At 60.7% G+C, this 113974-nt stretch carries 101 protein-coding genes and 4 pseudogenes (1 of these 105 only partly in view); 70 read left to right on the plus strand and 35 right to left on the minus strand.

Translation table 11 applies throughout. The features are described from left to right. Positions 1-7 precede the first annotated feature (7 nt). A complete protein-coding gene (locus ABIA48_RS11610; protein ID WP_429488739.1) occupies positions 8-1501 on the minus strand; it encodes a CoA-acylating methylmalonate-semialdehyde dehydrogenase in 1494 nt (497 codons plus the stop codon). Positions 1502-1575: 74 nt separating this feature from the next. After that, entirely contained in the window at positions 1576-2925 is a 1350-nt protein-coding gene (locus ABIA48_RS11615; protein ID WP_007991357.1) for an aspartate aminotransferase family protein, read from the minus strand. 139 nt (positions 2926-3064) lie between these two features. Here ABIA48_RS11615 and ABIA48_RS11620 point away from each other — a divergent pair, with 139 nt between their 5' ends. The 3 genes from ABIA48_RS11620 to ABIA48_RS11630 all read left to right on the plus strand — a co-directional run bounded on the left by ABIA48_RS11620 (position 3065) and on the right by ABIA48_RS11630 (position 5431). Continuing rightward, positions 3065-3985, plus strand: a complete 921-nt coding sequence (locus ABIA48_RS11620; RefSeq protein WP_429488741.1) for a LysR family transcriptional regulator — start codon at positions 3065-3067, stop codon at positions 3983-3985. A gap of 194 nt (positions 3986-4179) precedes the next feature. Further along, complete coding sequence (locus tag ABIA48_RS11625) at positions 4180-4830, plus strand: TetR/AcrR family transcriptional regulator (RefSeq protein WP_429488743.1); 651 nt, start codon at positions 4180-4182, stop codon at positions 4828-4830. A 19-nt stretch (positions 4831-4849) separates the two neighbouring features. After that, positions 4850-5431 carry an IMPACT family protein gene (locus ABIA48_RS11630; protein WP_429488747.1) on the plus strand — a complete coding sequence of 194 codons (582 nt, stop codon included), beginning with the start codon at positions 4850-4852 and terminating at the stop codon, positions 5429-5431. 471 nt (positions 5432-5902) lie between these two features. Here the strand turns inward: ABIA48_RS11630 and ABIA48_RS11635 are convergent, their stop codons facing one another. Beyond that, positions 5903-6334, minus strand: a complete 432-nt coding sequence (locus ABIA48_RS11635; RefSeq protein ID WP_429488749.1) for a hypothetical protein — start codon at positions 6332-6334, stop codon at positions 5903-5905. A gap of 79 nt (positions 6335-6413) precedes the next feature. Here ABIA48_RS11635 and ABIA48_RS11640 point away from each other — a divergent pair, with 79 nt between their 5' ends. The 5 genes and pseudogenes from ABIA48_RS11640 (at position 6414) to ABIA48_RS11660 (ending at position 10606) form a co-directional block, all read left to right on the plus strand. Beyond that, positions 6414-6572, plus strand: coding sequence for a hypothetical protein (locus ABIA48_RS11640; RefSeq protein WP_429492975.1), 159 nt, complete (start codon positions 6414-6416; stop codon positions 6570-6572). A gap of 19 nt (positions 6573-6591) precedes the next feature. Further along, positions 6592-7281, plus strand: coding sequence for an SDR family oxidoreductase (locus ABIA48_RS11645; RefSeq protein WP_429488751.1), 690 nt, complete (start codon positions 6592-6594; stop codon positions 7279-7281). Positions 7282-7535: 254 nt separating this feature from the next. Next, positions 7536-8896 (plus strand): annotated as a pseudogene (locus ABIA48_RS11650) (8-oxoguanine deaminase). Between the two features lie 509 nt (positions 8897-9405). Beyond that, a pseudogene (locus ABIA48_RS11655) lies at positions 9406-9564 on the plus strand (BMP family ABC transporter substrate-binding protein); the annotation flags it as partial. An 88-nt stretch (positions 9565-9652) separates the two neighbouring features. Next, complete coding sequence (locus ABIA48_RS11660; protein WP_007991339.1) at positions 9653-10606, plus strand: adenosine deaminase; 954 nt, start codon at positions 9653-9655, stop codon at positions 10604-10606. Positions 10607-10662: 56 nt separating this feature from the next. On the opposite strand, the gene ABIA48_RS11665 is transcribed toward ABIA48_RS11660, so the two are convergent. Together ABIA48_RS11665 and ABIA48_RS11670 are read right to left on the minus strand one after the other, a co-directional pair. Further along, positions 10663-11397: an ArsR/SmtB family transcription factor gene (locus ABIA48_RS11665; RefSeq protein ID WP_429488753.1), complete on the minus strand. Its 735-nt coding sequence runs from the start codon at positions 11395-11397 to the stop codon at positions 10663-10665. Positions 11398-11716: 319 nt separating this feature from the next. After that, complete coding sequence (locus ABIA48_RS11670; protein ID WP_204933446.1) at positions 11717-12646, minus strand: LysR family transcriptional regulator; 930 nt, start codon at positions 12644-12646, stop codon at positions 11717-11719. A gap of 125 nt (positions 12647-12771) precedes the next feature. Between ABIA48_RS11670 and ABIA48_RS11675 the strand changes: the two genes are divergently transcribed. Both ABIA48_RS11675 and ABIA48_RS11680 read left to right on the plus strand, forming a co-directional pair. Further along, positions 12772-13785, plus strand: coding sequence for a zinc-binding alcohol dehydrogenase family protein (locus tag ABIA48_RS11675; protein ID WP_310064204.1), 1014 nt, complete (start codon positions 12772-12774; stop codon positions 13783-13785). A gap of 251 nt (positions 13786-14036) precedes the next feature. Further along, entirely contained in the window at positions 14037-14210 is a 174-nt protein-coding gene (locus ABIA48_RS11680; RefSeq protein ID WP_007991330.1) for a hypothetical protein, read from the plus strand. Positions 14211-14218: 8 nt separating this feature from the next. Here the strand turns inward: ABIA48_RS11680 and ABIA48_RS11685 are convergent, their stop codons facing one another. Together ABIA48_RS11685 and ABIA48_RS11690 are read right to left on the minus strand one after the other, a co-directional pair. Continuing rightward, complete coding sequence (locus ABIA48_RS11685) at positions 14219-15415, minus strand: multidrug effflux MFS transporter (RefSeq protein ID WP_429488756.1); 1197 nt, start codon at positions 15413-15415, stop codon at positions 14219-14221. A gap of 90 nt (positions 15416-15505) precedes the next feature. Then, positions 15506-15703, minus strand: coding sequence for a heavy-metal-associated domain-containing protein (locus ABIA48_RS11690; protein WP_429488758.1), 198 nt, complete (start codon positions 15701-15703; stop codon positions 15506-15508). Between the two features lie 147 nt (positions 15704-15850). On the opposite strand from ABIA48_RS11690, the gene ABIA48_RS11695 reads away from it, so the two are divergent. The 3 genes from ABIA48_RS11695 to cueR all read left to right on the plus strand — a co-directional run bounded on the left by ABIA48_RS11695 (position 15851) and on the right by cueR (position 19233). Further along, on the plus strand, positions 15851-16237 hold the full coding sequence (locus ABIA48_RS11695) for a hypothetical protein (protein WP_429488760.1): 387 nt from the start codon (positions 15851-15853) through the stop codon (positions 16235-16237). A 192-nt stretch (positions 16238-16429) separates the two neighbouring features. Then, positions 16430-18823: a heavy metal translocating P-type ATPase gene (locus tag ABIA48_RS11700; protein WP_429488762.1), complete on the plus strand. Its 2394-nt coding sequence runs from the start codon at positions 16430-16432 to the stop codon at positions 18821-18823. Beyond that, entirely contained in the window at positions 18820-19233 is a 414-nt protein-coding gene (gene cueR / locus ABIA48_RS11705) for a Cu(I)-responsive transcriptional regulator (RefSeq protein WP_007991319.1), read from the plus strand. Before ABIA48_RS11700 ends, cueR begins: the two co-directional genes overlap by 4 nt. A gap of 172 nt (positions 19234-19405) precedes the next feature. Here cueR and ABIA48_RS11710 read toward each other — a convergent pair whose 3' ends face one another. Continuing rightward, positions 19406-20299, minus strand: a complete 894-nt coding sequence (locus ABIA48_RS11710) for a PA4780 family RIO1-like protein kinase (protein WP_007991318.1) — start codon at positions 20297-20299, stop codon at positions 19406-19408. A gap of 447 nt (positions 20300-20746) precedes the next feature. Here ABIA48_RS11710 and ABIA48_RS11715 point away from each other — a divergent pair. Both ABIA48_RS11715 and ABIA48_RS11720 read left to right on the plus strand, forming a co-directional pair. Continuing rightward, positions 20747-21835 (plus strand): annotated as a pseudogene (locus ABIA48_RS11715) (cache domain-containing protein); the annotation flags it as partial. 129 nt (positions 21836-21964) lie between these two features. Then, on the plus strand, positions 21965-22693 hold the full coding sequence (locus ABIA48_RS11720; protein WP_429492850.1) for a methyl-accepting chemotaxis protein: 729 nt from the start codon (positions 21965-21967) through the stop codon (positions 22691-22693). A 256-nt stretch (positions 22694-22949) separates the two neighbouring features. Here ABIA48_RS11720 and ABIA48_RS11725 read toward each other — a convergent pair whose 3' ends face one another. Then, positions 22950-24227: an acetyl-CoA C-acetyltransferase gene (locus ABIA48_RS11725; RefSeq protein WP_429488764.1), complete on the minus strand. Its 1278-nt coding sequence runs from the start codon at positions 24225-24227 to the stop codon at positions 22950-22952. Positions 24228-24490: 263 nt separating this feature from the next. Between ABIA48_RS11725 and ABIA48_RS11730 the strand changes: the two genes are divergently transcribed. From ABIA48_RS11730 to ABIA48_RS11745, 4 genes are all read left to right on the plus strand, one after another. Continuing rightward, the gene (locus ABIA48_RS11730; RefSeq protein ID WP_429488766.1) at positions 24491-25843 is read left to right on the plus strand and encodes a 3-oxoacyl-ACP reductase; all 1353 of its coding nucleotides are present in this window, start codon (positions 24491-24493) and stop codon (positions 25841-25843) included. A 2-nt stretch (positions 25844-25845) separates the two neighbouring features. Further along, positions 25846-26700 carry a MaoC family dehydratase gene (locus tag ABIA48_RS11735; RefSeq protein ID WP_429488768.1) on the plus strand — a complete coding sequence of 285 codons (855 nt, stop codon included), beginning with the start codon at positions 25846-25848 and terminating at the stop codon, positions 26698-26700. Between the two features lie 241 nt (positions 26701-26941). After that, positions 26942-27064 (plus strand): hypothetical protein, encoded by a 123-nt coding sequence (locus ABIA48_RS11740; protein WP_429492977.1) that lies wholly within the window; start codon positions 26942-26944, stop codon positions 27062-27064. Next, complete coding sequence (locus ABIA48_RS11745) at positions 27061-29793, plus strand: ATP-binding protein (RefSeq protein ID WP_429488770.1); 2733 nt, start codon at positions 27061-27063, stop codon at positions 29791-29793. Before ABIA48_RS11740 ends, ABIA48_RS11745 begins: the two co-directional genes overlap by 4 nt. A gap of 135 nt (positions 29794-29928) precedes the next feature. Here the strand turns inward: ABIA48_RS11745 and ABIA48_RS11750 are convergent, their stop codons facing one another. From ABIA48_RS11750 to ABIA48_RS11765, 4 genes are read right to left on the minus strand one after another with little or no spacing between them, the layout of a single operon-like run. After that, positions 29929-30492, minus strand: coding sequence for a DUF4136 domain-containing protein (locus ABIA48_RS11750; protein ID WP_310064182.1), 564 nt, complete (start codon positions 30490-30492; stop codon positions 29929-29931). 55 nt (positions 30493-30547) lie between these two features. Then, entirely contained in the window at positions 30548-31156 is a 609-nt protein-coding gene (locus ABIA48_RS11755) for a DUF4136 domain-containing protein (RefSeq protein WP_204933433.1), read from the minus strand. A 12-nt stretch (positions 31157-31168) separates the two neighbouring features. After that, positions 31169-31918, minus strand: coding sequence for a methyltransferase domain-containing protein (locus tag ABIA48_RS11760; RefSeq protein WP_204933432.1), 750 nt, complete (start codon positions 31916-31918; stop codon positions 31169-31171). After that, on the minus strand, positions 31918-32220 hold the full coding sequence (locus ABIA48_RS11765; protein WP_007971343.1) for a MazG-like family protein: 303 nt from the start codon (positions 32218-32220) through the stop codon (positions 31918-31920). Before ABIA48_RS11765 ends, ABIA48_RS11760 begins: the two co-directional genes overlap by 1 nt. 262 nt (positions 32221-32482) lie before the next feature. On the opposite strand from ABIA48_RS11765, the gene ABIA48_RS11770 reads away from it, so the two are divergent. Beyond that, positions 32483-32776 (plus strand): hypothetical protein, encoded by a 294-nt coding sequence (locus ABIA48_RS11770; protein ID WP_007991300.1) that lies wholly within the window; start codon positions 32483-32485, stop codon positions 32774-32776. Between the two features lie 160 nt (positions 32777-32936). After that, positions 32937-34286, plus strand: coding sequence for an MATE family efflux transporter (locus tag ABIA48_RS11775; protein WP_429488773.1), 1350 nt, complete (start codon positions 32937-32939; stop codon positions 34284-34286). A gap of 45 nt (positions 34287-34331) precedes the next feature. Here the strand turns inward: ABIA48_RS11775 and ABIA48_RS11780 are convergent, their stop codons facing one another. The 6 genes and pseudogenes from ABIA48_RS11780 to ABIA48_RS11805 all read right to left on the minus strand — a co-directional run bounded on the left by ABIA48_RS11780 (position 34332) and on the right by ABIA48_RS11805 (position 41018). Further along, complete coding sequence (locus ABIA48_RS11780) at positions 34332-35132, minus strand: DUF4123 domain-containing protein (protein WP_429488775.1); 801 nt, start codon at positions 35130-35132, stop codon at positions 34332-34334. Next, complete coding sequence (locus tag ABIA48_RS11785; protein ID WP_429488777.1) at positions 35129-36448, minus strand: type VI secretion system Vgr family protein; 1320 nt, start codon at positions 36446-36448, stop codon at positions 35129-35131. The genes ABIA48_RS11780 and ABIA48_RS11785 overlap by 4 nt, the downstream gene beginning before the upstream one ends. Positions 36449-36680: 232 nt before the next feature. Further along, a pseudogene (gene speA / locus ABIA48_RS11790) lies at positions 36681-38595 on the minus strand (arginine decarboxylase). Positions 38596-38814: 219 nt separating this feature from the next. Then, a complete protein-coding gene (locus ABIA48_RS11795; protein ID WP_007991289.1) occupies positions 38815-39186 on the minus strand; it encodes a translation initiation factor Sui1 in 372 nt (123 codons plus the stop codon). Positions 39187-39389: 203 nt separating this feature from the next. Beyond that, the gene (locus ABIA48_RS11800; RefSeq protein ID WP_429488780.1) at positions 39390-39947 is read right to left on the minus strand and encodes an NUDIX hydrolase; all 558 of its coding nucleotides are present in this window, start codon (positions 39945-39947) and stop codon (positions 39390-39392) included. Positions 39948-39950: 3 nt separating this feature from the next. Continuing rightward, positions 39951-41018, minus strand: a complete 1068-nt coding sequence (locus ABIA48_RS11805) for a DUF2333 family protein (protein WP_108230350.1) — start codon at positions 41016-41018, stop codon at positions 39951-39953. A gap of 480 nt (positions 41019-41498) precedes the next feature. On the opposite strand from ABIA48_RS11805, the gene gcbA reads away from it, so the two are divergent. From gcbA to ABIA48_RS11875, 14 genes are all read left to right on the plus strand, one after another. Then, on the plus strand, positions 41499-43169 hold the full coding sequence (gene gcbA / locus ABIA48_RS11810) for a diguanylate cyclase GcbA (RefSeq protein WP_429488782.1): 1671 nt from the start codon (positions 41499-41501) through the stop codon (positions 43167-43169). A gap of 954 nt (positions 43170-44123) precedes the next feature. After that, the gene (locus tag ABIA48_RS11815) at positions 44124-45167 is read left to right on the plus strand and encodes a methyl-accepting chemotaxis protein (RefSeq protein WP_429492852.1); all 1044 of its coding nucleotides are present in this window, start codon (positions 44124-44126) and stop codon (positions 45165-45167) included. Positions 45168-45336: 169 nt separating this feature from the next. Then, the gene (locus ABIA48_RS11820; RefSeq protein WP_429488784.1) at positions 45337-47082 is read left to right on the plus strand and encodes a protein-disulfide reductase DsbD; all 1746 of its coding nucleotides are present in this window, start codon (positions 45337-45339) and stop codon (positions 47080-47082) included. A gap of 132 nt (positions 47083-47214) precedes the next feature. Then, positions 47215-47670 (plus strand): type II 3-dehydroquinate dehydratase, encoded by a 456-nt coding sequence (gene aroQ, locus ABIA48_RS11825; RefSeq protein WP_007971361.1) that lies wholly within the window; start codon positions 47215-47217, stop codon positions 47668-47670. A 24-nt stretch (positions 47671-47694) separates the two neighbouring features. Next, positions 47695-48159, plus strand: a complete 465-nt coding sequence (gene accB / locus ABIA48_RS11830; protein WP_277534225.1) for an acetyl-CoA carboxylase biotin carboxyl carrier protein — start codon at positions 47695-47697, stop codon at positions 48157-48159. A 17-nt stretch (positions 48160-48176) separates the two neighbouring features. After that, entirely contained in the window at positions 48177-49535 is a 1359-nt protein-coding gene (gene accC, locus ABIA48_RS11835) for an acetyl-CoA carboxylase biotin carboxylase subunit (protein ID WP_007991275.1), read from the plus strand. A 273-nt stretch (positions 49536-49808) separates the two neighbouring features. Then, positions 49809-50687: a 50S ribosomal protein L11 methyltransferase gene (gene prmA / locus ABIA48_RS11840; RefSeq protein WP_429488786.1), complete on the plus strand. Its 879-nt coding sequence runs from the start codon at positions 49809-49811 to the stop codon at positions 50685-50687. A gap of 30 nt (positions 50688-50717) precedes the next feature. Then, positions 50718-51971 (plus strand): DUF3426 domain-containing protein, encoded by a 1254-nt coding sequence (locus tag ABIA48_RS11845; protein WP_429488788.1) that lies wholly within the window; start codon positions 50718-50720, stop codon positions 51969-51971. Positions 51972-52155: 184 nt separating this feature from the next. Continuing rightward, positions 52156-53166 (plus strand): tRNA dihydrouridine synthase DusB, encoded by a 1011-nt coding sequence (dusB, locus tag ABIA48_RS11850; RefSeq protein WP_310064154.1) that lies wholly within the window; start codon positions 52156-52158, stop codon positions 53164-53166. Continuing rightward, positions 53163-53483: a DNA-binding transcriptional regulator Fis gene (gene fis / locus ABIA48_RS11855; RefSeq protein ID WP_007907419.1), complete on the plus strand. Its 321-nt coding sequence runs from the start codon at positions 53163-53165 to the stop codon at positions 53481-53483. The genes dusB and fis overlap by 4 nt, the downstream gene beginning before the upstream one ends. An 81-nt stretch (positions 53484-53564) precedes the next feature. Then, positions 53565-55172, plus strand: coding sequence for a bifunctional phosphoribosylaminoimidazolecarboxamide formyltransferase/IMP cyclohydrolase (gene purH, locus ABIA48_RS11860; RefSeq protein ID WP_429488790.1), 1608 nt, complete (start codon positions 53565-53567; stop codon positions 55170-55172). 155 nt (positions 55173-55327) lie between these two features. Beyond that, entirely contained in the window at positions 55328-56623 is a 1296-nt protein-coding gene (gene purD, locus ABIA48_RS11865; RefSeq protein ID WP_429488792.1) for a phosphoribosylamine--glycine ligase, read from the plus strand. Positions 56624-56722: 99 nt separating this feature from the next. Then, a complete protein-coding gene (locus tag ABIA48_RS11870) occupies positions 56723-59500 on the plus strand; it encodes a response regulator (RefSeq protein ID WP_429488794.1) in 2778 nt (925 codons plus the stop codon). Between the two features lie 66 nt (positions 59501-59566). Next, positions 59567-60163 carry a MarC family protein gene (locus tag ABIA48_RS11875; protein WP_007991257.1) on the plus strand — a complete coding sequence of 199 codons (597 nt, stop codon included), beginning with the start codon at positions 59567-59569 and terminating at the stop codon, positions 60161-60163. Positions 60164-60220: 57 nt separating this feature from the next. Here the strand turns inward: ABIA48_RS11875 and ABIA48_RS11880 are convergent, their stop codons facing one another. The 6 genes from ABIA48_RS11880 to cobG form a co-directional block, all read right to left on the minus strand. Continuing rightward, positions 60221-60871, minus strand: coding sequence for a hypothetical protein (locus ABIA48_RS11880; protein WP_429488796.1), 651 nt, complete (start codon positions 60869-60871; stop codon positions 60221-60223). 69 nt (positions 60872-60940) lie between these two features. Further along, positions 60941-61750, minus strand: coding sequence for a hypothetical protein (locus ABIA48_RS11885; RefSeq protein ID WP_429488798.1), 810 nt, complete (start codon positions 61748-61750; stop codon positions 60941-60943). A gap of 188 nt (positions 61751-61938) precedes the next feature. Continuing rightward, entirely contained in the window at positions 61939-63642 is a 1704-nt protein-coding gene (gene cobJ, locus ABIA48_RS11890; RefSeq protein WP_429488800.1) for a precorrin-3B C(17)-methyltransferase, read from the minus strand. Continuing rightward, a complete protein-coding gene (locus tag ABIA48_RS11895; RefSeq protein WP_429492854.1) occupies positions 63642-64373 on the minus strand; it encodes a precorrin-2 C(20)-methyltransferase in 732 nt (243 codons plus the stop codon). Before ABIA48_RS11895 ends, cobJ begins: the two co-directional genes overlap by 1 nt. Then, a complete protein-coding gene (locus ABIA48_RS11900) occupies positions 64373-64999 on the minus strand; it encodes a precorrin-8X methylmutase (protein WP_108230366.1) in 627 nt (208 codons plus the stop codon). The genes ABIA48_RS11895 and ABIA48_RS11900 overlap by 1 nt, the downstream gene beginning before the upstream one ends. Beyond that, positions 64992-66314: a precorrin-3B synthase gene (gene cobG / locus ABIA48_RS11905; RefSeq protein ID WP_429488802.1), complete on the minus strand. Its 1323-nt coding sequence runs from the start codon at positions 66312-66314 to the stop codon at positions 64992-64994. The genes ABIA48_RS11900 and cobG overlap by 8 nt, the downstream gene beginning before the upstream one ends. 215 nt (positions 66315-66529) lie before the next feature. On the opposite strand from cobG, the gene cbiE reads away from it, so the two are divergent. The 22 genes from cbiE to ureC all read left to right on the plus strand — a co-directional run bounded on the left by cbiE (position 66530) and on the right by ureC (position 88672). After that, the gene (gene cbiE / locus ABIA48_RS11910; RefSeq protein ID WP_429488803.1) at positions 66530-67741 is read left to right on the plus strand and encodes a precorrin-6y C5,15-methyltransferase (decarboxylating) subunit CbiE; all 1212 of its coding nucleotides are present in this window, start codon (positions 66530-66532) and stop codon (positions 67739-67741) included. Beyond that, complete coding sequence (locus ABIA48_RS11915; protein WP_429488805.1) at positions 67734-68831, plus strand: cobalt-precorrin-5B (C(1))-methyltransferase; 1098 nt, start codon at positions 67734-67736, stop codon at positions 68829-68831. Before cbiE ends, ABIA48_RS11915 begins: the two co-directional genes overlap by 8 nt. Next, positions 68828-69556, plus strand: coding sequence for a cobalt-precorrin-6A reductase (locus ABIA48_RS11920; RefSeq protein WP_429488807.1), 729 nt, complete (start codon positions 68828-68830; stop codon positions 69554-69556). The genes ABIA48_RS11915 and ABIA48_RS11920 overlap by 4 nt, the downstream gene beginning before the upstream one ends. Positions 69557-69929: 373 nt before the next feature. After that, positions 69930-70328 carry a DUF2946 domain-containing protein gene (locus ABIA48_RS11925; protein WP_429488809.1) on the plus strand — a complete coding sequence of 133 codons (399 nt, stop codon included), beginning with the start codon at positions 69930-69932 and terminating at the stop codon, positions 70326-70328. Between the two features lie 46 nt (positions 70329-70374). Next, positions 70375-70854 carry a copper chaperone PCu(A)C gene (locus ABIA48_RS11930; protein WP_429488811.1) on the plus strand — a complete coding sequence of 160 codons (480 nt, stop codon included), beginning with the start codon at positions 70375-70377 and terminating at the stop codon, positions 70852-70854. Between the two features lie 21 nt (positions 70855-70875). Beyond that, positions 70876-71319: a DUF2946 domain-containing protein gene (locus ABIA48_RS11935; RefSeq protein WP_429488813.1), complete on the plus strand. Its 444-nt coding sequence runs from the start codon at positions 70876-70878 to the stop codon at positions 71317-71319. 191 nt (positions 71320-71510) lie between these two features. Beyond that, entirely contained in the window at positions 71511-73628 is a 2118-nt protein-coding gene (locus ABIA48_RS11940; RefSeq protein WP_429488815.1) for a TonB-dependent copper receptor, read from the plus strand. 106 nt (positions 73629-73734) lie between these two features. Continuing rightward, the gene (locus tag ABIA48_RS11945) at positions 73735-75114 is read left to right on the plus strand and encodes a PepSY-associated TM helix domain-containing protein (RefSeq protein ID WP_429488817.1); all 1380 of its coding nucleotides are present in this window, start codon (positions 73735-73737) and stop codon (positions 75112-75114) included. Positions 75115-75294: 180 nt separating this feature from the next. Further along, positions 75295-76083 (plus strand): ABC transporter ATP-binding protein, encoded by a 789-nt coding sequence (locus ABIA48_RS11950; RefSeq protein ID WP_429488819.1) that lies wholly within the window; start codon positions 75295-75297, stop codon positions 76081-76083. Further along, the gene (locus ABIA48_RS11955; RefSeq protein WP_429488821.1) at positions 76080-77039 is read left to right on the plus strand and encodes an ABC transporter substrate-binding protein; all 960 of its coding nucleotides are present in this window, start codon (positions 76080-76082) and stop codon (positions 77037-77039) included. Before ABIA48_RS11950 ends, ABIA48_RS11955 begins: the two co-directional genes overlap by 4 nt. Next, positions 77036-78046, plus strand: a complete 1011-nt coding sequence (locus ABIA48_RS11960) for a FecCD family ABC transporter permease (protein ID WP_429488823.1) — start codon at positions 77036-77038, stop codon at positions 78044-78046. The genes ABIA48_RS11955 and ABIA48_RS11960 overlap by 4 nt, the downstream gene beginning before the upstream one ends. Positions 78047-78387: 341 nt before the next feature. After that, complete coding sequence (gene urtA / locus ABIA48_RS11965; protein ID WP_429488824.1) at positions 78388-79653, plus strand: urea ABC transporter substrate-binding protein; 1266 nt, start codon at positions 78388-78390, stop codon at positions 79651-79653. Positions 79654-79806: 153 nt separating this feature from the next. Further along, positions 79807-81309, plus strand: a complete 1503-nt coding sequence (gene urtB, locus ABIA48_RS11970) for an urea ABC transporter permease subunit UrtB (RefSeq protein ID WP_429488826.1) — start codon at positions 79807-79809, stop codon at positions 81307-81309. Next, positions 81309-82388, plus strand: coding sequence for an urea ABC transporter permease subunit UrtC (urtC, locus tag ABIA48_RS11975; RefSeq protein WP_429488828.1), 1080 nt, complete (start codon positions 81309-81311; stop codon positions 82386-82388). Before urtB ends, urtC begins: the two co-directional genes overlap by 1 nt. Beyond that, positions 82385-83254 (plus strand): urea ABC transporter ATP-binding protein UrtD, encoded by an 870-nt coding sequence (gene urtD, locus ABIA48_RS11980; RefSeq protein ID WP_429488830.1) that lies wholly within the window; start codon positions 82385-82387, stop codon positions 83252-83254. The genes urtC and urtD overlap by 4 nt, the downstream gene beginning before the upstream one ends. Before the next feature lie 133 nt (positions 83255-83387). Beyond that, positions 83388-84086, plus strand: coding sequence for an urea ABC transporter ATP-binding subunit UrtE (urtE, locus tag ABIA48_RS11985; RefSeq protein ID WP_429488832.1), 699 nt, complete (start codon positions 83388-83390; stop codon positions 84084-84086). Between the two features lie 42 nt (positions 84087-84128). Next, positions 84129-84965, plus strand: coding sequence for an urease accessory protein UreD (locus ABIA48_RS11990; RefSeq protein ID WP_429488834.1), 837 nt, complete (start codon positions 84129-84131; stop codon positions 84963-84965). Positions 84966-85120: 155 nt separating this feature from the next. Continuing rightward, a complete protein-coding gene (gene ureA, locus ABIA48_RS11995) occupies positions 85121-85423 on the plus strand; it encodes an urease subunit gamma (protein ID WP_007907366.1) in 303 nt (100 codons plus the stop codon). 9 nt (positions 85424-85432) lie between these two features. Further along, the gene (locus ABIA48_RS12000; RefSeq protein WP_007990852.1) at positions 85433-85966 is read left to right on the plus strand and encodes a GNAT family N-acetyltransferase; all 534 of its coding nucleotides are present in this window, start codon (positions 85433-85435) and stop codon (positions 85964-85966) included. Between the two features lie 6 nt (positions 85967-85972). Then, entirely contained in the window at positions 85973-86506 is a 534-nt protein-coding gene (locus ABIA48_RS12005; protein WP_007990854.1) for a GNAT family N-acetyltransferase, read from the plus strand. Continuing rightward, the gene (locus ABIA48_RS12010; RefSeq protein WP_007990856.1) at positions 86506-86811 is read left to right on the plus strand and encodes an urease subunit beta; all 306 of its coding nucleotides are present in this window, start codon (positions 86506-86508) and stop codon (positions 86809-86811) included. Before ABIA48_RS12005 ends, ABIA48_RS12010 begins: the two co-directional genes overlap by 1 nt. Positions 86812-86971: 160 nt before the next feature. Then, positions 86972-88672 carry an urease subunit alpha gene (gene ureC, locus ABIA48_RS12015; protein WP_429488837.1) on the plus strand — a complete coding sequence of 567 codons (1701 nt, stop codon included), beginning with the start codon at positions 86972-86974 and terminating at the stop codon, positions 88670-88672. Positions 88673-88733: 61 nt separating this feature from the next. Here the strand turns inward: ureC and ABIA48_RS12020 are convergent, their stop codons facing one another. Beyond that, entirely contained in the window at positions 88734-94004 is a 5271-nt protein-coding gene (locus ABIA48_RS12020) for a dermonecrotic toxin domain-containing protein (RefSeq protein WP_429488839.1), read from the minus strand. 248 nt (positions 94005-94252) lie between these two features. Here ABIA48_RS12020 and ABIA48_RS12025 point away from each other — a divergent pair, with 248 nt between their 5' ends. Beyond that, positions 94253-95380 (plus strand): sensor histidine kinase, encoded by a 1128-nt coding sequence (locus ABIA48_RS12025; protein WP_429488841.1) that lies wholly within the window; start codon positions 94253-94255, stop codon positions 95378-95380. A gap of 135 nt (positions 95381-95515) precedes the next feature. Here ABIA48_RS12025 and ABIA48_RS12030 read toward each other — a convergent pair whose 3' ends face one another. Together ABIA48_RS12030 and ABIA48_RS12035 are read right to left on the minus strand one after the other, a co-directional pair. Beyond that, on the minus strand, positions 95516-95821 hold the full coding sequence (locus tag ABIA48_RS12030) for a chaperone modulator CbpM (RefSeq protein ID WP_007990862.1): 306 nt from the start codon (positions 95819-95821) through the stop codon (positions 95516-95518). A 27-nt stretch (positions 95822-95848) separates the two neighbouring features. Next, complete coding sequence (locus ABIA48_RS12035) at positions 95849-96796, minus strand: DnaJ C-terminal domain-containing protein (RefSeq protein WP_204933385.1); 948 nt, start codon at positions 96794-96796, stop codon at positions 95849-95851. 296 nt (positions 96797-97092) lie between these two features. Here ABIA48_RS12035 and ABIA48_RS12040 point away from each other — a divergent pair, with 296 nt between their 5' ends. Beyond that, positions 97093-98367, plus strand: coding sequence for an Hsp70 family protein (locus ABIA48_RS12040; RefSeq protein WP_429488844.1), 1275 nt, complete (start codon positions 97093-97095; stop codon positions 98365-98367). A 124-nt stretch (positions 98368-98491) separates the two neighbouring features. On the opposite strand, the gene ABIA48_RS12045 is transcribed toward ABIA48_RS12040, so the two are convergent. The 3 genes from ABIA48_RS12045 to ABIA48_RS12055 all read right to left on the minus strand — a co-directional run bounded on the left by ABIA48_RS12045 (position 98492) and on the right by ABIA48_RS12055 (position 100929). Further along, positions 98492-99505 (minus strand): AI-2E family transporter, encoded by a 1014-nt coding sequence (locus ABIA48_RS12045; RefSeq protein WP_007990865.1) that lies wholly within the window; start codon positions 99503-99505, stop codon positions 98492-98494. A gap of 256 nt (positions 99506-99761) precedes the next feature. Then, positions 99762-100070 carry a PsiF family protein gene (locus ABIA48_RS12050; RefSeq protein ID WP_429488846.1) on the minus strand — a complete coding sequence of 103 codons (309 nt, stop codon included), beginning with the start codon at positions 100068-100070 and terminating at the stop codon, positions 99762-99764. Between the two features lie 64 nt (positions 100071-100134). Then, complete coding sequence (locus ABIA48_RS12055; RefSeq protein WP_310064082.1) at positions 100135-100929, minus strand: AraC family transcriptional regulator; 795 nt, start codon at positions 100927-100929, stop codon at positions 100135-100137. Positions 100930-101026: 97 nt separating this feature from the next. Between ABIA48_RS12055 and ABIA48_RS12060 the strand changes: the two genes are divergently transcribed. Next, positions 101027-101914: a DMT family transporter gene (locus ABIA48_RS12060; protein ID WP_310064080.1), complete on the plus strand. Its 888-nt coding sequence runs from the start codon at positions 101027-101029 to the stop codon at positions 101912-101914. A gap of 90 nt (positions 101915-102004) precedes the next feature. Here ABIA48_RS12060 and ABIA48_RS12065 read toward each other — a convergent pair whose 3' ends face one another. The 3 genes from ABIA48_RS12065 to ABIA48_RS12075 all read right to left on the minus strand — a co-directional run bounded on the left by ABIA48_RS12065 (position 102005) and on the right by ABIA48_RS12075 (position 103936). Further along, entirely contained in the window at positions 102005-102895 is an 891-nt protein-coding gene (locus ABIA48_RS12065) for an alpha/beta fold hydrolase (protein ID WP_429488849.1), read from the minus strand. Positions 102896-102991: 96 nt separating this feature from the next. Next, on the minus strand, positions 102992-103297 hold the full coding sequence (locus tag ABIA48_RS12070) for a DMT family transporter (protein WP_204933379.1): 306 nt from the start codon (positions 103295-103297) through the stop codon (positions 102992-102994). Beyond that, positions 103298-103936: an FMN-dependent NADH-azoreductase gene (locus ABIA48_RS12075; RefSeq protein WP_429488851.1), complete on the minus strand. Its 639-nt coding sequence runs from the start codon at positions 103934-103936 to the stop codon at positions 103298-103300. 110 nt (positions 103937-104046) lie between these two features. Here ABIA48_RS12075 and ABIA48_RS12080 point away from each other — a divergent pair, with 110 nt between their 5' ends. The 3 genes from ABIA48_RS12080 (at position 104047) to ABIA48_RS12090 (ending at position 106840) form a co-directional block, all read left to right on the plus strand. Continuing rightward, positions 104047-104991 (plus strand): LysR substrate-binding domain-containing protein, encoded by a 945-nt coding sequence (locus ABIA48_RS12080; protein ID WP_429488853.1) that lies wholly within the window; start codon positions 104047-104049, stop codon positions 104989-104991. A gap of 312 nt (positions 104992-105303) precedes the next feature. Then, complete coding sequence (locus ABIA48_RS12085; protein WP_429488855.1) at positions 105304-106083, plus strand: hypothetical protein; 780 nt, start codon at positions 105304-105306, stop codon at positions 106081-106083. Positions 106084-106153: 70 nt separating this feature from the next. Continuing rightward, on the plus strand, positions 106154-106840 hold the full coding sequence (locus ABIA48_RS12090) for a hypothetical protein (protein WP_429488857.1): 687 nt from the start codon (positions 106154-106156) through the stop codon (positions 106838-106840). Between the two features lie 77 nt (positions 106841-106917). On the opposite strand, the gene ABIA48_RS12095 is transcribed toward ABIA48_RS12090, so the two are convergent. Continuing rightward, positions 106918-108987, minus strand: a complete 2070-nt coding sequence (locus ABIA48_RS12095; RefSeq protein WP_429488859.1) for an AsmA family protein — start codon at positions 108985-108987, stop codon at positions 106918-106920. Positions 108988-109373: 386 nt separating this feature from the next. On the opposite strand from ABIA48_RS12095, the gene ABIA48_RS12100 reads away from it, so the two are divergent. The 7 genes from ABIA48_RS12100 to ABIA48_RS12130 all read left to right on the plus strand — a co-directional run. Then, entirely contained in the window at positions 109374-109886 is a 513-nt protein-coding gene (locus ABIA48_RS12100) for a hypothetical protein (RefSeq protein WP_204933375.1), read from the plus strand. Between the two features lie 173 nt (positions 109887-110059). Next, the gene (locus ABIA48_RS12105; protein WP_007991209.1) at positions 110060-110692 is read left to right on the plus strand and encodes a TetR family transcriptional regulator; all 633 of its coding nucleotides are present in this window, start codon (positions 110060-110062) and stop codon (positions 110690-110692) included. A gap of 267 nt (positions 110693-110959) precedes the next feature. Further along, positions 110960-111460, plus strand: a complete 501-nt coding sequence (gene ureE, locus ABIA48_RS12110; protein WP_007991207.1) for an urease accessory protein UreE — start codon at positions 110960-110962, stop codon at positions 111458-111460. Beyond that, positions 111457-112131 carry an urease accessory protein UreF gene (locus tag ABIA48_RS12115; RefSeq protein WP_429488862.1) on the plus strand — a complete coding sequence of 225 codons (675 nt, stop codon included), beginning with the start codon at positions 111457-111459 and terminating at the stop codon, positions 112129-112131. The genes ureE and ABIA48_RS12115 overlap by 4 nt, the downstream gene beginning before the upstream one ends. A gap of 23 nt (positions 112132-112154) precedes the next feature. Beyond that, positions 112155-112769 (plus strand): urease accessory protein UreG, encoded by a 615-nt coding sequence (ureG, locus tag ABIA48_RS12120; protein ID WP_007979691.1) that lies wholly within the window; start codon positions 112155-112157, stop codon positions 112767-112769. 27 nt (positions 112770-112796) lie between these two features. Continuing rightward, positions 112797-113369, plus strand: coding sequence for a HupE/UreJ family protein (locus ABIA48_RS12125; RefSeq protein WP_429488864.1), 573 nt, complete (start codon positions 112797-112799; stop codon positions 113367-113369). Between the two features lie 173 nt (positions 113370-113542). Next, a protein-coding gene (locus tag ABIA48_RS12130) for an AGE family epimerase/isomerase (RefSeq protein ID WP_429488866.1) crosses the window boundary here: on the plus strand, positions 113543-113974 show its start. The gene runs 702 nt beyond the window's last position; 432 of the gene's 1134 nt are visible here — the first part of the coding sequence; its start codon is at positions 113543-113545; its stop codon lies beyond the right edge, outside the window.

Below are 113974 nucleotides of genomic sequence, written 5' to 3' on the forward strand. Positions count from 1 at the left end.
CTTCTACTTACAAGCTAGGGAAGGCGAACTGCGAAGCTTCATGGCTCGCTCGCTGCGGCCAGCGCTGGGTGATGGCTTTGCGGCGGGTGTAGAAACGCACACCATCCGGGCCATAAGCATGCAAGTCGCCGAACAACGAACGCTTCCAGCCACCGAAGCTGTGATAAGCCACCGGCACCGGCAACGGTACGTTGACGCCGACCATGCCGACTTCGATCTCGTCGCAGAACAACCGCGCCGCTTCGCCGTCACGGGTGAAGATGCACGTGCCGTTGCCATACTCGTGATCGTTGATCAGTTGCATGGCTTCTTCCAGGCTGTTGACCCGAACAACGCACAACACCGGCCCGAAGATCTCTTCTTTATAGATACGCATTTCTGGCGTGACGTTGTCGAACAGGCAACCACCCAGGAAGAAGCCTTCCTCGTGACCCGCCACAGTCAGGCCACGACCATCCACTACCAGTTTCGCGCCGGCGGCTACGCCGTCTTCTACATAACCGCTGACCTTGTCGCGAGCCTGGCCAGTCACCAGTGGTCCCATGTCCAGACCGCAGTTGGTACCAGCACCGATTTTCAGTGCCTTGATTTGCGGAACCAGTTTGGCCACCAGTGCATCGGCCACCTGATCACCCACGCACACGACCACCGAGATCGCCATGCAACGCTCACCGCAGGAACCGTATGCAGCGCCCATCAGTGCGCTGACGGCATTGTCCAGGTCTGCATCCGGCATCAGCACGGCGTGGTTCTTCGCACCGCCCAGGGCCTGAACGCGTTTGCCGCGTTTGGTGCCTTCGGAATAGATGTATTCAGCAATCGGCGTCGAACCGACGAAGCTCAGCGCTTTGACTTCCGGCGCTTCGATCAGTGCATCCACTGCAGTCTTGTCACCGTGCACCACGCTCAGCACACCTTTCGGCAGACCGGCTTCAAGCAGTAGTTGCGCGATCAACAGTGTCGAGCTCGGATCACGCTCGGATGGTTTGAGGATGAAGCAGTTGCCGCAGACGATCGCCAGCGGGTACATCCACAGTGGCACCATGGCCGGGAAGTTGAACGGTGTGATACCGGCCACTACGCCCAGCGGCTGGAAGTCAGACCAGGCATCAATGTTCGGGCCGACGTTACGGCTGTATTCACCCTTGAGGATTTCCGGAGCCGCACAAGCGAATTCGACGTTCTCGATGCCGCGCTTCAGTTCACCGGCAGCATCTTCCAGAGTCTTGCCGTGCTCTTCGCTGATCAGTTGGGCGATGCGCGCTTCGTTCTGCTCCAGCAGTTGCTTGAAGCGGAACATCACTTGGGCACGCTTGGCCGGCGGCGTGTTGCGCCAGGCCGGGAATGCAGCCTTGGCCGCATCGATGGCGCTCTGGATGGTTTCGCGGGTCGCCAGCGGCAACTTGTGAATGGCCTGGCCAGTAGACGGGTTGAACACATCGACCGCGCGACCGTTCTCGGTCACCAGTTCGCCATTGATCAAATGCGGAATAACGCTCATGGAAGCTCCTGAAAAGTTGTCCACAGGCGCCCGCTTCGGGGCGCCCGTTGTTTATATGTATATAGAAAGAGAAATCAGTCGATCTTGCTCAGCACTTCGCCGACCGCATCGAACAGGCGATCCAGGTCCTGCGGCTTGCTGTTGAACGTTGGGCCGAACTGCAGGGTGTCGCCGCCGAAGCGGACGTAGAACCCGGCTTTCCACAGCGCCATGCCGGCTTCGAAAGGACGCACGATGGCGTCGCCGTCACGCGCAGCAATCTGGATCGCGCCGGCCAGGCCGTAGTTGCGGATGTCGATGATGTTCTTGGTGCCCTTCAGGCCATGTAGCGCATTTTCGAAATGCGGGGCGACTTCAGCCACGCTCTGCACCAGGTTTTCCTTTTGCAGCAGGTCGAGCGCTGCCAGGCCCGCGGCGCAAGCCACCGGGTGTGCGGAATAGGTGTAGCCATGCGGGAATTCAACCGCGTATTCAGGTGTCGGCTGATTCATGAACGTCTGGTAGATCTCGGAGCTGGCAATCACCGCGCCCATCGGGATCGCGCCGTTGGTGACTTGCTTGGCGATGCACATCAGGTCCGGGGTCACGCCGAAGGTGGTGGCGCCGAACATGGTGCCGGTGCGGCCGAAACCGGTGATCACTTCGTCGAACACCAGCAGGATGTTGTGCTGATCGCAGATTTCACGCAGACGCTTGAGGTAACCCTGTGGCGGAACCAGCACGCCAGCGGAACCAGCCAATGGCTCGACAAATACTGCCGCGATGTTCGACGCGTCATGCAGTTCGATCAGCTTCAGCAGTTCGTCAGCCAGGGCGATGCCCCCCTGCTCCGGCATGCCACGGGAGTAAGCATTGCTTGCCAGCAAGGTGTGCGGCAGGTGGTCGACGTCCATCATCGCCTGACCGAACAGTTTGCGGTTGCCGTTCACGCCACCAAGGCTGGTGCCAGCGATGTTCACACCGTGGTAGCCACGGGCACGGCCGATCATTTTGGTCTTGGTCGACTGGCCCTTCAGGCGCCAGTAAGCACGAACCATCTTCACGGCAGTGTCAGCACACTCGGAACCCGAGTCGGTGAAGAACACATGGTTCAGGTTGCCCGGCGTCAGGTCGGTGATTTTCTCAGCCAGTTGGAACGACAGCGGATGGCCGTACTGGAAGCCTGGCGAGTAATCGAGGGTGCCCAGTTGCTTGGCGACCGCTTCCTGGATTTCCTTGCGGGTGTGCCCGGCGCCACAGGTCCACAAACCCGACAGCGAGTCATAGACTTTGCGGCCCTTGTCGTCTATCAGCCAGCTGCCTTCGGCGCCAACGATCAGGCGTGGGTCGCGCTGGAAGTTACGGTTGGCGGTGTAAGGCATCCAGTGGGCATCGAGCTTGAGCTGGCTGGCCAGGGAAGTCGGGGCGTTTTCAGGCACGTTCATGGGCGAAACCTCGCAAGGCAATAAGCGGCGTAGGGATTAAAGACCGTTGTTGCAGCTAAATTGCCACGGGGATAAAGTCGGTGAAATGCAACTTTTCTAATGTTCAGTCAGCCCATTACTAAACTTTTGAGTAACACGCATGAGCACTCGCCGTCCCGATCCGCTGGCCCAGGTCAGCGACTTTGATATTCGCCTGCTGAAGATCTTTCGCAGCGTGGTGGAATGCGGCGGCTTTTCCGCGGCGGAAACCGTTCTGGGCATCGGTCGCTCGGCGATCAGCCAGCAAATGAGTGATCTGGAACAACGCCTCGGATTGCGTCTGTGCCAACGCGGGCGTGCCGGGTTTTCGCTGACCGAAGAAGGCCGCGAGGTTTATCAATCGGCGTTACAACTGTTAAGTGCACTGGAAAGCTTCCGCACCGAGGTCAACGGCCTGCACCAGCACTTGCGTGGGGAATTGATCATTGGTTTGACGGACAACCTGGTCACCCTGCCCCACATGCGCATCACCCATGCCCTCGCGCAATTGAAAGAGCGCGGCCCGGACGTTCAGATCCAGATCCGCATGATCGCGCCCAATGAAGTCGAACAAGGCGTACTCGACGGTCGTCTGCATGTCGGCGTGGTGCCGCAGGCCAGCGCACTGTCGGGGCTGGAGTATCAACCGCTGTATAGCGAACGTTCGCTGTTGTACTGCGCAGTCGGCCATCCACTGTTTTATGTCGACGACAAGCAACTGGACAACGAACGCCTGAACAGCCAGGACGCCATCGCGCCCACTTTCCGTTTGCCGGCGGATATCCAGGCCCACTATCAAGCGCTCAAATGCACCGCCAGTGCGTCGGACCGCGAAGGCATGGCTTTCCTGATCCTGACCGGACGCTATATCGGTTATCTGCCGGATCACTACGCGAGCCTTTGGGTGCAGCAAGGCCGGTTGCGAGCGTTGAAACCCAAAACGCGCTTCTATGACCTGAGCCTGGCGTCGGTCACACGCAAGGGGCGTCGACCTCATCTGGTGCTGGAGAGTTTTCTCGAGAGTCTCGCGGCGACGCGTTGAAAACTGTGGGAGCGGGCTTGCTCGCGAAGGCGGTGGGTCAGTTATGCAGATATCGACTGACACGGCCTCTTCGCGAGCAAGCCCGCTCCCACAATTGATTGTGGTGTAGGGTTTTATTGCGTGAGGACTTGTCTGAAGCCGGTGGGTACGTTATCAACGCACAGGCCGTCCCATCCACCAGTTCGGAAGTGCTTATGACCTTTGAAGTCCCAGCCCACGGCGGAAAACCCGTCAGCCGCATTCGTCAGAAAAACGAAGAGACCATCATCAAAGCCGCCGAAGACGAGTTCGCCCGTCACGGATATAAAGGCACGAGCATGAACACCATCGCCCAGAACGCCGGGCTGCCCAAAGCAAACCTGCATTATTACTTCACCAACAAACTCGGTTTGTATGTGGCGGTGCTGAGCAACATCATCGAGTTGTGGGACAGCACCTTCAACACCCTCACGGCCGAGGATGATCCGAGCGAGGCCTTGACCCGCTACATTCGCGCCAAAATGGAGTTCTCCCGCCGCCAGCCGCAAGCCTCGCGGATTTTTGCGATGGAAGTCATCAGCGGCGGTGAATGCCTGACCGAGTATTTCAACCAGGATTATCGCGCCTGGTTCCAGGGCCGTGCGGGCGTGTTCCAGGCCTGGATCGACGCGGGCAAAATGGACCCGGTCGATCCGGTGCATCTGATCTTCCTCTTGTGGGGCAGCACCCAGCATTACGCCGATTTCGCCACGCAGATCTGCCGCGTCACCGGGCGTACCAGGTTGACCAGGCAAGACATGGAAGAGGCTGGCAACAACCTGATCCGCATCATTCTCAAGGGCTGCGGCCTGACACCTGCCATTTAAGTAGCCATTTCAGGTACGTATGCCTTTTACCCTCAGCGGTTTATGCGAATACCGCGAAGAGATTCGCAAGAGCCGCTTCATTACCTTCGCCGCGCCAATCTCCAGCCCGGCCGAAGCCCGGGCGTTCATTGAACAGCACAGTGACTTGAATGCCTCGCACAACTGCTGGGCGTGGAAGCTTGGCGACCAGTATCGCAGCACCGATGATGGCGAGCCCGGCGGTACGGCTGGCCGGCCGATTCTGGCGGCGATAGAGGCACAGGATTGCGATCAGGTCGCGGTGCTGGTAATTCGCTGGTATGGCGGCATCCAACTGGGCACCGGGGGGCTCGCCCGGGCCTATGGCGGTGGTGCGAATAAATGCCTGCAAGCGGCACCAAAGATTGAGCTGATCAGTCGGGTGCCGCTGCGTTGCGCTTGCGGGTTTGCCGAGTTGGCCCTGGTCAAGCTTCGTGTGGAGCAGGCGGGGGGATTGGTTGTGGATGAATCCTTCACCGCCAATGGTGTCGAGCTGCAGTTGGCTGTAGGCGATGCGCAAATCGATACCTTGCAGTCACAGCTGGCCGATTTGAGTCGTGGACGTATTCTCTTGCAGCGCTAAAAACAGGAGCAAAAGATCGCAGCCTTCGGCAGCTCCTACATGGGATCGTGCTGCGATCTTTTGGGGCACGCCGCTTTTCCACTTATTCCATATTTGCCCACATCTACTGTGCACCCGGCTGTGGATAACCTGAGCACATTCGGCTGCAACCCTTCTGTCATACGGCTTTGCGGACTTTGCTCATTTTTCGTCCAATCTGCCATCAAGAACATCAAATTCAAACAAATACAAACAGTTACGACGGTTTATCGCCATTAGAAGAAAGCTGCTCAATGCTTATGCCCACGCTTTGAGCTTGCGCACAAATACTGTGGAGCAATCTGTGGATAACCCGTTCATGGCCCTCTCGACACCCGATCAGGCATGGCTTGCAGCCAACTGTTCGTTTTTTAACCAAATCGCAACGGGCAAATTCGGAGCCTGCTCCAAGACCTTGCCCTTAAGTGGTGCCGTGGCGCAGAAACGCACCTGCTAAACCGCGGAACCAGCAGGTAAGTCTGCTCGCGATGGCTGCCGAACAGGCAGTACCTGAGCGACGCCCCACGCCAATTCAAAAATCAGAAAAACCACCAGCAGCGAACTCGCGCCATGGGCAAGGGCATAAGCCTGCCATGCCGAAAACAGAAATCTCGCGACCGAGTCATATCGCCCATAAATTTGCTGTGGATCACGAATCCGCAGCACCGCCCATACGCAGACAATCGACCCCAGCAGATTCGCCATCAACATGTGCACCGGTTCGAACGACGGCAGCTCTCCGGGCAAACTCAACGCCTGGCTCACACCCGTCAAAACCCCATGCAACGCCGCAAAACTCCACGGCGTGACAAACGCGACCGTCACGATCAGGTCGTACCAGGCACTGCCTTGCACCAACCGGCGATATTGCGTTGTAGTCCACATCGATATTGCTCCATCAATTCAGGGAGCAACAAGGCTAAAGCCTGGAGTATGCTCCAGGGTCAAGCCCCTTCGAGACGTCATGATGCGCATTGGTGAATTAGCCCAGGCGAGCGCCATCACGCAATTGCTGCAAGACAATCTCAAACTGATCGAAGCCCGCATGGCCGAACTCGGCGCACTGCGCGATGAGTTGCAACAACGGCTCGGGCAACAGTGTCCATTGAATCCACGACTTTGAATCTTCAAGGAAGCCAATCATGTCCAAGGCAAAAACCGCACTCATCATCGGTGCCTCCCGGGGGCTTGGCCTCGGGCTGGTGAAAAACCTGTTGGCCGATGGCTGGCAAGTCACCGCCACCGTGCGCGATCCGCAAAGAGCCGAAGCCTTGCAGGCCCTGGGCAAGGTGCGGATCGAAAAGCTCGACATGGACGATCAGCAAGCGGTGATCGCGCTGAGCCAACAACTGAAGGGCGAGGTGTTTGACCTGTTGTTTGTCAATGCCGGGGTCAAAGGGCCGGAGGTCCAGACGCCAAACGGTGGCGCGACGATGGCCGAAGTCGGTCAGCTGTTTTTCACCAACGCCGTGGCGCCGATCAACCTGGCCCAGCGTTTTGTCGAGCAAATACGCCCGGACAGCGGTGTGCTGGCGTTCATGAGCTCGGTACTGGGCAGCGTGACCATGCCCGATGCGCCGGAACTGGCACTGTACAAGGCCAGCAAGGCGGCACTGAATTCCATGACCAACAGCTTCGTCACCCAGTTGGGCGAAACCAGTATCACTGTGCTGTCGCTACACCCGGGCTGGGTGAAAACCGACATGGGTGGCGAAGGCGCGGACATCGACGTGGAAACCAGTACCCGTGGCCTGGTTGATCAGGTGAATGCGTATGTTGGCAAGGGTGGGCATCACTTCATCAATTACCGGGGCGAAACCATTCCCTGGTAACACCTCAGATCAAAATGTGGGAGCGGGCTTGCTCGCGAAAGCGTAGTGTCAGCCAACATCAACGTTGTAGTTACACCGCCTTCGCGAGCAAGCCCGCTCCCACAGGGTTACTCATTGCCTGGCCGGGAGAGACTTGCCCGCAATGCAGTTTTGATCGACACTGCACACCTCGCCTCCCCGGCGAACCTGGATCAGCAGACAGGGCAACACTGAGCTGGCAACCCTGAACCCTACTTTCAGAGGAGCCGGCCAACATGCCTGCGACCCGTACCTGGTTAAAAAATCCCCTCGCCATTTTCACAGCCAACGGTCTCGATGCCCGTGGCGGTCTGGTGCTGCAAGATGGCTTGATCGTCGAAGTACTCGGCACCGGCCAACAACCGTCCGCACCGTGCAATCAAGTGTTCGATGCCCGCGAGCATGTGATCCTGCCAGGGCTGATCAACACCCATCACCACTTCTATCAAACCCTGACCCGTGCCTGGGCGCCGGTGGTCAATCAGCCGCTGTTTCCCTGGCTGAAAACCCTGTACCCGGTCTGGGCACGCCTGACTCCGGAAAAACTCGCCCTCGCCACCAAAGTCGCGCTGGCCGAATTGCTGCTGTCCGGTTGCACCACCGCGGCCGACCATCACTACCTGTTCCCGGAAGGTCTGGAAAACGCGATCGACGTGCAAGTCGAAAGCGTCCGCGAACTGGGCATGCGCGCCATGCTGACCCGCGGTTCCATGAGCCTCGGTGAAAAGGACGGTGGCCTGCCGCCGCAACAGACCGTGCAGGAAGGCGAAGTGATCCTCGCCGATAGCCAGCGGCTGATCACTGAGTACCACGAACGTGGTGACGGCGCGCAAATCCAGATCGCTCTGGCACCGTGCTCGCCGTTCTCGGTGACGCCGGAAATCATGTCGGCCAGTGCCGAGCTGGCGAACAAACTCGACGTGCGCCTGCACACCCACCTGGCAGAAACCCTCGACGAAGAGGATTTCTGCCTGCAGCGCTTCGGCCTGCGCACCGTGGACTATCTGGACAGTGTCGGCTGGCTCGGCCCGCGTACCTGGTTGGCCCACGGCATCCATTTCAACCCGGATGAAATCGCCCGCCTCGGCGCCGCCGGGACCGGCATTTGCCATTGCCCGAGTTCGAACATGCGCCTGGCCTCCGGCATCTGCCCGAGCATCGAGCTGACCGATGCCGGTGCCTTGCTTGGTTTGGGCGTGGACGGTTCGGCGTCCAACGATGCCTCGAACATGATGCTCGAAGCGCGCCAGGCGCTGTGTACATCCAGCGTCTGCGCTACGGCGCCGAGAAAATCACCCCGGAGCGCGTGCTCGGCTGGGCGACCAAAGGCTCGGCCAGCCTGTTGGGTCGTACCGATATCGGCGAGTTGGCAGTAGGCAAGCAGGCTGACCTGGCCCTGTTCAAGCTCGATGAACTGCGCTTCTCCGGCAGCCATGATCCGGTCTCGGCCCTGCTGCTGTGCGGCGCCGATCGCGCGGACCGGGTGATGGTCGGCGGCAAGTGGCGGGTGATTGACGGGCAGGTCGAGGGGCTGGACCTGAAGAGTTTGATTGCGGATCACAGCCAGGCGGCGCGGCAGTTGATTGCTGGAACCTGATACAACACCGATTAAAACTGTGGGAGCGGGCTTGCTCGCGAAGGCGGTGTATCAGTCGAAATTTATGTGACTGGCACACCGCTTTCGCGAGCAAGCCCGCTCCCACATTGGTTTTGTGGAGGGCTCAAAGCCCAAGCAGCGACAACATGATGAACGTCGCAAACAACACGAAGTGAGTCATGCCTTCGATGGCGTCGGTTTCAGGGATCACCGACCTTTTCCGCCAGCAACTCAGTCTGATCTTGCCTTAGCGCACCAGTGGGTGGCAGCCGTGCCAGGACATGCACTTTTATCGGACTTCACGAACCTATCGCGAGCAGGCTCGCGATGGCAACACCGCGGTTTCAAGTTTTGTTGTCCTGTTGGTCAGCCGTTTGCATAGCCCTGTGCAGGCGCAAGAGTCCAGCCAACCTCACAACAAAATGGAGTCAAAACTCATGCATAACCGTCCGTTGACGAAGCTGCTTTGCGCCGTTGCGTCGGCCATCGGCCTGAGCGCCTGCCTGACTGCCAGTGCCTACGCCCCGCTGATCGATCAGGGCGTGGACGTGGTGTTCCAGCACACCGACAGCCCGGCGCGGATCCAGGCCACCGAACGTCGCGGGGTCTATGCCGTGGGCTACGCTTCGGACATGGCGTACTTCGGGCCGAAAGCGGTGCTGAAGAGCGAGTGATGAACCGGCCGGTCAGGTTTTACCAATTGTTGCGGCAACACTCTGTAGAATGGCGACCATTGCACCTGATGAGAAAACAATCATGTACGACTGGCTGAACGCCCTGCCCAAGGCAGAATTGCACCTGCACCTGGAAGGCTCGCTGGAACCCGAACTGTTGTTCACTCTGGCCGAGCGCAACAAGATTGCCCTGCCATGGAACGACGTCGAAACCTTGCGCAAGGCGTATGCCTTCAACAACCTGCAGGAGTTCCTCGACCTGTATTACCGGGGTGCCGATGTACTGCGCACGTCCCAGGACTTTTATGACCTGACCTGGGCCTACCTGCTGCGCTGCAAAGAGCAGAACGTGATTCACACCGAGCCGTTCTTCGACCCGCAGACCCACACCGACCGTGGCATCCCGTTCGAAGTGGTGCTCAACGGCATCGCCGCCGCACTGAAGGATGGTGAGCAGCAACTGGGCATCACCAGTGGTTTGATCCTGAGCTTCCTGCGTCACCTGAGTGAAGACGAAGCCCAGAAAACCCTCGACCAGGCGCTGCCGTTCCGCGATGCGTTCGTCGCCGTGGGCCTGGACAGCTCCGAGATGGGACACCCGCCGAGCAAGTTCCAGCGTGTGTTCGACCGTGCCCGTCACGAAGGCTTCCTGACCGTCGCCCACGCCGGTGAAGAAGGCCCGCCCGAGTACATCTGGGAAGCCATCGACCTGCTGAAGATCCAGCGCATCGACCATGGTGTGCGCGCCATCGAAGACGAGCGCCTGATGCAGCGAATCATCGACGAGCAGATCCCGCTGACCGTGTGCCCATTGTCGAACACCAAGCTTTGCGTGTTCGATCACATGTCGCAGCACAACATTCTCGACATGCTGGAACGCGGCGTAAAAGTGACCGTGAACTCCGATGACCCGGCGTACTTCGGCGGCTATGTCACCGAGAACTTCCATGCGCTGCACACCCACCTGGGCATGACCCAGGATCAGGCCCGGCGCCTGGCGCAGAACAGCCTCGATGCGCGGTTGGTGAAGCCGTAAGGCTCAGTGCTGAAGCGCCCGGCGGGAGCGCGTTTTTTCGCTCCCGCAACGGTGTGCTACAGCGCCATTTCCAGCTCGCTTTCCTTGGCAAAGCGGTGGATCTCGCGTTGCCCGGAGGCGGTCACCTGCAAGGCTCTGGAATCGTTGGGCAGGCTCAGCCAACCCGACTGCATGAACAGTTGCAACAATGCCGCGCCCAGAGAGCCGCCCATGTGCGGGCGTCTTTCACTCCAGTCAGGGCACGCGCAGGCAACCCTGCCGTTGTGATGGGCCAGCGCCTGGATGAACACGCCCCGTGCCGCCAACTCCGTCGCGCCCTTGAGCGTGACCGTGACCCGCTGATCAAACTGCTCTATCCAGCCAGCCTCCAGTAATTGCTGATACAGATCGGCGGACAGGGTGCCCCCCAGGTGATCGTCGCACAGTCGGGCACTCAGCAATGACGAACGCAGCGCCCGGGGTTTGGCCAGAGGCGCATTGCGCTTGAAGACGTCCGGAATGTCCAGGGGTGCGCTGGCGAGAGTCGCGCTGGCCAGCGCTTCGATTGCCGCCCCGACTTCGGGAGCGGCCAGGCGGAAAAAGCGTTTGCGGCCGCGGTTTTCAACCCTCAGCAGGCCTCCGGCGGACAAACGTCCCAGGTGTGCACTGGCCGAAGACGGCGACAGGCCGGCCAGCAATGCCAGCTCTTCGGTTGCTCGCGCCGAACCGTCCATCAAGGCCCACATCATTGCGCTGCGCTTTGGGTCAGCCAGCAATGTGGCGATCTGGCTGATGCAAGGTGCATGTTCCATGTATTCACTCCCTGTTGAATCGTTTCGTCTACTGCCCAGAGACATCGTGACCAGTAATGTGTCGTCGGCCAATCCGTGGAAACTGCCATAAACCCGGCAGCGCCTTGTTCACACATTGGCGCTGCCTGGCCGATGCTGCGCAGGTCAGAAAGTTGACCGCGCACAGCCGGGCCGACTCGAACGTGTACCCGCCGTTGCGGGATCGACGCTACGTACATGATGGCGGGCGCTAGTATATGCGGGTTGATCGCCGGTTCCTGCCCTCTGCCCGGCATAGGTGGTGATCGTTCCTGAGGGAAATTTCTCTTTTTTCGTGCGACTAATGATCGATATCCGATAAGCCCGGAAATTGACTGCTCAATCGGGTGCATCGGCTGGCAAGCATTTCGCGCAATAGCTTCACCGGCTTACTCAATTGTGCGCGATGGGCGCACAACAGATTCAGCGGTGCACGCTCACAGAGCAGCTCCGGCATCAGCACTTTCAGGCGTCCGGCCAGTACATCGGCGGCGACATCGAGCCAGGATTTGTAAGCGATCCCGGCACCCGCCAAGGCCCACAGGCGCACGACATCGGCATCGTCACTGAAGCGATCGCCACTGACGGTGAGGCTGACTTCGCGTTTGCCGTCGTGAAAACTCCAGTGATCGTGGACCCGGCTGCCGAGCATGTACAACAGGCAATTGTGCTGCGCCAGTTGCTCCAGATGCCGGGGCTCGCCATGCCGGGCCAGATAGCCGGGAGCGGCGCACAACACTCGACGGTTCTGCGGGGCGATGGGCAGTGCCACCAGGCTGGAGTCCTCCGGTTCACCGTAGCGCAAGGCAATGTCTACCGGTTGGCGAAACAGGTCGGCGATGCGGTCCCCCAGCAGCAGGCGTACGGTAAGTTTCGGATGCTCGCGTTGAAACTCGTCCAGCCAGGGCAGCAGCAGATTGCGGCCAAAGTCCGACGGCGCCGACAGTTGCAGAATCCCGCTGACCTGGTCCTGGCCGCTCGCCAGCAAACGCCGGCCCTCGTCCAGATTGCTCAGTGCCGCGCGGGCGTATTCGAGAAAGCCCTCGCCTTCGGCGGTCAGGCGCAGGCTGCGGGTCGAACGGGCCAACAAACGGGCGCCGAGCTGTTGTTCGATGCGCTTGAGCGCCGCACTGGCCACCGCCGCCGACATGTCCATGCCCCGCGCGGCGGCCGACAGACTGCCCAGGTCCGCCGCCCGGACAAACAATTGCAAGTCATCGAAACGCAGCATCAAGAACACCGATTATCAAAAAAATATTGAAAGAGACTGCTCTTTTAGCCGGTTTTATCTTCAGGAGAAATAGCCAATCATCCGCCTCATCGAATCTCTTCTTTATTAGTGTTCAGGAGCCGCCCATGAAAGCCATTGCCTATTACGCCTCGTTACCGATCAGTGATGACAAAGCCCTGCAAGACATCGAGTTGCCAGAGCCGGTTGCCGGCCCTCGCGACTTGCTGGTGGAAGTCAAAGCCATCTCGGTCAACCCGGTGGACACCAAGGTGCGCCAAAACGCCCAGCCCGAAGGCGGTGCGGCCAAGGTGCTGGGCTGGGACGTAGCTGGCGTGGTCAAGGCCGTGGGCAGTGACGTGACGCTGTTCACGGTCGGCGACAAGGTGTTTTACGCCGGCTCCATCGCCCGTGCGGGCGGCAACAGCGAATTGCATGTGGTGGACGAACGCATTGTCGGCCACATGCCGAACACCCTTGGTTTCGCCGAGGCCGCCGCCCTGCCGCTCACCGCGATCACGGCGTGGGAACTGTTGTTCGAACGCCTGCAAGTGCGCGAAGGCAAAACCGACGAAGGCCAGAGCCTGTTGATCGTCGGCGCGGCAGGCGGCGTGGGCTCGATTCTCACGCAGCTGGCTCACCAGTTGACTGCCCTGAAAGTCATCGGTACCGCTTCGCGTGCGCAGACCCAAAGCTGGGTGAAGGAGCTGGGTGCCGATCTGGTGATCGACCATAGCCAGCCACTGAGCGAAGCACTCAAGCGTGCCGGTGTGGACCAGGTGACCCACGTCGCCAGCCTGACCCAGACCGACCAGCACCTGGACCAACTGGTCGAGGCATTGGCACCTCAGGGCAAGCTCGCGCTGATCGATGACCCCAAGGCGCTGGACGTGACCAAGCTCAAACGCAAGAGCCTGTCACTGCACTGGGAGTTCATGTACACCCGCTCGCTGTTTGAAACCGCAGACATGATCGAACAGCACAACCTGCTCAATCGCGTCGCCTGGCTGATCGATGCCGGGACCCTGAAAACCACGGTGGGCGAACACTTCGGCACGATCAATGCTACCAATTTGCGCCGTGCCCATGCCCTGCTGGAAAGCGGCAAAGCCAAGGGCAAGATTGTGCTGGAAGGGTTCTGAAGCGCTGAAAAAAACCATCGGTGATTTCATCGCCTTCTGCTGTTGTCCATCTGCGACCGGGAAGCCCCGGTCGCAGACAGCCCCTGTGGGCACCCTCGAAAAGCCGTATTTTTTTCAGTTACAAACCGTCAGTCCGACAGTTGATCCTTGTCACAATGGTGCTCGTATTCAGGACTACAATCGAATCTCCTGCGAGGCAGTCTTTTGCGTAACGTCTTTTACGAGACATCTTTTACGAGAGGAATTCAGTTGTGAAGATCCTGATAAAAGAACTGGCAAAATCCCAGTGGCAAGTTCGCTTAGACCAACATGCTGTGACGTTCCGCAGCGAAGCAGAAGCTCGCGCTTTCACGCGTACCCTTGAAGCCCGCATCCAGGCCCCTCACCAGATTCCCATCCTCAACCCGCAGCGTGCCGCCGGCTGACTCCGGCCTTAAACCTGCGCTTGTGCCAGCGCCCGGGCATTTTGCAAACGCCGGGTAAGCAGCGCCGCGCTCACCACCAGAATTCCACACAGGCTGATGACCATGGCCATCGGCACAGCGCTGCCGTCGTGCAATACGCCCACCAGCACGGCAGCACCCGCGGCCACGCTGAATTGCAGGAAGCCAAGCATTGCCGAAGCGCTGCCCGCCCGCGCGCCCTGACCGCTCATTGCACAGGCTGAGGCGTTGGGCAGGATGCAGCCGAGGCTGGCAATGCAGATGAACAACGGGAGCAGCACCGGCCACAGTTGTGCGGTGTGCAGGGAGCAGACCGCGAGCAACGTCAGGCCTGCCGCCAGGTAAACCCACACGGCGCGCGCCAGCAAAAACGCCGGGCCACGTTTGGCCAGCAATCGTGCATTGACCTGCGCCACCAGAATGAAACCCGCCGCGTTGGTGCCGAACAGCCAGCCGAAATGCTCGGCCGGGACACCATAGAGCTTGATGAACACAAACGGTGAACCGGCGATGTAGGCAAACATCCCGGCAATGGCGATGCCTCCGGTCAGGGCATGGCCGAGGAACACCCGGTCGGTCAACAGCCGCCCGTACTGCCGCAATGCACCCGTGAGCGGTTGGCGCGGCACATGGGCCGGCAGGCTTTCCGGCAAGCCGAGCGCAACGGCCAAACCTGCCAATGCACTGAAACCGGTCAGGGCGAGAAAGATCGATTGCCAGCCCGTGGTGTTGACCAACAGCCCGCCGAGCATTGGTGCAAGGATCGGCGCCAGCCCCATCACCAGCATCAACTGCGAAAAGACTTTCGCCGAACCCACCGCATCACATTTGTCGCTGACCACCGCCCGGGAAATCACCATCCCTGCGCAGCCGCCCAAGGCCTGGATGAAACGCGCACCGATCAGCCATTCCAGGTTCGGTGCATAGGCACACGCCAGGGAGGCGGCGGTAAACAAACCGACGCCGGTGAGCAAGGGAATGCGTCGTCCGAAACGATCCGCCACCGGGCCATAAGCCAGTTGGCCAATCGACAAGCCGAGGAAATATGCCGCCAACGTCAGCTGAACGTGATTTTCGTCCGTCCCGAAGGCCAGTGCCATGGCCGGGAAGGCCGGCAGATAGAAATCGATCGCCAGCGGACCGAAAGCGCTCAAGGCGCCGAGAATCAAAATGGTACGCAAGTTCATCAGGCATCCAGTGGGGCAGAAGTCGGCAGGCCGACAGTCTAGCCGCGCATGGACGCCTTGAACATTAAGATAGCTCGCTAACTATTAAAATCAGGCCAATTTGACGCCGTAACCCTCTTCGCTGATCGCTTCGATCACTTGCTCGGCGCTCAGCGCACTTTCGACTCCGACCTCCCTGGCTGCCAGATCGACCCGCACACTGGCCGTCGGGTCTTTGGCCTGGACCGCCTGAGTGATGGCCTTGACGCAATGGCCACAAGACATGCCTTCAACGTTGAACACTTGCATGGGATGACTCCTTTTCCGAGGTTGAACCCAGTTTCGAGCTTGCCACCATGGCAAGGTCAAGTTCTGAAGATTGCTGCCGGGCTGGCAATCGACGCAGGGCTCGGCCAAGCTGCGTCCATCAATGACTCGAACTCAGGAGACTCAGCCATGCGCTGGTCAGTTTTCAGCCTGTTTGGCTTTCTCAGCCTTTTCGCCGCCGTGCCTTCGGCCAATGCTGCCGGTGCTCAGGATTATGGCGTGCTGATCATTTCCCGCGAGCGCCTGGAAGTTGCGACCAGTTGCGAAATCGGTGTGTACCTCCAGGATCAACTGGCGGCACGGCTGTTTCAGGAGCAGAGCACCTCGTTCAACCTGCCGCCGGGCAAAGTGTCGCTGCGCCTCAAATTGCTGCCGGGCCAGGTGCCGGGTTGCAATCCGGGCATGCTCGCGCCGGGTTCGCAGGATATCCAGCTCAAGGCCGGAGATGTGCTCAAGTACCGGATCGCGATGACGCAGGAAGGGATGTATCTGAAGCTTGCAGAGCTCGGCTACTGACACCTGTCCCCCTGTGGGAGCGGGCTTGCTCGCGAAGGCGGAGTGTCATGCAACATTGATGTCGACTGACACGGCGCTTTCGCGAGCAAGCCCGCTCCCACAAGGGATCAGTGGCACGTTTCAGATTGGTGCTTGACCTTGCCAGCATGGCAAGGTTGATCCTGTGGTCATCTACTACAGGGAGTGCGACCGATGTCCGAATCCACCACGTTCGACCTGCCGATTGCCGGCATGACCTGCGCCAGTTGCGCCGGGCGTGTCGAGCGCGCCTTGAGCAAAGTCATTGGCGCCAGTGCCGTCAGCGTCAACCTCGCCACTGAACAGGCGCGGGTGCAAGCGCCCAGTGACAGTTTGCCGGCCCTGATGGATGCCGTGGCCAAGGCCGGCTACAGCGTGCCGCAACAGAATCTGGAATTGAGCATCGACGGCATGACCTGCGCATCCTGCGTCGGGCGCGTCGAGCGTGCGCTGGGCAAGGTGGCGGGAGTGAAAAGCGTCAGCGTCAACCTGGCCAACGAACGCGCCCACCTTGAACTGCTCGGCCAGATCGATCCGCAAACCTTGATCGCAGCGGTGGCCAAGGCTGGCTACACCGCCACCGTCTGGGAAACCGAACACCCCCCCACCGACAATCAGCAACAGCGCCTGCATCGCGAACGCCGGGCATTGATCATCGCCATTGCCCTCGCCTTGCCGCTGGTGTTGCCAATGTTGCTACAGCCATTCGGCGTGCACTGGATGCTCCCGGCCTGGGTGCAGTTCGCCTTGGCCACGCCGGTGCAATTCATCTTCGGCGCACGGTTTTACGTCGCCGCGTGGAAAGCCGTGCGCGCCGGGGCCGGCAACATGGATTTGCTGGTGGCCCTGGGCACCAGCGCCGGTTATGGCTTGAGCGTGTACGAATGGGCCACCGCCGCCGGGCGCATGCCGCATCTGTATTTCGAAGCCTCGGCGGTGGTGATTGCCTTGGTGCTGCTGGGCAAATACCTGGAAAGCCGCGCCAAGCGCCAGACCGCCAGCGCCATTCGCGCCCTCGAAGCCTTGCGTCCGGAACGGGCGATTCAGGTGATCGATGGCCGCGAACAAGAAGTCGCCATCAGTGCGCTGCGCCTCAATGATCTGGTGATGGTCAAACCCGGCGAACGCTTCCCGGTGGACGGCGAAGTGCTTGAAGGCCAGAGCCACGCCGACGAAGCCCTGATCAGCGGCGAGAGCCTGCCGGTGCCCAAGCAGCCCGGCGACAAAGTCACCGGCGGTGCGATCAACGGTGAAGGCCGGTTGCTGGTGCGTACCCAGGCCCTGGGTGCGGAAACCGTGCTGGCGCGGATCATCCGTCTGGTAGAAGACGCCCAGGCCGCAAAAGCGCCGATCCAGAAACTGGTGGATAAAGTCAGCCAGGTATTCGTGCCTGTCGTGCTGTTGATTGCCTTGGCAACCCTGATCGGCTGGTGGCTGTATGGTGCGCCGATGGAAACCGCACTGATCAACGCCGTGGCGGTGCTGGTGATCGCCTGCCCGTGCGCCCTGGGCCTGGCCACACCGACGGCGATCATGGCCGGCACCGGCGTCGCGGCACGCTACGGGATTCTGATCAAGGACGCCGAAGCACTGGAACGTGCCCATGAAGTCAGCGCAGTGGTGTTCGACAAAACCGGCACCCTGACCTCCGGCACCCCGCGCATCGCTCATCTAAGCGCAATCGACGGTGATGAAGCCAGCCTGCTGCAATTGGCCGGCGCCCTGCAACGCGGCAGTGAGCATCCGCTGGCCAAGGCTGTTCTGGATGCCTGTGCCGAACGCCATTTGACGGTGGCCAATGTCAGCGACAGCCAGTCCCTGACCGGGCGCGGCATCGCCGGCAGTCTCGAGGGCCGTCGCTTGGCCCTGGGCAATCGGCGCCTGCTGGAAGACAACGGCCTGAGCGCCGGGCTGTTGGCCGGCTCGGCGATCGCGTGGGAAAGCGAAGGCCGGACCTTGTCCTGGTTGATCGAACAAAAGCCCGAGCCACGCGTACTGGGCCTGTTCGCCTTCGGTGACACCCTCAAGCCCGGCGCGCTGCAAGCGGTGCAACAACTCAGCGCGCGGAGTATCAGCAGCCACCTACTGACCGGTGATAATCGTGGCAGCGCCAACGTGGTGGCCCAGGCGCTGGGCATCCACGATGTGCATGCCGAAGTGCTGCCGGCGGACAAAGCCGCCACGGTCGCCGCGTTGAAAAAAACCGCTGTGGTGGCGATGGTCGGCGACGGCATCAACGACGCCCCGGCACTGGCCGCCGCCGATATCGGCATCGCCATGGGTGGCGGCACCGACGTCGCCATGCACGCGGCCGGCATTACCCTGATGCGCGGCGATCCGCGACTGGTGCCCGCAGCACTGGAGATCAGCCGCAAGACCTACGCAAAAATCCGCCAGAATCTGTTCTGGGCCTTCGTCTATAACCTGATCGGCATTCCGCTCGCGGTGTTTGGCGTGCTCAACCCGGTGCTGGCCGGTGCGGCCATGGCGTTGTCGAGCGTCAGCGTGGTGAGCAATGCGCTACTGTTGAAAACCTGGAAACCCAAGGACCTGGAGGACAACCGATGAACATCGGCCAAGCGGCCCGCCACAGTGGCCTGAGCGCAAAGATGATCCGTTACTACGAGTCCATTGGCCTGCTCAAGGCGGCCCATCGCACCGACAGCGGTTACCGGGTGTACGGCGATGATGACCTGCACACGCTGGCGTTCATCAAGCGCTCGCGGGACCTGGGGTTTTCCCTGGAGGAAGTCGGCAAGTTGCTGACGCTCTGGCAAGACCGCCAACGCGCCAGCGCCGATGTGAAGGCTTTGGCCCGCCAGCATATCGATGAGTTGAACCAGAAGATCCGTGAACTGGGGCAATTGCGCGATACATTGCAGGATCTGGTTGAGCACTGTCAGGGCGATCATCGGCCGGATTGTCCGATTCTGAAAAACCTTGAATCGGGCTGCTGTGCCACCCCGGCCCGTGCCTGATCGCAAGCTATTCCCTGTGGGAGCGGGCTTGCTCGCGAAAGCGGTGTATCTGATACATCAATGCTGGATGTGCCGACGTCATCGCGAGCAAGCTCGCTCCCACAGGTATTGTGTCTGTCACATTGAATCTGTAACCCACAAAAAAACCGGCCGAAGCCGGTTTTTTATCCGATCACTGCATCCACGGTGGAGGCGGTTCTTCGGTCTTGCCCGGTGGAGCATCGTCCGCCGCGCGTGCCGCTTGCTTGCGTTCTTCATCCAGGCGTGCGGCCTCGATTTCGCGCATGATGCCGCCCACGTCGGCCAGATCTTCCGATTCGGCGAACTCGCCGGTCAGGACGCTGGCCGGGTGCAAGGTGCCAGCCTCGTACAAGGCCCACATTTCCTTGGCGTACTTGGTCTTCTTCAACTCCGGTGCAAACCGCCCGAAGTAGGACGCCATGTTGCCCACGTCGCGCTCCAGCATGCTGAACGCGTGGTTGTTGCCCGCCGCGTCCACCGCTTGCGGCAGGTCGATGATCACCGGGCCGGTCGGCGTCAACAGCACGTTGAATTCGGACAAGTCGCCGTGCACCAGTCCGGTACACAGCATCAGCACGATCTGGGAAATCAGATACGCGTGATACTCGCGAGCCTGATCCGGCTCCAGCACCACATCATTCAGACGCGGCGCGGCATCACCGTACTCGTCGGCCACCAGCTCCATGAGCAGCACGCCTTCAAGGAAGTCATACGGCTTGGGCACCCGCACACCGGCATTGGCCAGGCGAAACAGCGCCGCCACTTCGGCGTTCTGCCAGGCGTCTTCGGTTTCCTTGCGCCCGAATTTGGAACCCTTGGCCATGGCCCGGGCCTGACGGCTGTTGCGCACCTTGCGGCCTTCCTGGTACTCGGCCGCCTGACGGAAACTGCGTTTGTTCGCCTCCTTGTAGACCTTCGCGCAACGTAACTGGTTACCGCAGCGCACCACATAAACAGCTGCTTCTTTACCACTCATGAGTGGGCGCAGCACCTCGTCGACCAGACCGTCCTCGATCAGGGGTTCAATGCGTTTTGGAGTCTTCATCAGCTTTTATTGTGGGTCCTTTATTACCAAACACGCGAAAGTCATTCGTTATACGGCAATCCACTCACCGGGGGGAGGGGTTGCCGACTTATGAGCATTGCAGAAAGCACACAATGTGCCGGTTTCATCGAATAAAACCGACCACCGCCACGGATCGTTCCAGATCATAGCCGAGCCTGCGTCACTTGTTGTGCAAGGGTATTGAGGGCAATTGCGACAGAAACCGACACTACTGTTCATACCTTCCGTAGGATTTTTCCAAACAGGCCTCAATTTCCTCCGACAACAGCCGAAGTCCTTAGTGACAGAGTGATTTGTCCGACAATCGCTGCCACAACAAAAGCGATGCCGCACTCAAGGACCCGGGTTGACCAAGAACGTTTACGGCTGCCAAAAAACCGCGAGTCATCTGCACTGCGTGGGCCTACAAGAAAATCTGGAGCGCGGATGAACATCAAACAGAAGTTGACCTGGGCGTTTGCAATCATCGCCTGCCTGCCTGTGGTACTGGTCGCCACCCTCGTTGTGCTGAACCTGCGCAGTGATGCCAGGGACGAATTCGTCGACGGCAGTGCCCGCGAGATTCGTCAGGTCAGCAATGCCATGCAATTGTTCTTTGACGGTATCAGCCAGAACGTCGATTACCTGGCCAGGCAGCCGTTGATCCGAAACTCCGACGACAGCCTCAAGACCTACATGGCCGCCAACGCCGAGAGCATCCCTCAGGGCGAGGCGGACAAAAAAGTCTTCACCCTGCTCCAGGACCTGGGCAACAGCCACCCGGCCTACGCCTATGCCATCCTCGGCACGGCGGCGGGCGGTTACGTGTCGTGGCCGGATGATCCGAAACTGAGCAACTACGATCCGCGCCAGCGCCCATGGTACAAGGCCGCCCAGGCCAAGCCGGGCAAGCCGTTCCGCACCGAGGCTTACTACTGGGCCCAGGACGACGCGACCTACGTCAGCACCGTGCGCACCATCGACAACAAGTTGGGCACCAACGGCGGCGTGGTCAGCATCGACGTGACGCTCAAGCAGCTCACCGAAATCGTCAAACAGATCAAGCTCGGCGAAACCGGCTACCTGATGCTGCTGGAAAACACCGGCACGGTCCTGGTGGATCCGAAACAACCGGAACACAACTTCAAACCGCTGAACAGCCTGGGCGAGGGCTACGCGCAACTGGCCAAGGCCGGCAAGGGCCTGGTGGAAGTGGAGCTCAACGGCGAGCGCTACATGGCCAACGTCTGGCCGTCGGAGCAACTGGGCTGGACCTTCATCGGCCTGATCAAACAGAACGACGTGATGAGTTCCGCGACCCAGTTGACCTGGTTGATCGCCATCATCGCCGCCGTTCTGGCCGTTGTCTTCGCCATCGTCGGCGCCAGCTTTGCCAGCCTCATCGTGCGTCCGATCCGCAGCGTGGCCAGCGGCCTGGAAGGCATCGCCCAGGGCGAAGGCGACCTGACCCAGAACCTGCAAATCCGTGGCAACGACGAAACCGCGCAACTGGCCAACTGGTTCAACCAGTTCCTGACCGCGATTCGCAACCTGATCCAGAACATCGGCGGTGCAGCGGGCAAGATCCTCGCCACGTCCAAGAGTTCGACCCAGGTTTCCAGCGACATGGCCGAAGCCGCCGGGCGCCAGCGTGAGGCGGTGGACATGGTATCCACGGCGTTCCACGAAATGGTCGCCACTGCCAACGAAGTCGCACGCTCTTGCAGTCAGGCTGCGGAGTCGGCCGACAGTGGCCAGCGCCAGGCGCGCGAAGGTCAGCAGCAGATCGATGCGGCGGTGAACAGCGTGGATCGCCTGAGCCAGGAAATCGAACAGTCGGCCCAGTCGATGCAACAGCTCGAACGCGACAGCAACGACATTCAGTCGATCCTCGGGACTATCCGTTCGATTGCCGAGCAGACCAACCTGCTGGCATTGAACGCCGCTATCGAAGCGGCCCGGGCCGGTGAACAAGGTCGCGGTTTTGCCGTGGTGGCCGATGAAGTACGAGCCCTGGCCAAACGCACGGCCGACTCCACGGCGGAAATCGACGGTCTGCTGGGCAACCTGGCCAAACGCACAAGCCAGGTGACCCAACAGATGCACGCCAGCCTGGAGGTGTCCCAGCAATCGGTGACGCGCATCGGTGAAGCACGCAACAGCTTCGGGCAGATTCGTGAGTCGGTGGACGTGATCCGCGATATGAACACCCAGATCGCCACGGCGGCGGAACAACAGCATCAAGTGGCCGAAGACATCAATCGGCACATTAGCCAGATCCATGGCGATGCGCAGTTGGTGGCGGAACTGGCCAACTCGGCGCGCCTGGACTCCCAGAACCTGGCCGGGTTGTCGAATGAGCTGGACGGGTTGGTGCGCAGGTTCCGCACCTGATTTGCAAACTCACCACTAAACCCTGTGGGAGCGAGCTTGCTCGCGATGAGGCCATCAGCTTCAACATCAATGTTGACTGCTATACCGCCATCGCGAGCAAGCTCGCTCCCACAGGACTTGTGCCAGGCACAGCTTATTTGCCGCCCCTGAAAACCTGTGGGAGCGGGCTTGCTCGCGAAGAGGGCATCAGCTTCAACATCAATGTTGACTGCTATACCGCTTTCGCGAGCAAGCTCGCTCCCACCGTTGTTTTTACTCAGCGTTCGATGATGGCGGTCACGCCCTGCCCGCCCGCCGCGCAAATCGAAATCAGTCCCCGCCCCTTGCCCGCTGCATCCAGCAGCTTCGCCAGGTTGGCGACGATGCGCCCGCCCGTGGCGGCAAACGGGTGCCCCGCCGCCAGTGAACTGCCCTTGACGTTAAGTCGGCTGCGGTCAATCGAGCCCAACGCCGTGTCGAGGCCGAGACGGGTTTTGCAATATTCCGGATCTTCCCAGGCCTTCAATGTGCACAGCACTTGAGCGGCGAAGGCTTCATGGATTTCGTAGTAGTCGAAGTCCTGCAAGGTCAGGCCATTGCGCGCCAGCAAACGCGGCACGGCGTAGACCGGTGCCATCAACAACCCTTGCGCACCATTGACGAAATCCACCGCCGCTGCCTCGCCGTCGCGCCAGTAGGCAAGAATCGGTAACCCGCGAGCCTTGGCCCATTCTTCGCTGCCCAGCAGCACCAGTGACGCACCATCGGTCAGTGGCGTGGAGTTGCCTGCGGTCAGGGTGCCCCTGGCGCTTTTCTCGTAGGCCGGCTTGAGCGCGGCGAGCTTTTCCAGGGTCGAATCCGGGCGCAGGTTGTTGTCGCGGGTGAGCCCCAGGAACGGTGTCATCAGGTCGTTGTGCCAGCCTTCGGCGTAGGACGCGGCCAGCTTCTGATGGCTCTCAAGCGCCAATTGATCCTGTGCTTCGCGAGGGATGTTCCAGGTCTGGGCCATCAACTCGCAATGCTGCCCCATGGACAGCCCGGTACGCGGCTCGCCGTTGCGCGGGAACTCGGGGATCAGATGTTTGGGGCGCAATTGCAGGAAGGTTTTCAGTTTGTCGCCGGTGGTCCTGGCGCGGTTGGCTTGCAGGAGGATCTTGCGCAGGCCCTCGCTGACACTGATCGGTGCATCCGAGGTGGTGTCCACACCACCGGCAATGCCGCAATCGATCTGGCCCAGGGCGATCTTGTTCGCCACCAGCAACGCCGCTTCCAGCCCGGTGCCACACGCCTGCTGGATGTCGTAGGCCGGGGTGGCGGGCGACAGTCGCGAACCGAGTACACACTCACGTGTGAGGTTCATGTCCCGTGACAACTTGAGCACGGCACCGGCGACCACTTCGCCGATGCGCTGGCCATGCAGGTTGTAGCGTTCGATCAGGCCTTCGAGGGCGGCAGTGAGCATCACCTGGTTACTGGCCGTGGCGTAGGGGCCGTTGGAGCGGGCGAACGGAATCCGGTTACCGCCAATGATCGCGACGCGGCGCAGTTGGGTCATAAGAGCTCCTGATGAATTATCTGAACTGAACACGGCCCCTTGTGGGAGCGGGCTTGCTCGCGAAGGCGTCGTGTCAGTCGACATCAATGTTGCATGACACTCCGCTTTCGCGAGCAAGCCCGCTCCCACAGGGACAGCGTTGCACCATAAATCCTGCGACAAACTACTCTGCTGTAACCAAGCGTAGGCCTTATCTCGTGGATCGAACGACTGATCGCCATTCATGGTCCACACTTTGAATCCCGGCTTTCGGAGCGCGTTCCATGTCTGACCGCTATATCGACTTCGCCAATTCGTCCATCGGCCTTCGCCTGGTCGGCGCCCTGGGGTTGCCGGCACCGACCCGACTGGAGCGCTGGCAGGCAGGCCGGCTGCGGCCCGTGGAAGGTGCATTGCTGATCGGCGGCGGGCCGTTGGCGGAGCAAGTCAGCGCCCTCGCCAATCGCCTGACCGACGCGATCTACAGCTACGGCACCGAGCCTTCGATAGCGACCGCCTGGATTCCCGGCCACGGACCGAAACTCAAGGCTGTGGTGTACGACGCCAGTGATCTGCTGCACACCGATCAGCTCAAGCAACTGCGCGAGTTTTTCCAGCCGCTGATGAAAAACCTCGATCACTGTGCGCATCTGGTGATTCTCGGGCGCGACCCGCAAACCCTGCGTGACCCGTTCGCCGCCAGTGCGCAGCGTGCCCTGGAAGGTTTCAGCCGTTCCCTGGCCAAGGAATTGCGCAACGGCGGCACCCTGCAATTGATCTACGTCGGCGAAGGTGCCGAGGCACAACTGGAAGGCCCGCTGCGGTTTTTCCTCTCACCCAAAAGCGCCTTCGTGTCCGGGCAGGTCATCCGCTTGAATCCATGCTCGACACCTGTCACCGACTGGACACGCCCACTCGCCGGACGCAAGGCTCTGGTGACCGGCGCGGCACGGGGCATTGGTGCCGCCATCGCCGAGACCCTGGCCCGTGACGGTGCCGACGTTATCCTGCTCGATGTGCCAGCGGCCAAAACCGATCTCGAAGCCCTCGCCGCACGCCTCGGCGGGCGCAGCATCACCCTCGACATCTGCGCCGAAGACGCCGCCACGCAGTTGATCGAACAGTTGCCCGAAGGCCTCGACATCGTGGTGCACAACGCCGGCATCACCCGGGATAAAACCCTGGCCAACATGACCCCCGACTTCTGGGACGCCGTACTGGCAGTCAACCTCAACGCACCGCAAGTGCTGACCAAAGCCCTGCTCGACAGCGGCACCCTGCACGACAATGGCCGGGTGATTCTGCTCGCATCCATCAGCGGCATCGCCGGCAATCGCGGGCAAACCAACTACGCGGCGAGCAAAGCCGGGCTCATCGGCCTGGCGCAAGCGTGGGCGCCGCTGCTCAATGAGCGCGGCATCAGCATCAACGCTGTGGCACCGGGTTTCATCGAAACGCAAATGACCGCGCACATTCCCTTCGCCCTGCGCGAAGCCGGACGACGAATGAGCTCGCTTGGCCAGGGCGGCCTGCCGCAAGACGTCGCCGAGGCCGTGGCCTGGCTCGCACAACCGGGCACCGGCGCGTTCACCGGACAAGCGTTGCGCGTTTGCGGGCAAAGCGTTCTGGGAGCTTAAGGATGATCACCGACTGGCACACACTTAACCACGAACCCAGCCTGCCGGGGTTGTACGCGCGAGCGGCGACTCGGCGAAAAATCACTGGCACCCGCTTGCCCGATTCGGGTTTGCGATGCTGGGTCGATGTCGATCCCACGCGCCTGGCGGCCTATCGCAAGGTCTGCGGTTTCGCCGACAACGGCCTGCTGCCGCCGACCTATCCGCATATCCTCGGCTTTGCCTTGCAGATGCAGTTGCTCACGGCCAGGGACTTCCCGTTCCCCTTGCTGGGCCTGATCCACCTGAGCAATTGCATTCGTGTGCGGCGCCCCATGGGCGGGGTGAGTCGGGTGTGCGTCAGCGTGCAAGTGCAGAACCTGCAACCCCACGCCAAAGGCGCGACGTTCGATTTGCAGACCACCCTCGACGACCAGTTGGGGCCGTTATGGGAGGCGCAGAGCCAGATGCTCTGTCGCGGCGTAAAACTCGAGGGAGAACCGCTCGAAGAGCAACTGGCAAGCAGTCTGGCCTTGACCGCAGTCGAGCATTGGAAAACGCCCTCGGACATCGGCCGGCAATACGCCAAAGTATCCGGCGACTACAACCCGATCCACCTGAGCGCGGCCAGCGCCCGGCTCTTCGGCTTCCCGACCGCCATCGCCCATGGTTTATGGAACAAGGCGCGTACGCTGGCGGCGCTGGCCGGGCACCTGCCGACGGCGAATATCGAGATCGCGGTGCAGTTCAAGAAACCGGTACGGTTGCCCGGCGAGGTGACGCTGCTGGCCAGTGCACCGGGACCTGGCGGGGATTTGCAGTTGGTGGGCGCCGGGGATCTTGAGCATATGGTCGGGCATTGGCGGCCGGTTGCCTGATAAGGCTGAATGCCATGTTGCGCGATGGCACCGAGTGGCGGTGACGAGTGGCACGGTGAAGACAGTTAAGGGCCTCCCCTCAACCATAGGATCTCCCACAAATCGGCGTACACAGATGCCCTTCACCACTCATCAGGCCGAGCGTTAGTGGGTCTAAGCTCTGCATTCGGTAAAAAACGTCCGTTTTGTCTGAATGATTCTATGCTGACATTACTCAGTGATGGTCAGGGTAGACGCACTCATGAAAGCCAGCCTCCCCCACAAACAAAAAGGCGCCGCCATCCCGTTCCTGAACCTGCCGGGTATTGGCCAGGTGCCGAATTTGCCTGCGCCCCTTACAGCCAGTGCGAGCCTGCAATTTTGAGTGCCGGGGACAAACTGTTCGGGCGCCTGCTCCATCGCCATCCGCCGGAGCCGCCAGAGGCGCTGCGGGTGCACAGCGTCGGATTGCAGATGCAGCTCAATGCCGAGGGGCGCGTCGTTCAACTGAGCGGTCCACTGCGGCACTTGCTGGTCCAGCCCCCTCCAGGCGCGCAGGCACCGCATCTGCTCGACTTCCTGTTGCCCCACAGCAACCTCGTCATCGAAGGTGCGCCGGCGGACTGGCAGGGACAAACACTGGACCTGGACTTTTACAGCCTCAACGGTCCCCCGTTGCACCTGCGCGGCTGGGTGCAGCCCTTGGCCGATGCCTGGTTGTTGCAGATGCTGGACATCGGCGACCTGCTGCTTGAGCGCAGGCAATCGCGCAACCGCGAACAATGCCAGGTGCTGGCGATGCAAATCGCCGGACAGTTGCGCCTGTGCAGCCTGACGCGCCTGCCCGAGATGCTGGCCGAACAACTGCAAAGCCTGGCGCAGCGCTTTCAGATTCCGTGCATTGCCCTGGCCTTGCTCGATGAGCAGGAACAGGGTTGGCAAATTCACCAGCACTACACGGCCTCCGATGCACCGCAACTTTGGCAAAACGGTCAACGCCTGGGCACGGGGCTGGACAGTTTGAGCGGCTCGGCGCCGCAGCACCTGAACCTGCGCGAACACCCGCGCCTGCAAGGCACGTTCGGCAATACCGATGGCTTCGCCGTGCCCTATCAAGACGCTCAAGGGGTGGTCGCCTGGTTGCTGTGCGGTTACTTCACGGCGCCACAACGCGCCCCCGATGTCACGGAACGCGACTGGCTGCAAATCACCGCCGCGCTCGCCTGTCCTTTGCTCGAACGCCTGCGCGAGCATCGGCATCATCTGCAACTGGAGCGCCTGGAATCGCTGCAATCCTTGTTGGGCAGCGGTTGGTGGGAAGTCTTCGGCGATCTCGGCGACATTCAACTGGCGCCCTCGCTGGCCAGTACCCTGAACCTTGAAGCAACACGATTGCCCCTGCAAAACTGGCTCGCCCAAATACATCCCGCCGACCGCGAAGAACTGCGCATTCGCCTGCAAGACTTGCAGGACGCGAGTACGCCCCTGCTGCTGTGCGTGCGTTTGCATCGCGCCGATGACACCCTCGCGCCGGTCTGGTATCGCCTGCAAGGTCAAGCCCTGGGCGTGGGGAAAAGCCGTCGTGTGGTGGGTTTCATGCTCGACATCAGTGACATCAAGAACCAGGAGCAAAGCGCTGCCGCCGCCCATGCGCGCCTGAACAATCTGATCGCCAGTTCACCGGCGGTGATTTACGTACAGCGTTATGTCGAAGGTGCGTTGCAACCGGTGTTCTTCAGCGACAGCCTGATGCCGTTGCTCGGCTGGACCCTCGACGACTGCGCCCCCGGGACGCTGGTGGCGCGGGTGCATCCCGACGACCGCCTGCAGTATTTCGAGCGCACCCGCCAGTTGCTGCGTAAAGGCTCGGTGCGTGCCCGCTATCGGCTACGCGACAGTCACGGCGACTATCACTGGCTGCTCGATGAAGCCCGATTATTGCGCGACGATCTCGGCCTGCCGGTGGAAGCCGTGGGCCTGTGGCTGGACGTCACCGATGCGACCCTGGCCACCGAACAGATCAGGCAAAGCGAAGAACGCTATCGGATTCTGGTGGAGGACTCGCCGGCGATGATCTGCCGCTACCTCCCGGACTTGACCCTGACCTTCGGCAACCGTCCGTTGGCCACCTATCTGGAACTGGCACCCGAGCAACTGCCGGGGGTGAATCTGGGCAGCTGGATGTCCGGGGAACAGCGCGATGCATTCATCCGGCGGCTGAACCAATTGAGCCCCGAGTTTCCGGTCAGCACTGCCGAGGTCAACCTGCAACTGCCCGGCCGCGAACACGCCTGGTGGGTCTGGTCCGATCGCGGGGTATTTGACGAACAGGGCCGGTTGCTCGAAGTTCAGGCCGTTGGGCGCGACAACACCGAAGTGCGGCGCTCGCAGCAGCAACTCACGCAAAGCGCGAAAATGGCCACCCTCGGTGAAATGGCCACCGGCCTGGCCCATGAGATCAACCAGCCGTTGAATGTGATGCGCATGGCCGTCGTCAATGTGCTCAAGCGCCTGAACAACGGCGACGCGCAGGTCGATTACCTGATCGACAAGCTCAATCGCATCGACACGCAATTGCAGCGCGCCGCACGGGTGGTGGACCACCTGCGGGTATTCGGCCGTCGCTCGGAAATCGAGCAGCAACCGTTCAATCCGACCCTGGCCATCGAAGGCACGCTGTCGCTGTTGTCCGAGGACATGCGTGGCAAAGGCGTCGACCTGCGCATCAGCGAGTGCGATTTTGAAGTGCAGGTGCGCGGCCATGTCGATCAGCTTGAACAAGTGCTGATCAACCTGATGGTCAATGCCCGGGATGCACTGCTCGGCAAGCGCGAGGCCAACCCCGGGTTCAAGCCGTGGATTTCCCTGTACGCCGAACGGGACACCCACTCGGTACGCCTGTGGGTCGAGGACAACGGTGGCGGTATCGACCCGCGTTTGCTGGAGCGGATTTTCGAGCCGTTCTTCACCACCAAAGCGGTCGGCGTCGGCACCGGTCTGGGGCTGTCGGTGAGCTATGGCATCGTTGAAAACATGGGCGGCAAACTGAGCGTCAGGAACTGGGCCGAGGGCGCGCGCTTCTGCATCGAACTGCCGATCGTGACGCCGGACTAGATCACCAGGGATGGGCGTCCCGGGTGACAACTGAGATTGGCACCTGCCTCAACTTGTTCAGATCGATCCTCAGGCTCGCCAGCGCACCATAAAAAAACCCCTGTGGGAGCACAGGGGTTGTAGGGCTGGCTGATTCTAGGAGGCGTGCGGTGGATAGTTGGCCAATATCCGCGTGACTGTTTCCCAGATGGCATCGCGACGATCCGACGGGTTCGGCGTGCGGCTGAGTATCTGTTCGTCACTGCCGCGCCACACCAGTTTGCCGTCCTTGCCATCGAGCAGGTCGATCTGGATGGTCGCCACTTTGTAGCTGACATTGCGCGTTTCGTTGTACATCGGTGCGCCGTAGTAGCCATGCCACGGGTTTCCCCACCCACCGCCGTAATTGGTGGTCACCTGTTGTTGCCGCTCTTCGACAATCAGGTAGGCCTGTACATTCAAGTCACCCTTGGCACCTGCGGCGGCCGGGCGCAGACCACGTTGATCCAGTTGATCGGCAACTGCCTGGCGGACGCGCTGTTCGGTCAGGTCGCTCTTGATCCGTGGATCATCGGGACGGTATTGCAGGGCGGGTTCTTTCCAGGTCCAGCTGCGATAGGCAGCAAAGTCGCGGCTGGCGTCGAAGTCATGATTGACCTGGTTGGCGGCGCAGGCACTGAGCAGCGCGGCCACTGCCAGTAAAACAAAACGGCGGAACATGATGATTCTCCGGTTGAAGACATGATCCTGTGGAACGCTTCTTATCTACAAGAAGCTAACTAGGAGGATACGCCGACATTGCCTTTTCCACAGCTTCCCGTATGGCATCGGCCCGCTCGCTTTCGCTGCCCCGGTTGCCGGTTTCAGCACTGGAGCTCCACACCGGCTGACCGCTTTTGGCGTCAAACATATCCACCTGCACGACCACGACCTGTTCCTGATAGGTACGGATGATCGGCACGGTGGCGTATCCGCCATATCCAGGGCCGTAACCGTTGTAGCCGCCATAACCGCCGCCGTAATAGTCGTCCCGAACCTGACGCAATCGGGTTTCCATCCGCAGGTCGGCGCTGACAAACAGGTCGGCCGGGCGATTGTCGTGCAATGGGCGCAAGCCGCGTTGATCCAGCGCATTGCTGACGGCTTCGGCGACTTGCGCCGAATCAGCCCAGGCAGTGCCCGCTGGCAGATGCCCATTGAGCCAGGCCCAACTGCGGTAGCGTCCATAGTCTCGCGGGGCTGCCGGGTAAGCGCTGCGGTCAAAGGTGGTGGCGGCCTGGGGTGGCGCCGGTGGCAAAGGGTTGGACGTGGCGACATAAGGGTTGCTGCCTTGACAGGCGGCCAGCCCCAGGCAGAACACCAGTACACCTGAATGATTTTTCATTTCGTGCTCCGATCAAACAGGCCGACAGATCCAGTGCAAGTAACGCCCAAGCCCGGCAAAGCTTGGATGACGGCGGTGGGCCAGTTCCATTTCCAGCAGGTCCACCAGCTCGGCGCGGGCCTGGAATTCCACCGGCATGTAATCGTGAAAAACCCGCACTCCACTCTGAGTTTCGACCTTCCACAGACCTTCAAGTTGCGCCGCCAGCTCGCGCGGATCAAGGGGCTGTTGCGGGGTCAGGCTCTGCTTTTCGCCGGCCATGTCGTTCTTGCGCATCTTGCGGAAATGGCCCTTGAGCAAGTTGCGATAAATCAGCGCGTCGCGGTTGTAGAACGCCAGGGACAGCCAGCCGTCCGCCTTGGTCAACTGATGCAGCACCGGCAGGATGGCGTGGGGTTCGGCCAGCCACTCCAGCACGGCATGGCACAGCACCAGGTCATAGGGTTCGGTGAGCTGCCCGAGCAGTTCCTGCCACGGTGCCTGAATGAACGTGGCGCTCTGCCCGGCTTCGGCAAAGCGTTGACGAGCGCCTTCGAGCATCGGTTCGGCAGGCTCGGCGAGGGTCACCTGATGGCCCCGCTGGGCCAGCCACAGCGACATGTGGCCAAGGCCGGCGCCGATGTCCAGAACGCGCAGCGGCCGGTCGGGCAAGATTTCGGCCAGATCGGCCTGCAACACCGCCAGACGGATGGCACCTTTGGCACCACCGTAGATTTTTTCGGCGAAACGGGTCGCCAGTTGATCGAAATGGCGGTCGCTCATCAGCTGAACCTCCGTTCGCTGTCCGCCAGTTTGCTGCGCACCACCGCTTCCATGTCCAGACCCAGCTCGCTGCACAACAGCAACAGATAAAGGACAATGTCACCGACTTCCTGCCCGGCGTGGGCGAGTTTGTCCGCCGGCAACTGGCGTGACTGGTCTTCGGTCAGCCACTGGAAAATTTCCACCAGCTCGGACATTTCCACGCTCGCGGCCATGGCCAGGTTTTTCGGGCTGTGAAATTGCCGCCAGTCATTGCGGTCACGGATGGCGTGCAGGCGTTCGGTCAGTTCAACAAGGTTCATCGGGCTCTCCTGAAGGCGTATAGCTTCGGGGGGATGACGAGTGAAGGCAAGTGACAAAGATTGAGCGGTCGGCATTGTTTTTTTGTGGAAGCGGGCTTGCTCGCGAAAGCTGACTGACAGTCAACATTGATGTTGAATGTTATGACGCCTTCGCGAGCAAGCCCGCTCCCACAGGTATTGTGCAACGCTCTATGCTTGTGGGAACTCGGCTGCATGATCGACAGCCCAAGACTCAATTCTCATTAATCAGGATGTCCATTCCATGCAGGTAGAAGGTTTTTCCGAATGGCTCGGCCAGGTACTCGGCTCGATCATCCGCTTCATCGTTGATGGCCTCAGTGGGCTGTTCAATCTGTTGAGCAACGCCAGCAGCAACTTTGTCGAAGGCTTGTCCAGCGCGCTGGGCATGGACACCTCGATCGTCAGCATCGTGACCTTGATCCTCGGGCTGATACTGCTGTGGTCGGCGATCCGCGCATTTCTCAATGCGTCGTTCATCATGGGGATCATCTGGTTGATGCTGGGGCTTTGGTTACTCAGCTGGATTATTCACTGACCCTACCGGACACCTGTGGGAGCGGGCTTGCTCGCGAAGAGGGAGTGTCAGTCGAATTTTTATTAACTGGACGACCGCTTTCGCGAGCAAGCCTGCTCCCACAATGGATCGCGGCTTGCTCTCGATGTGCCGCTACAATGCTCGCTCCCAAGGAGCCTGCATGTCCAACCTGACCGCCGACTGGCGCGACCGCCCTACCCATCGCCGGGTCTGGGCGCTGGCCGCGCCGATGATTCTTTCGAACATTTCCGTACCGCTGGTGGCGCTGGTCGACAGTACCGTCATCGGTCACCTGCCCCACGCTCATCAACTCGGCGCCGTCGCGGTCGGGGCCAGTCTGTATACCTTCCTCGCCTGGGCCATGGGTTTTCTGCGCATGGGCTCTACCGGGTTCGCCGCCCAGGCGGCCGGGCGCGGGGATGGCGCGGCTTTGCGGCAGATCCTGTTGCAAGGCCTCTTGCTGGCCATCGGCCTGGCCATTGTGCTGGGTGCGGTGGGCGTGCCATTGAGCGGGGTGGCGTTGCATTTCATGCAACCGTCGGCGGCGCTCGATCAACTGACCCGCGAGTTCTTCCACACCCGCCTGTTTGGCCTGCCGGCGGCGCTCGCCAGCTATGCGCTGGTCGGCTGGTTCCTTGGCACCCAGAATGCCCGGGCGCCGCTGGCGATTCTGCTGAGCACCAACCTGGTCAACATTGCCCTGAACCTGTGGTTCGTCCTCGGCCTGGAATGGGGCGTGGTCGGTGCGGCCCGGGCCTCGGTGATTGCCGAATGGACGGGGGCGCTGATCGGTTTGCTGATGACCCGCAAAGCCCTGCGCGCCTATCCCGGTCACATCATCTGGGCAGCGTTGGCGCTGTGGCAAAGTTGGCGGCCGTTGCTGGCGGTCAACCGCGACATTTTCATCCGCAGCCTGGCGCTGCAATCGGTGTTTTTCCTGATCACCGTGCAAGGCGCGCGACTGGGCGACGCCACGGTCGCTGCCAATGCCCTGCTGCTCAATGGATTGTTGCTGACCGCCCACGCCCTCGACGGCCTGGCCCACGCCGTCGAAGCCCTGTGCGGGCATGCTCTTGGCGCCCGCGACCGCGATGCCCTGCGCCGTTCGCTGGTGGTGGCGTGCGGCTGGTCGTTGCTGGCAAGCCTGGGCTTTGCCGCGCTATTTCTGTTTGCCGGGCACTTGTTCATCGAGATGCAAACCGATATTCAGAGCGTGCGCGACACCGCGTTCATCTACCTGCCCTACCTCGCTGTACTGCCGCTGATTGCCGTCTGGAGTTACCTGCTCGATGGCCTGTTCATCGGCGCCACACGCGCCCGGGAAATGCGCAACGGCATGCTGCTGACAGTGGCGCTGGTGCTGCCTTTCGGCTGGGCATTGCAAGGCTGGGGCAACCATGGCCTGTGGATAACCTTTCTGGTGTTCATGCTGCTGCGCAGTCTGACCCTCGGTGTGATTGCCTGGCGCCTGCGTCGCAACGATGGCTGGTTCGCCAGCGGCACTCACTGAGGGGGCGGGACAGCCGTCGAATAGACCGCACCATCAATTTCGACCTTATGGCCAGGGCGGGTCGTTCTGCCAGAGGTGACGCAGGCTATCGAGGCGCTCCTGTTGGGTCAGCCCCGGCAGCGGCTGCACGGGCACGGAATCGGGATACTGCAGGCGTAGCCATATCCAGCCATCAAGCACCGGGCGCTCGCTGAAACCCAGCGTCAGCCCTTCCTGCACATGGGTCCACAGGCGAGGGAAATCGGCACCGGTGGATTGGCTCCAGCGCCAGGCATGCTGTTCGAGCAGGCAGGTTTGCAGTTTTTCAAGTTGCCCGGCGTTGAGGCTTTCCTCAATCGCCAACGGGCTGACCGCCAACCCCGGGTTGGACAAACGTTGCCAGCCTGCACAACCCGTCGCGCGGTCGGCCCAGGTACCGCCGAACCAGCGCAAATGACTGACAGGACCTAGCCAGCGACTCAGTTCAGCGGCATCGCAGGCATCGAAAAAGTAGCTGGCCGTGATCGGGTTGTAGTAACTCAAAAGGGCCCGGTGCAGGCCAAGCGTGACCGTGAGCATGCGCCGCAAATGCGCCAGCAACGACGATGCGCTGGCCTCGCTGTCCATCAGCAATCCGGGCCAGCGTTGTCCGTCGACGCGGCATAAATCGGCCAGTGCCCGACATGAGCGCAGATCGACCAGGACCGGTCCCTGCTCACGCAGCGCATGCCACTCCGTACCTTCGAACAACCCCGACCACCGGGCCTGCGCAAACATCTGCCTCAGGGCGACACCCGCCTGCGGCGTGCCCGGCACATCCAGCAGTAACCACTGCGCAGGTGCCTCGGGCATGCTTGTGGCCATCATGCCCCGGCGCTCTGGCCAAGCCGTGTCGCCAGACGACAGGTGCACAACGCCTGTGCGCAATGGTTGAAGCTGCCACCGCCGGGCAGCAGGCACAGCACCATCAATGGCTCTCCCGAGCGCAACCATTGCTCCAGGCCCTCTGCATGGGTGTGGGTGGGCTGGGGGGTGTCAGCGCCTGTCACCTCGACCGTTGCCGGTACATGCAGCAAGCCGGTTATCTGCGGTTGATCGGGATCGCCCTCGACAAAACTCACGACAAGCTCAGTCCCTTCCCGCAATGACGAGAACGTTGAGGCCTGCAACTGCCCGGCCAGGGGTAACCAGCAATGACTGGGCGTCGCCCCTTCGCCCTGATACAGCCAGTCGAATTGCACCGCTACCGGCCTTGCCGGGTCAGGGTTTGGTTCATCGACCTCGACTACCCACGCCCGTTGCAGGCTATGCATTTTTGGCTTGACCATCGCACGGGGTGGCTCGAGTGGTGTCGGCCAGTGCACGGCCCGGACCTGATTATGGTAAGGCGTCGTCGCCTCCTGGCTGCCCCAATGCTCGACATGGGTCAGCAGCCAGAGGCGATTACTTTCGGCAACCGGATGACCGGACAGCGACATCAGTTGACCGCTGCGCAAGGTCGCCAGGTCCGTCCGGCATTCCGCTCGCTGCGTCACAGTCTCGCTGCAGCGCTGACGTTCGAACCGCCGCACCGCCGGCCGATCGCCCTCGCGGCGGAATATCGCAGGTTCGCCGGATCGAAAATGCTGCTGATCATCGCTGAACACCACGCAGTGCCCGCGAGCCCGGTGCTCGAAGTGATAGTGAAGGCGTTCCTGGGCGCACAGTCGCTGGAGAAACTGCAGGTCCGACTCCCGATATTGCGTGCAGAAATCCCTGGGCGGGTAATCGCCGCCGAGCTCCAGGCGTCGATCTTTGCCGGTAATGCCGTGCTCCTTGAGCACCTGGTCGAGGATTTGCGGCACCGAACGGGCGCTGAAGATCCGCTGGCTGGAGCGCTGGGCCAGGCACGCTATTTTTGGCCCCAGGCGCACCTGGCAGAGTCGGGCTCCCGGAGCATGATCACGCTGGACGAGTTCATGCAGTTGTCCATGCACGTGGCTTCCGGCAGGCCCGAAATGCAGGGAGGCCGGGCGGTACAGCAAACGGGCAAGGTCAAGCATCGGGTCATCGATCAGCAACTCCATGTCGAACACAAACGGCTCGCTGATGGCCTCTCTACCGGTAAAGGCCAGGACCTCCAGGGCGTCGGGCAGACCTGCTACATCCAGACGAAATGACGGTTCGCTGACTGGATTGAACATCGGCGTTTCTCTACAGGAGGGGCGGCCGGGGATTCTCGCTGAGAGACATGGCCGAGTAGAGTGCCGAAGTACAACTTAGGAAATGACCTACGCGAAAAGAAGACCAAATGGCATAGATCGCCAAGGACGTGGGCAGTTTCGCTAGAAAAAACAGAATCGCCGCACCAGGTCATCTGAAATTTCCGCGGTAAACGGAAAAATTTCAGACAACCTGATGAGCGTGGTGCTGATCTCAGGAAGACAGGTACGAAGAACGGGTCAGGCCAAGGCGCAGGGCATCGAGGAACTGGGTGCGCTCGGTTGCGCTGATGCGGGCACTGGCGCACTTGTCGCGGTAGTGAGTCATCAGTTCTTCCGGCGACAAGTGCACGTAGCGCAGCATGTCTTCAATGGTGTCGTGGGTTTCGATACCGGCGTGGTACACGCTGCCGTCGGCGTTCTGGTAGATGTTCACCGAGTCGGTGTCACCGAACAGGTTGTGCATGTCGCCAAGAATTTCCTGGTAGGCACCGACCAGGAACACACCCAGCAAGTAATCCTCACCGTCATTCAGGGCGTGCACCGGCAGGCTGGTCTCGATGCTCTGCTCGTCGACGTACTGATTGATCTTGCCGTCCGAGTCACAGGTCAGGTCTTGCAGTACCGCGCGACGCAGTGGCTCTTCGTCGAGGCGGTGCAGCGGAATGATCGGCAGGACCTGGTCGATGGCCCAGGTGTCCGGCAGGCTCTGGAACACCGAGAAGTTGCAGATGTACTTGTCGGCCAGTTTGTCATTGAGTTCGTCCAGCACCTGGCGGTGGGAACGCTGACGCGCCTTCAGCGAGTTGTGCAGGCGACGGCACACGGCGAAATAGCATTGCTCGGCCAGGGCTTTCTCGGCCAGGGTCAGCTTTCCGTCGGCGTACTGGGCGGCGACATCGCTCATGTAGTGCGTGGCGCGCCAGTAGGTTTCGGTGACCATCTCGATGTCGGTCGGTCCCAGCAAGTCCACCAGCCACTGCACGGTTTCCGGCAGCGTTTCCTTGTTCTCGATCTGCGGCACGTCGTCGTTGTGCTTCTCGACGTCGGTCACCTGCACGACCAGCATGGCGTGGTGCGCGGTCAGCGAGCGGCCGCTTTCAGAGAAGATATTCGGGTGCGGCAGGCTTTGCGCATCGCAGAATTCCTTGAGCATCCCGACCACGACACCGGCGTAGTCGTCCATGTCGTAGTTGATCGAACTGGCGTTACGCGAGTGCGTACCGTCGTAGTCCACGCCCAGGCCACCACCGACGTCGATGTGGTCCACCGGCAGGCCGAGGTTACGCAATTCGCCGTAGTAACGGATCGCTTCCTTGAAGCCGTGCTGGTAGTCAGCGAGGTTGGCGATCTGCGAACCCATGTGGAAGTGCAGCAGGCGAATGCCTTGGTCCAGGCTGGCCGCGCGGAAACGCTCGACCACCGACAGCAGTTGCGCCGCCGACAGGCCGAACTTGGATTTCTCGCCGCCGGTGTCTGCCCACTTGCTGGATGCCAGGGACGACAGGCGCACACGCAGGCCGACCTGAGGCTTGACCTTGAGCGAGGCCGCTTCTTCGATCACCAGGCCGACTTCGGATTCTTTCTCGATCACGATGAACACGTTGTGGCCGAGCTTCTGGCCCATCAACGCCAGGCGAATGAACTCACGATCCTTGTAGCCATTGCAAACGATGGTGCCGCCCTTCGGCGCCAGCGCCAGCACGGCCAGCAGTTCAGGCTTGGAACCGGCTTCCAGACCGATGGAAACGTTTTGGGTGGCGATGATGTTTTCGATCACCGCTTCCTGCTGGTTCACCTTGATCGGGTACAGCGCGGTGTACTTGCTCTGGTATTCCAGACGCTCGATGTTCGAATCGAACGCGCCGGTCAGCTGACGCACGCGGTCTTGCAGAATGTCGGGAAAACGGACCAGCAACGGCAAGGACAAGCCGCTTTTGCGCAGCTGGTCGACTTGCTCGAACAGGTCGATAGGCGAGCTGCTCGGACCGTTCGGACGAACTTCGACGCGACCGGCGTCATTGATCGCGAAATACCCGGCCCCCCAATGGCGAATCCCGTAAACACTGCGACTATCCGCAACTGTCCATTGGGCTGCCATCGTCTTTGCGTGTGCGTCGTACGGACATCGAAGTCCCCTATAAAGAAGTCATAGTGCGTCGCCTGGGTTCAGGCCGGCGCAGTCTAAAGAATGAAAATGACGGTTCGTCAGCGAGGCAATAGACCCCGCCGACCGCAGTGAGTTTAGAAACCGGTCATGAACAGGCTCTGTGAAAACCATGTGGACGCCACCAGGCCTGAATGCCATCAGGACCGGATCAAGCCGAGGGTGGTTTTCACAGAGGCTGCTAGCCGCCGGACTTCTTCGCTTTGAAACCGAGCTTGATCAGTTCTGCCAAGAGTAGCTCGACATGATCGCCCTGGATTTCGATGACACCGTCTTTCAACGCCCCTCCCGTCCCACAGCGTTTCTTCAACGTCGTGGCCAGTTCCTTGAGCGCGTCTTCAGCCAATGGCACGCCGGTGATGGTGGTCACCGTCTTGCCGCCACGGCCCTTGCTTTCGCGACGCACGCGCGCGATGCCGTCGCCGGCCGGGATAACGGTCTGTTTGCAGATGCAGGCGTCCACCGGTTTACTGCATTCCGGACAATGACGACCTGCGTCGGTGGAAAATACCAGGCCGCCCAGGGCGGCGAAGGATGCGGCTTTTTTGGCCACCGGCAATCCTCTTCGGAGGACAAAGACTGGTCGCAGCACTTGGGAAGGCTATCGACCGCGAAGCCCCACTCAGGCAGGGGCAGCGCTACTGAAACGGTACAACCCAATTACGACCTTGTGTAGGAGCAATACCGGTTCAGTTTAAAAAGGTCGCGCAGTGTAACGGCAAAAACGCCGATTGCTAAGAGCCAATCGGCGCCAATTTATAGCTGTTTTGCGACGTTGCTTTGTTGAGCCTTCAGATAGCGCTTCAATGCCGCCAACGAGTCCGGGCAGTAAGGCTTTTGCTCGATCTCCAGCATGACCTGATCAATGGGGATAAAGCGCGCTTCGAGCACCTCTTCCGGCTGCAGGATCAACGGGCCGTCCCACACCGCCGAGAACGCCGAACACCACAGCCGATTGCCGGTGTCTTCGAAGAAAAAGTGATCGTGGGCGGTCAACTCCACACCGCTCACGCCCAGCTCTTCTTCCAGCTCCCGGGCCGCCGACTCGGCGTAGGTTTCGCTGGCGAGTACCATGCCCCCCGCCGCCACGTCCCAGTAACCGGGATAGATCGCCTTGCTCAGCGTGCGGCGATGCACGCACAGCTCGCCAGCGGAATTGAACAACATAATGTAGGTGCCGCGCCCGATCAGCCCGCGCTCGCGCAAGTCGGAACGGACCAGGGCGCCGAGCAGGTTGTCCTGCTCGTCGACCCAGGCGATCTGTTCGGCATCGGAGGCCGCACGGTGTACGGCTTCCCTGGTGTTTTCGACCATGACTCAGCCCTGATTGAGCAATTGACGCAAATCGATCACCGCCGCGTTGGCCCGGGAAATGTAGTTGGCCATGACCAGCGAGTGGTTGGCCAGCACACCGAAACCGCTGCCGTTGAGGATCATCGGGCTCCACACCGGCTCCTGCGACGCTTCCAGTTCACGAATGATCTGACGCACGCTGACCGTGGCGTTCTTCTTGGCCAGCACATCGGCGAAGTCGACTTCGATGGCGCGCAGCAAATGCGACAAGGCCCAGGCCTGACCGCGGGCTTCGTAGAACACGTTGTCGATCTGCAACCATGGAGTCTCGACGATTTCCTCGTCGACCTGCGGCGCCACACCCGGCGCCACCACCTCGGTTTTCAACGCGGTATTGAGCTTGACCCGGCCAACACTGGCCGACAGCCGTTGCGACAGCGAACCGAGACGCGTGCCGACATCACCCAGCCAGTTGTTCAGGTTGTCGGCGCGGGCATAGAACAGTGCGCTCTTCTGGTTCGGATCGGACAGGCGCGCCTGATAGCGGCTCAGGGAATTGATGCCTTCCTGGTATTCGGATTCACTGGACGGCAGCACCCAGCTCTTGTTGTCGAAGTTGAAACGCGGCTCGGCCTTGGCCAGGTCGGCGTCTTCGGCAGACTGCGACTGCGAACGGGCGAAGTCTTTACGCAACGCACGGCTCAGGTCGCGGACCTGCACCAACACGCCATATTCCCAGCTCGGCATGTTGTCCATCCACAGGCCTGGCGGGAATCGGTCGTTGGAAATATAGCCGCCCGGTTTGGTCAGCAAGGTGCCGGCGACGGTCTTGAGGGTTTCCACCGTGGTGTAGCCGACGACCATCTGCTTGCCTTCTTTCTCGGCGGCCAGTTGGGCGGTTTGCTGGACCGGGAACAGCGCCGGCTCCTGGCTCCAGTACCAGCCCAGGACACTCGCCACCAACAGGTAGATGCCCAGTAAAGTGGCCAGCGCCCGGCTGAACAACAGACCGCCCAGGTAACTGCGGGTCTCCGACTTCGGTTCAGCGGCACGTTCAGGCGCACTGCCTGTGCGGTTCTTCCAGTCCAGCATGGCGATATCCTTTCAAGCTCTTGAGTTCACGGTTCGACCACAACCATACAACAACGTGCCTTGGCCCGGCACCCGCCATTGCACCGATGGGGAAAATTACCGGGCTGCGGATGAAAAGAGCTCCTGCGCACCTGACAACACTGCAGCCGTCGAAATCCCCCTTATGGTTTGGATTACTCCCTAAGGGAATCCCTGAGCCCCTGAGGAGAAAAAAACGGGCCGATCAACCCAGACAAAAAATCACGAACGGCCAAATGTCAGTCACTCGCCAATTGCCACCCCACGCCCGTCAAGTGCCCTGATGCAAGCACTTCGCCCCTGCACAGCACGACTTTAAAGGCCAGAACCAGACCGATCAGTCACAAACTGAATGAAGTCACATTGCAGATTATTGACGTACAGCACTCATGTAATGGAAAAGTGGTGCTAGCATAGAGCCACCAGTCGACCTCAGTGTGCACCCTAACTAGTAGTCAGGATATGACCGAGCCAGAAGACCCCAGCCGCGAGCGCCTCAAGCACCACTTTGCCCAGCGGGTAATTCATCAGGCTCGTCAGATTCTTGAGATATGGCAACGCCTGCAACGCAGTGAGTGGTCAACCACCGACCTTTCGGAACTGAGCGAGGCCAATCTGCGCCTGCTGCGTTTCGCCGAGCGTTTCGAGCAACCCGAACACACGCAACTGGCCCACCACATCGGTCAGTCCCTGGAGGCTGTCGACGCCAATCGCGGACGCCTGAGCAGCGGCCTGATCACCGACCTCAATCGCTTGATGCAACGCCTGTCGCGCACTGGCCTGCGCCATGGCGATCAGCTCGATCAAACCTTCCTGCCACCGCTGCGCAAACCCATCTACGTAGTGCTGCAGGATCACGACCGGGCCGAGCGCCTGGCCAAACAACTGGAATTCTTCGGGCTCAGCGCCCAGTCCCTGGACAGCGTAGACGCGTTTCGCTCATCGATGATCGAGCGCTTGCCCGCGGCGATTGTCATGGACGTGGATTTCAGCGGCCCCGGTGTCGGCCTGAAACTGGCCGCCGAAGCCCAGGAAGGCCTGGATCAGCGCTTGCCACTGCTGTTCTTCAGCCTGCACGAAACCGACACCCCGACCCGCCTCGCCGCCGTGCGCGCCGGTGGCCAGGAGTTCCTCACCGGCACCCTCGAAGCGTCGAGCCTGCTGGAGAAGATCGAAGTCCTGACCTGCGTCGCCCAGTACGAACCTTATAAAGTACTGATCATCGACGACTCCCGTGCCCAGGCCCTGCACACCGAGCGCCTGCTCAACAGCGCCGGGATCGTCACCCGGACATTGATCGAACCGATCCAGGCCATGGCCGAACTGGCGGACTTCCAGCCGGACCTGATCATCCTCGACATGTACATGCCGGCCTGCACCGGTACGGAATTGGCCAAGGTGATCCGCCACAACGACCGCTATGTCAGCGTGCCGATCATTTACCTGTCGGCCGAAGACGACCTGGACAAGCAGCTCGACGCCATGAGCGAGGGCGGCGATGACTTCCTGACCAAACCCATCAAGCCCCGGCACCTGATCACCACCGTGCGCAACCGCGCAGCAAGGGCCCGCAATCTCAAGGCACGGATGGTCCGCGACAGCCTCACCGGCCTGTACAACCACACGCATATCCTGCAATTGCTCGAAGACTGCTCGTTCCGCGCCCGCCGCGAAAGCAAGCCGCTGAGCTTTGCCATGCTCGACATCGACCATTTCAAACGGGTCAATGACAGTCACGGCCACCCCATGGGCGACCGGGTGATCAAAAGCCTGGCACTGTTTCTCAAGCAACGCCTGCGCAAAACCGACTTCATCGGCCGCTACGGTGGCGAAGAATTCGCCATCGTCATGCCGGACACCGATATCGAAGCGGCCTACAACGTACTCGATGAAATCCGCCAGCGTTTTGCCGAGATTCACTACCCCGCGCAACCCCAGGATCTGTGGTGCACCTTCAGTGCCGGGGTGGTGGAGTTATGCGAAAGCTCCGACAGCCTGATGATGGCCAGTCAGGCCGATGAGGCGCTGTACCGTGCCAAGGGCGGCGGACGCAATCGCGTACAGGCCGCTCGCACACCAAGGCAAAGTGCCACTTTTTTATCGGAATCGACCGATACGGTCATAACCCTGTAACAGAAACGCAATAACTTCAGGCACTTACCATTTCTGCCGTTGGTAGTCCGAATGCGCCTGAAGCTGCTGACCAATCTCAATACCCTCCTTCTGGTGGCCGTGTGCGTGGCCCTCGGCGCGACGTTGTGGTGGTCGCAGAAAGCCCTTGAGCGTCCGTATCTATTAATGGAGCGCTACCTGGGAATGTCGCAGCAATTTCAGAATGAAGTCGCCCGCAGCATCGAGGATTACCTTGGCAGTGGCGATGCACTGCGCCTGAGCAGTGCCGCCCAGGGCATCGACAACCTGCAAAAAGAGCTCGGCGAATTGCCACCGGCCTTGGCCGAGACGTTGCGTCCCAGCCTGTCGACCCTTGAAGAATTCAGCAAAACCGACCTGCTGGCCGCCGGCAAACTGGCAGGCGACCCACAAGCCTTGCTGCTGCAGGCCGAGCGCGAACTGAGTGCCAGCCTCGATCAGCTCAGCCAGTACGCCAGCGGTAATACGACCTACCTAACGCCGCTGCTCATCGCGTCGCAGCACTTGGGCAAATTGTCGCTGGCGCGGGACAAACTGGTCAGCAGCGGCCGCAGTGAACTGGCCGCCGATGTCGAGCGCGAAGTCGCCAACATCCGCACCCAGGCCGAGAAACTCGATGCCCTGCCCTTGCTGGGCGTGACCACCAGCAGCGAATCGAACACCGATGACTTCGCCTCGATGATGGGCCTTGAGAACAAGGAAAAAACCGTCGCCGAAGATGCCGGCGTCGGCCTCAAGCGCGAGTTCAACAGCCTGCTCACCCGCTACCCGGCCGAACTTTCGCGCACTCGCGATCAAATCCGCAGACGCGCCGATCTCAGCACCGCAACTCACTTGAAAATCGCCGACGTGCAACAGGCCATTGCCGGACTGGAACCGGTGGTGCGCGCCCAGCACGGGCAGATCCAGGGTGAAGTACGGCTGATGCAAGGCGTGATGATCGGCTTGATTCTGTTGATCGCCCTGCTGATCGACACCCTGCAGCGCAAACTGGCCCGGACCCTGACCAACCTCGCTCCGGCCCTGTCGACCTGGGCCGAAGGCGACTTCAGCCGTGACATTCAACTGGGCAACACCAACCGCGAATTGCATGACATTGAGGCGTCGCTCAACCGCTTGCGCGCTTATCTGGTGGATCTGGTGGGGACCATTCGTCTCAATGCCGAGCAAGTGGCCGGCAGCAGCCGCACCTTGGCCGACCTGAGCAACGATTTACATGACGGTGCGGAACATCAGGCCGGCGACACGGCACTGATCCGCGACTCCCTCAGCGAACTGGAAGCGACCATTCAGCAGGTCGCCGGCGATGCCAGCCAGGCCGCCGACGCCAGCCGTCACGCCGGCCTGGCCGTGGAGCACGGACAGAAAGTCATCGGCCTGAGCCTCACCGGCCTGCATGCGCTGGTAGATGAAGTGCAAGGCAATGCGCAAATGATCGAACACCTGGCTGAAGAATCGGCCACCATCGGCGGTGTGTTGACGGTGATCCGCTCGATTGCCGACCAGACCAACCTGCTGGCCTTGAACGCGGCCATTGAAGCGGCTCGCGCCGGGGAAATGGGTCGAGGCTTTGCGGTGGTGGCGGAAGAAGTGCGCTCACTGGCGCAACGTACCGCCGGGGCCACCGCAGAAATCCAGACGCTGATCGCCGGGCTGCAAACTGCTGCGCGGCAATCGGTGGAAGGCATGCGCGCCCAGGTCGAACACGCCGAAGCCACGGCCAATCAGGCTCAGGCCGCCGATGGCGCGCTGGATAAAATCGTCGGGGCAATCCAGACCATTTCCGACACAGCGGTGCGCATCGCCGATCTCACTGCCCAGCAAAGCGGCGCTGTCAGCGAGATCCGTGACCACAGTGAGCGAATTCACCAGTTGGGCGGGGATAACCTGCTGCGCATTGGCGAAGGACGTGAGCAAGGGGAGAACCTGCTGGTGCTGGGCGGGCGATTGCACACCGCCGTTCAAGCCTTCCGCGTCTGACAGACCGTTTCGCGAGCAAGCCCGCTCCCACATTTGATCTGTGCAAGACGCAAATCCCCTGTGGGAGCGAGCTTGCTCGCGATGGCGCCAGAACAATCACCCCAGCACTCCCCTGCCTATACTGCGACTGTCCGCTATCATCCCCCCAATTCCGATACGCGAGATCGTCATGCGCCGCCTGCTCTGCCTACTGTTTTTAGTGTTCGCCCTGCCGGCCAGCGCCACCGGCCTGTTGGAAAATCGTCCCAATTCGACTCTGGGCTCGATCAACAACAGCGCCGACTTCCTGCCGGTGCGCGAAGCCTTCCAGCTGAGTCTGGTAGAAAGCACGCCGCAATCGATCAAGCTGCGCTTCGTCGCCACCGAAGGTTATTACCTCTACCGCCACCGTTTTCAGTTTCGCACCGATCCAGCCGATGTTGCCCTCGGTGCGGCAAAACTGCCCGACGGCCAGAAAAAGCACGATGAATACTTCGGTGACGTCGAGGTCTACCACGGCATTCTCGACGTCGAGCTGCCGCGCACCGATCAACGCGCCTTCACCCTGGCCGTGACCTATCAGGGTTGCGCCGACAAAGGCCTGTGCTATCCGCCGGAAACCGAGCGCCTGAGCATCGATGGCAGCGGCGCCCCGGCGACGACTTATCCATGGAGCTGGCGCGAACTGGCGTTGTTTTTCCTCGCGGGCCTGGGCCTGACGTTCACGCCCTGCGTGCTGCCTATGTTGCCGATCCTGTCCGGCGTGGTGCTGCGTGGCCAGGTCGGCGGCTGGCGCGGTTTCAATCTGTCGCTGGCCTATGTGCTGCCGATGGCTGCCTGCTTTGCCCTGCTGGGTGCGCTGATGGGTTTGTTCGGTGCCCAGCTCAATCTACAGGCGCGGCTGCAATCGGCCTGGGTGCTGGTGCCGTTCGCGATGTTTTTCGCCGTGTTTGCATTGGCGATGTTCGGCGTATTCGAACTCAAGTTACCGCATGCCATCAGCAGTCGCCTGGACTACATCGCCGGACGCACCAAAGGCGGGTCACTGTGGGGCGCCGCGGTGTTGGGCGTGGTCTCCAGCTTGCTGGTTTCACCCTGTGTTTCGGCGCCATTGGCCGGTGCGCTGCTGTACATCAGTGCCAGTGGCGATGCGCTGGGCGGCGGCCTGAAACTGTTCATGCTCGGTCTCGGCATGGGTGCTCCGCTGTTGCTGGTGGCCACCGGTGGCGCCGCCTGGCTGCCGAAAAGCGGTCCGTGGCTGGTCTACGTGAAAAACGCGATCGGGGTGTTGTTGCTCGGGCTCGCCATCGGCCTGCTCAGCCGCGTCCTGCCGGGTCAGGTCACCTTGCTGCTGATCGGTTTGCTGGCCGGCGGCGTGGGCTTGTTCATGGGGGCGCTGGAGTTCGTCTATAAACCGCCGCGCAAGCGTCTGGGCCAATTGCTCGGCATGTTCTTGCTGTTTTATGCGCTGGCCTGCTGGTATGGAGCCTTCAGCGGCCAGACCGACCCGCTCAACCCGATTGGCCAGCCCCGTATTGCCGACAACAGCGGACCTGCGCAAAGCACCAGCGCCTGGCAAACCGTGAGCACCCCGGCCGATCTGGATCGTGCACTCGCCGACGCACGATCATCCGGCACACCGCTGTTGCTCGACTGGTACGCCGACTGGTGCATCAGCTGCAAAGTCATCGAGCATGAGGTGCTAAACGACCCTATCGTCGTCGAACGCCTCAAGGGTTACCGGCTGATCCGTTTCGACATCACCACCAGCAACGCCGAGCAACGCGCCCTGCTCGACCGTTACCAGTTGTTCGGTCCACCGGCCCTGATGTTTTTCGGCAAGGACGGCGTCGAACGTGCCGATGTGCGGGTGATCGGCGAGATCAACGCCAAAGACTTCGCCGAACGCGTTACCAGGGCGAATGACCACATTTAATCAAGCAGTCATATATTTCGCGCAAACATCGGTCATCGTGCTGGCTATTGCAGAGAACTGGACAGTCACAAAGGCTTTGCGGCATAGTCGCCGGGTTCTGACAATTGCACACGGATAACAAAGGAACAGCCGATGGCGACCCTACTGGTTCTGCACGGACCCAACCTGAACTTGCTCGGCACCCGCGAACCGGGCACCTATGGCGCTACGACACTGGCGCAGATCAACCAGGACCTGGAACGCCGTGCCCGAGAAGCCGGCCACCATTTGCTGCACCTGCAAAGCAACGCCGAGTACGAATTGATCGACCGCATCCACGCTGCCCGCAGTGAAGGCGTGGACTTCATTCTGATCAACCCAGCAGCTTTTACACATACAAGTGTCGCATTACGTGACGCGCTGCTGGCGGTGAGCATCCCATTCATCGAAGTGCATTTGTCTAACGTGCACAAACGCGAACCTTTCCGCCATCACTCTTACTTCTCCGACGTAGCGGTGGGAGTGATCTGCGGCCTTGGCGCCAGCGGTTACCGACTGGCCCTGGAGGCTGCCCTGGAACAGCTTGAACAACAAGTTAACCGCCCCTGACCGACCCTTGGGAGTTGATGATTCATGGATATCCGTAAAGTTAAGAAACTGATCGAATTGCTGGAAGAGTCCGGCATCGACGAGCTCGAGATCAAGGAAGGCGAAGAGTCCGTACGCATCAGCCGTCATAGCAAGACCCCGGCTCAGCAGTACTACGCGCCGGCTCCAATGCATGCTCCGGCCCCCGCGCCTGTCGCTGCCGCCGCTCCGGCTGCCGCTGCCGCACCTGCTGCTGCCGCCGCGCCAGCACTGAACGGCGCCGTTGCCCGTTCGCCGATGGTCGGTACGTTCTATCGCAAGTCTTCGCCAACCTCGCCATCCTTCGTAGAAGTCGGCCAGACCGTGAAGAAAGGCGACACCCTGTGCATCGTTGAAGCCATGAAGATGATGAACCACATCGAAGCTGAAACCAGCGGTGTGATCGAATCCATCCTCGTCGAAGACGGCCAGCCGGTTGAGTACGACCAACCGCTGTTCACCATCGTTTGAACCGCGGAGAGCCTTTGATGACTGCGAAGTTGGAAAAAGTTCTGATCGCCAACCGCGGTGAGATCGCCCTGCGGATCCTGCGCGCCTGCAAAGAGATGGGCATCAAGACCGTCGCCGTTTACTCCAAGGCTGACAAGGAACTGATGCACCTGGGCCTGGCAGACGAATCCGTCTGCATCGGTCCGGCATCGGCCGCTCACTCCTACCTGCACATTCCGGCAATCATCGCCGCGGCCGAAGTGACTGGCGCCACCGCCATTCACCCGGGCTACGGTTTCCTTGCGGAAAACGCCGACTTCGCCGAACAGGTCGAGAAATCCGGCTTCGCGTTCATTGGCCCGAAAGCCGAAACCATTCGCCTGATGGGCGACAAGGTATCGGCCAAGCACGCCATGATCGCTGCTGGCGTACCGACCGTTCCGGGCTCTGACGGCCCGTTGCCGGAAGACGAAGAAACCGCTCTGCGCATCGGTCGCGAAGTCGGTTACCCGGTGATCATCAAAGCCGCTGGCGGCGGCGGTGGTCGCGGCATGCGCGTTGTGCATAACGAAGAAGACCTGATTTCCTCGGCAAAACTGACCCGCTCCGAAGCAGGCGCGGCGTTCGGCAACCCGATGGTCTATCTGGAAAAATTCCTGACCAACCCACGTCACGTGGAAGTTCAGGTACTTTCCGATGGCCAGGGCCACGCTATCCATCTGGGCGACCGCGATTGCTCGCTGCAACGTCGTCACCAGAAGGTTCTCGAAGAAGCGCCGGCACCGGGCATCGATGAGAACGCACGTGAGGAAGTACTCGCACGCTGCGTCAAGGCTTGCATCGATATCGGCTACCGTGGCGCAGGTACTTTCGAGTTCCTGTACGAAAACGGTCGCTTCTACTTCATCGAGATGAACACTCGTGTCCAGGTAGAGCACCCGGTTTCGGAAATGGTCACCGGCATCGACATCGTCAAGGAGATGCTCAGCATCGCCGCCGGCAACAAGCTGTCGTTCACCCAGGATGACGTGGTCATCCGCGGTCACGCGCTGGAATGCCGGATCAACGCCGAAGATCCGAAAACCTTCATGCCGAGCCCGGGCACGGTCAAGCACTTCCACGCTCCAGGCGGCAACGGCGTTCGCGTCGACTCGCACCTGTACAGTGGCTATGCCGTTCCGCCGAACTACGATTCGTTGATCGGCAAGCTGATCACCTACGGCGCGACCCGCGACGAAGCCATGGCACGCATGCGCAATGCGCTGGACGAGATCGTGGTCGACGGGATCAAGACCAACATCCCGCTGCACCGCGACCTGACCCGCGATGAAGGCTTCTGCAAAGGGGGCGTGAACATTCACTACCTCGAGCACAAGCTGGCTGGCGAGAAGCACTAAGCTTTAGCTGGTACAAAACAAAGCCGCCTTCGGGCGGCTTTGTTGTATCTGGACATTTCATCGGATAGGTGGCCTTGCACAATCCCTGTGGGAGCGGGCTTGCCCGCGAAGACGTCGGCACATCCAACATCGAGGCGACAGACAGTACGCATTCGCGAGCAAGCCCGCTCCCACAGACACAGCGGACTCCCACAAAAGCCCCGCGCTCGCGTAAACTTGCGCGCTTCTCGCAGCCCGCTAGGCTGCAATCAACATTTTTCAAAGGTGCCCGCCATGCCTTGGCTGCAAGTACGTCTCGCCATCAGCCCAGAACAAGCCGAAACCTATGAAGACGCTTTCCTTGAAGTGGGCGCCGTGTCGGTAACCTTCATGGACGCCGAAGATCAGCCGATCTTCGAGCCGGAACTCAACACCACGCCGCTGTGGTCCCACACTCACCTGCTGGCCCTGTTCGAAGGTGGCACCGAGCCCGGCCCGGTACTGGCCCACCTGGAGCTGCTGACCGGCAGCCCGCTGCCTGAACACCACAGCGAAGTGATCGAAGACCAGGACTGGGAACGCAGCTGGATGGACAATTTCCAGCCAATGCGTTTCGGCCAGCGCCTGTGGATCGTGCCGAGCTGGCACGCCGCGCCGGAACCGGATGCCGTGAATTTGCTGCTGGACCCGGGCCTGGCGTTCGGCACCGGTACCCACCCGACCACCGCGCTGTGCCTGGAATGGCTCGACGGCCAGGATCTGAAAGGCTGCAACGTGCTGGACTTCGGCTGCGGCTCGGGAATTCTGGCGATTGCCGCGCTGTTGCTGGGCGCCAAGGAGGCCGTGGGCACCGACATCGACGTGCAGGCACTGGAAGCCTCTCGCGACAACGCCGGGCGCAACAATATCGCCGAACACCTGTTCCCGCTGTACCTGCCAGAAGATTTGCCGCAAGTGCAGGCCGACGTGCTGGTGGCCAACATTCTCGCAGGCCCGCTGGTCGCCCTGGCGCCGCAGTTGTCCGGCCTGGTCAAGTCCGGCGGTCGCCTGGCGCTGTCGGGCATCCTCGCTGAACAGGGCGACGAAGTCGCTGCCGCCTACGCCAAGGACTTCGATCTGGACCCGATCGCCAATCGCGATGGCTGGGTGCGCATCACTGGCCGTCGGCGCTAGAATGAGCGCCTGCATAATCCGGATCGCCGCATGACCGATAGCTTCGTCACCCAGTGCCCGCATTGCCAAACCAGTTTCCGCGTCAGCCATGCCCAGTTAAGCGTGGCTCGCGGGGTGGTACGTTGCGGCTCCTGCCTGCAGGTGTTCAATGCCGCCAAGCAGTTGCTTGAACAGGCCGGCAAGGAACCACCGGTAGCGACGCCGCTCCCGCCTGTGGAGCCTGCGGAGCCCGTCGAACCATCGCCGCCGCGCGCCATCAGCCAAAAGCATTGGAGCGCGACCGAGCTGGACCTGGACAGTCTCGACCTCGACGAAGAACTCGCCCGCCTCGAACAGCGGGAAATCCAGCCCGCCACCGAACTCGGCCGTCATCGCGACGACTCGTTGAGCGCCCGTCGCGATGGCACCGGGCAGGACGACGAGGAGCCGTGGCCCGACAGCCTGTTCAGTGAGTCGGCGGCTGATCGCGTGCAAGTCGAAGAACCACTCGACAGCCTTGAAACGCCAGAACCGACGGTCGAACCAAGTAAAGCCTCACGCACCGAACCTTCGCTGTCTCTGGAGCCGGTTGATCTCGACGACGAGCCGCAACCACCCCATTTGCGCCTGTACGACCCACTCGATGCGCCACTGAGCCACGAACGCCTGTCGGCCGCCGACGAGAACGAATCCGACGACAACCTGCCCTCGATCGAACCGCTGCGCAGCCGACGCGAACGCAGTGAACCGGGCGTGCGTGCCGAAGTGCTGCAAGACCTGACCGACGACCCGCTGCAACTGGATTGGCAAAAACGTCGCTCGCCCTGGGGCCGACGGCTGTTGTGGTTGCTGCTGGTGCTGATTGCCGCTGGCGCCCTCGCCGGCCAGTACATTGCCTACCATTTCGACGAACTGGCGCGACAGGATCAATATCGCCCGTGGTTCCAGCAACTGTGCCCGCAAATCGGCTGCACCGTGCCTTCCAAGGTCGACATTGCAAAAATCAAGAGCAGTAACCTGGTAGTGCGCAGCCATCCCGAGTTCAATGGCGCACTGGTGGTCGATGCGATCATCTACAACCGCGCGCCCTTCTCCCAGCCTTTCCCGCTGCTGGAACTGCGCTTTGCCGACCTCAATGGCCATCTGATCGCCAGTCGCCGCTTCAAACCCGGCGAGTACCTCAATGGCGATCTCGAAGGCATGGCGGAAATGCCTCCGCAAACGCCAATCCACATCGCCCTGGACATTCTCGACCCTGGCGCCAAGGCGGTGAACTACAGTCTGAGCTTTCATTCTCCGGAGTGAAACGCGTCTTCGCTCCCGGATTGACGTCGGCTTTGCGACTCCCCCTGGCAAACCAAACCATGGGTAATAACAGAGTAACTGTTCAGATTTTGTTCAATTCAGCCTTTATCCAGTCATCGAGAGCGGGTATCATGCCAACCCTTTTTCGAACTCTAATGATCCGGCCCCACAACAGGGAAGTCCTATGTCGGCGGTACGCATCGGTCCATACACGTTACATAACAGCTTGATTCTCGCCCCTATGGCGGGTGTCACCGACCAGCCCTTTCGTCAGCTGTGCAAGCGCTTGGGCGCGGGACTGGTCGTCTCGGAAATGGTCACCAGCGACATGAGCCTGTGGAACACCCGCAAGTCGCGCATGCGCATGATCCACGAAGGTGATCCCGAGCCACGCTCGGTACAGATCGCCGGTGGGGACGCGCAGATGCTGGCGGACGCCGCCCGCGCCAACGTTGAAATGGGCGCGCAGATTATTGATATCAACATGGGCTGTCCGGCAAAGAAGGTCTGCAACAAGGCTGCCGGGTCCGCCCTGCTGAAGGATGAAGCCCTGGTAACCGAGATCCTGCAGGCCGTCGTGGCTGCGGTCGATGTGCCGGTTACCCTGAAGATCCGGACCGGCTGGGACCGGGACAACAAGAACGGCCTGACGGTGGCGAAGATCGCCGAGCAGGCAGGCATTACGGCGCTGGCGGTGCATGGCCGCACCCGTGCCGACCTGTACACAGGTGAAGCCGAGTACGACACCATTGCCGCGATCAAGCAGGCAGTGTCGATTCCGGTCTTCGCCAACGGCGATATCGATTCGCCGGAAAAAGCCCGGTACGTGCTTGACGCGACCGGTGCCGATGGCCTGTTGATTGGCCGGGCTGCCCAGGGGCGGCCGTGGATTTTTCGCGAGATCGAGCATTTCCTGCGTACCGGAGAGAAACTCCCGGCGCTGGAACTGATCGAGGTGGAACGCATTCTGCTAGAGCATCTGGCTGCCCTGCACGCCTTCTATGGCGATGTCATGGGTGTGCGCATTGCTCGAAAGCATGTGGGCTGGTATCTCGCAACCCTGCCGGGCGCCAGGGAGTTCCGCGCCCACTTCAATCGTTTGGATGGTACGGATACACAATGCGCCAACGTTCAGGCGTTTTTCGCCGAACGTTACAAGAGCCTGACAGGGGACGGAGAGTGGGTGGCCGCATGACGATGATGACCGAGACTTTAGTGAGTGGAACAACACCCGTGAGCGACAACGTGAATTTGAAACAGCACCTCAATACACCGAGCGAAGAAGGCCAGACCCTTCGCGGGAGTGTCGAGAAGGCGCTGCACAATTATTTCGCCCACCTTGAGGGCGCTGCCGTCACGGATGTGTACAACCTGGTGCTCTCCGAAGTCGAGGCTCCCCTGCTCGAGTGCGTGATGAATTACGTCAAGGGCAACCAGACCAAGGCCAGCGAGCTGCTCGGGCTGAACCGTGGCACGCTGCGCAAGAAACTCAAGCAGTACGATTTGCTGTAAGCATTCAATCAAACCAGAAAGGCGCCCGCGTAAAACCGGTCGCCTTTTTTGCTGACTCCTTTGCTTTTGATGGAAATTGAAATGACCGACCAGACTACCCGCCTGCCGATCCGCCGCGCCTTGATCAGCGTTTCCGACAAGACCGGGATCCTCGAATTCGCCAAGGAGCTTGCAGCCCTGGGCGTCGAGATCCTCTCCACCGGCGGGACGTTCAAACTACTGCAAGACAACGGCGTTGCCGCAGTGGAAGTCGCGGATTACACCGGTTTCGCAGAAATGATGGACGGCCGGGTGAAGACCCTGCACCCGAAAATCCACGGCGGGATCCTCGGTCGTCGCGGTATCGACGACGCCATCATGAACGAACACGGCATCAAGCCGATCGACCTGGTAGCGGTCAACCTGTACCCGTTCGAAGCCACCATCAACAAGCCAGGCTGCGACCTGCCGACCGCCATCGAGAACATCGACATCGGCGGCCCGACCATGGTCCGTTCCGCAGCCAAGAACCACAAAGACGTGGCCATCGTGGTCAATGCCAGCGATTACGCCAGCGTCCTGGAAAACCTCAAGGCCGGCGGCCTGACCTACGCCCAGCGCTTCGACCTGATGCTCAAGGCCTTCGAACACACCGCCGCCTACGACGGCATGATCGCCAACTACATGGGCACTGTGAACCAGGCGGCTGACACCCTGAGCACAGAAGGCCGCAGCGAATTCCCGCGCACCTTCAACAGCCAGTTCATCAAGGCCCAGGAAATGCGCTACGGCGAGAACCCGCACCAGAGCGCGGCGTTCTACGTGGAAGCCAAGCCTGCCGAAGTCGGCATCGCCACCGCGACCCAGCTGCAAGGCAAGGAACTGTCGTACAACAACGTGGCCGACACCGATGCCGCGCTGGAATGTGTGAAGAGCTTCGTCAAGCCAGCCTGCGTCATCGTCAAGCACGCCAACCCGTGCGGCGTGGCTGTCAGCCCTGATGCCGAAGGCGGCATCCGCAAGGCCTACGACCTGGCCTACGCCACCGACACCGAATCCGCGTTCGGCGGCATCATCGCCTTCAACCGCGAACTGGACGCCGAGACCGCCAAGGCCATCGTTGAACGCCAGTTCGTCGAAGTGATCATCGCTCCGTCGGTCAGCGAAGAAGCCCGCGCCATCGTCGCCGCCAAAGCCAACGTACGCCTGTTGGCCTGCGGCGAGTGGTCGGCTGACCGCGCCGCTGCCTGGGACTACAAGCGCGTCAACGGCGGCCTGCTGGTACAGAGCCGCGACATCGGCATGATCAGCGCCGACGACCTGAAAGTGGTGACCAAGCGCGCACCGAGCGAGCAGGAAATCCACGACCTGATCTTCGCCTGGAAAGTCGCCAAGTACGTGAAGTCCAACGCCATCGTCTACGCCAAGAATCGCCAGACCATCGGTGTCGGCGCCGGCCAGATGAGCCGCGTGAACTCCGCGCGAATTGCTGCAATCAAGGCAGAACATGCCGGCTTGCAGGTACAGGGTGCGGTCATGGCCTCCGACGCATTCTTCCCGTTCCGCGACGGCATCGACAACGCGGCCAAGGCCGGTATCACGGCGGTGATCCAGCCGGGCGGTTCGATGCGTGACAACGAAGTGATTGCGGCGGCCGACGAAGCTGGTATCGCCATGGTGTTCACCGGCATGCGCCACTTCCGTCACTGATACGACGATCAACTGTGGGAGCGGGCTTGCTCGCGAAGACGGCGGCACATTCAATATTGATGTGACTGAAACACCGCTTTCGCGAGCAAGCCCGCTCCCACATAAGAGCATCCCAGCGGTGCTATCAAGAATTAGCGTCATCCGAGGTTTTTGAAATGAATGTTTTGATCATTGGCAGCGGTGGCCGTGAACACGCCCTGGCCTGGAAAGTGGCTCAGGATCCGCGCGTGCAGAAGGTGTTCGTGGCTCCGGGCAATGCCGGTACCGCCATCGAAGCCAAGTGCGAGAACGTCGCCATCGACGTACTGGCGCTTGAGCAACTGGCAGACTTTGCCGAGAAAAACGTTTCCCTGACCATCGTTGGCCCTGAAGTGCCGCTGGTTGCCGGCGTTGTGGATCTGTTCCGCAGCCGTGGCCTGGATTGCTTCGGTCCGACTGCCGGCGCTGCGCAGCTGGAAGGTTCGAAAGCCTTCACCAAGGACTTCCTGGCTCGCCACAAGATCCCGACTGCCGACTACCAGAACTTCACCGAAATCGAGCCAGCCCTCGCTTACCTGCGTGAAAAAGGCGCTCCGATCGTGATCAAGGCCGACGGCCTGGCCGCCGGTAAAGGCGTGATCGTCGCCATGACCCTGGCCGAAGCCGAAGATGCCGTGCGCGACATGCTCGCAGGCAATGCCTTTGGTGATGCGGGTTCGCGCGTGGTCATCGAAGAGTTCCTGGATGGCGAAGAAGCCAGCTTCATTGTCATGGTCGACGGCAAGAACGTGCTGCCGATGGCCACCAGCCAGGACCACAAACGCGTCGGCGACGGCGACACCGGCCCGAACACCGGCGGCATGGGTGCTTACTCCCCGGCGCCAGTGGTCACCGCCGACGTGCACAAGCGCGTCATGGACCTGGTGATCTGGCCGACCGTGCGCGGCATGGCCGAGGAAGGCAACGTCTATACTGGCTTCCTGTACGCCGGCCTGATGATCGACAAGGCTGGTAACCCAAAAGTCATCGAATTCAACTGCCGTTTCGGCGACCCTGAAACCCAACCGGTGATGCTGCGCCTGCAGTCGAGCCTGGTGCTGCTGGTCGAAGCCGCCCTGGCCCAGGCGCTGGATAAAGTGGAAGCGCAATGGGATCCACGTCCGAGCGTCGGCATCGTCCTGGCCGCTGGCGGGTACCCTGGCGACTACGCCAAGGGCGCAGCCATCAAGGGCCTGGATGCAGCCGCCGCACTGGAAGGCAAGGTTTTCCACGCCGGCACCGCGCTCAAGGATGGTCAGGTTGTGACGGCCGGTGGTCGGGTGTTGTGCGCCACTGCCATGGGTGCCAGCGTCGATGCCGCGCAGCAGCAGGCCTACAAGCTGGCGGCTACGATTGACTGGGAAGGCTGTTTCTATCGCAAGGACATTGGCTACCGCGCCATTGCCCGCGAGCGCGGCGAGAGTCAGGAATAAGGTAAACACCACGCCAGGCAGGGATTGCAATTCCTTGCCTGGCTATTCCGGCGCCGCGCATCGTTATATTCTGGCATCAACCTAAGAAGGGATTTCGCCGTGCGCTGGCTCAGGATTGCCATAAGCTTAACCGTCACGCTGTTGACCTTGCTCTGCATGCTACCGGCCCAGGCCGCGCAAGGCAGTGGCTGGGCGGTATTGCTTGACGAACAGGGCGACCTGCAACTGAGCGATATCCGTTCCGCACGTTACACCAATCAATTCAGCCCCATCGAACTCGACCGCATTACCGCGGCCGAACCCGATGGCGCGTTATGGCTGCGATTCAGGCTTGCACCGGGCAAACACGAACAATTGCTGCGGGTGTTCGCGCCCGACCTGCGCCAGTTCAACATGTATGTGCTGGACGGCGACAAGCTGATCAATCAATCCAGCACGGGCAACGAGCAATCCCAGTCCGAGCGGCCATTACCCAGCAGCGACTTCATGCTGGCACTGCCGCAAAGCGACAATCCCCTCGACGTTTACCTGCGACTGGCCTCCGACCACCAGTTACGGCCCTATATCACCCTGCAATCGGCGATCCTCGCAGCTGCCGACCAGAACCAGACGCTGATCTATGGCCTGCTGTTCGGTTGCATCACCATGTTGATCCTGCACAATCTCATCCGCTACGCCTACACCCGCTCGCACAGCGCCCTCTGGTTGGCGATGTGCGAAGGGTTGTTGATGCTCAGCCTGATGTTGTTGCTGAACCTCGCCGGCCCCTGGCTGCCGGACGGGCATGCACTGCAAACGCCGGGGTCTTACCTGGCACTGTTACTGACCGCGCCCTGCGGCCTGATGCTTGCCTATCGCTTCTTCTCCCCGCTCGGGCCGCATCCGCTGAACCGGTTGCTGCTCGGCGAGGTCCTGCTTATCACCGCCTGCGGCCTGATGCTGCTGTTCGTCAATACCCTGCCGCTGAACTTCATAACCTACGGCCTGGTCGCCCTGGCAGGCCTGACCATGCTGTTCATCAGCGCCTATCACTGGCAAAAAGGTTATCGCCCGGCCCGCCTCTTCGTGGCGGCCATGGTGGTGTTCAACCTCGGGACACTGGTCATCCTGCCCGCGCTGCTGGGACTGACCCTGATCGAACCCCATGGTCTGATCACCACATTGATGGTGGTCATCTGCATCAGCGGCCTGCTGATGAGCATTGCGTTGAGCGAGCGCCAGCGCCGCATCACTGAAGACCGTTTCAGCATCAGTCGCGACCTCGCGGCCAGCAACGCCGAGATCAATGCCAAGGCCGAGTTCCTGGCAAAGATCAGCCATGAGATCCGCACCCCGATGAACGGCGTCCTCGGTATGACCGAGCTGCTGCTGGGCACACCGCTTTCGGTCAAGCAGCGCGACTATGTGCAGACGATCCACAGCGCCGGCAACGAACTGCTGACCCTGATCAACGAAATTCTCGACATTTCCAAACTCGAGTCCGGGCAGATCGAGCTGGACGATGTGCAGTTCGACCTCAACGCGCTGATCGAAGACTGCCTGAGCATCTTCCGCGCCAAGGCCGAGCAGCAAAACGTCGAGTTGATCAGCTTCATCCAGCCGCAAGTGCCACGGGTGATCAGCGGTGATCCGACACGCCTGCGCCAGACGCTGTTGAGCCTGCTGGAAAACGCCCTGAAGAAAACCGATGAAGGCGAAATCCTGATCGTCGTGGCGCTCGACGAGCGCAACACCAAACCACGCCTGCGTATCGCCGTGCAGGACAGCGGCGAGCCCATGGAGGCCGAAGAACGCGACGCCCTGATGCACGCCGAATTGCACAGCCGGCATTTTCTTTCGGCCACCCGCCTGGGCGGCAACCTGGGGCTGGTGATTGCCCGCCAGCTGATTCGCTTGATGCAGGGGGAATTCGGAATCAAGAGTGGCAGCAGCCAGGGCAGCACCCTGTGGCTGACCCTGCCCCTGGACCCTGATCGCCTCGAACACCCGACCTCCGATCTCGACGGTCCGCTGCAAGGTGCGCGGGTATTGGTGGTGGACGACAACGACACCTGTCGCAAGGTGTTGGTGCAGCAATGCAGCGCCTGGGGCCTGAACGTCAGCGCCGCCCCTTCCGGCAAGGAAGCGCTGGCCTTGCTGCGCACCAAGGCGCATTTGCGCGATTATTTCGATGTGGTCCTGCTGGACCAGAACATGCCCGGCATGACCGGCATGCAACTGGCGGCCAAGATCAAGGAAGACCCGAGCCTGAACCATGACATCCTGTTAATCATGCTCACCGGCATCAGCAATGCGCCGAGCAAGATCATCGCGCGCAACTCCGGGATCAAGCGCATCCTCGCCAAGCCGGTTGCCGGCTACACCCTCAAGACAACCCTGGCCGACGAACTGACCCAACGCAACAAAGGTCTCGTCGCCACCCAGCCCGTGCAAAACGGCACGGCCCTGCCGGTCAAGGTTCCCAGCGACTTCCGCATCCTGGTGGCCGAAGACAACAGCATCTCGACCAAGGTGATCCGCGGCATGCTGAGCAAGCTCAACTTGCAACCGGATACCGCCTGCAACGGCGAAGAAGCCTTGCAGGCGATGAAAGCCCAGCGTTATGACCTGGTTCTGATGGACTGCGAAATGCCGATCCTCGACGGGTTCTCGGCTACCCAGCAATTGCGCGCATGGGAGGTCGCCAACCAGCGGGCTCGCACCCCTGTGGTGGCGTTGACCGCTCACATCCTTACCGAACACAAGGAGCGTGCGCGACAGGCCGGCATGGACGGGCACATGGCCAAGCCGGTCGAGCTGTCGCAGTTGCGCGAACTGATCGAGCACTGGGTCGCCCAGCGTGATCAGCAAAATCGCGCAGCGACCCAAACGTCCTGAGCCGACAGACTTCACAACCCCTGATAGACTCCCCCTCGACTTCTCTCGCCAGTGAGCCACGGCACCATGCTCCATGTGTTGTTCAGCGTTTATCTGAAGATGCTGGTGCTCTATAGCCCATTCTTCGTGTTGTCCTGCTTCATCAGCCTGACCCGTGGTTATTCGCGCAAGGAACAGCGTCGACTGGCCTGGAAAGTAGCGCTCGCCACATTGGTCTCCAGCGTTCTGCTGTATTTGTTCGGCCGGGTGATTTTCAGTGTCTTCGGCATCACCGTGGACGCCTTTCGCATCGGCGCCGGCAGCGTCCTGTTCATCTCGGCCCTGGGGATGGCACAAGGCAAATCGGCGGTACAGACCGACAATGTGCAGCAGGATGTGACCATCGTCCCGCTGACCATTCCGTTGACGGTCGGCCCCGGCACCATCGGTGCCCTGCTGGTGATGGGCGTTGGCCAGCCGCACTGGGACGACAAGCTCACGGCCATTGTCAGTATTGCCCTGGCCAGTTTTACCGTGGGCGTGGTGCTGTTTTTGTCTGGTCGTATCGAGCGCATTCTTGGCGACCAGGGGTTACAGATCGTCAGCCGGTTGATGGGGTTGTTCGTGTGCGCACTCGCGGCACAGATCATCTTCACCGGGGTGAAGGGATACCTTGTGCCCTGACCGAAAAAAGGCCTTGTTGCTCACAACAAGGCCTTTTCCTTTTCGTTTGCGAACGGCTCAAAGCGTTAGCTTGCGCACGAGAAGCTTGTCCGAATACTTATCTATCTTTTCGTGTACTCGCGCTCGATAGTTTTCAAACACCCCGGGATCAAAAGCAAACACCCCGCCATCGGGGATGATGACCACTTCTTTGTCAAACTCGCTCCAGAAAAAGAAGTCCTGCTCGATAACAGTGGTGTCGTAGCGCATGCCGTAAAGGCAGACCACCGTTTCACCCGAGTCGAGGCGTTCGCAAGGTGCGCACTTGAGAATACCCAAACCACCCTGCATGACATTGCCACGGAAAAACTCCCAGGCGAATTCGTCGAGCTGCAATGCTCTGTAGGTTTCCTTGACGAGTTGTCCCAAGCGTTCCGAACCCAAATGACCAATCACGGTATGGCTGATGTTCAGCAGCTGGCGAACATTCGACACCCTGAAAGGTTCGGACGGAACAATGGTTTTCAAGGTAAAGCCGGCTTTGAGCAAACGGCCTTGGTAATAGTCGAACCAGACCTTCTTCGATACTTGCCCAGGGTACTTATCATTTGTCGCCAGTTCTGCGTACAGCAAGCAGTCCTGTATGTCTTGCTGATCCTGCAAGCGCACCTTGCCTGCAAAGGACAGCAGACAACCCCCTACTACAATTGCCTCAGCAAGATCCGGCATATTGCAACCCCCACCAACCAGAACCTGGACAATCAGCAGTTCGCATTGACCAACTCCCTTACGAGCTTATTAGCTCGTCAACTTTTTAAATAAATCATCACCAAACTGATCGATATAACTGTAAACCTGCTGACGTTTGCGATCGAAAGCGCGCTTATTGAACTTTCGTACACCTGCCGCTTGAAAAAGATGCACACCCTCAGTATTGATAGTGATAAACAGGAAGTTGCCATTGTAGTTCTTGCTGTACACATCCAGCCCGCCCATGACCATCGCCATGCCGCCACCCGGCGCAACGACGCAAGGGACAGCCTTGAAGCTGACAAGCTCACTGTTCTTGCTTCCGGAATCGACGATCTTCAACGCTTCCTGGTCGCCCTTGAGCTTTTCGAAACCGGCGGCCACCAGGCTCAACACATTGCCGGAGCTGGCACTGATAACGGTTTGAAGGATCTGCAGCAGCGCGTCATTCATGGTCAATGTCAGCGTTTTGGAATCGTACTTTTTACGCGTATAGCTTTCCGTCACCCAGCCGATTGCGGTCAGTGCCTCGTTATAGGCGGCGTAGCGTTGTTCTTGCGTACTGTTGTCGGGTAGCTTGCGAACCACCGCTTCGGCAAAGGACTGGCTGTCCAGGGCATCTTGCTTGTCGTCTTCGGAAAGTTTTTCCTCGAACACTACAAGCGACGGACCTACCACCGAAGCATCATGTTCCTGATCGGTGCGAATGGCTGAAACGCTCACCGTTGCAGCCAGGCTCCTGGCCCGTGGACGTGCAGGCACGGCAGCGAGTTGTGCTTCGATCTGTTTGAAGTATCTATCTTGCGCGGCAACATCAAAAGACAATTGTGCCGCGTCATTAATGTTCGGGTTTTGCATATCAAGTTCCTTGGTTAACAATCTACCGCTCCATGCGGCGCAAACCAAAACTAAGACATACAAGAACAACCATCAACCCGAATATAAAATTTAACTTATGCCAATAGTTACCAGACCGTAATGCCCCGTATTAAAGCCGGCATAGTTAAAGCGTGAAATAGCGGCCTCTTATCAGAGGCCGCACTCATTCAAGAACCGGGCTTGTTTCCATACCAACGCGGTGTATAGACCCAAACTCTATTTTCGGCGCGAGGGAATACACAGGTAGTCGAAGAACCGATCAACACCATGGTGCGCATATCGACTTGATCAGGCGTCAACTGGCCAAGGGTGGTGACCCGCAGCGTCTGGCCCGGACGCCCGATATCCCGGCCCAGCACCACCGGGGTCTCAGGCACGCGGTGCCGGGCGACGATATCCAGCGCCTGCCCCAGTTGCCACGGGCGAGAACGCGAGATCGGGTTGTAGAAGGCCAGGGCCAGATCGGCTTGAGCGGCAAGGTCCAGGCGTTTCTCGATGATTGCCCAGGGCTTGAGGTTGTCCGACAGCGACAGCACACAAAAGTCATGCCCCAACGGCGCACCGGCCTGGGCGGCCGTCGCCAGCGAGGCGGAAACCCCCGGCAAAATCTCGAGATCGACATTATGCCAATGGGCGTCGCTGGATTCGTGAAGCGCCTCCAGCACTGCAGCGGCCATGGCGAAAACACCCGGGTCGCCAGACGAAACCACCACCACCGAACGCCCCTGGGCCGCCAATTCGAAAGCGTGACGGGCGCGTTGCATCTCTTCGCGGTTGTCGGTGCAATGCAGCACTTGATCAGCACGAAACGGTCCGGCCATGCGCACGTAAGTTTCGTAACCCAGCACGTCGGTTGCGCGAGCCAGTTCCGCCTTCACGGCCGGCACCATCAGTTCGGCGGCCCCTGGCCCCAGACCGATCACAGCCAAGCGTCCGCGTGGACGGCCAATCTGCAACGGGGCCACTGGTTGCCCGGCTACCGCAATGGCAACGGTGTCGTTACCCAGGATAGAAACAGGCTGGCCGATGGCGGCGCGCAGTCGCTCACCGATAGCTGCCTCGGCACTGGCAAAACGCAACGGCACACCCAGTTCCAGCGCCGCTTCACGCAGCGCCGGGTTGGCCATTTCGGTGTCGGCAGCCAACAGACAAGCCAGCGACTGCACAGCGACTTTTGCCTGATGCAACGCCTCGCGAACCGCTGTCGCTACGTTGGTCACGCCGGCACTGACGGCGACTACCACGTTGCGCGGATAGATCAGTAATTCGTTGGCGGCTGGTGCGCGCTCGGCATGACCGACATGCACCGCCAATCGGGCCTGTGCGTCTTCAGGCAACTGCGCCTGCGCCAGCCACGGAGCCTCACCTTCAATGCGCACCGTTTCGCCAGCCAGCAAATCGGAAACAAAACGCTTGCCCGACTCCAGATCGCCAAGGGCATAGCCGCTGGGCGGGTTGAGCAGGCACGTGCCGAAACGCAACTCACCGCTGGTGGTGATCGCCGCAGCGACTTCAAGCGCGTTGGCGATCTCCCGCGCCATCACATTCACCCCGCCGAGACCACCCAGCAGAGGCACCACCGCACTACCGTCTTCGGCTACCGCCAGTACCGGTGGCTCGGCGCCCTTTTCCAGCAACAAGGGCGCCAGCGTGCGGATCACAATCCCGGCCGCGCACAGCGCAATGATCGGAGTGCCCTGTTGATAGAGCTCGCGCAGGGTCGCACCGAATTCGCGATAAACCCGATCCGCGTCCTCGACCCGTTCGGCCAGGCCATGGATCAGGGCTTCGGGGTACACCTGCTGAATGCTGCGTGCGGTAGCGAGGCTGCCATTGCCAAGAATGACAATCGCCGGAACTGGACAGGTCATCAGCCTTGCCACCTTTCACCGGGAACGATGATCAACGAGAAGTACGGCGAGGACATCGGCTCGACCTGATCCAGCGGCACGATCTTCTGATTGGCCATGGTTGCCCGCTCGACATACAACGCACGCTCGGCCAGGCCGAGCTCTTCCAGCACCTGGCGAACCTTGGGGAAATTGCGCCCCAGTTTCATGATCACCGCCGCATCGGCATCGGCCAGGCGACGCTTGAGTTCGTCGTGCGGCAGTACACCGGACAACACCGACAGGCTCTGATTGCGATACACCAACGGTGCGCCGAGCACCGAGGCGCCGCCGAGCATCGAGCACACACCGGGCACGACTTCGGCCTGGTAGCGCTCGGCGAGCCGGTCGTGCAAGTACATGTAGGAGCCGTAGAAGAACGGATCGCCCTCGCAGATCACCGCCACATCACGACCCTCATCGAGATGCGTGGCCAGTTCGTCGGCAGCGTCATCGTAAAAGTCGCTGATCACTTGCTCGTAGGACAACGGTGCCGGCAAGGCTTCGGTGGTCACCGGGTACACCAGCGGCAACAAATTCTGGGCTTCCTGCAGGTGCGCTTCGATGATGCCGAAGGCGTTGCCCTTCTTGCCCTTGGCCACGAAGTACGCCACCACCGGGGATTCGCGCAGCAAACGCAAGGCCTTGACGGTAATCAGTTCCGGATCACCGGGACCGACGCCGAGGCCGATCAAACGTCCAGGTTGCTGCATCATTCGATCTCCGTGGCGAGGGCATTGACGGCGGCGGCGGCCATGGCGCTACCGCCCAGCCGCCCCTGCATGATGACAAAAGGCACGCCACGGCTGTCCGCCGCCAGCGCTGCCTTGGATTCGGCGGCACCGACGAAGCCTACCGGGAAGCCGAGGATCAGTGCCGGTTTCGGTGCGCCGGCATCCAGCATTTCCAGCAGGTAAAACAGTGCGGTCGGTGCATTGCCGATCACCACCACACTGCCTTCCAGGTGCGGGCGCCATAGTTCCAGCGCGGCGGCGGAACGGGTGTTGCCCAGCTCGCGAGCCAGTTCTGCAACACTGTCATCGCGCAAGGTGCAGATCACCTGATTATTCGCTGGCAAGCGTGCGCGCGTGACGCCTTCGGAGACCATCCGCGCATCGCACAGGATCGGCGCACCGGCCGCCAGCGCATCACGCCCGGCCTTGCCCGCACCTTCGGAATACTGCAAACCGTCGATGGCCTCGACCATGCCGCAGGCGTGAATCACACGGACCGCGAGTTTTTCCAGATCGGCCGGGATTCGGTCGAGGTTGGCCTCGGCGCGGATGATCGCGAAGGAGTTGCGATAGATCTCCTGACCGTCGCGGATGTAATCAAGCATCAATGGGGCTCCGTGAGCGGGCGTCGAGCAGGGTCGCGACCGCTTCAATAGTAAGGTTGCGTGCGTGCAGTGCGCCGAAACCCGGCTGCTCTGCATCGCGAAAATAGAGATCGTAGTGACCGGGGGCGACGGCCAGCAATGTGACGGGTGCCGTATGCGCGGCGGCGCAGGAACGCAGGCAACCGCTCAGGTGTATGTTCAGCGCCGGTCCATGGCGGTGCAGCAGCGCGGCCAGTTGCAGGGCATCGCCCTTGGTCTCGGCCAGGCCTTTGCCGCAGCCGTTTGAGCCAGTGCATGCGATCAAACGGGACAGTGGCTGATCGGCGTCGCACGACAAGCCCAAACGTCGCAAACGCTGAATGACTTCGACGGCGTTTTCCATGCGAACACTGGGCAGCAGCAGGCTTTGCCAGGGTGTGAAGCGCAGGCTGGAATCACCGAACTCGCGCGCCAGTTGCGCCACACCCCGCAGCATCGCGGGATCGAGCCGTCCCAGCGGCGGCACGCCCCCTACATAGACGACAGCGGATTCGACCTGGGGATGGGCACCCACGTGCAAATCACTGGCGCCCGAAACCCGCTGCCAATCGACCACTGCTTGCAGCGTCACACGTTCTTCCAGCCGAAGCAGAATGCCCTCGACCGGGTACTCGGCCAACAAATGGCGCATGCGCGTCTGCTCGGGGCGCGCCAGTTCAAGAAACAACTCAAGGACCGCGACCACCAAAGCGTGCCCGTCATCCAGTGCTACCGAACCGGCGGGCCGGTCCGTCGGGCAACCCGCCAGACCGAACGCCAATCGTCGCTCGCCGTCTTGCTCAAACGCCGAGAGCCACAGGTCATGGGGATGTTCGAGCATCGCCAGGTCTTCACCGCCATCGAGTTGCACGGCGAACTTGGCACTGAGATCGTGGAAACTTTCGTGGTTTTGCAATGTGGCGAGGATCTGCCCGGCCAGCGGGCGTGTGTCGAACAGCATGCGCCGATCGATCCCGGCGCCGGGGCTGAGCATCAGGTTGCGCACATCGTCGCCAGCCGCCGTGCGCGGTCCCAGATCGGCGGCCAGCAGGCTGTCGATCAACGCCGCTTGCTGGTTGCCAATCCCGCGGATCTGCAGGTTGGCCCGGTTGGTCGCCTCGATCGTCCCGCTGGCGTAACGCTCGGCCGCAGTCGCCACGGCCTCGGCTTGAGCGCTGCTGATCGAACCACCGTTCAACTTGATCCGGCAGATGCCACCATCCAGCGCCGGCACAATACGCAACAACCCCGGGCAGGCCGAGGGGCGTAAGGCAGCGGACAGCGGACGTTCGTTCAAGGCGGACCCGTTCAGGTGGCGAGGTAATTCACGGCGAAAGTGCGCGGTATTATGCCTGCTTTGCTTCACCGCATGAAAAGACTCCGGTCGGAATGCTTGGCCAGGCCTCAATGGCCTGCGGTCAACGGGCTCATCCGGGAAGAGAAGGCAGTCAGCTCAAGGAACCCGCGCTATCATGCCGCCCAACAACGTTGAATGCGTGATTGAGGAACGGCATGGCGCCCTGGCTGACGGTTGTAGGCATCGGTGAAGACGGTTTCAAGGGGCTGGGCAAGAACGCCCGGCACGCATTGTTGCGCGCATCGAAGATCTTTGGTGGCCCGCGGCATCTGGATTTGCTCCCGCCGTGCATACGCGGCGAGCGCCGGCCGTGGCCGAGTCCCTTCTGCCTTGAGTCGCTGCTGTCACTGCGTGGCGAACCCGTTTGCGTCCTGGCCAGTGGCGATCCGATGTTTTTTGGCGTCGGCGCCAGCCTCGCCCGGCAACTCCCCGCGGCCGAGATGCTGACGCTTCCTGCGCCGTCGTCCTGCTCGCTGGCCGCTGCGCGAATGGGTTGGCCCTTGCAGGATGTAGTCACCCTTTCGGTGGTGGCCCGGCCGGTCGCCGCACTCAACGCCCAGCTGTCCAGCGGCGTGCGCTTGCTGGTATTGAGCAACGACGGCCGCAGCCCCGCCGCCATCGCTGCACTGTTGCGCGAACGAGGCTTCGGCCCCAGCCGTCTTACCGTGCTGGAACACTTGGGCGGTGAAGCCGAGCGGCGTATCGATGGTATCGCCAGCGACTGGAACGATCCGCCGATCGCCGATCTGAACCTGATCGCCATCGAGTGCATCGCCGAGCCGAACACGTTGCGGCTGTCACGACTGGCCGGCCTGCCGGACTCGGCTTTCCAGCACGACGGCCAACTGACCAAACGCGATGTGCGCGCCATCACCCTCGCGCGCCTGGCCCCGACTCCCGGCGAACTGTTGTGGGACGTCGGCGCCGGCAGCGGCTCGATCGGCATCGAATGGATGCGCGCCCACCCAAGTTGCCGCGCCCTGGCCATCGAGGCGGATGACGGCCGACAAGCGTTGATCGAACACAACCGTGATGCCCTTGGCGTTCCCGGCTTGCAATTGATTCGCGGCAGTGCGCCGCAAGCCCTGGCCGGCCTGGAGCGGCCGGATGCGATTTTCATCGGTGGCGGCGTCACCCGCGCAGGCGTGCTCGATACTTGCTGGGCCGAACTCAAACCCGGTGGCCGGCTGATTGCCAACGCGGTCACCCTGCAAAGTGAAATGACCCTGATGGCCTGGCGCGAGCAACACGGCGGTGAGCTGACCCGCATTCATATCGCGCAAGCACAACCGCTGGGCGACTTCGACACCTGGCGCCAGGCCCTTCCGATTACCTTGCTGGACGTGACGAAACCTTTCGATGCGTGACGAAACCGCCGAACAACCCGCCCCCCTGCGCAGTGGCCTGACCACCGGCAGTTGCGCCACGGCCACCAGCCTCGCCGCGGCGCGTCTGCTGCTGGATGGCACAGCGGTCGACGCCGTGGAAATCGTGTTGCCCAAGGGCAAGCAGGTGCAGATGCGCCTGGAGTTCTGTCGCCTCACCGAGGACGGCGCCGAAGCGGGAACCCTCAAGGACGCCGGCGACGATCCGGATGTGACCCACGGCGCCCTGCTCTACTCCCAGGTGCGCCTGAGCACCGAACCGGGGACTCGCTTCAAGGCCGGTCGCGGTGTCGGCACAGTGACCCGGCCAGGGCTGGTGCTGGGTGTCGGCGAGCCGGCGATCAACCCGGTGCCGCGCAAGATGATCAGTGAACACCTGGCCCGGCTGGCTGACGAACTCGGTTACAGCGGTGGTTTCGACGTCACGGTCAATGTCGAGAACGGCGAGGCGCTGGCACTGAAAACCATGAATCCGCGCCTGGGCATTCTTGGCGGCTTGTCGATCCTCGGCACCAGCGGCATCGTCCGGCCGTTTTCCTGCGCGGCCTACATTGCCTCGATCCACCAGGGCATCGACGTGGCGAAAACCAACGGTTACCTGCACATCGCCGCCTGCACCGGCAACGCCAGCGAAGACACCATGCGCCGGGTCTACAACCTGCCGGAAATCGCCCTGATCGAAATGGGCGACTTCGTTGGCGCCGTGCTCAAGCACCTGCGCAAAGTACCGGTGGATAAACTCAGCCTGTGCGGTGGTTTCGGCAAGATCAGCAAACTGGCGGCCGGGCACATGGATTTGCACAGTCGTCATTCGAGCATTGACCTGCCGCAACTGGCGTTATGGGCGGCGCAGGTCGGCGCCGATGCGGCGTTGCAACAGCACATCCGCGAGGCCAACACCAGCCAGCAGGCACTGGCCATGGCCGCCGCAGCGGGGGTTGCCCTGGGTGATGCAGTCTGTCAGCACGCCCTGGATTTTGCCCGCAGCGTGGTGCCGGCGCAGGTTCAAGTGGAAGTCTTTGCCATTGATCGCCAGGGCGGGATTGTTGGCCATGCAGGAGCTTTTCAATGAAGCGCATCCTGTTGCTCGGCGGCGTGACTGAAGCCCTGGCCATTGCCCGCACGTTCGGGCCACAGCATATCTACAGCCTGGCCGGCGTCGGTCGGGTGCCGACGGATCTGCAATGCCAGGTTCGCGTCGGTGGCTATGGCGGTGCCGAAGGCCTGGCGCAATTCATTGCCGATGAAGGCATCGATTTGCTGCTCGACGCCACTCACCCCTACGCCGCCCAAATCAGCCAGAACGCCGCGACCGCAGCGCAATTGAGCGGCATCCCTTGCTGGGCGCTACGGCGTCCGGCCTGGCAAACCCAGGCGGGTGACGACTGGCGGGAAGTCAGCGATTGGGCCGAACTGATCGAGGCCCTGCAACCCTTCCGCCGACCGCTGTTCACCCTTGGTCGCGAGCCCCTGCAACACCTGGATGAAATTCCTGCGGAGCAATTCTGGACCCTGCGTGCGCTGGACGTGTATCCGGGCAACGAACGCTGCGAAGTGATCGGCGCACGTGGGCCCTTCCTGATCGACGATGAACGTGCGTTGTTCGAGCGGCGAAACATCGACGTACTGATCAGCAAAAACAGCGGCAGCACGGCGACCGAGCCGAAGCTGGAAGTGGCGCGTGAGCGTGGGGTGCCGGTGATTGTTTTGAAGCGTCCCGAATTGCCAAGCGTGGAACGGGAGTTTGATTCGGTCGTAAACCTGTTGCGAACGATGACAGAGCAGTTTTTAACCTGATTTTTGCGAACGCGTCAGGACGCCTTCGCGGGCAAGCCCGCTCCCACAGTGGACCTCACCGAACACAAGTCTAGGGCTATACAAAGAAACCCTGTGGGAGCGGGCTTGCCCGCGAAGGCGCTATCAGTGGCGACGCAAAGGTTGGAACCTGCTAGGCACTCAGACTTTACATATAAATCTTTAAGGAACTTCTGATTCTCGTGAGATTCCGAACAATGCTCAAACCCTACTGGCACTTTGAAATTCACGACTATCATAAAGGCTACGAAAGGACGGCGCTGCGACACCAAACCGCACACCGCTTTTTTACTTATCGGCCCTGATCAGGCTAAATAGCCGGCGCCTGATCGCCCACCCAAACGGATTTTGTCCCATGTCCCGACAACGGCTCGCAATTGCCTGGATAGCCTGCTTCGCAGTGCTGTTCAATTTGCTTGCCATGCCGATGTCCGGAGCGATGGCGCAGACGACAAAGTCACCCGCCGAGCAGTTGTTGTGGGGCAGCTTCTGCAGCTCCAGCGGCAGCCGGATGGTGGCGATTTCCATCGGGGACCTTGAACAGAAAGCCCCGCAAAGCGACGATCACTCCAACATGCAGCATTGCTGGTGCTGCTCGGGTTCTGCGCCATTGGTGGCGTTGCCGGGGCATACGCCACAGCTGTATTTCGCTCGCTTCGAGTCCAACCGAAGCGTGCCTGCCACCTCTCTCGAAAACCCGTCACCGCGCCAGCAATGGCCGAGCCTCAACCCCCGCGCTTCCCCTCTGGTGTGATTTTTCTCGCAATTGACCTGCGTTTAAATCGTTCCGGAGAACTGCCATGTTGAACAAACTCATCGTTCTGGCCGCATTGCTGCTGCCTGCCTGCTTTGCCAATGCCCACGAATACAAAGTCGGCACACTGGAAATCGCTCATCCGTGGTCCCAGGAGTTGCCGCCCAATGCACCCACCGTTGCGGCGTATTTCGTGATCAACAATAAAGGCAAGACCGCCGACCGCCTGCTCAGCGTTGACACCCCCATTGCCGGCGAAGCGCAATTGCATGAGCACGTGATGCAAGGCGACATGATGAAAATGCAGCACGTACCGAGCGTGGAAGTACCCGCCGGTGGCCAGGTCACTTTTGCGCCAATGGCCTATCACGTGATGTTGCTGGGCCTCAAGGACCGCAGCCTGCTCAGTGACGGCAAGCGCTTCCCCATGACGCTGCATTTCGAAAAGGCCGGTGACGTGACGGTTGAAGTCGCGGTGCAGAAGCAGGCGCCGGACAGCATGCAAGCACACGTGCACAAGCCGTAATCGCCCGAGCTGAAAACGCCCATGCGCCCGCTTAGCGCCAGGCCATCCGGGGCCCGCAATCAGGCATTGAGCCTGACACGCGGCAGCTGGATCAGCCTGTTCGCCATGCTGATGATCTTTATCGGTCCGCTGATTTCTCAGTCGATGCCGATGGATTCGCATGCCATGTCGATGAGCATGCCTATGAGCATGAGCATGGACATGCCGGCGATGGAGCATGCCGAGCATGGCACGCAAGCCACCGCCGAGCATTGCCCGCCTGCCCCCGGTCAGCATGTGCTGTGGGAAAAGTGCGGTTATTGCAGCCTATTGTTCAACTGCCCGGCGCTGACCGGTGGCGTGTCTTTCGCCAACTTCGTCATCCCGCCCGCCAACACCTTCACCACACCCTCACCACGCCTGGGCCATGCCCGGCAAACCTTCTTCCCCGGCGCCCGCACCCGCGCCCCGCCTTCCGTCGCGTAAACACCCATCTCCGATCTCACACGGTCCGCCAGACAACCACAGCAACCTGTGGGAGCGGGCTTGCTCGCGAAAGCGGTGTGCCAGGCGACATCCGTGTTGACTGACACTCCCTCTTCGCGAGCAAGCCCGCTCCCACAGGGATTGCGCAGGCTGCCGGCCGTGTCGTTTACGACTGTTCGATGGAAGTTGTCATGTCCAGGTTTTCTGCTGCCCCGTGCTTGAGCACTGCCCAAGCCTCTTTTGCCCTGAACGAATCCTGCATTCGTTTCAGGCACGCCACCGCGATCCTGTGCGGTGCTTTGCTGGCGCCTACTGCGCTGGCCGATGACCATGCCGGTCACAGTGAAGAACTGAGCCCGACGGTGATTACCGCCATTGCACCCAGTTCGCCACTGACCATCGTCACCAACCCCAAGGACCCGCGCCAACCGGTGCCGGCCAGCGATGGCGCCGACTACCTGAAGACTATTCCGGGCTTCGCCATGGTGCGCAATGGCGGCACCAATGGCGACCCGGTGCTGCGCGGCATGTTTGGTTCACGACTGAACATCCTCACCAATGGCAGCATGATGCTCGGCGCCTGCCCGGGCCGGATGGACGCCCCCACTTCCTACATTTCCCCGGAAACCTACGACAAGCTCACTGTGATCAAAGGCCCGCAAACCGTGCTTTGGGGGCCGGGCGCTTCGGCCGGGACCATCCTGTTCGACCGTGAGCCGGAGCATTTCGGCGAACTCGGCACACGGGTCAACGCCAGCGTGCTGGCCGGTTCCTACGGGCGCTTCGACAAACTGGTGGACGCCGCGGCCGGCGGCCAGTCGGGTTACGTGCGGGTCATCGGCAACACTGCGCATTCCGACGACTACCGGGACGGCAACAACGACACCGTGGCGTCGCGCTACGACAAATGGAACGGCGACGTCGCACTCGGCTGGACCCCGGATGCCGATACCCTGCTGGAGCTGACCGCCGGCAAGGGTGACGGTGAAGCGCGCTACGCCGGGCGCAGCATGGACGGTTCGCAGTTCCTGCGCGAAAGCCTCGGCCTGCGCTTTGAGAAATCCAACATCAGCGACGTACTGGAAAAGCTCGAAGCCCAGGTCTACTACAACTACGCCGACCACGTGATGGACAACTACACCCTGCGCACGCCGTCCGGCACCGGCAAGATGGCCGGCCCGATGGCCTCCAACGTCGACCGCCGGACCCTCGGTGCCCGGGTCAAGGCCACCTGGCGCTGGGCCGATGTGCAACTGATCAGCGGCATCGACGCGCAGACCAACGAGCATCGCCAACGCAGCGCCATGGGCGTCGACACCTACAAGGACCTGCCGTACACCAAGGATGCCGACTTCCATAACTACGGGGCCTTCGGCGAACTGACCTGGTACGCCGCCGACCGCAACCGCTTGATCAGTGGTGCGCGCCTGGACCGCGCCTCGGCCAAGGATTTTCGGCAGACCATCGGCTCGGGAATGATGTCCCGCCCGAACCCGACTGCCGACGACACCCGCGCCGATACCCTGCCGAGTGGCTTCATCCGCTACGAGCATGACCTGGCCGACAGCCCGACCACGCTGTATGCCGGCCTCGGTCACACCCAGCGGTTCCCGGATTACTGGGAGCTGTTTTCACCCAAATCCGGCCCCGCCGGTTCGGTGAATGCCTTTGATTCGATCAAACCGGAAAAAACCACCCAGCTCGATTTCGGCCTGCAATACAACACCGAAAAACTCGAAGCCTGGGCCTCAGGCTACGTCGGCCAGGTGCGCGATTACATCCTGTTCAGCTATACGCCCGGAATGATGGGCATGACCTCGCAAGCCGAAAACATCGATGCGCGAATCATGGGTGGCGAATTGGGCGCCGCTTACAACCTCACCGAAAACTGGAAAGCCGACGCGACCCTGGCCTACGCCTGGGGCAAGAACAGCAGCGACGACACTGCCTTGCCGCAGATGCCGCCGCTGGATGCCCGTTTCGGCCTGACCTACAGCGAAGACAACTGGAGCGCCGGCGCACTGTGGAGAGTGGTTGCCGCGCAAAACCGCATCGACCAGAACAAGGGCAACGTGGTCGGCAAGGACTTCGACAAGACACCGGGGTTCGGCGTTTTCTCCCTCAACGGTGCCTATCGGATCAACAGCAACTGGAAGGTCAGCAGCGGCGTCGACAACCTGTTCGGCAAGGCGTACGCCGAGCACTTGAACCTGGCCGGCAATGCCGGTTTCGGCTACCCCGCCAATGACCCGCAAGCCATCAAGGAACCGGGGCGAACGCTCTGGACCAAAGTGGACATGAGTTTCTAACCCTTGAGGGCCCCGCTCCCTCTGTGGGAGCGGGCTTGCCCGCGATCGGTTGCGCAGCAACCGCAAAACAAACAACTAAAAGATCCAGCCAAGCGGAGCACACGTGATGAAACAGCCCAAAGTGAATTTCTACAACCTGGCGTGGCGCTGGCATTTCTATGCCGGATTGTTCGTTGCGCCCTTCATGGTGATGCTGGCCATGACCGGCACCATTTATTTGTTCAAACCGCAGCTCGATTCGTTGATGTACAGCAGCCTGCTCAACGTCCCGGCCGGTCATCACACCGTCCCGGCCGACGACCTGCTCAAGCGTGTGAAAGACGCGTATCCACAAGCAACGATCAAGCAGTACCTGCCACCGGTCAATGCCGAACGCAGCGCACAGTTTGTCGTGCTCAATGGCGGCAACGAGCTGAATGTATTTGTCGACCCGTACCACGGCGACATCCTCGGCGAGCAAGACGCCAAGAACAATCTGCAAGCCATCGCGCGGGCGATTCACGGTGAGCTGATGATCGGCACCGTCGGCGATCGGCTGATCGAACTGGCCGCCGGTTGGGGGGTGGTGCTGGTGGTTTCCGGGGTTTTCCTGTGGTGGCCGCGCGGTCAGGCGGCGGGCATTCTATGGCCACGCTTGAACAGTCGCGGGCGCGTATTGTGGCGTGACCTGCACGCGGTCACCGGGTTCTGGGGTGCGTCCCTGCTGCTGGTGATGCTGCTCAGCGGCATGACCTGGACCGGGTTCTGGGGCCAGCAGTACGCGGCGGTATGGAACGTCTTTCCGGCGACAATGTGGGATGACGTGCCGAAGTCCGATGTCGAAGCGCGCAGCCTCAACACCGCGACCCGCCAGACCGTGCCATGGGCCATGGAAAATACGCCGATGCCGATGTCCGGCGACCATGCCGAACACATGGCCCACGACGGTGCGCACGCCGGCCCGGCAGCGCCGACTATCAGCCTGCAAGACGTACAAAACATCGCCACGCAGAGTAAGGTCGAACCGGGCTACAGCATCACTTTGCCGAAATCCGCGACCGGCGTGTTCACCATCTCGGTGTTCGCCGACGACCCGCGCAATGACGCCACGTTGCACATCGATCAATACACCGGCAAGGTTCTGGCCGACGTGCGTTTCGAACACTACGGCAGCGTCGCCCGCGCCACGGAAATCGGCGTGATGCTGCACGAAGGCAAGATGTTCGGCGTGTTCAACCAGATCGTGGTGTTGTTGATCTGCCTGATGATTCTGCTCAGCGCCGTCAGCGGCGTGGTGATCTGGTGGAAGCGTCGCCCGCAAGGAAAACTCGGCGTGCCGCCGCTGCGCCACGACCTGCCGAAATGGAAAACCGCGATGGTGATCATGTTTGCCTTGGCGGTGGCCTTTCCGTTGGTGGGTGCTTCGCTGGTGGCGGTGTGGGTGCTGGATCGCCTGCTGCTGTCGCGCCTCACCCGACAAGCTGAATCGGCTTCATCTTCATCTTGAAACAGGCGAGATGCGCGGGGCTCAATGGGCTGTAAACTCCCCCGCGCGTCACCCTCTCGCATTCAGGGTGTCCTTTCGGGCCTCTTCGCGAGCAAGCCCGCTCCCACAGGATTCACGCAATTTTTGTGGGAGCGGGCTTGCTCGCGAAGAGGCCATCAGCACCACCCCAAGAGCCACTGCATGACCTCGCTGAACCTCGCAAACATTTCCTGGACTCCACTGGGCCACGGCCATTGCCATCACCAATTCCAGCTGCGTGATGCCTGTGTGCAGGTGGCCGCCAGTGAGTTCGTCGGGCTGATCGGCCCCAACGGCAGCGGCAAGACCAGCCTGTTGCGTTGTGCCTGGCGCTTCAGCAAACCGGAAAGCGGCGAGGTCAGGCTTGATCACCACAATGTCTGGAAGCAGTCCTCACGCTGGTGTGCGCAACGCATCGCCGTGGTGTTGCAGGAGTTTCCCGATGCCTTCGGCCTGACCGTCGACGAAGTCGTCGCCATGGGGCGCACGCCGCACAAAGGCTTGTTCGATGGCGACACGCTGGAAGACGCAAATCTCATCAATCAGGCCCTGGAGTCCGTCGGCCTCAAGGGCTTCGAGGATCACGGGTTCGCCACCCTCTCCGGTGGCGAAAAACAGCGGGTCATCCTCGCCCGCGCCCTGGCCCAGCAGCCACAGTTGCTGATCCTCGACGAGCCGACCAACCACCTCGACCCACGCTATCAGCTTGAGCTTTTGAAGTTGGTCAAGCGCCTGGACATCGGCACCCTGGCGAGCATCCATGACCTCAATCTGGCGGCGGCTTTTTGTGATCGGCTGTACGTGATCAACCACGGCCGCATCGTCGCCAGCGGCACGCCGAAAGAAGTCCTGACGGCTGCGCTGCTGCGCAATGTGTTCGGCGTCGAAGCCCTGATCGATGAACATCCCTTGCACGGCTACCCACGAATCACCTGGATAACCCAACCATGAATTTGCCTTCCCTGCTGCGCTGCAGCCTCTGCCTGACGATGCTGTCGGGCAGCGCCGAGGCGTTGGCCGACGCCACCCGTTACCCGCTGACGATCCGCAGTTGCGACCGTGAAGTGACCTTCAGGCAGGCACCGCAACACGCCCTCAGCCACGACATCAACATGACCCAGATGATGCTCGCCCTCGGCCTCAAGCCGCGAATGGCCGGCTATAGCGGCGTCAGTGGCTGGAAGGCCGTGACACCCGACATGCAGTCGCTGCTCGACGGTCTGCCGGAGCTGGCAGCCAAGTACCCGTCAGTGGAAACCCTGCTCAATGCCAACGTCGATTTTTTCTTCGCCGGATGGGATTACGGCATGCGCGTCGGCGGCGACCTCACGCCACAAACCCTGCAACCGCTGGGCATCAATGTGTATGAGCTGAGCGAGTCCTGCGCCTTCGTGATGAAGCGCCCGCCGGCCAGCCTCGAAGACACCTACAACGACCTGCGCAACCTCGGCAGGATCTTCGACGTGCAGGACCGCGCCAATGCCCTGATCGCCAACATGCAGGCGCAAGTGGCGGACATTCGCAAAGACCTGCCCGCGGCAAAACCGCGGGTCTTCCTGTACGACAGCGGCGAAGACCGGGCCATGACCTCCGGCCGGCTGGGCATGCCGCAAGCGCTGATCGATGCCGCTGGCGGGCGCAATATCCTGGAGGATGTCGACGCGAGCTGGACCCGGGTAAACTGGGAGAGCGTGGTCGAGCGCAATCCGCAGGTGATCGTGATCGTCGACTACAGCGAAATCACCGCCGAACAGAAGATTCAATTCCTGCTGGGCAACAAAGCCCTGCAATCGGTGGACGCGATCAAGAACCGGCGCTTCATCGTCATCCCCTACGTGCAGGCCACGCCGGGGATCGACAATGTGCTGGCGGTCGCAACCCTGGCCAAGGGTTTCCACGGCGAATGATCAACCGTCGCTATGCCCTGTTGCTGATTGCCCTCGGTGCACTGTTGCTGTTGTCGTGCGTGGTGTCCCTGGGTTTCGGCCCGGCGCGGGTGCCGCTGGATGTGGTGTGGCGCATCCTGTTGCACAAACAGTTCGGCTTCGGTGTGCCGGACTGGAGCCCTGGGCAGGAACATATCGTCTGGTTGATCCGTGTCCCGCGCATGCTCCTCGGTGCGCTGGTGGGCGCCGGGCTGGCGTTGGTCGGCGCGGTGCTGCAAGCGGTGACGCGCAATCCGTTGGCTGACCCGCATTTGCTCGGCGTCACGTCCGGCGCGACGTTGGGTGCCGTGATCGTGGTGCTGCATGTGGGAGAAATCGTTGGCCTGCTGACCTTGCCGATCGCGGCATTTATCGGTGCATTGCTGAGCATGCTGGTGGTGCTGATGATCGCCAACCGCAACGGTCGACTCGACAGTGACCGCTTGCTGCTGTGTGGCGTGGCGGTGTCGTTCGTGATGATGGCGATTGCCAATTTGCTGCTGTTTCTCGGCGACCATCGAGCCAGCTCGGCGGTCATGTTCTGGATGCTCGGCGGGCTTGGGCTGGCACGCTGGGAACTGCTGGCGGTGCCGACAGCCAGTGTGTTGCTCGGGCTGATTCTGCTGCTGGGCATGGCGCGACCGCTGAATGCGCTGATGGCCGGCGAACAGACTGCGGTGACCCTGGGCCTGAACGCACGCACCGTGCGCCTGCGGGTGTTTTTGATTGCGTCATTGATGACCGGGGTGCTGGTGTCGATCAGCGGCTCGATCGGTTTTGTCGGGCTGATGGTGCCGCATATTGCGCGACGTCTGGTCGGTGCCGAGCATCGCCGGTTGCTGCCGGTGTGCGTGTTGCTCGGCAGCGTTTTCCTGGTGTGGGTGGACGTCGCGGCCCGGACAATGATCGCTCCGGAAGACCTTCCCATCGGCGTCGCTACCGCCGCAATTGGCGGCTTGTTCTTTATCGGTTTGATGCGCCGTCGTTGATCCGACACAAATTCGGCAGACAACCACTAACACTGTGGGAGCGAGCTTGCTCGCGATGGCGGCGGCATAGTCAGCATCGAGGTGACAGACTCACCGCTATCGCGAGCAAGCTCGCTCCCACAGGGGACGGTGTCGTTCGTGATATCTGCGCCCCAATCTGGCGCGGCCGCCTGCACCAACGCGCCAACAGCGTTCTTTCATGGTGCATCCCGTCAACGCCCAACCGCTCTAAAACGACATTCCCCTGCCTTTTGCCGACCGGGCACAGCCCTTGCAAAACACACCTTCAGTAGTCCGCATCTGCCAACCAAGAAAACTCATAAGTTCATGGAGATCGCACAATGAAGCGTCGCAGTTTGATCAAGGCTTTCACTCTCTCGGCATCCATTGCCGCAATGGGCATGACCTGGACCGTCCAGGCCGCCGAGACCATCAAGGTCGGTATTCTGCATTCGTTGTCCGGGACCATGGCGATCTCCGAAACGTCGTTGAAAGACATGGCGCTGATGACCATCGACGAGATCAACGCCAAGGGCGGCGTGAACGGCAAGATGCTGGAACCGGTGGTGGTCGACCCGGCGTCGAACTGGCCACTGTTCGCCGAGAAGGGTCGCCAGTTGCTGACCCAGGACAAGGTCGCCGTGGTGTTCGGTTGCTGGACTTCCGTGTCGCGTAAATCGGTATTGCCGGTGTTCGAAGAGCTCAATGGCTTGCTGTTCTACCCGGTGCAGTACGAAGGCGAAGAAATGTCGCCGAACGTGTTCTATACCGGCGCCGCGCCGAACCAGCAGGCGATCCCTGCCGTTGAATACCTGATGAGCGAAGAAGGCGGCAGCGCCAAACGCTACTTCCTGCTCGGCACCGACTACGTCTACCCGCGCACCACCAACAAGATCCTGCGTTCGTTCCTGCACTCCAAAGGCGTGGCCGACAAGGACATCGAAGAGGTCTACACCCCGTTCGGTCACAGCGACTACCAGACCATCGTCGCCAACATCAAAAAATTCTCGGCGGGCGGCAAGACCGCAGTCATCTCCACCGTCAACGGCGACTCCAACGTGCCGTTCTATAAAGAGCTGGCCAACCAGGGCCTGAAAGCCACCGACGTTCCGGTCGTGGCGTTCTCGGTGGGCGAAGAAGAACTGCGCGGCATCGACACCAAGCCACTGGTGGGCAACCTGGCGGCGTGGAACTACTTCGAATCGGTCGAGAACCCGGTGAACAGAAAGTTCGTCGACGACTGGAAAGCCTACGCCAAAAAACACAACCTGCCGGGCGCCGACAAAGCGGTGACCAACGACCCGATGGAAGCCACCTACGTCGGCATCCACATGTGGGCGCAAGCGGCGGAAAAAGCCAAGTCCACAGACGTCGACAAAGTCCGCGAAGCCCTGGCCGGCCAGACCTTTGCCGCGCCGTCCGGCTACACGCTGACCATGGACAAGACCAATCACCACCTGCACAAACCAGTGATGATTGGCGAGATCCAGTCTGACGGTCAGTTCAACGTGGTGTGGCAGACCGAAGGGCCGATCCGTGCCCAGCCGTGGAGCCCGTTCATCCCGGGCAATGACAAGAAACCGGAATATGCGGTGAAGAGCAACTAAGCCATTGGGCCTGAAGATTGTTCAGGCCCAACACAACTCCTGTGGGAGCGGGCTTGCTCGCGAAGACGGCGGCACATCCAACAACTATGTGACAGACACACCGCTTTCGCGAGCAAGCCCGCTCCCACATTTAGTCCGCGCAAGGCCAAGCATATGCCCACTGCCCTCTACCGCTTCTTCCTCACCATCGCCCTGCTGTTGCCGATGGCTGCCCACGCCGGTGACGCCGAAGACTTTGTTGCCGCCAATCCCGTGCAACAAGCCAAACTGCTGGAAACCTGGGCCGCGCAGCCCGATCCGGTGCGCATCGAGCTGATCAACGCCCTGCAACAAGGCGAGTTGACCGTCGACGGCCAACCGAAAACCCTGCGCCTGAACAACCGCCTGCGGGGTTTGATCGACACCGCCCTGGCCAGCCATCAGTTGCTCGCCGCCGACGCCAAAACCCGTCTGGCCGCCGCGCAGCAATTGCAGAAAAGCGCCAGGCCGGCGCTATTGAAACTCCTCGACCAGCAACTGGCGGGCGAGAAGGACGAGAGTGTTCACGCCGCCCTCAGCCTGGCCCTGGCCAATCTGCAATTGGTGGACGCTGACCCGGCCGTGCGCCTCGCCGCCGTGCGCTTGCTCGGCGAGACCGGCGACCCGCTGGCCCGCACCCGCCTCGAAAGCCTGCTGGAGCCGGGCGTCGAAACCGATGCGAATGTACGTACCGCCGCTGAAACCAGCCTCGCTCAAGTCAAACGCAAACTGCTGGTCGGCGAGATGCTTGGCCAGGCCTTCAGCGGCATGTCGCTGGGCTCGATACTGCTGCTCGCCGCCCTCGGCCTGGCAATCACCTTCGGCCTGCTCGGCGTGATCAACATGGCCCACGGCGAGATGCTGATGCTCGGCGCCTACTCGACCTATGTAGTGCAACTGATGTTCCAGCGCTTCGCGCCGCAGGCCATCGAGTTCTATCCATTGATCGCGTTGCCGGTGGCGTTTTTCGTCACCGCCGCCATCGGTATGGCGCTGGAGCGCACGGTGATTCGCCACCTCTACGGCCGTCCGCTGGAAACCCTGCTCGCCACCTGGGGTATCAGCCTCATGCTGATTCAACTTGTCCGGTTGCTGTTCGGCGCGCAGAACGTCGAAGTGGCCAACCCGGCCTGGCTGTCGGGCGGGATTCAGGTGTTGCCCAATCTTGTGCTGCCCTACAACCGCATCGTCATCATTGCCTTTGCACTGTTTGTGGTGGTGCTGACCTGGCTGCTGCTGAACAAGACGCGCCTGGGCCTGAACGTGCGGGCGGTCACCCAGAACCGCAACATGGCTGCCTGCTGCGGCGTGCCTACCGGGCGCGTGGACATGCTCGCCTTCGGCCTCGGCTCGGGCATCGCCGGCCTCGGTGGCGTGGCCCTGAGCCAGATCGGCAACGTCGGCCCGGACCTCGGCCAGAGCTACATCATCGATTCGTTCCTGGTGGTGGTGCTTGGTGGTGTCGGCCAGTTGGCCGGTAGTGTTTTGGCCGCATTCGGCTTAGGGATAGCTAACAAAATTCTCGAACCGCAGATCGGTGCCGTGCTCGGCAAGATCCTCATCCTCGCGCTGATCATTCTGTTCATCCAGAAACGTCCGCAAGGTCTCTTCGCACTCAAAGGACGGGTGATCGACTGATGAACCAGCCCCTGATGCTCAAGGCCACACAAAAGGCCGGCCCAAAAGTCACGATTGCCGTCGGTGCGGTGATCCTCGCTCTGCTGCTGGCATTGCCGCTGCTGTCGCTGTTGCCGGCGGATAGCACGCTGCACGTCTCCGCCTACACACTGACCCTGGTGGGCAAAATCCTCTGTTACGCCATCGTCGCCCTGGCGCTGGATCTGGTCTGGGGTTATGCCGGCCTGCTGTCCCTCGGCCACGGTTTGTTCTTCGCCCTCGGCGGTTACGCCATGGGCATGTACCTGATGCGCCAGGCCTCGGGGGATGGCCTGCCGGCGTTCATGACCTTCCTGTCGTGGACCGAAATGCCGTGGTTCTGGACCGGCACCAGCAGCTTCCTCTGGACCCTGTGCCTGGTGGTATTGGCACCGGGGCTGCTGGCGCTGGTGTTCGGCTTCTTCGCCTTCCGCTCGCGGATCAAGGGCGTGTATTTCTCGATCATGACCCAGGCCCTGACCTTCGCCGGCATGTTGCTGTTCTTCCGCAACGAAACCGGTTTTGGCGGCAACAACGGCTTCACCAACTTCCGCACGATTCTCGGCTTCGGCATCACCGAACCGGGCACACGCGCGGTGCTGTTTTCCGCCACGGTACTGTTGCTGGTGGCCAGCCTGTACATCGGCTGGCGCCTGGCGCAGAGCAAGTTCGGTCGGGTGCTGACCGCCCTGCGTGATGCGGAGAACCGCTTGATGTTCTGCGGCTACGATCCTCGCGGGTTCAAGTTGTTCGTCTGGGTGTTGAGTGCAGTGTTGTGCGGTCTGGCCGGCGCGTTGTACGTGCCGCAAGTCGGCATCATCAACCCGAGTGAAATGTCGCCGACCAACTCGATCGAAGCGGCTGTGTGGGTGGCCCTTGGCGGGCGCGGCACGCTGATCGGCCCGTTGCTCGGTGCCGGCGTGGTCAATGGCATGAAGAGCTGGTTCACCGTGGCCTTCCCCGAGTACTGGCTGTTTTTCCTCGGCGCACTGTTCATCGTCGTGACCCTGTACTTGCCCAAAGGCGTGATCGGTCTGCTGAAGAAAAGAGGTGAATCATGAGAATCACGGCAACCGCTGAATTCATGCTCGAACCGGCGTTTTTCCCCGTAGAACCCAACAAGGACGCCGGCAGCAGCCGTGACGCCATCGGCCTCGGCCAGCGCGCCGGCAAAGGCCTGAACACCCGCCACGGCACCATCCTGACCCTGGAAGACATCAGCGTCAGCTTCGACGGCTTCAAGGCGCTGAACGATTTGAACCTGTACATCGGCGTTGGTGAGTTGCGCTGCATCATCGGCCCCAATGGCGCGGGCAAGACCACGCTGATGGACGTGATCACCGGCAAGACCCGGCCCAGCCACGGCAAGGCCTGGTTCGGCGAAACCCTGGACCTGACGCAGATGAGCGAAGTGCAGATCGCCCAGGCCGGTATCGGTCGCAAGTTCCAGAAGCCGACGGTGTTCGAAGCCTTGAGCGTGTTCGAGAACCTGGAACTGGCGCAGAAAACCGACAAGTCGGTGTGGGCCAGCCTGCGAGCGTGCTTGAACGGTGAACAACAAGACCGCATCGCCGAAGTGCTGGAGACCATTCGCCTGACCAGCTCGGTCAATCGCCCGGCCGGCCTGCTGTCCCACGGCCAGAAGCAGTTCCTGGAGATCGGCATGCTGCTGATGCAGGACCCGCAATTGCTGCTGCTCGATGAACCGGTGGCGGGCATGACCGACGCCGAAACCGAATTCACCGCCGAGCTGTTCAAAACCCTGGCCGGCAAGCATTCGCTGATGGTGGTGGAACACGACATGGGTTTCGTCGGCTCGATTGCCGACCACGTCACCGTGTTGCATCAGGGCAGCGTGCTGGCGGAAGGGTCGCTGGAGCAGGTACAGGACAACGAGCGGGTGATCGAGGTGTATCTCGGTCGATAGGCATGTGAATGCCATCCAAATGTGGGAGCGGGCTTGCTCGCGAAAGCGGTGTGTCAGTCGATGCAAATGTTGAATGTCAGTCCGCATTCGCGAGCAAGCCCGCTCCCACAGGGGATTTGAGGAGAGTCTGGAAATGCTGCAAGTCGACAAACTGCACCAGTACTACGGCGGAAGCCACATCCTGCGCGGCCTGACATTTGACGTGAAGGTCGGCGAAGTCACCTGTCTGCTCGGGCGCAACGGCGTGGGCAAGACCACCCTGCTCAAATGCCTGATGGGCCTGCTGCCGGCCAGGGAAGGCGCGGTGAACTGGGAAGGCAAACCCATCACTTCGTTCAAGCCGCACCAGCGCGTGCATGCCGGCATTGCCTACGTCCCCCAGGGCCGGGAGATCTTCGGCCGCCTCACCGTGGAAGAGAACCTGCTGATGGGTTTGTCGCGCTTTCCAGGCAGCGACGCCAAGGAAGTCCCGGCGTTTATCTACGAGCTGTTCCCGGTGCTGTTGCAAATGAAGCAACGGCGCGGCGGCGACCTGTCCGGTGGCCAGCAACAACAACTGGCCATCGGCCGGGCGCTGGCCAGTCGCCCGCGCCTGCTGATCCTCGACGAGCCCACTGAAGGCATCCAGCCGTCGGTGATCAAGGAAATCGGTGCAGTGATCAAAAAACTCGCAGCCCGGGGCGACATGGCGATTTTGCTGGTGGAGCAGTTCTACGATTTCGCCGCCGAACTGGCCGATCAATACCTGGTGATGTCCCGGGGCCAGATCGTGCAACAGGGCCGTGGTGAAAATATGGAAGCCGAAGGTGTGCGCGGCCTGGTTACCATCTAAGGTTCAATCTAATCTGTAGCATCCTAACGATAATTAGAAACCATGAATCTACCTGCCTCCCTTTTGTTCACGCCCAGTTGGCATGCCGAGCTCGAACTGGGTTACGCCCGGTTCGGCGAAACCACGCGCCCGGTTCTGCGCCGGCACAAAGGTCCGTTGCGGGTACAAAAACACCTGTATGCCGAAGGCCCGGAAGTCTGCCAGCACATCATCGTCCACCCGCCCGGCGGGATCGCCGGCGGTGATCGACTGGACATCGCAGTCAGCGTCGAGCGCGACGCCTGGGCACAAATCACCAGCCCCGGTGCGGCCAAGTGGTATCGCGCCGCCGGCCCCGCTTATCAGCAGCTGAAGTTGACGGTGGCGGCCGGCGCGACACTGGAATGGCTGCCCCAGGAGACGATCATTTTCAGCGCTGCCCAGGCTGAACTCAGCACCACTATTGACCTTGAAGGCGATGCGCGGCTGTTTTACTGGGATGTCGTGGCCCTGGGCCGCCCGGCCAGTGGCGAGCGCTTCGACCTTGGACACTTCCAGGCGCAACTGGATATCCACCGCGACGGCCAGTTGCTCTGGCATGAACGCCAGCGCATTGTCGGGGCGGACGGCTTGCTGGATTCACCGATTGGCCTGGATGGGCAACCGGTGTTTGCGACGTTGCTGGTAACGGGTCAGATCGATAGCGAATTGCTGGAAACCTGCCGCTCGCTGCCCAACGACGTGCGCGGGGATCTGACCCAGTTGCCGGGGCTGCTGGTGGCGCGGTGTCTGGCCAGTGAAGCGTTGTTGGCGCGGGGTTGGCTGATCGATTTGTGGAGGTTGTTGCGCCCTGCCCTGCTGGGTCGCGAGGCCGTGCCACCCAGAATATGGAACACCTGAAATGCGATCGAATGTGGGAGCGGGCTTGCTCGCGAATGCGGTGGGCCAGTCAGCATTGATGTTGAATGACACTCCGCATTCGCGAGCAAGCCCGCTCCCACAGGGTTTGTATTCACAGATCCGAACTTTTTAACCTGCCCGGATGGATGTCTACGATGGACCTGACCCCACGCGAAAAAGACAAGTTGCTGATCTTCACCGCCGGCCTGGTGGCCGAGCGGCGTTTGGCTCGCGGTGTGAAACTCAATTACCCGGAGGCCATGGCCTACATCTCCGCCGCCCTGCTTGAAGGCGCACGCGACGGGCAGACCGTGGCCGAGCTGATGCACTTCGGTACCACCCTGCTGAGCCGCGAACAAGTGATGGAAGGCATCCCGGAAATGATCCCGGAAATCCAGGTCGAGGCCACCTTCCCCGACGGCACCAAACTGGTCACCGTCCACCAACCCATCGCCTGAGGCCGCACCATGACTTACCACATCCGCGATGCCGTATCTGCCGATCTGCCGGCCATCCGCGACATCTACAACGACGCGGTGCTCAACACCACGGCGATCTGGAACGAGCAAGCGGTCGACCTCGAAAACCGCCAGGCCTGGTTCAGCGCCCGGCAATCCCAGCGCTATCCGATTCTGGTGATTGTCGATGCCGACAACTCGGTGCTCGGTTATGCCTCGTTCGGCGACTGGCGACCGTTCGACGGTTTCCGTCACACCGTCGAGCACTCGGTCTACGTGCGCAGCGATCAGCGCGGCAACGGCCTCGGCCCGAAACTGATGGTAGCGCTGATCGAACGCGCCAAAGACGGCGGCAAGCACGTGATGGTCGCCGCCATCGAAAGTGGCAACGCTGCATCCATTCGTTTGCACGAGCGCATCGGCTTCGTGACCACCGGGCAAATGCCCCAGGTCGGTACCAAGTTCGGTCGCTGGCTGGACCTGACCTTCATGCAACTGACCCTCAATCCTGGCGCGCAACCGCCGAGCGCCAGCAAGGAGTGATACCCGATGAACCCCGCCCAACTGCGACGCGTCAACGTTGAAAGCTTTGCGCACTATCGTCAGGGATTGATTGACCTGCTGCTCGATGCCGTCGGCTATGGCGCCAGTGTCGGCTTCATGGCCGACCTCGATGCCACCCAGGCCCGCGCGTATTTTGATGAAGTTCAGGAGAACCTGAACAAGGGCAATGTGTTGCTGTGGGTGGTGGTCAAGGACGAGCAGGTGCTGGCCAGCGTGCAACTGACGCTGTGCCAGAAAGCCAACGGGCTGAACCGTGCCGAGGTGCAAAAACTGCTGGTGCGCGAACAGGCGCGACGTCGCGGTCTCGGCCAACAATTGATGACTGCGCTTGAGCAGGCCGCCCTGCAGCACAAGCGCGGCATGCTTTACCTCGACACCGAAGCGGGCTCGCCGGCGGAAGATTTCTACAAGGCGCTGGGTTACACCCGCGCCGGCGAAATTCCCGACTACGCCTGCGACCCGAGCGGCCGCTACAAGCCGACCGCCCTCTACTACAAGATTCTCCAGGGAGCCCATTGATGATTCCCGGTGAATACCAGATCCAGCCCGGCGAGATTGAACTCAACGTCGGCCGGCGCACCGTCAGCCTGAAGGTGGCCAACAGTGGCGACCGGCCGATCCAGGTTGGCTCGCATTACCACTTTTTCGAAACCAACGACGCGCTCACGTTCGACCGCGCCGCCAGTCGCGGTATGCGCCTGAACATCCCCGCCGGCACCGCCGTGCGCTTCGAACCGGGGCAGAGCCGCGAGGTCGAGTTGGTGGATCTGGCCGGGCATCGTCGGGTGTTCGGGTTTGCCGGGCGGATCATGGGTGAGCTCTGATTAATGCGATGTCTGCACCGGCCCCTTCGCGAGCAAGCCCGCTCCCACATTCGACCGGGTTCCTCCAGTTGGAATGCGGGCAACGGTGGGAGCGGGCTTACTCGCGAATCTGTGAGCGAAGCGAACAGTCTCAAACACAATTGAATCCCAAGGCAAGCGCATGAAAATCTCAAGACAAGCCTACGCCGACATGTTCGGCCCCACCGTCGGTGACAAGGTGCGCCTGGCCGACACCGAACTGTGGATCGAAGTGGAACAGGACTTCACCACCTACGGCGAAGAAGTGAAATTTGGCGGCGGTAAAGTGATCCGCGACGGACAGGGTCAGAGCCAATTGCTCGCCGCCGAAGTGGTCGACACCCTGATCACCAACGCACTGATCATCGACCACTGGGGCATCGTCAAGGCCGATGTCGGCCTCAAGGACGGGCGCATCGCCGCGATCGGCAAGGCCGGCAATCCGGACGTGCAACCCAACGTCACCATCGCCATCGGCGCCAGCACCGAAGTCATCGCCGGCGAAGGCATGATCCTCACCGCTGGCGGCATCGACACGCACATCCACTTCATCTGCCCGCAGCAGATCGAAGAAGCGCTGATGAGCGGCGTGACCACCATGATCGGCGGCGGTACCGGCCCGGCGACCGGCACCAACGCCACCACCTGCACCTCCGGGCCGTGGCACCTGGCGCGCATGCTCCAGGCCGCCGACGCATTCCCGATGAATATCGGCCTCACCGGCAAGGGCAACGCCAGCTTGCCGGAGCCATTGATCGAGCAGGTCAAGGCCGGTGCCATCGGCCTCAAGCTCCACGAAGACTGGGGCACCACCCCGGCGAGCATCGACAACTGCCTGAGCGTCGCCGACCAGTTCGACGTGCAGGTGGCAATCCACACCGACACCCTCAACGAGTCCGGTTTCGTCGAAACCACCCTCGCCGCCTTCAAGGGCCGCACCATCCACACCTACCACACCGAAGGTGCCGGCGGCGGTCATGCGCCGGACATCATCAAGGCCTGCGGTTTGGCCAACGTACTGCCGAGTTCGACCAACCCGACCCGACCGTTCACCCGCAACACCATCGACGAACACCTCGACATGCTGATGGTCTGCCACCACCTGGACCCGAGCATTGCCGAAGACGTGGCCTTCGCCGAAAGCCGCATCCGCCGCGAGACGATTGCCGCCGAAGACATCCTCCACGACCTCGGCGCATTCTCGATGATCAGCTCCGACAGCCAGGCCATGGGCCGGGTCGGCGAAGTCATCACGCGCACCTGGCAGACCGCCGACAAGATGAAAAAACAGCGCGGCCCCTTGCCCGGTGATGGCGAAGGCAACGACAACTTCCGCGCCAAACGCTACATCGCCAAGTACACCATCAACCCGGCGATCACCCATGGCATCAGTCACGAAGTGGGTTCGGTAGAAGTCGGCAAGTGGGCCGACCTGGTGCTTTGGCGCCCGGCGTTTTTCGGGGTCAAGCCGACGCTGATTCTCAAGGGCGGTGCCATCGCGGCCAGCCTGATGGGCGACGCCAACGCCTCGATCCCGACCCCGCAACCGGTGCATTACCGCCCGATGTTCGCAAGCTTTGGCGGCTCGTTGCATGCCACCAGCCTGACCTTCATCAGCCAGGCAGCGCAGGCAGCGGGTCTGCCCGAAGCCCTGGGTTTGAAGAAGAAAATCGCCGTGGTCAAAGGTTGCCGCGAAGTGCAGAAAGCCGACCTGATCCACAACGACTACCTGCCAGACATTGACGTCGATCCGCAGACCTATCAGGTCAAGGCCGATGGTGTATTGCTGTGGTGTGAGCCGGCGGATGTATTGCCGATGGCGCAGCGCTACTTCCTGTTCTGAGTTGCCGGCCGGCCAAAAGCAAGGCCTCGAACACCCTCGAGGCCTTTTGTTGTGGCCTTGTTTACTGCCTGAAGGGCCTCTCAAGCCTTGGTAGCCTTACCCGCTCCATCGCTTGTCGGGTAAGCGCCTGCACCCGTTGCTTGAACCGCTGATCGATATCACTCAACGCCTGGACGTACTCGTCGTCACTCATGAGTCGACCGTTGGCATAGTCGTCTGCGCTCTTGCCCAACTCACGACAGAGCGCTTCGATCTCTGCCTCCAGATCGGCCCTTGCCTGCGGCGCCAGCGCAGCCTCTTCGAGACGACGCTGCAAGGCATCCTGCAGCTCGATGGTGGCATCCATTTCCCGTTTCAGCCCGTGCAACTCTTCGGTGTGTGCAGACTCCAGCCAGGTCATCCAGACAGGTTGGTCAAGGAGCCGATCCACCAGTAAATCGCCCTCCTCCAGCGCCACGATCCGTTCGAACGCTGCGTCGATCATCTGCCGGCTCACCCCGGCGATCTTGCGAAACTGCATGCCTCGGGCCTGCCAGGGCAGGTCCAGGCGCTCGGCCAGATCGGTCATGTAAGCCAAATGAACTTCCACCTCGTCAATCGTACCCGTGACATTTCCAAGCTCGTCGACCCGCCGGAATCGCTCACCCTCCGACAACCGAGCGGCGACTCGCTTACGGGCGATGGCACCGAGTTCATCGAGGCGGGACTTGCCCACCGCCAGCTCCAGCAGCTGCGCTTCGATCAGGTCCACACGCCCCAGGGCGTAAGCCTCATGGATCAATACCTGCACGCCCATGGCGTTGAACAGTTGTGTCCCGCCGTCCACGCATTGGGTGGGTGCAGCGGCTTCGTTGAACAACCTGACCCGCAGCTTACTGTCCTCGGCCATGGCTTCAAGCATCCGCCAGACCTTGGCGGTCAAGTCCGCACGGTAGTTACCCCCGGCGGTAAAGTCGGCAGATTGGGTAAGCTTGCGGATCTCATTGAAGAACGCCAGCGAGTCGAACTCGTCCTCAACCTCGAACCAGATTTGTTGCCTGGACATCCATTGCGATTCCGTCAGCCCCTCTATCCAGTCGGCACTGTCGAGCGTTCCCCGAGGTGGATAGGGGCGTTCGGGGTCCATGCCGACGGACTCGATGTATAACCTGAGGGTGTCCAGATTCTGCGGCGACAGCCAACGCGGTTCTCGACTGATCACGGTGCGCGCCAACAACTCGGCGCGAAATGAGCCGGGAGCGACATCCGGTATCCGGGTGATCGGGTTGTTGCGCAGATCCAGATAAATATTGTGTGGCCGCGGCTGGGCAAACAGCCCCACCGGCCAGCTGTCCAGGCCCGTTTCACTCAACTGAAGCGTCTGCAGGCCCGGCATCCGACTGACATCAGGGGCGAGCTTCAGCGGGTTTCCGCTCAAATCCAAAGACCGCAGGCGAGTCATGTTCTTCAGGCGATGAACCGCCAGTACGTCCAGTTCGATACGATTATCAGGGAGGTACAGATCAGTGAGATGGCGCATTTCACTAAGCACGGACGGAAAGGTAGTCAGCCGGTTGCCTTGCAAGTTGAGTTGCCTGAGCCGGCGAAAAGGCGCCAGGAAAGACTCATGGCCGGAATCAAGTTCGCCATTGGCAAGGCTCAGCACGGTCACATGATCAAAGTTGGCCTCCAGCTTCGGCAGGGTCGCCAGATGTCGTCCCATCATCGGTACATCGTCGAGCAACAATGCCTGGGGCAGCATCACACCCGGAGCCTCGGCCCCGGCGGGTCCCGTTCGGCGCCAGCATTGTTTGATTGCTTTATAGAGCTGGTTTCGCGACTGCCACTGCGCCGTCCCCCGCGCACTGAGTCGAAAGGCATCGGTGGGTGAGTTCAGCCAGCGCTGCAACGCCCGGTTCAACTGGTTGAACTCCGCCTCCAATGCTCCGAGACCCGCATGCACCGAGCCACCGTCATGAGTGAACCCCGTCAGCAGCGCTTCGACTTGCGCTTGTGTGGATCCCGGGTACAGCGAGCGGGCCCGGCGACGCAGCCCCAAGCCGTGTGGTACCTGCTGCGCATAACCTTGCATGCCACCACGAAGACGCATGACAGCCGGGTCGTACGAGGGCTTGAGAACAGGATTGTCCAAAAGCACGGGAGCAAAACGGTCGCGTGCCAACGGATGCGCCTTGATCAGGTTTTCCAGCCGTTCAGCCTCATGGATATCAAAGCCCAGGGCCGTGCGCTGGGCATCGGGCAACGCGTGCAGTACCGCGGCATACAGAGTGTCTTCACCGTGCAGATGTTGATCGAGTTCGTCCCGTGTCTGGAATTGACCATCGTCCCCGATAATCAGCACCTTGCGAATCGGCGCATCCGCCGGACCGATACTGTCGCTCAACCGGCCCTGGGAACCGAACTCTCGAATTTCCAGCAGTAGATCTTTCGGCCAGCCTGGTAGCGACTCCAGCGAATGAAGGATCAGCCGGGTCGTATCGGCGTTGTAGAGTTTTTCGAGGTAAAGCCCCTCATAGGCGCGAGCCAGGCGTTCCTGCTGTTGCCCTTGCCGCACCCATTGCGCCAGGTTCAGAGAAGCACGCTGCTTCTCGCTCAAATGCTGCAAATCCGCAGGTTTTGCATGGCGCAGCACCTCCTCGGCCATGCTGGTGGACAGATCCGGATAAACACTCTTGAGCTGCTGCACTCGTGGGTCAGTCGAATATTCCCGCCGGAAATAAAGGCTGTCGAACAATTTCTTTCTGAATTTCCCTGCCTGTCTGCCAATCAATTCCCGCACGGCCTGGATGCGTGCCTGGCGATCCCCGCCCAGCCAACCACCGAGAACCTCATGCAACTCGTGCTCATCAAGGAACGCGACCACACGCTCCGGTAACTGCCCGGCGACAAGTTCTGCCCGAGTCATCTGCAACGTATGCTCTGGCCGTGCGCTGCCAAAACCCTCCTTGATCGAGGGGCCCGACAGGTCCGGGCCGTTGAACACTTCGATGGCCTTGCCTTCGGGCCAACCCCGCCATTGAGTCATGAAACGCGGCACAAAATCGGCCCATTCGGCATCGATCCGGTTACCTAAAACCCGCTCCGCACAGGCTTCGGCGTCAGCGTGGGCAGTGAAGCGTTTGATCGTGTCGATCAACGACGCGGGCGGCATTTCGTGCTCTACGTGGAGTCTGCGCAATACGTCTTCGTGCACACCACTGACGACGGATACTTGCTCCAGAGTGTCCTCGGAGAAATTATCCACCGAAGCTCCCAGGCGACGGAGCAATCGGCGCTTGTCCCACTCCAGTGGCTGATCGAGTTCAGTCTTCCAGCTGCCGCTACCGTTATGCTCCAGCGGCGGCTGATACGCGTCAGGGCGGGTCGGGTGCTGGAGACGGTATTGTCCGGTGTCTGGGTCCTGCATCACGCCATAGTAAGTGTCATCGAGTCGAAGCAGTTCCTGATCCTGATGCCGGAAAAAACCCAGTTCGCTGACCGGTGCGTCCCCGGGCAAGGTGATCGGCCGTTCATAGGGCCGCAGGTCCGGGTTCCACAACCGTTCCTGACCGTTGAACTCCACAGGCTTGAGCCCTTCGACAAAGGGCGAGACGCTGATCGGAACGGGCGTCGCGGTGGGCAAGACATGCCCGGCCCCCATGAGCGCCAACTGCGCAAAATTGATCAATACTCCGTTTATGTACCTTGAGGCCTGTTCTCTATCGCCTTTACTCCAGTCTTCGACACCCTCGCCCAATTCCGCGAGCATTTGCGCGACCATAATGGCCAGCATGGCCTCACCCAACCCCGGTATCAGCATCGCGGTGAAGTTGAAGATGTTCCAGCCGATCGACAGGTAGCTGGTCAAGCGCTTGAAGCGGGCTGTCGCATCCTCATCGTCGGTGGGCACGGCAATGTGGCGGGCGTCGGCAATGGCTTTATCACGCAGCTCGAAAAACAACGTCAGCCAGAGATCGCCGGTGATCAGATTGGTGATCGGTTCGGCATTTGGACTTTCGACTGCCGTTTCACGCCACCACGGCCCCATATCGAGCGGTTCGCGCTGATGCCAGGTAAACATCGTGAGGCGTTCGTTGACCCGGGCGAAAAAATGCCCTTTGTCCCTGTGGGCCACGAACCGGCTGAAAAAGGCCTGGTACTCGGTATCGCGCAACTGGCCGATCAGCGTTTTCATGAACGCGATCAGTGATGGATATTCCTTGAGTGGATGATCCGGGTCATCCGGCACATAAGCGATCACCGGGCCGGACAAACGGCTCTGCTGGTAGATGTCCTCGTTGCGCAGCATCTGGTCGGCCACACCTTGCGGGCCATTGGCAAAGAACGCCTGCAACAGCTTGTACTGCTCGTATTCGTGCCCCGGCAACACCGGAATACGCCGCGACCAGTCGAGCCAGAACTTCAGGTTGTCGGGGGTCAACGCTTCAACAGCTCGCTTGACCTTCGAGGGCTCGCTGACCGCGCTGAACAACACGATACCGGTCAGTCGGAAACCCATCAGCGATAGACGATGGCAGCGCAACGGCTGGTCGTACAGGCTGATATCGGCGCGGCTTTCCTGAATGTCTCGCAGCTTGTCGTAAGCGTGAGCACTGATATCACCCTTTAGCCGGGCGATCAGAGATGCCAAATGAAAAGCCGCTTTCTCGCTGGCAATCGAATCCCGCTGCAAGGTCTGCTGCGCCTTGCTGGTGTCGGGCAGCAGGATGGACTTGATGTGTTTCTGATACTGGCCGCCAATGTCCAGATCCCGGCACAGGGAGGCAAACCTTGACACGGGAATTTCCGGCACCTGCGCAAGCCTGCCATGCGGGTCCTTGCGGTAAACGCTTGAACCGCTACGCCACGCGTCTTCAGCGGTTTCAGACGCCTCGAAGTTGTGCAATGCCGCTTCCAGCAACGTGGATTTGCGCACACGCGTGGCGCCGTTATCGATGACAAAGGCAATCTTGCTGGGCACTTCAAGCTCCACACTCAGCTCGTTGGCTTTTGCGGTGGTGTTGAAGTTTGACTGCAATAGTGCGTCGAGCAGCGGCTCGGCAAACGCATCGATGTCGTGCTGCAAGCGTCCCAGGGTCTTGTCCAGAACGCCTTGCAAGCGCCAGCGCTCGTCAATCAATTGCTTGAGGTAGTGGCGATCTGTTTCCCGCGCGCTGCCATACCATTCGGGTATTTGCGGTTGTAGGGTTTCAAGGGTTTTCAACCTCGTTGGCGAGGCGTTTTTGAGGGCGTCCGGTATCACGTCCAGAACGCGCTGGTAATGAATGCCGGTGTTGTCGGCGGGTGATGTTTCGGTGGTTCCTGTCGAGTTGCTTCCATGCAAGTCAGCCATTGGTCGATCACTTTAAAACGAGGAAAAGAGCCAACAGCTTATTCGCCAGCGTCTGAAACAAAAGTCCAAATAGCTGCTTGGCAACACGCTGAAAGCGCCCGGACAGATCAAAAATCAAGGCGCTTTCGATACATACATACCGCCAGATTGCCTGCTGTTTATGCCTGTGCATGAGCGGTCATGTTTTTCCCGCCAAAGAGACTACTATTTCGACTCGCTGTCCTTCGATTCATGCTCAGGTAACCGCCATGCGTCTATCCGAATTCATCGTCTTAAACGTTGATCGCATCGTCGATGAGTGGGAGCAGTTCGCCAAAACCATCACCCCGGCCGCCGATGCCATGGACAGCCACGCGTTGCGTGACCATGCCCGGTCGATACTGCTGGCCGCGGCCCGGGACATGTGCAAACCCCAGACACCCACCGAACAAGCCGCCAAGGCACGCGGCGAAGGACCGGAGAAATCCCCGAGCCTGGACCAGGCCGGTGCCTGCCATGGCGAATTGCGCCATACCGTGGGTTTTGATCTGGTGCAGATGACCAGTGAATTCCGGCATTTGCGCGCCTGTGTCATCCGCCTGTGGGTCAACAGCCTGCAATCGCCTGACCTGGCCTACTTCCAGGACATGATTCGTTTCAACGAGGCCATCGACGAAGCCCTTGCCGAATCCACCGCCACCTACGCCGAACGGGTCAATCGCTCGCGGGACATTTTTCTGGCAATCCTCGGCCATGACCTGCGCGCACCCTTGCAGGCGGTGAGCATGTCCACCGAAATACTGCTACGCAAAGCCGCGCTGGAAGGTGATGCGCTCAGGTGCGCGATCAATATCCAGCGCAGCACCGGGCACCTGGCAGTGATGGTCGGGGATTTACTGGAACTGGTGCGCAGCCGCCTGGGCAAACACCTGCCGGTCGAGGCGACGCCCATGGACCTGGCCGAAGCGGCGCGGGAAGCGATTGCCCGGGCCCGTGCCGGTCAACCGGAATGCGATCCGACCCTGGATGTACAGGGTGACACCTGCGGCATTTGGGACCCGCGCAGGCTCGATCAGATGCTGCAAAACCTGATCGGCAACGCCTTGCAGCACGGCTCGAGCAAACGTGAAGTGACGTTGACCCTCAAGGGCGAGACCGACAGCGTTCGGCTGACGGTGCACAACGACGGAATCCCCATCCCCGGCGATGCGATCCCGACCATTTTCGACCCGCTGGTGCGCAGTGCCAGCGAAGAACCCGGCGAGCCCACTACCAGCCTTGGGTTGGGGTTGTTTATCGTCAAGGAAGTGGTCGACGCCCATCAGGGGACGATTGAAGTCTGCTCCAATGAGAGCGATGGCACGACGTTTACCGTGGTGTTGCCGAGGAAGATGTAATGCCGCAATACCGCGTTATCGTTCATCGCGAGCAAGCTCACTCCCACAGGGATTATCGTGACGATACAAAACCTGTGTGGGAGCGAGCTTGCTCGCGATAGCGTCCGAACAGACAGCAAAGAAATACCTGAACAACTACTCCACCAACAACCGCCCCAATCGCTGCTTGAGCATTCGGTTCTCGGCCCGCAGTTGCTGGACTTCTTCGAGCAGGTCCAGCGCCAGGGCGACGCCTTCCCATTCCAGGTCAAGGTCGCGCCGCAGCTTGGCCGCGCGCTTGGCCAGGGTCAGCTCGTAGTCGTTGAAAACCCAGTCCTTGGGCTGAGCACCCTGAGGTTCAAGGATGCCGTGTTCGACGATTTCGATCACGTAGGCGTCCGAAAGCTCGGTCGCCTCACAGAATTCTGCCATGTCCAGTTGAACGATCAGGGGACTGCTCATTGTCAGTGACTCCTTGGTTCTAAGGGATCAAAAATGCTCTCGCGGGTTGAACGCGGCTTTTTTCGCCAGCTCCTGCCACAGGGCCTTGATGTCATCGTCGGATTTTTTCGGCATGACGGCCTTCAGTTGCACGAACAGGTAACCGCGCTCACCGGCCTTGTTCAACAAGCCGTGGCCCTTGGCACGCATGCGCTGGCCGTTCTGGCTACCGGCCGGGACCTTGAGATTGATCTTGCCGGTCAGGGTCGGCACGGCGACTTCGGCGCCCAGCGCCAGCTCCCACGGCGCCAATGGCAAGGTGATGATCAGGTTCTCGCCTTCGACGTCGAATTTCGGGTGCGGTGCAAAACGGATCGTCAGGTACAGGTCGCCATTGGCCCCGCCACCCACACCCGGAGCGCCCTGCCCCTTGAGGCGAATGCGCTCGCCGTCGGCCACGCCGGCGGGGATCTTCACGCTCAGGCTTTTACTGGTGTTGCTCACATGCTGGCCGGCCGCGTTGTACTGCGGCACCTGGAAGGTGACCTTCTTCGACTCGGTCGACAGTGTTTCTTCGAGAAAAACCCCAAGTTCCATTTCCACGTCTTGCCCTCGACGTCCGGTGCTGCGACGCGACTGTCCTCCACCACCAAACCCAGGCCCACGGTTGCCGAAGATCGAACTGAAAAAGTCCGAGAAATCGCCCGTGTCCTGACCGCCGCCACCGAAACCGCCACGGCTTTGCCAGCCGGGTGGTCCCTGGAACGGCTGGCCGTGCTGGCCATAACGGCGCAAGTCATCGTATTCAGCGCGTTTGTCGGCGCTTTTCAATGCTTCATAAGCTTCCGAGGCGTCCTTGAACTTCGCCTCGGCATCCTTTTCCTTGCTGACGTCGGGGTGGTATTTACGCGCCAGCTTGCGATAGGCGGCCTTGATCGCCTTATCGTCTGCGGTCGGCTCCACACCGAGAATCTTGTAATAGTCTTTGAAGTCCATCGCGGGAATCACCATCCGTTATCAAATCGCGCCACGGACCACAGCATGCGCTTGTTTGCAGCCATTGGTCTGACCGATCTCAAGTTTGTGACCGGGCGGCGCGGCAGAAGTTTATCGGCAGCAGGCGGGGCTTCTTGCGAGCTCTCCCTCGGCTGTCCGGTTGATGCAGGGTAGTTTGGGGGTGATGCTTCGTCTTTCAAGGATCGTCAGGCGAGATTTAGCAGATAACCGGCCTTCGAATCTGTCGCGCACTGGCATACACTGCGCGGCCGTTTTTTAACCGGAACCTGAAAGACATGAACAACGTATCTCCAGCCCGTGCCGTGGGTATCGACTTTGGCACGTCCAACTCCACCGTCGGCTGGCTGCGCCCCGGCATGGAAACGCTGATCGCGCTGGAGGACGACAAGATCACCCTGCCGTCGGTGGTCTTCTTCAACATCGAAGAACGCCGCCCGGTGTACGGCCGGCTGGCGTTGCACGAGTATCTGGAAGGTTATGAAGGCCGCCTGATGCGCTCGCTCAAGAGCCTGCTGGGTTCCAAGCTGATCAAGCACGACACCAGCGTCCTCGGCACGGCCATGCCGTTCAAGGACCTGCTCGGGCTGTTCATCGGCCAACTCAAGAGCCGTGCCGAAGCCGCCGCTGGTCGGGAATTCGAAGAAGTGGTGCTGGGTCGCCCGGTGTTCTTCGTCGATGACGACCCGATGGCCGACAAGGAAGCTGAAGACACCCTGATCGACGTGGCCCGCAAGATCGGTTTCAAGGAAGTCTCGTTCCAGTTCGAACCCATTGCCGCGGCATTCGACTACGAGTCGACCATCGAGAAAGAAGAGCTGGTACTGATCGTCGACATCGGCGGGGGTACGTCCGACTTCTCCCTGGTACGTCTGTCGCCGGAGCGTCGTGCTATGGATAACCGCCAGGACGACATCCTCGCCACCGGCGGCGTGCACATCGGCGGGACCGACTTCGACAAACAACTCTCGCTGGCCGGCCTGATGCCACTGTTCGGCTACGGCAGCCGGATGAAGAGCGGCGCCTACATGCCCACCAGCCACCACATGAACCTGGCGACCTGGCACACCATCAACTCGGTGTACTCGCAGAAATCGCAACTGGCCCTGGGCAGCATGCGCTACGACATCGAAGACACTGGCGGCATCGATCGCCTGTTCAAGCTGATCGAACAGCGCGCCGGCCACTGGCTGGCGATGGAAGTGGAAGAAACCAAGATCCAGCTGACCCACGCCGACAACCGCCATGTGCCACTGGACCGCATTGAAACCGGCCTGAGCGTGGACTTGAGCCGTGCGCTGTTCGAGTCGGCCATCGACAACCTGCTGGAGCGGGTACGCAACAGCGTCACCCAACTGCTGGCAAACGCCGATGTGCGGGTCGATCAGGTCGATACGGTGTTCTTCACCGGCGGTTCGAGCGGCATTCCGGCGCTGCGCAACAGTGTTTCGGCGATGCTGCCGAAGGCTCGGCATGTGGAAGGGAACATCTTTGGCAGTATCGGCAGTGGTCTGGCGATCGAGGCTGCAAAACGCTACGGGTCGATGGACTGATCCACAACCGAGGTGTCCTCATCGCGAGCAAGCTCGCTCCCACATTGGATCTGTTTACACCGATACACTGTGGGAGCGAGCTTGCTCGCGATGAGGCCATTCCAGGCAATACATCTCCCCCGGATCAAACCATCCCCACCTGCTTTAACTCGCTCTTCAGATACGCGTAGTAAATCGGCCCCGCCACCACCCCCGGCAGGCCGAACGCGGCCTCGAACACCAGCATCGCCAGCAGCAACTCCCACGACTTGGCACTGATCTGCCCGCCGACGATGCGCGCGTTGAGGAAGTATTCGAGCTTGTGGATAAAAATCAGGTAACCCAGCGCCGCCACGGCGACCCAGATCGACAGCGACAGACCGACAATGGTGATCAGGGTGTTCGACATCAAATTGCCGATCACCGGCAGCAGGCCGAGCAGGAACGTCAGCACGATCAGGGTTTTGGTCAGCGGCAGCTTGATGCCGAACATCGGCAGGATCACCGCCAGGAAAATCCCGGTGAAGAAGGTATTGAGCAGGGAAATCTTGATCTGGGCGAACACGATGTTGCGAAACGCCTGGACCAGCAGGTGCAGACGATCAAACAGCGCCGCCGCCAGCGGTTTGCGTTTGGTCAGGTCGGGTACACGCTGCAAGGCAATGATCGCGCCCAGCACCATGCCGATCAGCAAGGTCACGAACATGTGCGCCGCGTCCTTGCCCACCAGTTGCAATTCACTGAGGTGCTTGCTGACCCATTCGCCAATCGCCACGCGAAATTCAGCGGCACTGGCCGGCAGATAGGCGTCGATGAACGGCGGCAGTTGCCCGCGCGCGCGGTCGACCACGCCCATGAATTTGTCGAGGGAAGCGCCGGGGTTTTCCGCCTCGTGCAGCAGGAAGCTGAAGGCACCGGCAAAGATCAGCGACAGCACGCTGACAATCAGAGTCCCCAGCAACGCCACCGCCAGCCAGCGCGCGCGCCGGCCTTCGATCAACCGTTGCAGTTGCGGGGTGAGCATGTTGACCAGTTCGAACACCAGCAACCCGGCGAGCAGGCTCGGCAGCAACCGCAGCGGCAGGACCAGCAGCAGCCCGCCAAAAATGATGACCCAGCTGATGACCAGCAAAATTTGACGCTGAGAAAACGTTGGCATACAGCCTCAAAAACGAACGGCGTAAAAAGGATTGGCAGTCTGCCAGCGATCCGGTGCGAGCACTAGGATTGTGTGGGGCGACCTTGGTCGGGGGCTGGGCAAATTTTGAAATTCCCCAGTCAGCCCATACGTCGCCGATCACCTGTGGGAGCGGGCTTGCTCGCGAAGGCGCCATCACCTTCAACATTGATCTGACAGGTACACCGCCTTCGCGAGCAAGCCCGCTCCCACACTCGACTGAGTTGATCCCTGTGAATTATTTTTTCTTCAGGCAATCACTCATGAACGCCTTGCGCTCATCACCCTTGAGGGCCTTGGTGGCTGCGTCGGCATTGCAGGTTTTCATTTTTTCTTGCTGCGGCGTCAACATTTTACCGGCATCGTTTGCCGCCGGTGCGGCCTTCAGGCACGTGCTCATGAAGGCTTTGCGCTCGTCGCCCTTGAGGCTCTTGGCCGTGGCGTCGGCGTTGCAGGTAGTCATCTTTTCCTGTTGGGCTGTGGCGGCGAAGCCTTGGGAGCAGAGCAGCAAGCCGATCATCAACAAAGGGGCACGCAATATCTTCATGGAGTTTTCTCCTGGTCGCCACACCGAGGGGCGCGGTCTCGTACTGGAGTGTAGACAACCCCTGTTACACCTTCCTGTTCTCCAGATGGCTGCGCCGATACTGCTCCGGTGTACACCCGGCCTGGCGCTGGAACATCGCGATAAACGCCGAACCGGTGCTGTAACCCATGTCGAAGGCGATCTCTTGAATGCTGCGCTGGCTATCCAGCGCTTCGATCGCGGCCAGAAAACGCAGGCGCTGGCGCCACTCACCGAAACTCATGCCCAGCTCCCGCACGAACTGCCGTGCCAGGGTGCGCTCGCTGACATGGATGCGTGCGGCCCATTCCGACAGGGGCCGGTTATCCCCAGGCTCGGCCTGCAACGCTTCCAGAATCCCCAGCAATCCGGAGCTGCTGGCGTAGGGCAGGTAGCACTCGTGCACCGGGGCCTGTTGCAGTTGATCCACCAATACCTGGGCCAGACGCTGGTCGGCGGCCTGTTCGGGGATCTTCACGTCCCGGGCGGCAAAGTCCTTGAGGATCGCCTTGAGAATGTCGCTGATGGCCAGGGTGCACGCTCGCGGCGGCAGATCGGCGCAGACCTTGGGTGCCAGGCACACCGCGCGGTAGTTGACCGGTTGGTGGCTGTAGAAACTGTGCTCGATCTGCGGCGGCACCCACACCGCGTATTGCGGTGGCGACATGAAACGGCTGCCCTCGACGTCCATGTGCAGCACGCCGTGGGCTGCGTACTCCAGCGTCCCCCAGGGATGTCGATGGGGTGCGGCGTATTCGTGGGCGTCGAAATCGGCGTAGCGGAAATACACCGCCGACGGCAGTTCGCTGAAATCCAGCAGGTCGATGTGTCTATTGCTCATGCTGTCTGTCATCAGGGGCGGGTTGTCTGGATCGAAGTATAGGCTTGCATCCAGACAAGCGGATAATTGCCCTTCATTAACATTCTGGTTTTTCCCGATGCAATACGCTTATCCCCTGCTGGCCATTTTTATCTGGGCCGGCAACACCGTGATCACCAAAATGTCGGCCGGGGCGATCTTCCCCGCCGAAATCGGTTTCTACCGCTGGCTGCTGGCCGGGTTGCTGTTCACACCCTTCATGCTCAAACCCGTGCTCGCCCATTGGCCGCTGATCCGCCCAAAACTGGGCCAGATCTTTGTCCTCGGTGTACTGGGCATGGCCGTTTATCAAAGCCTGGCGTACTTCGCCGCGAGCCTGACTTCGGCCACCAACATGGGCATCATCCTGTCGCTGATGCCGCTGATGTCGCTGGCCATGGCGATCATCAGCCTTGGCCAGCGCCTGACCATGGGTGCCTTGGCGGGTGCGGTACTCTCATTCGCCGGTGTTCTGGTGGTGGTGTCGTCCGGCAGCCTGGGCGCATTGCTGGAGCACGGGGTCAACCTGGGGGACGCGATGATGCTGGTCGCCACCCTGGCCTACGCGGTCTACAGCACCCTGTTGAAAAAATGGCAGTTGAAACTGCCGCCGCTGGTGCTCCTGTATTTGCAGGTGCTAGTGGCCGTGGTGGTGCTGTTTCCGCTGTTCCTCGCCTCACCGAAAGTCGGCCCGACCCTGCAGAACATTCCGCTGGTGCTGTACGCCTGCCTGCTGGCTTCAATGGTCGCGCCGCTGGCGTGGATGCAGGCGGTGGTGCGTTTGGGGCCGAGCCGTACCACGCAGTTTTTCAATTTACTGCCGTTGATCACCGCATTGATTGCAGCGGTGGTGCTGCATGAACAACTGGCGATGTATCACTTGGTAGGTGGTGTGTTGACGCTGGGCGGGGTGATTGTTTCCGAGCGCTGGACGACGGTGTTGGGTCGTAAGGTCAGCGTTGCCTGATCCGGCGCCTTCGCGAGCAAGCCCGCTCCCACAGGGGGAATGCATTCCAAATGTGGGAGCGGGCTTGCTCGCGAAGAACGATAACGCGGCCTAAAGTCCAGCCGCGCTTAGCCGCGCAGCATGCTCGACAAACAACCGGATCGGTTCCGCCCCCTTGCCGACCAGCCCCAGCGACTGATTGACGATATCGAAGTGATCCAGCGGATACTCATCGCCAATTACCGTCCCCAGGTGCGAGCTGTAGCGCCCGACCATGCCATCGCAATGCCCGGCTTCGCGGACGAAGGTCCTGGCGAACAGCCGGCAAACGCGGTTGGTGCCGTCCAGCAGGTTGCGTCCGCGATCGGTAATGCCCGGCTGCAAGGTGCCAGACCACGAGTAATAACGCACGCCGTTGACCTCTTCCGGCCCGTGACCGCCCCAGGTTTCGGGCAAGCCCTGTGGATAACGCCGGTTGAACAGCGCCACGCCAGCGCTGGTCAGGGAGTGATGGGACGCATGGATATCCACCGGCAGCTTCGGCCCGCGGTAACCGGTATCCAGCAATGCCATCACCGCGCCGACCATCCGCAGCAAAAAGCAGATCAGACGACCACGAACGCTGTCATGGGGATAATGCCTGTGCAGATAATCGGCGAGCTCAGAACCGTGATTCGGCCCCGCCACCGAGGTTACCGATGCGACGAGATCCGGACGCCTGGCGGCGGCGTAGCGAGCGGTCAATGAGCCTTGGCTGTGACCGATCAGGTTGACCTTGTCGGCCCCGGTTTCCCGCAGGATTTCCTCAATCCGCGCCAACAGTTGCTCACCGCGCACTTCGCTGGAGTTGAGCGGCGAGACCTGCACCGCGAACACCACCGCACCTGCGCGATGTAACGCTTCGACAATCCCGTACCAGTACGGATAAAGCACCAGACGGATGAATCCGAGCATTCCCGGGACTAACACCAGCGGGTAGCGCGGGGCAGAACCTTGCGACATGGGCGGACATCCTTGTGATCGGGAGTGGACGCAAGGCGGGATGCAAGACATCCGCCAAGCATCGCCAGCGAAGATGACAAGTCTATGTCATCCGCCTTACTTCAACCCCACCACGCCCGCCACGATCAGCCCGACCGACAGCAACTTGACCAAGGACAGGCTTTCCCCCAGCAGTGCGAACCCGAGGAACACCGTGCCCAGTGAACCGATGGCGGTCCAGATCGGGTATGCGATGCTCACCGGCAACTCGCGCATGGCCAGGGTCAGGAAGTAGATCCCGCCCACAGCGGCCACCACAGTGATCAGCGAAGGCCAGAGCCGGGTGAAGCCCTCGGCGTATTTCATGCCCATGGCGAAGGTGACTTCGAACCCGGCGGCGATCAGCAAAAACAGCCAGGCCATCTAGAACTCCCCGGCCAGCGCCAACAAGCGCCGCTCAGCCTCGGCGGCAGAGACCTCAAAGGTGCGCGCTTCGGACTCTTCGCCCTCGGCGGCGACCACGGTGACATCGGTGATGCCAATGAAGCCCAGCACCGTGCGCAGTAACGTATCGGCATGGTTCATGGCCTCCAGCTCACCGCCCGGCCCGAAACCAAACCCGCCGCGGCTGGTGATGATCAACGCTTTTTTACCCTGCACCAGGGGTTCGTACTGGGCCACGCCATTGTCCAGCGTGTGATTGAAGGTCCGGCCGAGCCGCACAATCTGATCGATCCACGCCTTGAGGCCGCTGGGCACGCTGAAGTTGTGCATGGGCGTGGAGATCACCAGCAAATCATGGCCCAGCAGTTCGCCAACCAGTTCATCGCTGAACGCCAGATCGGCCTGCATCGATAGCGGCCGCGCCTCGGGTTCGGGATAAAACGCGGCGGCCACGAACGCCTCGTTGACCGGCGGTATCAATGCTCGTCCGACTTCGCGGCGAGTCAGGCGCAATTGTGGATTTCGGGCCTGCAAGGCCGAAAGAAACACCTCGGCCAGACGCCGGGAGTGAGAACGTTCGCCACGTGGGCTGGCATGAACCGCAAGAATTTTACTCATCTGATTCTCCTCAAGGACTAAACTCAAACCGCTTGTGGCTTGCAGCTTGAAGCTCGCAGCTGCTCGTCTTCAAATGAGTAAAAATCAGTTGGGATGAATTCATTTCATCCATGGAGTCTTCAATGTTCGCTTCGCTGCCATTGACCGCCCTTCGGGCCTTTGAATCCGCCTCACGCCTGCTGAGCTTCAAGGCTGCCGCCGAAGAACTGGCGGTGACGCCAACGGCGGTGTCGCACCAGATCCGCTCCCTGGAAACCTGGCTCGGCGTGCCGCTGTTCGAGCGTCTGCCGCGCCAGGTACGCCTGACCGAATGCGGTGAAAGGTTGTTCCACAGCCTGCACGGTGCCTTTCTGGAGGTGGCGCAAAGCGTCGACACCCTGCGCCCGCAACGCAGCGGTACCAGCCTGACAATCTCCACCACCGCAGCCTTCGCCGCCCTTTGGCTGGTGCCTCGCCTGGGACGTTTCTACGCCCGGCACCCGAACATCAACGTACGTCTCGACACCCATTGCGAGGTCATCGATCTGCATCAGGATGCCAGCGTCGATCTGGTGCTGCGCTACAGCCTCGACGATTACCCGAACCTGTATGGCCTGTGCCTGTTCGATGAATCGTTTGGCGTCTACGGCTCGCCGGAACAAGTGGCCCTGGCGTCGAGTCGCCCCCCCACGCTGATCAGCGTGCGTTGGCACAACTCCAAACTCTATGCCCACGGCTGGGAAGCCTGGTGCGCTCGCTCCGGCGAAACCTGGCTGAGCGGCCCGCCCGCCGTACGCGAATACGACGAAGAGCATTACGCCCTGCAAGCAGCCATTGCCGGGCAAGGCCTGGTGCTGGCGAGCAATATTCTTGTGTCGGAAAGTGTGGCCAGTGGGTTGCTGGTGCCGTACCGGGGTGACGTCCAGGTGGATGGCGCCGGGTACAGCGCACTGTGCGTGCCGGGGCGCGAACGTCATCCGCCGGTGCGGGCGTTTTTTACGTGGTTGCGCGAGGAGGCGGCGCTGTCGGGATTACTGCCAAGACCGAAGGCTTCTACCGCGGCGTATTCCCTGTAGAAGAACCACCGCAGGCTGAGATTTTTCGATAACCAAACTACTTCAAATTTTTTTCAGCGCTCATCACTCACGGCTTAGGTAGCGATCACGCCCATAGAAGGAAGAAGAGCACGCTGAGGATATGACGGTTGGTTTAAAGGACTTATAACGACCAACAAGCCTTATCGAAATTCATGCGACATTTTAATGCCTCCATATAAAAACAACACAACCATTATAAAGTTACAAACAGCCGCTAGACTTTCACCACCCACCACTTATATTAAAAACACAGGCAAGAAGCCTGATGACAACTTATAAAGGACTGTAGCAATGCACTTTGAACAACGACTTGAATTTATTGACTCCCTGCCATCAATATTAATTCCTACGCCACGAGTGGCGGAATTCTCTAACACACCCACACAATTGACAAGCCACCCTGACCACGATATCAACAAACCAACGGCAAGTGTCATGCCGGATACGATTGATGCTTTTCTTCCTGGTGTTTCACAACAGAGCATTGATGATGTCAACCTTTGCAAATTGGTCATGCAGAACGCTGCGACAAAACTGTATCCCGAAGACTCGCAACTCTTCGAATGGTACAAATACTACGTGGACGGCCTGAGCAAACTTGGCTGGGTGACTCAAAACAGGAATATCCAGGAGGTCACCATCAGGAAAACCGCCCTGACCATGGATCAGGTTGCCCTGGAAGTTGCCGCAGGGCTGATTGGAGCCAATGCTGCAGTCATCCTGGCAAATGTAGCTAAACAGGCAGTTGATGCCGTACAAAAAAACCCGGCGGCCATCCAGATCTTTGACCGCAACAAAAAAATCGGTACTCAGGCCAAATTCGATATTGCGCCAGTCTGGGCTGATAAAAACGGGCAACCGAACATGGTCCTCAACTGTATATCCCTGGATGTTCGGGAGAGTACCCGAGGCATCCTGTTCTGGAAGTCGACTACCCACTCAACCACCATAAAATCCGGTGCGGTGCGCAACTATCTGGATACCAAGGTTTTTTCCGGCTTGCGTGACACTCTGTATAGTAAATACAGTGAAAGCGGAAAAAAACTCATTATAGATCTGCCTGACCTTTAACTACCAGGAGATTAAATCGGCGATACCCGTCGATTTAATCTTCAACGCACCACCCTGAGCAGAGCCAATCATGAACAACAGTATTTTTGACATTTATCTTGTCAATGGCAATATCACAATTTTCTGCGGAACACATTCTAACGATTTCAAAAGCGACATTTTAAACTCCAGCTTGCTTGCCGAACTTTTGGCAACAAAGCAAAGCAATGATCGTGATTTATCATGGAACACTTACACAGACACAGTCAGAAAAGCCGGCTGGATAACCAATGGTCGGGCCACCCAGCGCATTGAATTCAACAATGCATGTCTATTGAACCTGGTGCAAGAAACCGCCAACAGCGAATTGCCCGGCTATGAGCAGCAAGCTCTTATTAACGCGTTTGCGAAACTGAAGAAACTTCCGTCTGACTCACTGGCCCTGGAGACACTCCTCGACAAGCTTAAAGCCAACGCATCTGTCACTGACACACGAATGGAAAATGCACCGATTTCAACGGCTGCCTTGCTGACAATCGTTCGACAGGATAAGGCCGTTATAACCCTGCAAATTGCGTTCAACACCACCAATGGGCTTGCAATCGATATCCTCGACCGACCTGTGTTGAAGGCAATCAAGGACGGAAAAAACAACTGCCGGTTACTGCGTAGCTCATTGGATGGGCGCCAATACAATCAGATCAGAGACACCGTCATAGCAAAGCTGGGAAGCAAGATAGAATCCGAGTTGCTTCATGTTCAAGCGCCGATGTCCTGAATCAAAAACTCAAATGCACCCTGATGCTCAGGCGCTCCCGCAATTTCGGCAGTGCCCGAGCATTTCTGCAGATACCGTCAATTCTTCACCGTCTTCGGGGCCTTACCCGCCTTCATCAGCTCCAGCAACGGTGCACACTGGTTCGGCTCACCGCCACTCGGCGCCACCAGCGCCAGCAACCCCGCTGCCGGGGCCGCGATCACGCCCAGCGCCACCATCCCCGCCCCTCGCAGCATCAACGGCACCGCTTTCACGCCGGCATCCGGCTTGATGAACTTGCCCCGTACATACAAAGGCGAGCGTAGTGAAATCAGGCGCCAGCCCTTGGATTCCGGGGTGATGGTCAGGTCCAGTTGTTCGGTCGCCATGTTCGCCGTGCCATCGATGTAGACGACGGCGTTCTCGGTGTCGAACACAAACAAGCGGGTACTCGCCAGGCCGGACTGGATGCCAAAGTCGGCGGCCGCACAATTGATCTTCACTTCCTTGTCGCCAAAGATCTTGCCAACCACATAGTTGCCGACGTTCAGGCCCGCCAGCTCCATCAACTCGCGACTGATGGCGCCATCGTTGATGAGCATTTTCAGATTGCCATTGGCGCTGCCCAGCAGTTTGGCCACCGAATTGCCGCGCCCACTGATATCAGCGTCGCCATTGAGTTCGCCGAAACTGGTTTTCATCGGTTCAAAGCCAGGGAACAACTGCTTGAGCTTGAAGCCTCGCGCAGTGAGCCTGGCCTGGCCTTCCAGTGGATCGGTGTGGCCGTTCAGGCGAATTTGCGCATCCAGTTTGCCGCCCGCCACGCCGAAGCGCAGCGGTTCAAGACTGAGCATGCCATCGGTAAGCACCAGGTGCGTGTAGAGGTCGTTGAACGGCAGTTCTTCGCTGTGGACGATGCGTTTGCCGGTGAACTCGACATCCGCATCCATATCGCGCCAGCGATCGGTCTTGAACTCTTCGACCGGCAGCACTTTATCCGCCGGTTGTTTACTGTCACCGCCACGGGCCTTTTGTTTAGCGTTGGAGTCGGCACCGATCAACGGGGCCAGGTCAGCAAACAACAGTTGATTGGACAGCAGCGAGCCACTGAGTTTTGGCCGTGGCTGGCTGGCCACGTAAGTCAGGTTGCCGTGGATGTCGCTTTCGCCAATCTTGCCGTTGAATTCTTCATAGCGGAACACTGCGCCACCCGCCTCGTGCAACCTGGCGTTCAGATGGCCGTCGGTGGCATAAGGCGGCGTGTCCGGCAGGGTGACGCCGGTCAGCGGATAGAGATTGCCCAGACTGGTACCGGCCAGTTTCAGGCGCAAATCGAGGGCGCCCAGGTTCATCGGATCGGTGAGGGTGCCAGCCAGTTCGACATGGGTGTCGGCGATCTGCACTTGGGCCTGAAGCGGAAATGGCCTGGCCGCATCCTGCAAGGCCAGCAGGCCGCCGATCTTGCCCTCTCCCGCGAGTTTCTGGCCGTGGTACTGGCCTTTGACCTTCAGAGCGAACGCATAGTCCTGGGACGCCGCGCCCTGTTCCAGCGTGGCTTTCGCGACTTTGTCGCCCACGATATCGCTGAACGGGATCGGTTTGCCCAGCGGATCGATCAGCAGATCGAGCTGAGTCTTCAGGTTCTGGTCGTCGAGGGTGACGTGGCCCTTGTCGAAGCCGATCGCACCGATATCCACCCCCCAGCTGGAAGGCTCGGCGTTCGGGTCTTTGGGGTCGAATTTGAACGTCCAGTTGGTGCGCCCGTCTGCCAGGCGCTGCAGTTCGGCATTCGGTTCGGTGAGATCGATACGCGGGATCACCACCCGCTGCGCCAGCAAGGCCAAGGGCGAAATACGCAGTTCGACGCGTTTGAGGGTGACCATCTGCGGTTGCTTCGACCAGTCCGGGTTGCCCAGGCTGAGGTCCTCGGCCACCACGTGGGGCCACGGTACCCAGGCGCGCCAGCCGCTTTCATCGGGCTCGGGCCGCCAGACCACCGACAGATTGCCGTTGATGGCGAAAGCGCGGTGCAGTTCTTCGGAAACTTTGGCGTTGAGCGGCGGTTTGATCCGGTTCCAGTCGAAGAACACGATGATCAGCACCAGCACCACCAGCAAGGTGAGAAAACTGGAAAAGGTCCACACAAGCATTTTACGGGTGCGCGTCATTGCACAGGGCTCCTGATACGACTGGGCGCCCGACTGCGACGCACAGGTGAAACGGCGAGCCGGAAGCGGCCCGTCATGAAGTCTACGACTGATAAAAACCCGGCAGGTTTAATCGAAAGACCGATTTCGCCGAACTCACCCGGTCCAATACTGACCGACCAGTCTCTCAGCGTTACCGCCCCCGCACTTTTGCACGTCACGGATGGGTCGAAAATACCCACAGCAGTGCAAAAACATTCGCCGGAAACGCCCGTTCTAGAGCCTCTGTAGCAAACAATCAATTCCGTTGATTATTACCATTGCGTTTATGAACTTTCATATCGACTTATCGAGAGTAGCATTGCTCTCGTACCCACTTATTCGCCCTCCCAAGGAGCAAAATAATCATGAAACGCCAATTACTGTTCAGCCTTACCCTCTCGATGCTGGCCAGCACCGCATTTGCCTTGCCAGCCGCTGACCAGGCTACTCCTCAAGTGAAAGACAGCCGCTCGGTGTTCAGCCAGACCGTCGCCGCTGATGGTTCCGAGCGTACTCCACAAGGCCAGACCCTGGCCGAAGGCGGGAATGATCGCCTGAAAGAAAAAGGCCTGATCACTCAGGATGGCTCGGACCGCACTCCACAAGGTCAAACCCTGGCTGCCGATGGTACCGACCGTACTCCACAAGGCCAGACCCTCGCTGCCGATGGTACCGACCGCACTCCACAAGGCCAGACCCTCGCTGCCGATGGTACCGACCGCACTCCACAAGGCCAGACCCTCGCTGCCGATGGTACCGACCGCACCCCACAAGGCCAAACCCTCGCTGAAGGCGGTTCGGATCGCACCCCACAAGGCCAGACTCTCGCTGAAGGCGGTGGTGACCGTGTAATCGAACGCAACAGCGCCGTGAGCTAAGCCCCATGGCCGCCTTGAAAAAAAGCCCAATCCCCGGATTGGGCTTTTGACTTTTCAGCGGTCCGCTTGATAGATGCCGTACTTCCCCGCGTGATCCCCCATACAGTCGTTCGACGCCGGCAAAGCCGATTTGCTAGAGTGCGCCGCGTCACTGTCCAGAAAACACCTTTGCGATGCTGCCCCGCGCCGAACAGAAACAACAAACCCGTAACGCCCTGATGGACGCTGCCCGGCGCTTGATGGATGGCGGCCGAGGATTCGGCAGCCTGAGCCTGCGTGAAGTAGCGAAAACCGCCGGGATCGTCCCGACCGGTTTCTACCGTCATTTTGCCGATATGGATGAACTGGGCCTGGTACTGGTCAGCGAAGTCGGCCAGACATTCCGCGAAACCATTCGCCTGGTGCGGCACAACGAATTCGTGATGGGCGGCATCATCGATGCGTCGGTGCGGATCTTTCTCGACGTGGTCAGCGCCAACCGTTCGCAGTTCCTGTTTCTCGCCCGCGAGCAGTACGGCGGTTCGCTGCCGGTGCGCAAGGCCATCGGCCGTTTGCGTGAAGACATCAGTTCGGACCTGGCGGCGGATTTGTCACTGATGCCGAAACTGCAGCATCTGGATATCGCCGACCTGAGCGTCATGGCCGACCTGATCGTCAAAAGCGTGTTCGCCACCCTGCCGGACATCATTGATCCGCCAGCCGAGGCCTTGCCTGAACACCTGACGCCCCAGGCCAAGATCACCCAGCAACTGCGCTTCATCTTTATCGGCCTCAAGCATTGGCAAGGGCTCGGCAGTACCGAGTAAACCTGTGGGAGCGGGCTTGCTCGCGAAGGCGCCATCACTTTCAACATTGATGTGACAGGTACACCGCCTTCGCGAGCAAGCCCGCTCCCACATTGAACCTCGCCGCTTCAACCTGGTGCGCCAATCAAAAACAACGCACCAACTTCAGCCATAAAACTCACTCCATCGATATCCGTCCCACGCCTCCTTCAGGCATTTCCTACGCCCTCCCTCGATTGGCAAGCCCCTTGCTCTAGCCTGAGCATTGTCCATTGTGGAAGCCTTCCGATGCTGGTGATTCATCGCAGAATCGACCCTCAACCCGTTTGGGCCGCCGAACTGCACCTGACGTTCGAAGCCCGCAGCAAAAGCCGTTTGCGCTGTTTCAGTGCCGAGGGCGAAGACGTCGGGTTGTTTTTGCAGCGCGGCCAGCCGCCACTGCACGATGGCGAATGCCTGCAGGCCGAAGACGGGCGAATCGTGCGTGTCTGCGCCCGCCCCGAACAATTGCTGCACGTCACCTGCGCCAATGCCTTCGAGCTGACCCGCGCGGCCTATCACCTGGGCAACCGCCATGTCGCCCTGCAAGTCGGCGACGGCTGGTTGCGCCTGCTCGACGATTACGTACTCAAGGCCATGCTCGAACAACTCGGCGCCGATGCCTCGAACATCGAAGCGCCGTTTCAGCCGGAACACGGCGCCTACGGCGGCGGCCATCATCATTCGCGCCATGGCGATGAAGACTTCAACTACGCGCCGAAACTGCACCAGTTCGGCGTACGCCCATGAACCGGGCCTGGGCGCTGTTACGCCTGGCCAGCCCGCAATTGCCGATTGGCGGCTACAGCTACTCCCAAGGGCTGGAAATGGCGGTGGATAACGGCCGCGTAAACGATCCCGACAGCGCCCGCCGCTGGATCGGCGATCAATTGCTACTGAACCTGGCCCGCTTCGAAGCACCGTTGCTGCTCGCCCATTGCATCGCCGCCAGCGAGGAAAACTGGAGCGAATTGCTGCAACGCTGCGAGGAACACCGCGCCAGTCGCGAAACCCGCGAGCTGCATCAGGAGAGCCGGCAGATGGGCTACTCGTTGCAGCAATTGCTCAATGGCTTGCCGGAACTCGACGCGCCGGCTCGTGCCTTTCTCGCACAATGTACCGAGCCACATTTGGCCCTGAGTTGGGCATTGGCCGCACGCGCCTGGCAGATCAGCCCGCAAGACGCCCTGGCTGCGTGGCTCTGGAGCTGGCTGGAAAACCAATTGGCAGTGCTGATGAAAACCCTGCCGCTGGGCCAGCAAGCCGCCCAGCGCCTGACCAGCGAACTGCTGCCACTGTTGCAGCAGGCCCAGCAGAACGCCAGCCACATCGACCCCGATCACTACGGCAGCGCCGCTTTCGGCCTGTCCCTGGCGTGTATGGCCCACGAGCGCCAATACAGCCGCCTGTTCCGTTCCTAGGGCCTGTTATTTTGGAGAATCACATGAACACACAACCCCTGCGTGTCGGCATCGGCGGCCCGGTCGGCTCCGGCAAAACCGCCCTGACCCTGGCCCTGTGCCTGGCCCTGCGCGAGCGCTATAACCTGGCCGTGGTGACCAACGACATCTACACCCGCGAAGACGCCGACTTCCTGGTGCGCAACGAAGCCCTGGCGCCGGAACGCATCATCGGCGTGGAAACCGGCGGCTGCCCGCACACGGCGATCCGCGAAGACGCCTCGATCAACCTCGAAGCCGTGGACCAACTCAACCGCCGCTTCCCGGGGCTGGACCTGATTCTGGTGGAGTCCGGTGGCGACAACCTCTCCGCGACCTTCAGCCCGGAACTGTCCGACCTGACGATCTACGTGATCGACGTCTCGGCCGGCGACAAGCTGCCGCGCAAGGGTGGGCCGGGAATCTGCAAGTCCGATCTGCTGGTGATCAACAAGATCGACCTGGCGCCGCTGGTCGGTGCTTCGCTGGAAATGATGAACAGCGACACCCAGCGCATGCGCAACGGCAAGCCATTTGTCTTCAGCAACCAGAAAACCGGCCAGGGTCTGGAACAGATCATCGCCTTCATCGAACGCCAGGGCTTGCTGACCGCGGCCTGATCACGACTTGAACAAGGAAGCTTATCCATGACACTCAAACGCATCCTCGGTGCCCTGGCCCTGCTGCTAACGCCAGCCCTCGCCTTCGCTCACCCAGGGCACGGCGACAACGGCTTGATCGCCGGTATCAGCCATCCCATTGGCGGCCTCGACCACTTGCTGGCGATGCTCGCGGTCGGTCTGTGGGCCGCGCAACAACAAGGTGCCGCACGCTGGGTGCTGCCGTGCACTTTCGTCGGGACCCTGCTGATCGGCGGGCTGTTGGGTTTTGAAGGACTGAACCTGCCTGCACTGGAGAGCGGGATTGCCGCTTCCGTATTGGCTTTGGGGCTGGCGGTGGCGCTGGCGGTGCGTCCACCGTTGGTGATGGCGGTGGGTGCAACGGCGTTGTTTGCGCTGTTCCATGGTGTGGCGCATGGCCTGGAGCTACCGGAGATGTCGAGTCCCTGGACCTATGCCATGGGTTTTGTCGCGGGCACAGCAGCGTTGCATGCAGGCGGTTATGCGCTGGTGCAGATATTGCCGCAGGCTGCAGCACCGCTGGTTCGACTGGCGGGCGCAGCTTCGGCGGCGACCGGGGTGTGGTTGCTGGCGGGTTGATTCTCTAGCGCCTTCCACGGCCTCTTCGCGAGCAAGCCCGCTCCCACATTGGAATGCGTACACCTGTGGGAGCGGGCTTGCTCGCGAAGGCGGCATCACAGACACCGCATCGCTCAGACCGGCCTCTCTGCTAACATGTCGCGCAATCGCCCCTGCCGTGACGACGCCAGCCAATGCCGCCTGTTTCCCGCTCCGCCTCCCAGCCTGAATTGACCGCCCTGTTCGCCTCGGTGCAACAGCATTTCCTGAACGTCATCGTGCCGCTCTGGCAAGGCCCGGGCTGGAACGCCGACATGGCGTTGCCTTATGAGGCGCTGGACGCCGAACACCAGCCGCTGCCACCGCAACGTTACCGGGCCATGGCCTGTGCGCGGCAGCTGTATCTGTTTGCCAGCCTGATCGGTCAGGTGCCGGGCGCCGAAGAGCGTGCCGCCGCGTTGTTCCGCTCGTTGCAGCGGCACTTCCACGATGCCGAGCACGGTGGCTGGTTCTACAGCGTCGATGCACAAGGTGCGCCGCTGGATCAGCGCAAGGACCTCTACACCCACGCCTTCATCCTGTTCGCCTGCGCCCATTACCGGGACAAGGTCCGCGAACCACTGGTG

It is taken from the genome of Pseudomonas sp. S30_BP2TU TE3576, from assembly GCF_050436025.1.
Lineage (GTDB): Bacteria > Pseudomonadota > Gammaproteobacteria > Pseudomonadales > Pseudomonadaceae > Aquipseudomonas.

What these genes read in the sequence shown, in the direction of transcription:
- dusB (WP_310064154.1), top strand. Translation starts at nt 52,156, where the DNA reads ATGTCGGCGGTACGCATCGGTCCATACACGTTACATAACAGCTTGATT.
- ABIA48_RS12055 (WP_310064082.1), bottom strand. Translation starts at nt 100,929, where the DNA reads ATGAGCAATAGACACATCGACCTGCTGGATTTCAGCGAACTGCCGTCG.
- ABIA48_RS11940 (WP_429488815.1), top strand. Translation starts at nt 71,511, where the DNA reads ATGTCCAGGTTTTCTGCTGCCCCGTGCTTGAGCACTGCCCAAGCCTCT.
- ABIA48_RS11915 (WP_429488805.1), top strand. Translation starts at nt 67,734, where the DNA reads ATGCGTGACGAAACCGCCGAACAACCCGCCCCCCTGCGCAGTGGCCTG.
- ureG (WP_007979691.1), top strand. Translation starts at nt 112,155, where the DNA reads ATGAACACACAACCCCTGCGTGTCGGCATCGGCGGCCCGGTCGGCTCC.
- ABIA48_RS11755 (WP_204933433.1), bottom strand. Translation starts at nt 31,156, where the DNA reads ATGAAAAATCATTCAGGTGTACTGGTGTTCTGCCTGGGGCTGGCCGCC.
- prmA (WP_429488786.1), top strand. Translation starts at nt 49,809, where the DNA reads ATGCCTTGGCTGCAAGTACGTCTCGCCATCAGCCCAGAACAAGCCGAA.
- ABIA48_RS11950 (WP_429488819.1), top strand. Translation starts at nt 75,295, where the DNA reads ATGACCTCGCTGAACCTCGCAAACATTTCCTGGACTCCACTGGGCCAC.
- ABIA48_RS11635 (WP_429488749.1), bottom strand. Translation starts at nt 6,334, where the DNA reads ATGTGGACTACAACGCAATATCGCCGGTTGGTGCAAGGCAGTGCCTGG.
- ABIA48_RS11845 (WP_429488788.1), top strand. Translation starts at nt 50,718, where the DNA reads ATGACCGATAGCTTCGTCACCCAGTGCCCGCATTGCCAAACCAGTTTC.
- ABIA48_RS11925 (WP_429488809.1), top strand. Translation starts at nt 69,930, where the DNA reads ATGTCCCGACAACGGCTCGCAATTGCCTGGATAGCCTGCTTCGCAGTG.
- ABIA48_RS11765 (WP_007971343.1), bottom strand. Translation starts at nt 32,220, where the DNA reads ATGAACCTTGTTGAACTGACCGAACGCCTGCACGCCATCCGTGACCGC.
- ABIA48_RS11750 (WP_310064182.1), bottom strand. Translation starts at nt 30,492, where the DNA reads ATGTTCCGCCGTTTTGTTTTACTGGCAGTGGCCGCGCTGCTCAGTGCC.
- ABIA48_RS11990 (WP_429488834.1), top strand. Translation starts at nt 84,129, where the DNA reads ATGAATCTACCTGCCTCCCTTTTGTTCACGCCCAGTTGGCATGCCGAG.
- ABIA48_RS12045 (WP_007990865.1), bottom strand. Translation starts at nt 99,505, where the DNA reads ATGCCAACGTTTTCTCAGCGTCAAATTTTGCTGGTCATCAGCTGGGTC.
- ABIA48_RS12030 (WP_007990862.1), bottom strand. Translation starts at nt 95,821, where the DNA reads ATGAGCAGTCCCCTGATCGTTCAACTGGACATGGCAGAATTCTGTGAG.
- ABIA48_RS11665 (WP_429488753.1), bottom strand. Translation starts at nt 11,397, where the DNA reads ATGGAACATGCACCTTGCATCAGCCAGATCGCCACATTGCTGGCTGAC.
- ABIA48_RS12020 (WP_429488839.1), bottom strand. Translation starts at nt 94,004, where the DNA reads ATGGCTGACTTGCATGGAAGCAACTCGACAGGAACCACCGAAACATCA.
- cobJ (WP_429488800.1), bottom strand. Translation starts at nt 63,642, where the DNA reads ATGACCTGTCCAGTTCCGGCGATTGTCATTCTTGGCAATGGCAGCCTC.
- ABIA48_RS12070 (WP_204933379.1), bottom strand. Translation starts at nt 103,297, where the DNA reads ATGGCCTGGCTGTTTTTGCTGATCGCCGCCGGGTTCGAAGTCACCTTC.
- ABIA48_RS12000 (WP_007990852.1), top strand. Translation starts at nt 85,433, where the DNA reads ATGACTTACCACATCCGCGATGCCGTATCTGCCGATCTGCCGGCCATC.
- ABIA48_RS11610 (WP_429488739.1), bottom strand. Translation starts at nt 1,501, where the DNA reads ATGAGCGTTATTCCGCATTTGATCAATGGCGAACTGGTGACCGAGAAC.
- ureA (WP_007907366.1), top strand. Translation starts at nt 85,121, where the DNA reads ATGGACCTGACCCCACGCGAAAAAGACAAGTTGCTGATCTTCACCGCC.
- ABIA48_RS12080 (WP_429488853.1), top strand. Translation starts at nt 104,047, where the DNA reads ATGGAGTCTTCAATGTTCGCTTCGCTGCCATTGACCGCCCTTCGGGCC.
- ABIA48_RS12125 (WP_429488864.1), top strand. Translation starts at nt 112,797, where the DNA reads ATGACACTCAAACGCATCCTCGGTGCCCTGGCCCTGCTGCTAACGCCA.
- ureC (WP_429488837.1), top strand. Translation starts at nt 86,972, where the DNA reads ATGAAAATCTCAAGACAAGCCTACGCCGACATGTTCGGCCCCACCGTC.
- ABIA48_RS11685 (WP_429488756.1), bottom strand. Translation starts at nt 15,415, where the DNA reads ATGAACTTGCGTACCATTTTGATTCTCGGCGCCTTGAGCGCTTTCGGT.
- ABIA48_RS12010 (WP_007990856.1), top strand. Translation starts at nt 86,506, where the DNA reads ATGATTCCCGGTGAATACCAGATCCAGCCCGGCGAGATTGAACTCAAC.
- ABIA48_RS11955 (WP_429488821.1), top strand. Translation starts at nt 76,080, where the DNA reads ATGAATTTGCCTTCCCTGCTGCGCTGCAGCCTCTGCCTGACGATGCTG.
- ABIA48_RS12100 (WP_204933375.1), top strand. Translation starts at nt 109,374, where the DNA reads ATGAAACGCCAATTACTGTTCAGCCTTACCCTCTCGATGCTGGCCAGC.
- ABIA48_RS12115 (WP_429488862.1), top strand. Translation starts at nt 111,457, where the DNA reads ATGAACCGGGCCTGGGCGCTGTTACGCCTGGCCAGCCCGCAATTGCCG.
- ABIA48_RS11760 (WP_204933432.1), bottom strand. Translation starts at nt 31,918, where the DNA reads ATGAGCGACCGCCATTTCGATCAACTGGCGACCCGTTTCGCCGAAAAA.
- ABIA48_RS12065 (WP_429488849.1), bottom strand. Translation starts at nt 102,895, where the DNA reads ATGTCGCAAGGTTCTGCCCCGCGCTACCCGCTGGTGTTAGTCCCGGGA.
- ABIA48_RS11880 (WP_429488796.1), bottom strand. Translation starts at nt 60,871, where the DNA reads ATGCCGGATCTTGCTGAGGCAATTGTAGTAGGGGGTTGTCTGCTGTCC.
- ABIA48_RS11920 (WP_429488807.1), top strand. Translation starts at nt 68,828, where the DNA reads ATGAAGCGCATCCTGTTGCTCGGCGGCGTGACTGAAGCCCTGGCCATT.
- ABIA48_RS11730 (WP_429488766.1), top strand. Translation starts at nt 24,491, where the DNA reads ATGTCTGACCGCTATATCGACTTCGCCAATTCGTCCATCGGCCTTCGC.
- ABIA48_RS11805 (WP_108230350.1), bottom strand. Translation starts at nt 41,018, where the DNA reads ATGCTGGACTGGAAGAACCGCACAGGCAGTGCGCCTGAACGTGCCGCT.
- ABIA48_RS11700 (WP_429488762.1), top strand. Translation starts at nt 16,430, where the DNA reads ATGTCCGAATCCACCACGTTCGACCTGCCGATTGCCGGCATGACCTGC.
- ABIA48_RS11820 (WP_429488784.1), top strand. Translation starts at nt 45,337, where the DNA reads ATGCGCCGCCTGCTCTGCCTACTGTTTTTAGTGTTCGCCCTGCCGGCC.
- urtE (WP_429488832.1), top strand. Translation starts at nt 83,388, where the DNA reads ATGCTGCAAGTCGACAAACTGCACCAGTACTACGGCGGAAGCCACATC.
- ureE (WP_007991207.1), top strand. Translation starts at nt 110,960, where the DNA reads ATGCTGGTGATTCATCGCAGAATCGACCCTCAACCCGTTTGGGCCGCC.
- ABIA48_RS11640 (WP_429492975.1), top strand. Translation starts at nt 6,414, where the DNA reads ATGATGCGCATTGGTGAATTAGCCCAGGCGAGCGCCATCACGCAATTG.
- urtB (WP_429488826.1), top strand. Translation starts at nt 79,807, where the DNA reads ATGCCCACTGCCCTCTACCGCTTCTTCCTCACCATCGCCCTGCTGTTG.
- ABIA48_RS12005 (WP_007990854.1), top strand. Translation starts at nt 85,973, where the DNA reads ATGAACCCCGCCCAACTGCGACGCGTCAACGTTGAAAGCTTTGCGCAC.
- urtD (WP_429488830.1), top strand. Translation starts at nt 82,385, where the DNA reads ATGAGAATCACGGCAACCGCTGAATTCATGCTCGAACCGGCGTTTTTC.
- ABIA48_RS12050 (WP_429488846.1), bottom strand. Translation starts at nt 100,070, where the DNA reads ATGAAGATATTGCGTGCCCCTTTGTTGATGATCGGCTTGCTGCTCTGC.
- ABIA48_RS11885 (WP_429488798.1), bottom strand. Translation starts at nt 61,750, where the DNA reads ATGCAAAACCCGAACATTAATGACGCGGCACAATTGTCTTTTGATGTT.
- ABIA48_RS11615 (WP_007991357.1), bottom strand. Translation starts at nt 2,925, where the DNA reads ATGAACGTGCCTGAAAACGCCCCGACTTCCCTGGCCAGCCAGCTCAAG.
- ABIA48_RS11675 (WP_310064204.1), top strand. Translation starts at nt 12,772, where the DNA reads ATGAAAGCCATTGCCTATTACGCCTCGTTACCGATCAGTGATGACAAA.
- ABIA48_RS12075 (WP_429488851.1), bottom strand. Translation starts at nt 103,936, where the DNA reads ATGAGTAAAATTCTTGCGGTTCATGCCAGCCCACGTGGCGAACGTTCT.
- ABIA48_RS11620 (WP_429488741.1), top strand. Translation starts at nt 3,065, where the DNA reads ATGAGCACTCGCCGTCCCGATCCGCTGGCCCAGGTCAGCGACTTTGAT.
- gcbA (WP_429488782.1), top strand. Translation starts at nt 41,499, where the DNA reads ATGACCGAGCCAGAAGACCCCAGCCGCGAGCGCCTCAAGCACCACTTT.
- purD (WP_429488792.1), top strand. Translation starts at nt 55,328, where the DNA reads ATGAATGTTTTGATCATTGGCAGCGGTGGCCGTGAACACGCCCTGGCC.
- ABIA48_RS11735 (WP_429488768.1), top strand. Translation starts at nt 25,846, where the DNA reads ATGATCACCGACTGGCACACACTTAACCACGAACCCAGCCTGCCGGGG.
- ABIA48_RS12105 (WP_007991209.1), top strand. Translation starts at nt 110,060, where the DNA reads ATGCTGCCCCGCGCCGAACAGAAACAACAAACCCGTAACGCCCTGATG.
- accC (WP_007991275.1), top strand. Translation starts at nt 48,177, where the DNA reads ATGACTGCGAAGTTGGAAAAAGTTCTGATCGCCAACCGCGGTGAGATC.
- ABIA48_RS11625 (WP_429488743.1), top strand. Translation starts at nt 4,180, where the DNA reads ATGACCTTTGAAGTCCCAGCCCACGGCGGAAAACCCGTCAGCCGCATT.
- ABIA48_RS11895 (WP_429492854.1), bottom strand. Translation starts at nt 64,373, where the DNA reads ATGCAGCAACCTGGACGTTTGATCGGCCTCGGCGTCGGTCCCGGTGAT.
- ABIA48_RS11930 (WP_429488811.1), top strand. Translation starts at nt 70,375, where the DNA reads ATGTTGAACAAACTCATCGTTCTGGCCGCATTGCTGCTGCCTGCCTGC.
- ABIA48_RS11710 (WP_007991318.1), bottom strand. Translation starts at nt 20,299, where the DNA reads ATGAAGACTCCAAAACGCATTGAACCCCTGATCGAGGACGGTCTGGTC.
- purH (WP_429488790.1), top strand. Translation starts at nt 53,565, where the DNA reads ATGACCGACCAGACTACCCGCCTGCCGATCCGCCGCGCCTTGATCAGC.
- ABIA48_RS12090 (WP_429488857.1), top strand. Translation starts at nt 106,154, where the DNA reads ATGAACAACAGTATTTTTGACATTTATCTTGTCAATGGCAATATCACA.
- ABIA48_RS12085 (WP_429488855.1), top strand. Translation starts at nt 105,304, where the DNA reads ATGCACTTTGAACAACGACTTGAATTTATTGACTCCCTGCCATCAATA.
- ABIA48_RS11800 (WP_429488780.1), bottom strand. Translation starts at nt 39,947, where the DNA reads ATGGTCGAAAACACCAGGGAAGCCGTACACCGTGCGGCCTCCGATGCC.
- aroQ (WP_007971361.1), top strand. Translation starts at nt 47,215, where the DNA reads ATGGCGACCCTACTGGTTCTGCACGGACCCAACCTGAACTTGCTCGGC.
- ABIA48_RS11960 (WP_429488823.1), top strand. Translation starts at nt 77,036, where the DNA reads ATGATCAACCGTCGCTATGCCCTGTTGCTGATTGCCCTCGGTGCACTG.
- urtC (WP_429488828.1), top strand. Translation starts at nt 81,309, where the DNA reads ATGAACCAGCCCCTGATGCTCAAGGCCACACAAAAGGCCGGCCCAAAA.
- ABIA48_RS11645 (WP_429488751.1), top strand. Translation starts at nt 6,592, where the DNA reads ATGTCCAAGGCAAAAACCGCACTCATCATCGGTGCCTCCCGGGGGCTT.
- ABIA48_RS12040 (WP_429488844.1), top strand. Translation starts at nt 97,093, where the DNA reads ATGAACAACGTATCTCCAGCCCGTGCCGTGGGTATCGACTTTGGCACG.
- ABIA48_RS12060 (WP_310064080.1), top strand. Translation starts at nt 101,027, where the DNA reads ATGCAATACGCTTATCCCCTGCTGGCCATTTTTATCTGGGCCGGCAAC.
- accB (WP_277534225.1), top strand. Translation starts at nt 47,695, where the DNA reads ATGGATATCCGTAAAGTTAAGAAACTGATCGAATTGCTGGAAGAGTCC.
- ABIA48_RS12095 (WP_429488859.1), bottom strand. Translation starts at nt 108,987, where the DNA reads ATGACGCGCACCCGTAAAATGCTTGTGTGGACCTTTTCCAGTTTTCTC.
- ABIA48_RS12035 (WP_204933385.1), bottom strand. Translation starts at nt 96,796, where the DNA reads ATGGACTTCAAAGACTATTACAAGATTCTCGGTGTGGAGCCGACCGCA.
- ABIA48_RS11725 (WP_429488764.1), bottom strand. Translation starts at nt 24,227, where the DNA reads ATGACCCAACTGCGCCGCGTCGCGATCATTGGCGGTAACCGGATTCCG.
- ABIA48_RS11875 (WP_007991257.1), top strand. Translation starts at nt 59,567, where the DNA reads ATGCTCCATGTGTTGTTCAGCGTTTATCTGAAGATGCTGGTGCTCTAT.
- ABIA48_RS11945 (WP_429488817.1), top strand. Translation starts at nt 73,735, where the DNA reads ATGAAACAGCCCAAAGTGAATTTCTACAACCTGGCGTGGCGCTGGCAT.
- ABIA48_RS11780 (WP_429488775.1), bottom strand. Translation starts at nt 35,132, where the DNA reads ATGATGGCCACAAGCATGCCCGAGGCACCTGCGCAGTGGTTACTGCTG.
- urtA (WP_429488824.1), top strand. Translation starts at nt 78,388, where the DNA reads ATGAAGCGTCGCAGTTTGATCAAGGCTTTCACTCTCTCGGCATCCATT.
- ABIA48_RS12025 (WP_429488841.1), top strand. Translation starts at nt 94,253, where the DNA reads ATGCGTCTATCCGAATTCATCGTCTTAAACGTTGATCGCATCGTCGAT.
- ABIA48_RS11775 (WP_429488773.1), top strand. Translation starts at nt 32,937, where the DNA reads ATGTCCAACCTGACCGCCGACTGGCGCGACCGCCCTACCCATCGCCGG.
- ABIA48_RS11720 (WP_429492850.1), top strand. Translation starts at nt 21,965, where the DNA reads ATGGTATCCACGGCGTTCCACGAAATGGTCGCCACTGCCAACGAAGTC.
- cbiE (WP_429488803.1), top strand. Translation starts at nt 66,530, where the DNA reads ATGGCGCCCTGGCTGACGGTTGTAGGCATCGGTGAAGACGGTTTCAAG.
- ABIA48_RS11670 (WP_204933446.1), bottom strand. Translation starts at nt 12,646, where the DNA reads ATGCTGCGTTTCGATGACTTGCAATTGTTTGTCCGGGCGGCGGACCTG.
- ABIA48_RS11935 (WP_429488813.1), top strand. Translation starts at nt 70,876, where the DNA reads ATGCGCCCGCTTAGCGCCAGGCCATCCGGGGCCCGCAATCAGGCATTG.
- ABIA48_RS11695 (WP_429488760.1), top strand. Translation starts at nt 15,851, where the DNA reads ATGCGCTGGTCAGTTTTCAGCCTGTTTGGCTTTCTCAGCCTTTTCGCC.
- ABIA48_RS11770 (WP_007991300.1), top strand. Translation starts at nt 32,483, where the DNA reads ATGCAGGTAGAAGGTTTTTCCGAATGGCTCGGCCAGGTACTCGGCTCG.
- fis (WP_007907419.1), top strand. Translation starts at nt 53,163, where the DNA reads ATGACGATGATGACCGAGACTTTAGTGAGTGGAACAACACCCGTGAGC.
- ABIA48_RS11740 (WP_429492977.1), top strand. Translation starts at nt 26,942, where the DNA reads ATGAAAGCCAGCCTCCCCCACAAACAAAAAGGCGCCGCCATCCCGTTC.
- ABIA48_RS11630 (WP_429488747.1), top strand. Translation starts at nt 4,850, where the DNA reads ATGCCTTTTACCCTCAGCGGTTTATGCGAATACCGCGAAGAGATTCGC.
- ABIA48_RS11900 (WP_108230366.1), bottom strand. Translation starts at nt 64,999, where the DNA reads ATGCTTGATTACATCCGCGACGGTCAGGAGATCTATCGCAACTCCTTC.
- ABIA48_RS11690 (WP_429488758.1), bottom strand. Translation starts at nt 15,703, where the DNA reads ATGCAAGTGTTCAACGTTGAAGGCATGTCTTGTGGCCATTGCGTCAAG.
- ABIA48_RS11660 (WP_007991339.1), top strand. Translation starts at nt 9,653, where the DNA reads ATGTACGACTGGCTGAACGCCCTGCCCAAGGCAGAATTGCACCTGCAC.
- ABIA48_RS11815 (WP_429492852.1), top strand. Translation starts at nt 44,124, where the DNA reads ATGATCGGCTTGATTCTGTTGATCGCCCTGCTGATCGACACCCTGCAG.
- cueR (WP_007991319.1), top strand. Translation starts at nt 18,820, where the DNA reads ATGAACATCGGCCAAGCGGCCCGCCACAGTGGCCTGAGCGCAAAGATG.
- ABIA48_RS11785 (WP_429488777.1), bottom strand. Translation starts at nt 36,448, where the DNA reads ATGTTCAATCCAGTCAGCGAACCGTCATTTCGTCTGGATGTAGCAGGT.